At 45.2% G+C, this 110,047-nt stretch carries 93 protein-coding genes, 1 tRNA gene, 1 rRNA gene, 1 pseudogene and 1 other annotated feature (1 of these 97 only partly in view); of the genes and pseudogenes, 12 read left to right on the forward strand and 84 right to left on the reverse strand.

Features of this window, described 5'->3' with window-relative positions; genetic code table 11:
• On the forward strand, window positions 1-543 hold the end of the coding sequence (locus tag NE671_RS02930) for a PucR family transcriptional regulator (RefSeq protein WP_256163659.1). It extends 996 nt beyond the left edge of the window; 543 of the gene's 1,539 nt are visible here — the last part of the coding sequence; the start codon falls outside the window, past its left edge; it ends in the stop codon at window positions 541-543.
• 23 nt (window positions 544-566) lie between these two features.
• Here NE671_RS02930 and NE671_RS02935 read toward each other — a convergent pair whose 3' ends face one another.
• The 12 genes from NE671_RS02935 to NE671_RS02990 all read right to left on the reverse strand — a co-directional run bounded on the left by NE671_RS02935 (window position 567) and on the right by NE671_RS02990 (window position 18,716).
• Window positions 567-1,391 (reverse strand): TrmH family RNA methyltransferase, encoded by an 825-nt coding sequence (locus NE671_RS02935; RefSeq protein WP_256163660.1) that lies wholly within the window; start codon window positions 1,389-1,391, stop codon window positions 567-569.
• A gap of 131 nt (window positions 1,392-1,522) precedes the next feature.
• On the reverse strand, window positions 1,523-2,329 hold the full coding sequence (locus NE671_RS02940; RefSeq protein ID WP_173740300.1) for an alpha/beta hydrolase: 807 nt from the start codon (window positions 2,327-2,329) through the stop codon (window positions 1,523-1,525).
• A 315-nt stretch (window positions 2,330-2,644) separates the two neighbouring features.
• On the reverse strand, window positions 2,645-4,453 hold the full coding sequence (locus NE671_RS02945) for a Na/Pi cotransporter family protein (protein ID WP_173740301.1): 1,809 nt from the start codon (window positions 4,451-4,453) through the stop codon (window positions 2,645-2,647).
• Window positions 4,454-4,705: 252 nt separating this feature from the next.
• Window positions 4,706-6,559: a DNA cytosine methyltransferase gene (locus NE671_RS02950; RefSeq protein WP_256163661.1), complete on the reverse strand. Its 1,854-nt coding sequence runs from the start codon at window positions 6,557-6,559 to the stop codon at window positions 4,706-4,708.
• 382 nt (window positions 6,560-6,941) lie between these two features.
• Window positions 6,942-8,780, reverse strand: a complete 1,839-nt coding sequence (glmS, locus tag NE671_RS02955; RefSeq protein WP_022427034.1) for a glutamine--fructose-6-phosphate transaminase (isomerizing) — start codon at window positions 8,778-8,780, stop codon at window positions 6,942-6,944.
• Between the two features lie 107 nt (window positions 8,781-8,887).
• Window positions 8,888-10,099: a threonine ammonia-lyase gene (gene ilvA, locus NE671_RS02960; RefSeq protein WP_015525229.1), complete on the reverse strand. Its 1,212-nt coding sequence runs from the start codon at window positions 10,097-10,099 to the stop codon at window positions 8,888-8,890.
• A 6-nt stretch (window positions 10,100-10,105) separates the two neighbouring features.
• On the reverse strand, window positions 10,106-11,044 hold the full coding sequence (gene ftsY, locus NE671_RS02965; protein ID WP_256163662.1) for a signal recognition particle-docking protein FtsY: 939 nt from the start codon (window positions 11,042-11,044) through the stop codon (window positions 10,106-10,108).
• Between the two features lie 18 nt (window positions 11,045-11,062).
• Entirely contained in the window at window positions 11,063-14,623 is a 3,561-nt protein-coding gene (smc, locus tag NE671_RS02970) for a chromosome segregation protein SMC (RefSeq protein ID WP_256163664.1), read from the reverse strand.
• Between the two features lie 13 nt (window positions 14,624-14,636).
• Window positions 14,637-15,317 carry a ribonuclease III gene (rnc, locus tag NE671_RS02975; RefSeq protein WP_022427036.1) on the reverse strand — a complete coding sequence of 227 codons (681 nt, stop codon included), beginning with the start codon at window positions 15,315-15,317 and terminating at the stop codon, window positions 14,637-14,639.
• Window positions 15,307-15,555, reverse strand: a complete 249-nt coding sequence (locus NE671_RS02980; RefSeq protein WP_021652554.1) for an acyl carrier protein — start codon at window positions 15,553-15,555, stop codon at window positions 15,307-15,309. The genes rnc and NE671_RS02980 overlap by 11 nt, the downstream gene beginning before the upstream one ends.
• A gap of 48 nt (window positions 15,556-15,603) precedes the next feature.
• Window positions 15,604-16,650 carry a phosphate acyltransferase PlsX gene (gene plsX / locus NE671_RS02985; RefSeq protein ID WP_021652553.1) on the reverse strand — a complete coding sequence of 349 codons (1,047 nt, stop codon included), beginning with the start codon at window positions 16,648-16,650 and terminating at the stop codon, window positions 15,604-15,606.
• A 230-nt stretch (window positions 16,651-16,880) separates the two neighbouring features.
• Complete coding sequence (locus NE671_RS02990) at window positions 16,881-18,716, reverse strand: ABC-F family ATP-binding cassette domain-containing protein (RefSeq protein ID WP_161209797.1); 1,836 nt, start codon at window positions 18,714-18,716, stop codon at window positions 16,881-16,883.
• Window positions 18,717-19,171: 455 nt separating this feature from the next.
• On the opposite strand from NE671_RS02990, the gene NE671_RS02995 reads away from it, so the two are divergent.
• Window positions 19,172-19,900, forward strand: coding sequence for a LytR/AlgR family response regulator transcription factor (locus NE671_RS02995; protein WP_114002550.1), 729 nt, complete (start codon window positions 19,172-19,174; stop codon window positions 19,898-19,900).
• Here NE671_RS02995 and NE671_RS15900 read toward each other — a convergent pair.
• The 7 genes from NE671_RS15900 to pta form a co-directional block, all read right to left on the reverse strand.
• Window positions 19,839-21,773: a sensor histidine kinase gene (locus tag NE671_RS15900; RefSeq protein ID WP_256163666.1), complete on the reverse strand. Its 1,935-nt coding sequence runs from the start codon at window positions 21,771-21,773 to the stop codon at window positions 19,839-19,841. The genes NE671_RS02995 and NE671_RS15900 overlap by 62 nt on opposite strands.
• Window positions 21,748-22,350, reverse strand: a complete 603-nt coding sequence (locus NE671_RS03005) for a hypothetical protein (protein WP_173740304.1) — start codon at window positions 22,348-22,350, stop codon at window positions 21,748-21,750. The genes NE671_RS15900 and NE671_RS03005 overlap by 26 nt, the downstream gene beginning before the upstream one ends.
• A 235-nt stretch (window positions 22,351-22,585) precedes the next feature.
• Entirely contained in the window at window positions 22,586-23,953 is a 1,368-nt protein-coding gene (locus NE671_RS03010) for an MATE family efflux transporter (RefSeq protein WP_059085904.1), read from the reverse strand.
• Between the two features lie 96 nt (window positions 23,954-24,049).
• Entirely contained in the window at window positions 24,050-24,232 is a 183-nt protein-coding gene (gene rpmF, locus NE671_RS03015; protein ID WP_015525241.1) for a 50S ribosomal protein L32, read from the reverse strand.
• 3 nt (window positions 24,233-24,235) lie between these two features.
• Window positions 24,236-24,763, reverse strand: coding sequence for a YceD family protein (locus NE671_RS03020; RefSeq protein ID WP_015525242.1), 528 nt, complete (start codon window positions 24,761-24,763; stop codon window positions 24,236-24,238).
• Window positions 24,764-25,014: 251 nt separating this feature from the next.
• Window positions 25,015-26,205, reverse strand: a complete 1,191-nt coding sequence (locus NE671_RS03025) for an acetate/propionate family kinase (protein ID WP_021652542.1) — start codon at window positions 26,203-26,205, stop codon at window positions 25,015-25,017.
• A gap of 27 nt (window positions 26,206-26,232) precedes the next feature.
• Window positions 26,233-27,240, reverse strand: a complete 1,008-nt coding sequence (pta, locus tag NE671_RS03030; RefSeq protein WP_015525244.1) for a phosphate acetyltransferase — start codon at window positions 27,238-27,240, stop codon at window positions 26,233-26,235.
• Window positions 27,241-27,639: 399 nt separating this feature from the next.
• Between pta and NE671_RS03035 the strand changes: the two genes are divergently transcribed.
• Window positions 27,640-28,914 carry a tRNA(Met) cytidine acetate ligase gene (locus tag NE671_RS03035; protein ID WP_256163668.1) on the forward strand — a complete coding sequence of 425 codons (1,275 nt, stop codon included), beginning with the start codon at window positions 27,640-27,642 and terminating at the stop codon, window positions 28,912-28,914.
• A 75-nt stretch (window positions 28,915-28,989) separates the two neighbouring features.
• Here NE671_RS03035 and NE671_RS03040 read toward each other — a convergent pair whose 3' ends face one another.
• The 10 genes from NE671_RS03040 to NE671_RS03085 form a co-directional block, all read right to left on the reverse strand.
• Entirely contained in the window at window positions 28,990-30,150 is a 1,161-nt protein-coding gene (locus NE671_RS03040) for a pyridoxal phosphate-dependent aminotransferase (RefSeq protein ID WP_118369301.1), read from the reverse strand.
• A 218-nt stretch (window positions 30,151-30,368) separates the two neighbouring features.
• Window positions 30,369-31,157: an ABC transporter ATP-binding protein gene (locus tag NE671_RS03045; protein WP_015525247.1), complete on the reverse strand. Its 789-nt coding sequence runs from the start codon at window positions 31,155-31,157 to the stop codon at window positions 30,369-30,371.
• A 3-nt stretch (window positions 31,158-31,160) separates the two neighbouring features.
• Entirely contained in the window at window positions 31,161-32,072 is a 912-nt protein-coding gene (locus tag NE671_RS03050) for an ABC transporter permease (RefSeq protein WP_118608071.1), read from the reverse strand.
• Window positions 32,073-32,144: 72 nt separating this feature from the next.
• A complete protein-coding gene (locus tag NE671_RS03055) occupies window positions 32,145-33,173 on the reverse strand; it encodes an ABC transporter substrate-binding protein (RefSeq protein ID WP_021652537.1) in 1,029 nt (342 codons plus the stop codon).
• A 132-nt stretch (window positions 33,174-33,305) separates the two neighbouring features.
• Window positions 33,306-33,556, reverse strand: a binding site (T-box leader).
• A 58-nt stretch (window positions 33,557-33,614) separates the two neighbouring features.
• On the reverse strand, window positions 33,615-34,979 hold the full coding sequence (locus NE671_RS03060; protein WP_015525248.1) for a PFL family protein: 1,365 nt from the start codon (window positions 34,977-34,979) through the stop codon (window positions 33,615-33,617).
• Between the two features lie 70 nt (window positions 34,980-35,049).
• Window positions 35,050-35,322 (reverse strand): ACT domain-containing protein, encoded by a 273-nt coding sequence (locus tag NE671_RS03065; RefSeq protein WP_015525249.1) that lies wholly within the window; start codon window positions 35,320-35,322, stop codon window positions 35,050-35,052.
• Between the two features lie 13 nt (window positions 35,323-35,335).
• A complete protein-coding gene (locus NE671_RS03070; RefSeq protein ID WP_129975048.1) occupies window positions 35,336-36,133 on the reverse strand; it encodes an MBL fold metallo-hydrolase in 798 nt (265 codons plus the stop codon).
• Entirely contained in the window at window positions 36,120-36,719 is a 600-nt protein-coding gene (coaE, locus tag NE671_RS03075) for a dephospho-CoA kinase (protein ID WP_129975046.1), read from the reverse strand. The genes NE671_RS03070 and coaE overlap by 14 nt, the downstream gene beginning before the upstream one ends.
• Window positions 36,720-39,359, reverse strand: a complete 2,640-nt coding sequence (polA, locus tag NE671_RS03080; RefSeq protein WP_129975044.1) for a DNA polymerase I — start codon at window positions 39,357-39,359, stop codon at window positions 36,720-36,722.
• Between the two features lie 2 nt (window positions 39,360-39,361).
• Entirely contained in the window at window positions 39,362-39,745 is a 384-nt protein-coding gene (locus NE671_RS03085) for an anti-sigma factor family protein (RefSeq protein ID WP_022427101.1), read from the reverse strand.
• 194 nt (window positions 39,746-39,939) lie between these two features.
• Here NE671_RS03085 and NE671_RS03090 point away from each other — a divergent pair, with 194 nt between their 5' ends.
• Window positions 39,940-40,809: a DegV family protein gene (locus tag NE671_RS03090; RefSeq protein WP_129975042.1), complete on the forward strand. Its 870-nt coding sequence runs from the start codon at window positions 39,940-39,942 to the stop codon at window positions 40,807-40,809.
• Between the two features lie 267 nt (window positions 40,810-41,076).
• Here NE671_RS03090 and ftsH read toward each other — a convergent pair whose 3' ends face one another.
• A complete protein-coding gene (ftsH, locus tag NE671_RS03095; RefSeq protein WP_015525255.1) occupies window positions 41,077-42,942 on the reverse strand; it encodes an ATP-dependent zinc metalloprotease FtsH in 1,866 nt (621 codons plus the stop codon).
• A 221-nt stretch (window positions 42,943-43,163) separates the two neighbouring features.
• On the opposite strand from ftsH, the gene NE671_RS03100 reads away from it, so the two are divergent.
• Both NE671_RS03100 and NE671_RS03105 read left to right on the forward strand, forming a co-directional pair.
• A tRNA-Leu gene (locus NE671_RS03100) sits at window positions 43,164-43,245 on the forward strand.
• A 77-nt stretch (window positions 43,246-43,322) separates the two neighbouring features.
• The gene (locus NE671_RS03105) at window positions 43,323-44,699 is read left to right on the forward strand and encodes an MATE family efflux transporter (RefSeq protein WP_110103270.1); all 1,377 of its coding nucleotides are present in this window, start codon (window positions 43,323-43,325) and stop codon (window positions 44,697-44,699) included.
• Between the two features lie 126 nt (window positions 44,700-44,825).
• Here the strand turns inward: NE671_RS03105 and NE671_RS03110 are convergent, their stop codons facing one another.
• Genes NE671_RS03110 through NE671_RS03125 form a run of 4 tightly spaced genes read right to left on the reverse strand, consistent with a single transcriptional unit; the run spans window position 44,826 to window position 49,494 of the window.
• Window positions 44,826-46,115 (reverse strand): diaminopimelate decarboxylase, encoded by a 1,290-nt coding sequence (locus NE671_RS03110; protein ID WP_173722174.1) that lies wholly within the window; start codon window positions 46,113-46,115, stop codon window positions 44,826-44,828.
• Window positions 46,116-46,167: 52 nt separating this feature from the next.
• Window positions 46,168-47,604 carry a pyruvate kinase gene (gene pyk / locus NE671_RS03115; RefSeq protein ID WP_021653035.1) on the reverse strand — a complete coding sequence of 479 codons (1,437 nt, stop codon included), beginning with the start codon at window positions 47,602-47,604 and terminating at the stop codon, window positions 46,168-46,170.
• Between the two features lie 27 nt (window positions 47,605-47,631).
• A complete protein-coding gene (locus NE671_RS03120; protein ID WP_059085913.1) occupies window positions 47,632-48,522 on the reverse strand; it encodes a hypothetical protein in 891 nt (296 codons plus the stop codon).
• 30 nt (window positions 48,523-48,552) lie between these two features.
• Complete coding sequence (locus tag NE671_RS03125) at window positions 48,553-49,494, reverse strand: magnesium transporter CorA family protein (RefSeq protein ID WP_022426904.1); 942 nt, start codon at window positions 49,492-49,494, stop codon at window positions 48,553-48,555.
• Window positions 49,495-49,720: 226 nt separating this feature from the next.
• On the opposite strand from NE671_RS03125, the gene aroC reads away from it, so the two are divergent.
• On the forward strand, window positions 49,721-50,815 hold the full coding sequence (aroC, locus tag NE671_RS03130) for a chorismate synthase (RefSeq protein ID WP_195273815.1): 1,095 nt from the start codon (window positions 49,721-49,723) through the stop codon (window positions 50,813-50,815).
• A 128-nt stretch (window positions 50,816-50,943) separates the two neighbouring features.
• On the opposite strand, the gene NE671_RS03135 is transcribed toward aroC, so the two are convergent.
• From NE671_RS03135 to hemA, 7 genes are all read right to left on the reverse strand, one after another.
• Window positions 50,944-52,026 (reverse strand): lactonase family protein, encoded by a 1,083-nt coding sequence (locus tag NE671_RS03135; protein ID WP_118369173.1) that lies wholly within the window; start codon window positions 52,024-52,026, stop codon window positions 50,944-50,946.
• A 176-nt stretch (window positions 52,027-52,202) separates the two neighbouring features.
• Window positions 52,203-53,483 (reverse strand): glutamate-1-semialdehyde 2,1-aminomutase, encoded by a 1,281-nt coding sequence (hemL, locus tag NE671_RS03140; RefSeq protein WP_129975036.1) that lies wholly within the window; start codon window positions 53,481-53,483, stop codon window positions 52,203-52,205.
• The gene (gene hemB / locus NE671_RS03145; RefSeq protein WP_022426908.1) at window positions 53,483-54,466 is read right to left on the reverse strand and encodes a porphobilinogen synthase; all 984 of its coding nucleotides are present in this window, start codon (window positions 54,464-54,466) and stop codon (window positions 53,483-53,485) included. The genes hemL and hemB overlap by 1 nt, the downstream gene beginning before the upstream one ends.
• Before the next feature lie 2 nt (window positions 54,467-54,468).
• A complete protein-coding gene (gene cobA, locus NE671_RS03150) occupies window positions 54,469-55,974 on the reverse strand; it encodes a uroporphyrinogen-III C-methyltransferase (protein ID WP_110103275.1) in 1,506 nt (501 codons plus the stop codon).
• The gene (gene hemC / locus NE671_RS03155) at window positions 55,971-56,864 is read right to left on the reverse strand and encodes a hydroxymethylbilane synthase (RefSeq protein WP_022426910.1); all 894 of its coding nucleotides are present in this window, start codon (window positions 56,862-56,864) and stop codon (window positions 55,971-55,973) included. The genes cobA and hemC overlap by 4 nt, the downstream gene beginning before the upstream one ends.
• Entirely contained in the window at window positions 56,851-57,342 is a 492-nt protein-coding gene (locus NE671_RS03160; protein WP_015525267.1) for a precorrin-2 dehydrogenase/sirohydrochlorin ferrochelatase family protein, read from the reverse strand. Before NE671_RS03160 ends, hemC begins: the two co-directional genes overlap by 14 nt.
• Window positions 57,332-58,561 carry a glutamyl-tRNA reductase gene (gene hemA / locus NE671_RS03165; protein WP_021653027.1) on the reverse strand — a complete coding sequence of 410 codons (1,230 nt, stop codon included), beginning with the start codon at window positions 58,559-58,561 and terminating at the stop codon, window positions 57,332-57,334. The genes NE671_RS03160 and hemA overlap by 11 nt, the downstream gene beginning before the upstream one ends.
• Window positions 58,562-58,762: 201 nt before the next feature.
• Here hemA and NE671_RS03170 point away from each other — a divergent pair, with 201 nt between their 5' ends.
• Window positions 58,763-59,560 (forward strand): sirohydrochlorin cobaltochelatase, encoded by a 798-nt coding sequence (locus tag NE671_RS03170; protein WP_021653025.1) that lies wholly within the window; start codon window positions 58,763-58,765, stop codon window positions 59,558-59,560.
• A gap of 120 nt (window positions 59,561-59,680) precedes the next feature.
• Here NE671_RS03170 and NE671_RS03175 read toward each other — a convergent pair whose 3' ends face one another.
• The 8 genes from NE671_RS03175 to NE671_RS03210 all read right to left on the reverse strand — a co-directional run bounded on the left by NE671_RS03175 (window position 59,681) and on the right by NE671_RS03210 (window position 68,349).
• Window positions 59,681-60,892 carry an NADP-dependent isocitrate dehydrogenase gene (locus NE671_RS03175; protein ID WP_015525271.1) on the reverse strand — a complete coding sequence of 404 codons (1,212 nt, stop codon included), beginning with the start codon at window positions 60,890-60,892 and terminating at the stop codon, window positions 59,681-59,683.
• Window positions 60,893-61,055: 163 nt separating this feature from the next.
• Window positions 61,056-61,880 (reverse strand): S8 family peptidase, encoded by an 825-nt coding sequence (locus NE671_RS03180; RefSeq protein WP_015525272.1) that lies wholly within the window; start codon window positions 61,878-61,880, stop codon window positions 61,056-61,058.
• Between the two features lie 146 nt (window positions 61,881-62,026).
• Window positions 62,027-62,986 carry a transglutaminase-like domain-containing protein gene (locus NE671_RS03185; RefSeq protein ID WP_021653022.1) on the reverse strand — a complete coding sequence of 320 codons (960 nt, stop codon included), beginning with the start codon at window positions 62,984-62,986 and terminating at the stop codon, window positions 62,027-62,029.
• A gap of 28 nt (window positions 62,987-63,014) precedes the next feature.
• Window positions 63,015-63,986, reverse strand: coding sequence for an SH3 domain-containing protein (locus tag NE671_RS03190; RefSeq protein ID WP_256163670.1), 972 nt, complete (start codon window positions 63,984-63,986; stop codon window positions 63,015-63,017).
• Between the two features lie 15 nt (window positions 63,987-64,001).
• Window positions 64,002-65,399 (reverse strand): alginate O-acetyltransferase AlgX-related protein, encoded by a 1,398-nt coding sequence (locus NE671_RS03195; protein ID WP_256163671.1) that lies wholly within the window; start codon window positions 65,397-65,399, stop codon window positions 64,002-64,004.
• Window positions 65,400-65,414: 15 nt separating this feature from the next.
• A complete protein-coding gene (locus NE671_RS03200; RefSeq protein ID WP_330547777.1) occupies window positions 65,415-66,707 on the reverse strand; it encodes an MBOAT family O-acyltransferase in 1,293 nt (430 codons plus the stop codon).
• Window positions 66,708-66,839: 132 nt separating this feature from the next.
• On the reverse strand, window positions 66,840-67,502 hold the full coding sequence (locus NE671_RS03205) for a hypothetical protein (protein ID WP_129975026.1): 663 nt from the start codon (window positions 67,500-67,502) through the stop codon (window positions 66,840-66,842).
• A 16-nt stretch (window positions 67,503-67,518) separates the two neighbouring features.
• Window positions 67,519-68,349, reverse strand: coding sequence for a transglutaminase domain-containing protein (locus tag NE671_RS03210; RefSeq protein WP_161206350.1), 831 nt, complete (start codon window positions 68,347-68,349; stop codon window positions 67,519-67,521).
• 140 nt (window positions 68,350-68,489) lie between these two features.
• On the opposite strand from NE671_RS03210, the gene NE671_RS03215 reads away from it, so the two are divergent.
• Window positions 68,490-68,651: a hypothetical protein gene (locus NE671_RS03215; protein WP_015525281.1), complete on the forward strand. Its 162-nt coding sequence runs from the start codon at window positions 68,490-68,492 to the stop codon at window positions 68,649-68,651.
• Between the two features lie 36 nt (window positions 68,652-68,687).
• Here the strand turns inward: NE671_RS03215 and spoIVA are convergent, their stop codons facing one another.
• The 4 genes from spoIVA to NE671_RS03235 all read right to left on the reverse strand — a co-directional run bounded on the left by spoIVA (window position 68,688) and on the right by NE671_RS03235 (window position 74,363).
• The gene (gene spoIVA / locus NE671_RS03220) at window positions 68,688-70,157 is read right to left on the reverse strand and encodes a stage IV sporulation protein A (protein WP_256163672.1); all 1,470 of its coding nucleotides are present in this window, start codon (window positions 70,155-70,157) and stop codon (window positions 68,688-68,690) included.
• A gap of 145 nt (window positions 70,158-70,302) precedes the next feature.
• Window positions 70,303-72,000, reverse strand: coding sequence for a [FeFe] hydrogenase, group A (locus NE671_RS03225; RefSeq protein ID WP_015525283.1), 1,698 nt, complete (start codon window positions 71,998-72,000; stop codon window positions 70,303-70,305).
• 15 nt (window positions 72,001-72,015) lie between these two features.
• Window positions 72,016-73,887, reverse strand: coding sequence for an NADH-quinone oxidoreductase subunit NuoF (locus tag NE671_RS03230; RefSeq protein WP_015525284.1), 1,872 nt, complete (start codon window positions 73,885-73,887; stop codon window positions 72,016-72,018).
• Window positions 73,884-74,363, reverse strand: a complete 480-nt coding sequence (locus NE671_RS03235) for a complex I 24 kDa subunit family protein (RefSeq protein WP_015525285.1) — start codon at window positions 74,361-74,363, stop codon at window positions 73,884-73,886. Before NE671_RS03235 ends, NE671_RS03230 begins: the two co-directional genes overlap by 4 nt.
• A gap of 400 nt (window positions 74,364-74,763) precedes the next feature.
• On the opposite strand from NE671_RS03235, the gene NE671_RS03240 reads away from it, so the two are divergent.
• Complete coding sequence (locus tag NE671_RS03240) at window positions 74,764-76,272, forward strand: 4Fe-4S dicluster domain-containing protein (RefSeq protein WP_256163673.1); 1,509 nt, start codon at window positions 74,764-74,766, stop codon at window positions 76,270-76,272.
• A 450-nt stretch (window positions 76,273-76,722) separates the two neighbouring features.
• Here the strand turns inward: NE671_RS03240 and NE671_RS03245 are convergent, their stop codons facing one another.
• The 16 genes from NE671_RS03245 to NE671_RS03320 form a co-directional block, all read right to left on the reverse strand.
• Window positions 76,723-77,484 carry a glucosaminidase domain-containing protein gene (locus NE671_RS03245; protein ID WP_330608672.1) on the reverse strand — a complete coding sequence of 254 codons (762 nt, stop codon included), beginning with the start codon at window positions 77,482-77,484 and terminating at the stop codon, window positions 76,723-76,725.
• A 21-nt stretch (window positions 77,485-77,505) separates the two neighbouring features.
• Window positions 77,506-78,357, reverse strand: coding sequence for a bifunctional 5,10-methylenetetrahydrofolate dehydrogenase/5,10-methenyltetrahydrofolate cyclohydrolase (locus NE671_RS03250; RefSeq protein ID WP_015525289.1), 852 nt, complete (start codon window positions 78,355-78,357; stop codon window positions 77,506-77,508).
• A 14-nt stretch (window positions 78,358-78,371) separates the two neighbouring features.
• Window positions 78,372-79,001, reverse strand: coding sequence for a cyclodeaminase/cyclohydrolase family protein (locus NE671_RS03255; RefSeq protein WP_021651423.1), 630 nt, complete (start codon window positions 78,999-79,001; stop codon window positions 78,372-78,374).
• A gap of 98 nt (window positions 79,002-79,099) precedes the next feature.
• Window positions 79,100-80,785, reverse strand: a complete 1,686-nt coding sequence (locus tag NE671_RS03260; RefSeq protein WP_138277590.1) for a formate--tetrahydrofolate ligase — start codon at window positions 80,783-80,785, stop codon at window positions 79,100-79,102.
• A gap of 98 nt (window positions 80,786-80,883) precedes the next feature.
• Window positions 80,884-81,546: a DUF3786 domain-containing protein gene (locus NE671_RS03265; RefSeq protein ID WP_021650185.1), complete on the reverse strand. Its 663-nt coding sequence runs from the start codon at window positions 81,544-81,546 to the stop codon at window positions 80,884-80,886.
• 27 nt (window positions 81,547-81,573) lie between these two features.
• The gene (acsV, locus tag NE671_RS03270) at window positions 81,574-83,514 is read right to left on the reverse strand and encodes a corrinoid activation/regeneration protein AcsV (protein ID WP_015525294.1); all 1,941 of its coding nucleotides are present in this window, start codon (window positions 83,512-83,514) and stop codon (window positions 81,574-81,576) included.
• Between the two features lie 148 nt (window positions 83,515-83,662).
• Window positions 83,663-84,448, reverse strand: a complete 786-nt coding sequence (gene acsE, locus NE671_RS03275) for a carbon monoxide dehydrogenase/acetyl-CoA synthase methytransferase subunit (RefSeq protein ID WP_015525295.1) — start codon at window positions 84,446-84,448, stop codon at window positions 83,663-83,665.
• 110 nt (window positions 84,449-84,558) lie between these two features.
• Window positions 84,559-85,905, reverse strand: coding sequence for an acetyl-CoA decarbonylase/synthase complex subunit gamma (acsC, locus tag NE671_RS03280; protein ID WP_015525296.1), 1,347 nt, complete (start codon window positions 85,903-85,905; stop codon window positions 84,559-84,561).
• 21 nt (window positions 85,906-85,926) lie between these two features.
• A complete protein-coding gene (gene acsD / locus NE671_RS03285; protein WP_015525297.1) occupies window positions 85,927-86,868 on the reverse strand; it encodes an acetyl-CoA decarbonylase/synthase complex subunit delta in 942 nt (313 codons plus the stop codon).
• 173 nt (window positions 86,869-87,041) lie between these two features.
• On the reverse strand, window positions 87,042-89,171 hold the full coding sequence (acsB, locus tag NE671_RS03290) for an acetyl-CoA decarbonylase/synthase complex subunit alpha/beta (RefSeq protein ID WP_092072021.1): 2,130 nt from the start codon (window positions 89,169-89,171) through the stop codon (window positions 87,042-87,044).
• A 17-nt stretch (window positions 89,172-89,188) separates the two neighbouring features.
• Window positions 89,189-89,962 (reverse strand): ATP-binding protein, encoded by a 774-nt coding sequence (locus tag NE671_RS03295; protein ID WP_256163674.1) that lies wholly within the window; start codon window positions 89,960-89,962, stop codon window positions 89,189-89,191.
• A 44-nt stretch (window positions 89,963-90,006) separates the two neighbouring features.
• The gene (gene cooS / locus NE671_RS03300) at window positions 90,007-91,899 is read right to left on the reverse strand and encodes an anaerobic carbon-monoxide dehydrogenase catalytic subunit (RefSeq protein WP_021975846.1); all 1,893 of its coding nucleotides are present in this window, start codon (window positions 91,897-91,899) and stop codon (window positions 90,007-90,009) included.
• Between the two features lie 117 nt (window positions 91,900-92,016).
• Entirely contained in the window at window positions 92,017-92,787 is a 771-nt protein-coding gene (locus NE671_RS03305; RefSeq protein ID WP_021975845.1) for an ATP-binding protein, read from the reverse strand.
• Window positions 92,788-92,899: 112 nt separating this feature from the next.
• Window positions 92,900-93,832, reverse strand: a complete 933-nt coding sequence (locus tag NE671_RS03310) for a methylenetetrahydrofolate reductase (protein WP_173740317.1) — start codon at window positions 93,830-93,832, stop codon at window positions 92,900-92,902.
• Between the two features lie 23 nt (window positions 93,833-93,855).
• Window positions 93,856-94,038 (reverse strand): CooT family nickel-binding protein, encoded by a 183-nt coding sequence (locus NE671_RS03315; protein ID WP_021975843.1) that lies wholly within the window; start codon window positions 94,036-94,038, stop codon window positions 93,856-93,858.
• A gap of 64 nt (window positions 94,039-94,102) precedes the next feature.
• A complete protein-coding gene (locus NE671_RS03320) occupies window positions 94,103-94,495 on the reverse strand; it encodes a hypothetical protein (protein ID WP_015525305.1) in 393 nt (130 codons plus the stop codon).
• 346 nt (window positions 94,496-94,841) lie between these two features.
• Between NE671_RS03320 and NE671_RS03325 the strand changes: the two genes are divergently transcribed.
• Window positions 94,842-95,669, forward strand: coding sequence for an aldo/keto reductase (locus NE671_RS03325; RefSeq protein WP_022426672.1), 828 nt, complete (start codon window positions 94,842-94,844; stop codon window positions 95,667-95,669).
• 154 nt (window positions 95,670-95,823) lie between these two features.
• Here the strand turns inward: NE671_RS03325 and NE671_RS03330 are convergent, their stop codons facing one another.
• From NE671_RS03330 to NE671_RS03345, 4 genes are read right to left on the reverse strand one after another with little or no spacing between them, the layout of a single operon-like run.
• On the reverse strand, window positions 95,824-96,840 hold the full coding sequence (locus NE671_RS03330) for an NAD(P)H-dependent glycerol-3-phosphate dehydrogenase (RefSeq protein ID WP_059085933.1): 1,017 nt from the start codon (window positions 96,838-96,840) through the stop codon (window positions 95,824-95,826).
• A 12-nt stretch (window positions 96,841-96,852) separates the two neighbouring features.
• Window positions 96,853-97,500: a glycerol-3-phosphate 1-O-acyltransferase PlsY gene (gene plsY / locus NE671_RS03335; protein WP_015525308.1), complete on the reverse strand. Its 648-nt coding sequence runs from the start codon at window positions 97,498-97,500 to the stop codon at window positions 96,853-96,855.
• Between the two features lie 4 nt (window positions 97,501-97,504).
• Window positions 97,505-98,830: a ribosome biogenesis GTPase Der gene (der, locus tag NE671_RS03340; RefSeq protein ID WP_015525309.1), complete on the reverse strand. Its 1,326-nt coding sequence runs from the start codon at window positions 98,828-98,830 to the stop codon at window positions 97,505-97,507.
• A complete protein-coding gene (locus tag NE671_RS03345; RefSeq protein WP_256163676.1) occupies window positions 98,793-100,178 on the reverse strand; it encodes a DUF512 domain-containing protein in 1,386 nt (461 codons plus the stop codon). The genes der and NE671_RS03345 overlap by 38 nt, the downstream gene beginning before the upstream one ends.
• Window positions 100,179-100,322: 144 nt before the next feature.
• Here NE671_RS03345 and NE671_RS03350 point away from each other — a divergent pair, with 144 nt between their 5' ends.
• Window positions 100,323-101,495 (forward strand): ribose-phosphate pyrophosphokinase, encoded by a 1,173-nt coding sequence (locus tag NE671_RS03350; protein WP_015525311.1) that lies wholly within the window; start codon window positions 100,323-100,325, stop codon window positions 101,493-101,495.
• On the opposite strand, the gene pgeF is transcribed toward NE671_RS03350, so the two are convergent.
• From pgeF to NE671_RS03405, 11 genes and pseudogenes are all read right to left on the reverse strand, one after another.
• A complete protein-coding gene (gene pgeF, locus NE671_RS03355) occupies window positions 101,482-102,327 on the reverse strand; it encodes a peptidoglycan editing factor PgeF (RefSeq protein WP_173732703.1) in 846 nt (281 codons plus the stop codon). The genes NE671_RS03350 and pgeF overlap by 14 nt on opposite strands.
• Before the next feature lie 18 nt (window positions 102,328-102,345).
• Window positions 102,346-102,705, reverse strand: a complete 360-nt coding sequence (locus NE671_RS03360) for a YraN family protein (protein ID WP_059085938.1) — start codon at window positions 102,703-102,705, stop codon at window positions 102,346-102,348.
• A 45-nt stretch (window positions 102,706-102,750) separates the two neighbouring features.
• A complete protein-coding gene (locus NE671_RS03365) occupies window positions 102,751-103,506 on the reverse strand; it encodes a ribonuclease HII (RefSeq protein WP_015525313.1) in 756 nt (251 codons plus the stop codon).
• Entirely contained in the window at window positions 103,506-104,363 is an 858-nt protein-coding gene (gene ylqF, locus NE671_RS03370; RefSeq protein WP_015525314.1) for a ribosome biogenesis GTPase YlqF, read from the reverse strand. The genes NE671_RS03365 and ylqF overlap by 1 nt, the downstream gene beginning before the upstream one ends.
• Window positions 104,364-104,405: 42 nt before the next feature.
• Window positions 104,406-105,014, reverse strand: a complete 609-nt coding sequence (gene lepB, locus NE671_RS03375; protein WP_015525315.1) for a signal peptidase I — start codon at window positions 105,012-105,014, stop codon at window positions 104,406-104,408.
• Window positions 105,015-105,110: 96 nt separating this feature from the next.
• Entirely contained in the window at window positions 105,111-105,458 is a 348-nt protein-coding gene (gene rplS / locus NE671_RS03380) for a 50S ribosomal protein L19 (RefSeq protein WP_015525316.1), read from the reverse strand.
• Between the two features lie 138 nt (window positions 105,459-105,596).
• The gene (locus NE671_RS03385; RefSeq protein ID WP_256163677.1) at window positions 105,597-106,472 is read right to left on the reverse strand and encodes a methionyl aminopeptidase; all 876 of its coding nucleotides are present in this window, start codon (window positions 106,470-106,472) and stop codon (window positions 105,597-105,599) included.
• 196 nt (window positions 106,473-106,668) lie between these two features.
• A complete protein-coding gene (locus tag NE671_RS03390) occupies window positions 106,669-107,832 on the reverse strand; it encodes an RNA-guided endonuclease InsQ/TnpB family protein (protein ID WP_110103290.1) in 1,164 nt (387 codons plus the stop codon).
• A pseudogene (locus tag NE671_RS03395) lies at window positions 107,762-108,294 on the reverse strand (IS607 family transposase). Before NE671_RS03395 ends, NE671_RS03390 begins: the two are co-directional and overlap by 71 nt.
• A gap of 404 nt (window positions 108,295-108,698) precedes the next feature.
• Window positions 108,699-109,397, reverse strand: a complete 699-nt coding sequence (locus NE671_RS03400) for an energy-coupled thiamine transporter ThiT (RefSeq protein WP_256163678.1) — start codon at window positions 109,395-109,397, stop codon at window positions 108,699-108,701.
• A 324-nt stretch (window positions 109,398-109,721) separates the two neighbouring features.
• Window positions 109,722-110,047: ribosomal RNA gene (locus tag NE671_RS03405) — 23S ribosomal RNA — on the reverse strand; the annotation flags it as partial.

The following is a 110,047-nucleotide window of genomic DNA, read 5'->3' on the forward strand; positions in this document are numbered from 1 at the left end:
GCTGTGCTTTTTATCAATCTGGATCTCTGCACTCTGACTATCCATGAGATTTCCGATAAGATCGAGGGCTTTATCAAAAGCAGCATGTTAAGCGCCGGATACAGCCGGAAGATGCTTGGACATTTTAATTTCCACCGGCAATACACGCAGGCTTCTGTTACCCTGCAGGTTGGAAAACGCAAAAATCCCGCAGAAAGTATCCACTATTTTGACTCCATCGCTCTGCCCTATATTCTGGAACAGGCAACCAAAAAGCTTCCTGCTTACATGATCTGTCACGAAAAGCTTCTGTCAATGAAATATAAGGATGAGGCAAAGCAATCTCATCTCTATGAAACACTGCGTTGTTTTCTGGAGCACAACCAGAACATTTCTCATACTGCCAGCGCTTTATTTATCCACAGAAGTACTCTTCTTTATCGTCTGGATAAGATCAAAGCTTTTCTGGATTCAGATCTTACAGACAGAAACGAGATCCTGTATCTGTTGCTTTCTTTTCATCTGATGGATATGGAAGAAGAAAACCGGAATGCAAGATCATAAAAAACGGAAACTCTCTTAAATATTTAGCGTTTTCCCAGCTGCCAAAATGCAACTGCACTGGCTGCCGCCACATTCAGTGAATCCACACCGTGTGCCATTGGAATACATACCGTATAATCACAGTCCGCAATGGTCTCCGAAGCAAGGCCATCCCCCTCTGTTCCAAGAACTACTGCCAGTTTTTCTTCTGCCATCAAATGAGGATCATCAATATCAAAGGAATCCTCCCTAAGAGCCATGGCTACCGTCTTAAATCCCATCGCTTTCAGAGACCGGATTCCTTCCGTTTTCCACTCTGTTTTTTCATCAAAAAATGTCCATGGTATCTGGAATACGGTTCCCATGCTGACACGGATCGCACGGCGGTACAATGGATTGCTGCACCCCGGTGTCAGCAGCACCGCATCCATCCCAAGAGCCGCCGCAGAACGAAAGATCGCGCCTATATTAGTAGGATTTACCACATTTTCCAGAACTGCGATCCTGCGGGCATTTTTGCATACATCGACTATATCAGGAAGCGCCGGCCGGCGCATTGCACAGAGCATTCCTCTTGTCAGCTTGAATCCAGTCAGCTGCGTCAACACATCAAATTCTGCCGTATAAACCGGGATGTCTTCACAACGACGGATCAGTTCTTTTGCCTCACCCTCAACATGTTTATGTTCCACCAGAAAAGAAATCGGCTGGCACCCGGAATCTAAAGCTCTCTCAATAACCTTCGGGCTCTCCGCAATAAAGATCCCCTTCTCCGGTTCTGCCCGGTTCAAAAGCTGTATCTCCGAGATCCTGGCATATACATCCAGCTCCGAAGCGTTGAAATCTGTGATTTCTATGATATTTGACATGGTTATTTTTCTCCTGTTCTGTCTTCTTGTTTTCATCCTGCTATTGTAACAGAATCTCTTTGCAAAAGAAAGCCAGGTGTTATATGTTTCCACCTGGCTTTGCTGCTACTTGTAAAACAATTTGTTTATATTCAGATTCTCACTTCCATCCACCGGATCATATCCCCGATCACTTCATCTTTACAATACTCATTCAAGATCTCATGAAAAAGTCCGCCGTAGATCTTCATCTGCTTGTCTTTTGATCCTGCTTCTTTAAAGAAATCATAGGTATCCTGTACACTTACCAGACCGTCTTTCTCGCCGTGTGTCATAAGGACTGGATAATGGAACTCTGCTTTTTTCTCTTTGAACCAGTCAAGTCCGTCGCAGATCGCATAGCATAACCCCGCTGTAAAGGACTGTTTATTGTATGGATCTTTTCCGTACCAGTCTACCACTTCCTGTACAGAGCATACGCCTGAACCCAGCTGATTGGCAAGGCGCGTATGTACATCCATTTCTCCCGGCACACCACGTATCAGATTGCCGTTATCTGCGGTCAGCGCACCACTGGTAATGATCCCCCGGAGCTTTTTGTCCGGATATTTGGCTCCGTACAGAGAAACCGTAAATCCACCCATGCTGTGTCCCAGAAGAAATACCGGGATATCCGGATTTTCCTCAATTGCCATATCCACAACTACGTTGGTGTCGTCCAGAAGCTCATTGAAATCTGAATAAAAAGTCTCTTCACCCTCAGACCGTCCATGTCCTCTGTGATCAAAACGATAGGTTCCGATTCCCGCCTCATGAAGTTTTTCCGCAAAATAATCGTACCTGCCTTGGTGCTCACAAAGTCCGTGGAAAATCACGATCACAGCTTTATTGTCTGCTGCTGTTTCTTTTTTCAGATACAGTTTCGTTCCGTCAAACGATGTGATCATACTTTCACCCATAATAAAACCCTCCCTTTTCTTTCTGCGAGATACATATCCCCATTATATGTCTCACGCTATCTGATAGATTTATCATATCATGAAATCTGTATTTTGATAACCCCTATTACTAATTATCAGCAATTATATGATTTTTACAAAAAGTAATGAAAAATAGAGGAGTGACATATTTTGTTCTCTGAACTATAATCACCTCAGTACAAAGGGGCTGTCGCACTAAAAAATTAGTGCGACAGCCCCTTCTTTTTTCATTGTTAGGGCAAATCCCTAACAAAAACGGCAGCGGAATATCTACATTTCCGCTGCCTGAATTTCTTATTCTACTTCTTCCGGCTCCATGCTGAGCATATGGCCTTCCTGATTTCCAATATCATATTTCTGTCCGTATTCCTTGAAATACTGGTAGTAGTCCGCATTGTTTGTGGGATAAATCTTGGAATCGTGAATATGAAGATCAGATCCTGTCTCTCCGCTCTTCATAAGTGCCACCATAGCACTTGCACAGTGAGTTGCGATACGACAGAAACTGTTGAGGATATCACTAAATACCGTTCCCTCTTCCAGTCCACATTTGCCTTGGCTCAGTCGCTCTGCATGACGCATCTTCAGTACATCACAAAGTCCTGTGATCACAGCTCCGAGAGGTGCTACTCTCTGTGCCATTTCTTTATCGTCTTTCATGAAAGCATTGCAGGTTATATTGATATCCTCACGAACTGCCTCCATAACAACATTCAGCTCATCCCAGGCTTCCTGTGAAAAATTCGTATGGTTATCATGCATTTCATTGGACATATGAGCAATGTAAGAAGCATGATCACCGATACGCTCAAAGTCATTGATCGTATGCAGATACAGTGAAGTCTGTCTTGTCTGTGCAGAATTCATCTCTCTCTTTGTCAGCTGGATCAGATACTCTCCTAGACGACTTTCATACTTGTCGATCAGATCCTCTTTTCGCTGAACCTTATCATACTTATCCTGCTGATAATCATTCAAAAGATTCATGGCTCTGTTGACATTCTTACGGAGCTTCTTGGACATTCCGTTCATTACACGGTGACACTGTGCGATAGCAAGGGCCGGGTAATTCAGAAGACGCTCTTCCAGAAGATCAAAGTCTGCCTCATCTTCCAGATCTTCTTTGTCATCCTTCACAAGCCAGCATACCAGCTTCTCGATCTTTGGAATGAATGGAAACAGCACGATAACCGTTGCCAGACGGAACACCGTATTCAAAAGTGCGATCGCTACCGGTGTCATGGTCATATCCATAAATGTAAAATGTACAAACGCATTCACGGTATAAAAGATCACCGACCAGAGGATCAGACCAAACAGGTCATTGATCAGATATACAAGAGCAGTTCTTTTACCGTTCTTATTTGCTCCGATGGCTGAGATCAGAACTGGACATGCAGCACCAACACCGATACCAAGAACGATCGGAAATGCACTTGCAAATGTCAGGATACCGGTTACGGAAAGAGCCTGGAGCACACCGACTGTTGCAGACGCACTCTGGAGTACCGCAGTAAAAGCGATACCTACGAGAATACCTGCAATCGGATTGGAAAACATAGTCAGCATCTTGATGAACATCGGACTCTCACGCAATGGAGATACCGCACCACTCATCATCTGCATACCTGTCATCAGGATCGCAAAACCAAGCATGATATTTCCCACGTTCTTATGTAAGGTACGCTTACAGAACATACGGAAAATAATACCAACTACAGCCACAACAGCAGAAATAGTTGCTGTGGAAAGAACGCTGGCGATTCCATTGGATCCTTCAATATAAGAAAGACATAAGATCCAGCCAGTAATACTGGTTCCGATATTGGCTCCCATGATGATACCAATCGCCTGTTTCAGTTTCATCATACCGGAGTTTACAAAACCGATCACCATAACTGTCGTCGCAGAAGACGACTGGATCACACTGGTAACACCAGTACCAAGTGCGACACCCTTCAGCGGAGTATTGGTCATCTTATAAAGAAATGCTTCCAGCTTATTACCAGCTGCCAGCTTCAGACCATCGCCCATTAGGGACATACCAAACAAAAATAATGATACTCCACACAACAAAGATAAGATCATTGAAAAAATTGCCATAATTTTCTCCTTTGTCATACTCGCTTCCTGTCATAATCTGTCAGGAGCCATGTTATCCTGAAAATGCAACCTTACATTTCCTTAATCTGGATTTTTCTTATTTTTAACATTTTCCCATTTATTATGCCACATCAATTTCCATATTACAACAACAGATTTATTTCGAAAATAAAAAAATTCGAAGGCAGCGGATCATCTTCTAAAACTCTGCCTTCGAAATTAGTATTTTTGAGTTATTTTTCACAAAATTTTCTATTTTTCCAGGCGCATCAGCATATCATCCAAAATATCTTCCAAATACCCTCCCGTTGTTTTTTCCCCTTCTTTTTTTATCTGGAGCATCGCTTTCAAATCTTCATCGGACAGGCAGATGATCAGTTTCCCGCTTTCCCGTAGACTTCCCCGTGCAGCCATTTTCGCATGTTTATCCGCTCCTTTTCTGGAAATAATGATCGCAACTTTACGGAGAGCTTTTTCGTACAGATATTTTTCTGTAGTGTAAATTTCCCTCTGAGTAATAGGCTTTTCATAGTTTTTAAACTCGAACACGATATACTTCGTAGAAAAATACTTACAGATCGTGTCAAAAAAATCCTGTGTCACCCCGTTTTTGATCTTACAGCACATGTCAAAACGATACAGATTTTCCTCTGTTGTCTTCTGCTGCTCCCACAAAGTCAGATATTCTCCAAGGATATATTTCAGAATAGAAACACAAAGTTCCTCATATTTCTTGAAAGCTGCACTACCGGTCTCCAACACTTTTAACTGCGCTATATAGCTGTCAGCAACCGATTCCGGATCCGTATTCTCCATCTGGCTGCTTTCCTCAAAGATAAAAGGCTCCGGTCTCTCCGGTTCTATGTTTTCCACCGAATAATTCAGAATCGAGATCAGTTCGTTCTTCAGTTCCGGATAGTCCTCAAAGAGCCACAGCACATTTCGGATGTCCCAGACATATCCAAGCTTCGCCTCTTCGTACTTTCTCTTAGTCTCATCAGAGACCAGATTCGCCACTACACAGATATTTTGTAATGGCAGATCCTTTTTCTGATCTGACACTGCTTTTCCAACCAGACGGCTATAACTCTGCAACCGTTTAAGTGTAGCGATTTCTTTGGAATCACTGTACATTCTGGTCATAAAGACCCATTCATCGCTTTGGAAAGAAACCCCTTTATATGTAAGGTATTTTTCAAAAAGCTGCTTAAAGCGGGCCATATTTTCCCAGTTTTTCATCTGCACATCACCCTCTGAATTTATATAGGGTTCTACGCAGAGATTGCGAACGACCTGTTCTGTCACTTTTATGTTCGGCGCATATATCAGGCTTCTGTACATCCGGCTTTTGTTTGGCACAGAACGTGGAAAATCTTCCGGAAATCCCTTTAATCTGGCTATTTCTTTGTGTGTGATCTTATGATAGACGCCATGGATACGGATCAGCGGCATTTTTATCAGATTCAGACGAACCTGCCCGGATTCCCGATAACCGCCTTTTTCCCAACACAAAACGCTGTCACCGGCATGCGAAGCATCAATCTTCTCTTTCGCAAAATCAATTCTGTAATACCAGGAATCCTGTGGATTCATTTCCACCCAGCCATCCAACAGGATACTACTCTTATGGACCTGCACCGGCATGATCATATCCGAAGCATTCACTCTTTTTGAAACAATATATGCAAATTCTTCCCGCAGCGGAAATGCAGTAACCTCCGAACTCTGGATATTTTTATGCGTGATATGGTATCCATATTCTTGCAGCTGAAAAATGTGCTCCTTTATGAACCCTTTCCATAATTGCTTTTTCATAACAAAAAGAATGGCCGGCGGTCGTCTTCTTTGCACCAGGGTCAAACTATAAAACACCTCTTCTGCTTTCGACTGCGTCAGATCAAAAGCCCAGACATCACTGTCCGGAACTGTGGCAGGATCTATGGAAGAAAGGCTGCATGCAGTTACATTTTGACTTATATTTTCCTGATAGATCTCTATCACTTTTCTGTCCGGCTCATATGCTTTCAAAATCTCATAACCGGCATTTTGAAAACCAAGAGTCAGCGCACCGATACCGGCATTAAAGATCACCACTGTATTCTTCATATATTTTTTCCTATCTTATTATTTGTACTGTGACAGCAGCTCCAAAAGCTTACCACTGTTGATTGGTTTGTTATAATTGATCCCCACAAGCCAGGATATTCCCTGTACATTTCTGTAAAGACTCCGGATAATTTTTCTCCTTTATCTGCTCTATGGCTGTCCGGGCACTCTGGTTTCAGTTCAATCTCCTCTCTGGCACTACCGGCATAAGCATGTACCCGTCACCCCTTCTTAATATCCCCTGAAAAGCAAAATAATTTCACAGCATCATATGTCTATATGATACCATGAAACTATTTTTGCGTAAAGATTTTATAAAAAAGCCTCAGAGTATTTTCACACATACATACTCTGAGGCTTTCTCTATAGTCCATATATATTTTTATTCCACTGTCACGCTCTTCGCCAGATTTCGTGGTTTATCCACATCCAGGCCTTTGGCTACGCTTACGTAGTAGCCCAGAAGCTGAAGCGGGATCACTGCCAGGGATGTTGCAAAGTGCGGGTCTGTTTTCGGGATATAGACGGTGAAGTCTGCGGTATCCTCGATATTGTAATTGCCAAATGTGGTCAAGCCCATAAGGTAGGCGCCACGGCTCTTACACTCAACCATATTGCTGACTGTTTTTTCGTAGAGATCCGGCTGGGTCAGCACACCGATCACAAGAGTTCCGTCTTCGATCAGGGAGATCGTTCCGTGTTTCAGCTCTCCGGCAGCATAGGCTTCAGAGTGAATGTAACTGATCTCTTTCATCTTCAGACTGCCCTCCAAGCTGATAGCGTAATCAATTCCTCTTCCTACAAAGAAAGCATCTTTTACATTTGCCTGTTTTGAGGCAAACCACTGGATACGCTCCTTATCTTCCAGGATCTTACAGATCTTATCCGGAAGTGTCTGCAGTTCACTGATATAATTGCTGTAGGCTTCTTCTGTGATCGTTCCTCTTACCATTGCAAACTGGATCGCAAGTGTATAAGCTGCGATCAGCTGTGTGCTGTACGCCTTGGTAGTAGCTACAGAAATCTCCGGTCCGGCCAGAGTATAAAATACATTATCAGCCTCACGTGCAATGGAAGATCCCACTACATTAACGATTCCCAGTGTACGAATACCATTTTCCTTGCATTTACGAAGTGCTGCAAGACTGTCTGCTGTTTCACCGGACTGGCTGATGATCACTGCAAGGCTGTTGGTGTTAAGGGCCATTTTTCGGTAACGGAATTCGGAAGCGAGCTCTACCCTTACCGGGATCTGTGCAAGATCCTCGATCACATACTGTGCTGCCATTCCTACGTGATAAGCGGAGCCGCAGGCTATGATATAGATCTGCTGGATGTTCCGGATGCTTTCTTCTTCCAGGCCAACTTCACTGAGGTCGATCTTTCCATCCTTGAGCACGGAATTCAACGTATCCAGTACTGCCTTTGGCTGTTCATGGATCTCTTTCATCATGAAATGCTCATATCCGGCTTTTTCCGCTGCTTCTGCATCCCATTCAATGGTTTTCAGCTCTTTCTCGATCTCATCTCCATCAAGATTGTAGAAGGTGACTTCGCCTTTTTTCACACGCGCCATCTCCAGATTGCCGATATAATATACATTGCGGGTGTATTTCAGGATCGCCGGTACGTCAGAAGCGATAAAGGATTCATCTTCTGCCACTCCAAGGATCATGGGGCTGTCTTTTCTGGCTACATATATTTCACCCGGATAATCCTTGAACATGATCGCAAGGGCATAGGAACCACGGATACGTACCATGGAATGTGTGATGGCATCCACCGGTGTTCCCTCATATTTCTTGTAATAATAATCGATCAGCTTGACTGCTACCTCGGTATCGGTCTCAGAATAGAAAGTATAGCCTTTACGGGTGAGCTTATTTTTCAGTTCCTGATAGTTCTCAATGATGCCGTTGTGGACTGCTACGATATTACCGTCGTCTGTCATATGCGGATGTGCATTGTTCTCAGAAGGTTCACCATGAGTTGCCCATCTGGTATGACCGATACCACAGGTTCCCGGTACAGTCTCTCCGCCGTTTGTCTTTTCTGACAGAACTTTCAGTCTTCCCTTGGCTTTGATCACTTCCGTCTCGTCCTCGCCGTCACGTACGGCGATTCCAGCGGAATCATATCCTCTGTATTCCAGCTTGGAGAGTCCATCTAAAAGGATCGGAGCTGCCTGGTGTCTACCTGTAAATCCTACAATTCCACACATATTTATCTGTCCTTTCTGTCTATGCAGGTATTTTCGCAAAAGACCGGGCTGTTACATCATATGCAACAGTCCGGTCAGAAGTTTCAGTTATTGCAATATAACACGTCCTACAGTATAGCACGTACCACTCTCGGTTTGCAACCCGCTTTTTCCAGAGCTGCAACGATCTGATTCTTATGATCTGTTCCGAATGCTTCCATAGTGATCCGAAGTTCTACGGCTGCATTTCGGTTGGTACTTACAAACTGGTTATGATCCAGTTTGATAACATTACCCTGATTTTCAGCGATCACACTTGCAACACGTACCAGTTCACCTGGCTTATCCGGAATAAGTACGGATACGGTAAAGATACGGTCACGCTGGATCAGTCCGTGCTGTACAACCGATGACATGGTGATCACATCCATATTTCCACCGCTTAAGATGGAAACGATCTTCTTATTCTTTACATCCAGATGACGGAGAGCGGCTACAGTAAGAAGTCCGGAGTTCTCTACGATCATCTTGTGGTTTTCTACCATATCCAAAAAAGCCACGATCAGCTCATCATCATCGATGGTAATGATATCGTCCAGATTTTCCTGGATATATGGGAAGATATTTTTTCCCGGAGTCTGTACTGCAGTACCATCTGCGATAGTATTTACGTGAGGAAGCGTTACGACCTCCCCTTTCTCCAGGGATGCCTTCATACATGCTGCGCCTGCCGGCTCAACACCGATGACTTTGATGTGTGGGTTCAGAAGCTTCGCAAGTGTAGAGACACCTGTAGCAAGTCCGCCCCCTCCGATCGGTACCAGAATGTAATCTACAAGCGGAAGTTCCTGTACGATCTCCATGGCGATAGTTCCCTGACCGGTTGCTACTGCCGGATCGTCAAATGGATGGATAAAGGTATAGCCTTTTTCTTCTGCAAGGGCAAGTGCGTGTGCGCAGGCTTCGTCATACACGTCGCCGTGAAGGATAACCTCAGCACCGTAACTCTTGGTGCGCTCTACCTTGATCAGTGGTGTGGTAGTTGGCATGACAATGACTGCTTTTACTCCATATTTATGTGCAGCATAAGCAACACCCTGGGCATGATTTCCTGCAGATGCAGTGATCAGACCTTTGTTCCTCTCTTCGTCAGAAAGTGTGCTGATCTTGTAATATGCGCCACGCACCTTATATGCACCGGTACGCTGCATATTCTCTGGCTTCAGATAAACCTTATTTCCCGTCATATCTGAGAAATAACTGCTGTATATCAGCTTTGTTTCCTGTGTCACTTCTTTTACTTTTGCTGCCGCTTCCTCAAAGCTCTCTAATGTAAGCATTTGTATTTAGCTCCTTTCTTCTACGTCAAAGAGGGCGTTTACAAATGCGTCTGCATCAAATTTCTGCAGGTCATCGATACTTTCGCCTACTCCGATGTATTTTACTGGTATGTCAAGCTCAGACTGGATCGCTACTGCGATTCCGCCCTTGGCTGTACCATCAAGTTTGGTAAGAATGATTCCGGTAACGTTTGCGACCTCGGCAAACTGTCTTGCCTGGGAAAGCGCATTCTGGCCCGTGGTTCCGTCAAGAACTACCAGCGTTTCCAAATATGCTTCCGGATACTCACGTTCCAGAATACGGTAAATCTTGCGAAGCTCTTCCATAAGGTTTTTCTTATTATGAAGTCTTCCTGCGGTATCGCAGATCAGAATATCTGCATTTCTGGCTTTGGCTGCTGCCACGGCATCATAGACAACAGATGCCGGATCTGCTCCATCCTGGCCGCCGATGATCTCAACGCCTGCACGGTTGGCCCACTGTGTCAGCTGCTCCCCGGCTGCCGCACGGAAGGTATCTGCAGCTCCGAGGATGACCTTTTTTCCCTGATCCTTTAATTTACCGGCCAGCTTGCCTACAGAGGTAGTCTTACCTACTCCGTTGACACCGATCACAAGGATCACGGATTTCCGGTTCTCAAACTCATATTCTGTGCTTTCTACCTGCATCTGTTTTTTGATGCTGTCGATCAGAAGCTGTTTGCACTGGGACGGCTCCTTGATATGCTGCTCAGCAACCTGCTCCTTTAAATGCTCCAGAATGGAAGTGGTTGCGTTAATGCCGATATCTCCCATGATCAGGATCTCTTCCAGTTCTTCATAAAAATCATCATCAATACTGGAAAAACCGCTGAAAATGGAATCAAAGCCGGCAACGATATTGTCTCGCGTTTTGGTAAGTCCGCTTACCAGACGTTTAAAAAATCCTTTTTTTTCTTCTGTCATACTGATTCATCCCCTCTGCTACTGGGTAAGCTGGTTCTCTACTAAATCTACGGATACCAGCGTGGATACCCCTTTTTCCTGCATGGTAATTCCATAAAGCCTGTCTGCTGCATTCATGGTACCACGTCTATGTGTTATTATAATAAATTGTGTGTTCTTCGTCAACTTCTGAAGATATCCCGCAAAACGTCCTACATTGGAATCATCCAGTGCAGCCTCGATCTCATCCAGAAGACAGAATGGTGAAGGCTTCAGATTCTGGATAGCAAAAAGAAGTGCAATGGCTGTCAGTGCTTTTTCTCCACCGGAAAGCTGCATCATGTTCTGAAGTTTTTTTCCGGGCGGCTGGGAAATGATCCGGATCCCTGCCTCAAGGATATCCTCGTCTTCCGCAAGTTCCAGAGTTCCCCGGCCTCCGCCGAACAGTTCTTTGAAGGCTTTATCAAATTCTTTCTGGATCTCTCCGAATTTTTCGGTGAACTGCTTCCGCATGCCCTCATCCAACTCCTGGATGATCTGTTCCAGCGTTTTTTCCGCTTCCAAAAGATCGTTGTACTGACCGCTTAAGAACGTATGCCGTTCCAGAAGTTCTTTGTAATCCTCAATGGCATTGACGTTGACAGAGCCAAGAGCTCGGATCTCGTCCTTTAATTTATGGATCTGCTGCTTCATCACATGCCTGTCATTCATTTCTTCTTTCCTGTACTGCAAGGCATTATTCGGAGTGATCTCGTATTCTTCCCACATATAGGAAATCCTTGCTTCCCGGTTCTCTTCGATCTTTTCTGCCTGAGTCTTCAGTCGGAAGCATTCTTTGTCCAGAAGACTGATCTGGCCAGACAGCTCATCACGCTTTTCAAAAAACTCCTTATGGCTTTTTGTGCGCTCTTCCTTTTCCTGCTGCCATTTTTCCAGCTGTTTTGCAGCCGCCTCTTCTTTTGCGGCAAAGCCTTCAATCTCCTTACGGACCTTGTCGATCGTCTTTCTCTTTTCTGCAGTTTCCTGGCTGCCTTTTTCCAGAGAATCCAGAATTTCTTCCCTCTCTTTCGAAAGAACTTCGATTTCCTCTTTCAGGCGCCGCAGATTTTCCTTTATGAAGCTTTCCTTCTGCTGGGATGCAGATGCGTCAAGACGGATCCTTTCCAGCTTCTCTGAAGTCTCCGCTTCGTCCTTTTTCCAGTCCTCCAGCTCCTTCTGCCGGGTCTCGATAAACGTTTCCAGCTCTTCCTCATCCCTTTTGGATGCTTCAAGTTCCTGCGTGATCTTTATGTTATCTGCCTGCATGTCTCTTGCCTGAAGACGGATCTCCTCCTGCTCCCTCTCGATCCTGGTATAACCGCCGCGGATCTCCTCCGCTTTTTTCTCCAGCTGTTCAATGTTCAACCTAGCTGTATTCTGCTGAATGGATTGTTCCTGAAATTTCTGCTGCAGCGCCGCCACAGTATCACGCATCTCATTTCTTCTGCTGCGGTTATCTTCCATGGACTGTCGGATCTCATTATACCCGGCTGCCAGCTCTTTTACCTTCTTTTCCAGTTCCTCGATCTCACGACGACGCCCAAGAAGATTGCTGTTGTTCTTAAAAGCTCCACCGGTCATGGAACCGCCTGGACTTAAGGATTCTCCCTCCAACGTTACCATACGGATACTGTGTCGGTATTTTCTGGCAATGGCAATAGCATGATCGATATGATCCACCACCAGCACTCTGCCAAGAAGATATCCGATCAGACCGTCATATTCCTTCTCTGCAGTTACCAGGCCACTGGCAAGACCAATAGCTCCCGGTTCGTTCAAAGCACCTCTCTGATTAAACTCGCCTCTTGAAGAAATGCTGTTTAACGGGAGAAAAGTCGCACGACCATACCGGTTTTTCTTCAGGAATTCGATCATCTGCTTAGCAGTCTGCTCGTTATCCGTAACGATATTCTGAATACTTCCGCCAAGAGCTGTCTCAATAGCGATCTCATAATTTTTTTCAACGTGAATGATATCCGCCACTACGCCACGGATCCCAGGAACATGATTCTTCTGTTCCATGACACGGCGGATACTGTTTCCATATCCATCATAACGTTCTGTGATATTGCGGAGGGATTCCAGTCTGGATGCCTCTCTATGATAGGACGTCTGTTCCTTTTCCAGCTGTGTATTCTGCTGTTTAAGGGTTTCCTGTATGGCATGTATCTCTTTTGTAAGACGGCTGCCTTCTTCTCTGGTTTCCTGAATGGCCTTCGTGATAGTGTCGTATTCCTTCTGTGCCTGATCGATCGCTGACTGCTGCTCCTCTTCCTGGGTTTTCAGGGAAAGGATCCTCTGACTGATTCCTGCTTTCCGGATATCCAGCTGCTCCTTCATGGCATCAAAACGCTGTGCCTTACCTTTGGTGTTTGCACGGGAATTAAGGATCTCAATGATCTCATTCTTACCATCTTCCACTGCCTGGGTGCATTCTTCGATGCTGCTCTGGATATTGTCCATTTTTTTCTGCTCGTCAGCAAGTTTTCTGTCGATCTCCCGTAAATTTGCCTGAAGATCTGCTTTTTGCTCTTCCAGAGCCTCCTGGTCTGTAGATTTTTTCTCCGTATCTTCCTGAACTGCTAAAAGACGGCTGCGATAATGACTGTCATTCTGCTCTCCTGCCAGGATCTGTTCATGAAGAACATTGATCTCACCGGACAGCTGTTGTTTACGGATAGCACGATCCCGGCTTTCTTCCCTCAACGCCTCCATCCGCTCATTCAGCTCTTCCAGTATTTTTTCCAGACGTTCATATTCATCCTTGGTACGACTATGAGCATCCTGGGCTTCTTTTAACTGATTTTCTGCGATCCTGGTTTTTTCTTCCAGCTCGCGGATCAGATTTCCGGTGTGTTCATATTCCAGGAGGAACATATTTATATCCAGCTCTTTCAGATTTTCTCTTTTTGCCAGATATATTTTTGCAGTCTCAGACTGACGTTCCAGCGGTTCCAGCTGCTTGGTCAGCTCACTTAAGATGTCCGTGACACGGACCAGATTCTGTTGTTCTTCCTCAAGCTTCTTCAGTGTGGTATTTTTTCGTCTTTTAAATTTGACGATCCCGGCTGCCTCGTCAAAAAGCTCTCGGCGTTCTTCGGGTTTTCCACTTAAGATCTTATCGATCTGACCCTGTCCGATGATGGAATATCCTTCTTTTCCGATACCGGTATCATAGAACATCTCATTGATGTCCTTTAAACGACAGGAGCTGCCGTTGATGCGGTATTCGCTCTCACCGGAACGATACAGTCTTCTGGTAACGGTTACTTCTTCAAAATCCACCGGGAGCTTGTGATCACTGTTATCAAGTGTAATAGCCACGGACGCAAAGCTCAGAGGCTTGCGAAGCTCCGTTCCTGAAAAGATAACATCCTGCATATTCCCGCCTCGAAGCTGCTTGGCGCTCTGTTCTCCCAGAACCCAGCGGACTGCATCGCCAACATTACTTTTTCCGCTGCCGTTAGGTCCTACGATGCCGGTGATCCCGTTATGAAATTCAAAATTTATTTTCTGTGCAAAGGATTTAAATCCCTGCACCTCTATATTTTTCAGATACATTGGCCACCTGCTGTTATTTTATACTGCGTATTGCCTCTAGGGCTGCAGCCTGTTCTGCTGCCTTTTTTGTATGGCCGATTCCGGTTCCCATACTTTTTCCATTGATCAGCGCCTCCACAGTAAAGCTCTTGCTGTGGTCCGGTCCCTCTTCTTTCAGAAGACGATATTCCACCGGATGATTTCCGCCTTCCTGTACCATTTCCTGAAGCACTGTCTTGCTGTCATAAAAAATCCTCTTATCCTCCAGATCGTTCAGGATAAATTTCATAACAAAAGCCTGTGCCGGTTCAAATCCACCGTCCAGATACATAGCCCCGATCAGAGATTCCAGGGCATCAGAAACGATGGAATCTCTTTTACGACCGCCCATCATTTCCTCACCTCTTCCAAGGAGGATAAACTCCGGAAGCCCGAATTCTCTTGCACAGTAGGCAAGACTCTTTTCACATACCATGCTGGCACGTTTCTTGGTCAACTCACCTTCCTGATTATTCCGGAATTTTTTATACAGGAAATCACTGCTGATCAGCTCCAGCACCGCATCTCCAAGAAACTCCAGACGCTCATTGCATCCAAGCTTTCCAAGGTGTTTTTCGTTGGCATAGGAGCTGTGTGTCATTGCCTGCTCCAGTAAAGATTTTGCGGTAAACTGGTATCCGATAGTCTGCTCCAGCTTTTTTAAATTATTTTCCATTTCTTCTTCCCTTCGTTACTCGGCGAAGAGTCTCCACTGCATCGCCGACAGTAACGATCTCCTCGGCTTCCTCCGGGGCGATACGAACATCAAAAGTTTCCTCCAGATCAATAAGAATCTGAAAAAAATCCAGAGAATCCACTCCCAGATCATCCACAAAGGTAGTTTTTTCTGTAATGGCATCCATATTTCTTCCCAGAGTTTTTTCGATGATGGTCTTCAGCATTTCCAGTTCCACGACTGTTCGCCTCCTGTTCTGTCTGTAATATTTCCGGCAATCCCGGTTTTATTTTTTTTCGCTTTTTTCTTCTGCCTGTGCTTTCTGCTCAGCTGCTATAAACTCCTCGATCTTTTCATTGATCTTCTCTTCCTTAAACTGCTCGCACTGAAAGATCGCATGACGGATTTCTACGCTTTTGGCACTTCCGTGGCTTTTGACCACAAGACCTTTCAGACCAAGAAGCGGTGCTCCGCCATATTCACTGGCATCAAATGATTTTAAGGTTTCCTTAAGAGCAGGTTTTACCATCAGAGCTCCCATTTTACTGCGAATGTTTGTCATCATACCTTTTTTGATCATAGATATCAGAGTAGCTCCAACACCTTCATAAAGCTTGAGGATCACATTTCCTACAAAAGCTTCACAGACTACTACATCTGCATAACCTGACGGGATATCTCTCGCCTCAATACTTCCGATGAAATTGATATCCTTACATGCTTTTAACAGAGGGAAGGTAGCCTTTACCAGCGCATTGCCCTTTTCTTCCTCAGCACCGTTATTAACGATAGCAACTCTCGGTTTCTTAATACCCACTACATTTTCCATATAGATGGAACCCATCTGCGCAAACTGTACCAGATGATCTGGTCTCGCATCTACATTGGCACCACAGTCGATCAGAAGGGAAACGCCCTTTGCCGTAGGGATCAGCGGAGCAAGAGGTGGTCTCCGGATCCCTTTGATCCTGCCTACGATCACCTGGCCTCCTACCAGTACCGCACCGGTGCTTCCGGAGGAAACAAAGGCATCGGCCTCCTGTTTTTTTACAAGATTTAATCCCACTACAATAGAGGAATCTTTCTTTTTCTGGATAGCCATGACCGGAGGTTCCGCAGTCTCGATCACCTGAGACGCATGCACCACACGAATCCTGTCCTTAGGATAATCCGGGTATTTCCGAAGCTCTGCTTCGATCACATCCTGTACTCCTGTAAGGATAACCTGGATGTTCTCTTTTTCTTTCACAGCTTCCACTGCGGCTTTTACCGGTTCCTCGGGAGCATTGTCACCACCCATTGCATCTACAACGACTTTTACCATTTCTGACATATGTTGTCCTTTCTCTGTCCGAAATCTTTTCGGAATGCATATGGTACACTGTAGTGAAAATCCTCATACACATCCGTATAAGGATTTTCATTGCAGAGTACCAAAAGTTAAGCGGATATTCGAAATCCGCATTCGCTACCTACTCATAACCGAATAACTGCTTTGCAGTTTATCCGGTTAACGTACCGTTATTTATGATACTAGAGTTTTGCCTGAGAAGTCAATATCTTTTACTCTTTCTGATTTTCAATCTGTTCTGCAAGATCATTTAAATATACCCAACGATCCATTTTTTCGTCCAGCTTCTGCTGGATTTCCTGCTGCTCGTCGGAAAGCTCCCTGAGTTTTCCCGCATTTGTGGCATTGGCAGCCATCTCTTTGTCAATCTGCTCCAGACGTTCTTCCAATGCTGCGATGTCATCGTCAATAGTGTCAAATTCTTTCTGTTCTTTATAGGTGAATTTCAGTTTCTGTTTCCGGTTTTGTTTCCAGGTATCTGCAGCGGATTTCTTTTTCTCAGGCTCAGCTGTTTCTCCCTGTACTGTACCGCCATTCATATCTGAACGCGTTTCCAGAGACTGTCCCTTTCTTTCCTTTGCTTCCAGATAATCCGTATAACCGCCCTCATACTGGACAAGCCGGCCATCTCCCTCAAATGCCATAATACGGTTCACCACATTATCCAGGAAATAGCGGTCATGGGACACCGTGATCACGATGCCGGAAAAAGAATCCAGATAGTCCTCAAGAATGGTCATGGTGGGAATATCAAGATCATTTCCGGGCTCATCAAGAAGAAGAACATTTGGCGCCTCCATCAGAACCTTCAGAAGATACAGTCTTCGCTTCTCACCTCCGGAAAGCTTCTCCACCGGAGTGTACTGCATGGCCGGATCAAAAAGAAATCTCTCAAGCATCTGGGAAGCTGTGATCCTTCCTTCTTTTGTCGGAACATATTCCGCCACCTCACGGATATAATCGATCACCCGCTGTCTTCCATCCATATCCGGAACGTTTTGGGCAAGATACCCGATACGGATCGTTTCTCCGATCTGAATCTCTCCGGAATCCGGCAAGATCAGTCCATCTGCCATTTTAAGAAGTGTGGACTTACCGCAGCCATTTGGTCCGATGATCCCGAGACGCTGATCACGGAGAACAATATGATCAAAATCATTGATCAAAAGACGACCTTCGATGGTTTTAGTTACATGATGAAACTCTATGGTTTTCTTTCCCATACGGGTCTCAATGGAATCCATTTCCACATTCTGCTCTTTCAGCGGGGTTTTTCCCGCCTTCAGTGCTTCCAAACGGTCAAGCCTTGCTCTCTGTTTTGTACTTCTGGCACGACAGCCTCTTGCTGCCCATTCCAGTTCCATCCGAAGTACACTGCGGCGCTTCCGGTCACTGGCAAGCTCCATTTCCTCTCTCTGCGCTTTCAGCTCCAGAAATCTGGAATAATCTCCTGCATAGGAATATAATTTTCCGTGGCTGATCTCCAGAATCCGGTTTGCCACACGATCCAGGAAATAACGGTCATGAGTGACCATGATCACCGTCCCACGAAAATTCCGGAGAAAATCTTCCAGCCATATGACCATTTCTCCGTCCAGATGGTTGGTAGGCTCATCCAGGATCAGAATGTCAGCCGGATTTAAAAGCATCCTTGCCAGCGCCACTCTTTTCTTTTCACCACCGGAAAGATTATCCATATTAATATTCTGATCGGTAATACCAAGTGTATTCAGCATGCGTCTGGCCTCACTTTCGGTACTCCAGTCCTTCTGCCATTTGCCTTCTGCCACATAGTCCAGAATGGTCATATGCTGCGGAAATTCCGGAGTCTGGGGAAGCCAGCTGATCCGGATCCCGTTCTGGGTGATCACCTGCCCTTCGTCCGGTTCTTCCTCTCCAGCGATCACGCGGAGCAAAGTAGTTTTACCGGTTCCGTTTACACCGATGATACCTATTTTTTCTCCCTGATCGATGCCGCAGGAGATATCATCAAATATCACCTTATCTCCAAAAATTTTGTGGATATGTTCTATATTAAGAATGTTCATGCGCATTTTCTCCGTTTTCTTCCAAAGTATATAAAAATCATTTCCATGATAGCGAATTTCCACGATTCCGTCAAGAATCACTGTTATGACAGGGGAAAGGGCTGTACCTCAAATCTGGAAGTACAGCCCTCTTGGGGGATTGTTTTTTATCTGGATTTTGGTCAACAGTTTCTGGTGTCGCCAGCTGCTGCCCTTATTTTTCGTATATCCACCGCCTTTCGTATCTTTTGACGCTATTGTAAAAAAATTATCAGGAAATGACAACAGACCTGTGACAAAATGACAGTTTCCATGAAATATGACATTTTTATGTTAAATATCTACTAAAAGCACGTTCATTCCTGATAATTTTCTACACAATACGTCATTTCAGGCCAAAATCCGATATTGGATATACATAAAAGTTATGATATACTATTTTTACTACTCTTTTATAAACCGGAGGTTATATTATTTTGAATATTGCAATTATTGATGACATCTCAACGGATGCAGAAGCCCTGAAGAATATCGCTGTTTCCTATTTTGAGAAAAAACAGATCCGGGCAGAAATCTGTCATTTTTTCAGCGCAGAAGAATTTTTTGAAGATTATCAGCCCGGAAAATTTCAGATCCTGTTCCTGGATATTTATATGGACGGGATGACAGGTATGGAAGCTGCGCGCAGGATCCGAAGACAGTCCGATAACTGCATCCTTGTTTTTGTCACTACCAGCAGTGATTTCGCTGTGGAAAGCTATGATGTAGGAGCCTCCTATTATCTTCTGAAACCATTTCAGCCAGAAAAACTCTGTTCCATTCTGGATTCCTTTCAATCCAGGCATTTACTGGCATCCCGTTACATTGAAGTCGTTTCTGACCGGGTTCCCATCCGGGTCCCTCTGCGCAGTATTTTATATGCAGATACATTCCGAAATGCAGTGTGCCTTCATACCGACGCCGGTCCGGTCCGTTCTTATCTTACCTTTCACAAATTTGAGGAGCAGATCCGGGACTGTCCCAATTTTCTCTCCTGTTACCGTGGCTGTGTCGTCAATATGGACCGTATACAGGAAGCTTCTGAAGAAGGCTTCCTTCTGGACAACGGAGAGGTCGTCCAGATCCGGAAACGTGGCTCTTCTGCTATCCGTAAAGCCTATCTTCAGTATCTCTTTGCGTCAGATGAAGAAATATCTCAGCTTTAAAAATGCCATTTTCAGACTGAAAATCCGCAAACCCTCCATAACGTGCCGCAATTTCCATGATCGACGCAGTTCCGATCCCCTGTCCGGAATGCTTACCTGAAAAAAATCCTGTTTTATTTCTGCGTAAGGGATCTGTGCAGCTGTTCTCTTCTTTTATAAGAAGTTTATTACTTCTGGTACGTATCTGTACACGGACAAATCTGGAACTGCCTTTCGGACAAAGCTGTGCCGCTTCTATGGCATTTTCCAGAAGATTACCAAAGAGACGACAAAAATCTGTATCCTGGATCCCTGTTTTTTCCGGTGCTTCTACCTGACACTGAAAAACGATCCCGTTTTTTCTGCATAATTCTTCATAATAATGTAAGATCGCATCGGCAACCTGATTTTTACAGTAAGAATGATAGGGCAAACGTTCCTGGAATTCCCGGGTATACCGGCAAAGGTATTTCTGCATTTCTCCATACTGCTCACGTTCCAGTAATGCAGACAGAACACGAAGGTGCTGACGCATATCATGACGGACACGGCTGGTTTCTTCCATCTGTTCTTTTAATCGGTCGTAATGATTTTTCTGGGCAAGGAGACGAAGTTCAGTCTGATGACTGTATACCTCATAAGTCAGACGGATCTTATATGCTTCTGACAGATCTCTCCACAGAACACAGCCAAACGCAGCTGTCAGTATCAGCCCACCTGTCTCCGGGAAACCTCCTCCCAAAATCGGCTCATAAAGATACCCTATCCGATCTGCCACAAGGGAACAGGCATAAATCGTTGTTCCCACCAAAACAATCTTTCCATATCTGCAATCTGTTTCTCCAAAAGTATTGAGCAGCATATAGATCGCTGCCACCCATTTGACTGCCTCACTGATCCAGACAACATCATAAAGAAGCCTGGCTGAAGGAAGTATATCCGCAAAAATCTCCAGAAAGAAAGCTACTACGATCCAGAGATCGATCAAAAGAAACAGATATATGCCCCTTTTTTTTCCTATAATACAATCCTCAAGCCGGATCATGCAGGAAAGGATCAGATAATAGATCATAGTTTCCAGGGCATACCAGGGCTTTGTGGGAAGAAGAAAAAAATTATGTACCAGGGAGCATAACGAATATCCTGCCACACAGAGACAGACCAGATTAAAAATAGCAAATTCTTTTGTCCTGGTTCTGACATGTACCATAAGAGTCCCAAACATGATACAGATACAGAACGCAATGGCACAGCCGCTTCCGAGTACCCGCAGTCCTCTCTGTATGCTTACACGAACCGGAGATCCCAAAACCGGAATAGCCTGGATTCCGGATCTGATATGGCTTTTGTCTGCTACTGCTATGACAATCTCCACAACCCCGGATCCCTGAAACGTAAAAACACGGTTCATGACCCGGTCCATATAGGTTTTTTCGTCAGGATCCCCCACTTCCCCGGCCAGTTCTCCATTGATATAGATTCGGTATGCGGAAAAAACCTCCGCCATAGATATCGCCCAGATTTTTTCCTCTTCGGGCAGGATCAGAAACATCCGGTATGTCCCACATCCATACGTAGAAGCCTCTTTATTCCCCAGCTCCATTTCATTACGTTCTCCGATCGAAATATAACAACTGTAATATCCTGGATCCTTTTTCAGCATCTCAGGTGTAAGCAGCTTTCCCGGAAAATATTGCCATTCCCTGGCAAGATAATGTAGCTTTGCCGCCGCATCTTTATCATCCAGACAAAGGATTCCCTGAATGGGCTGCTCGCCTTTCGCTGTATATTCATTATTTATGAGATACATCATAAAAAAAGCAGTCATAGATAACACCACAGTAAGTCCAAAGATCAGGATCCATTGCCTACTTTTCTCCTTTATGACTGTCACCTCGCTTTCCGGATCTGCTTCGGATTCCTACGATCAGCACTGTTATCATTGTTGCTGTCGTCAGGACTGCCACTGCAAAAGGATTCTCTTCTATATCATCTATTTTCCGACCTCTTACGCAGAAGATTCCTGTCTCGTCCGTGTCAACGATCAGAAGATCCTGCTTTTTATCCAGGAATGTCTTTAGTTTTCTTCCTCTGGAATCCGTAATTTCCATAGTTTCCGGACCTCCGTTGGGAAACATCTCTTTTACCGGTATCATGATCCGGCTCCCCGGAATATCCGTGATCTTCTGAGTGCCTTTATAGATCTTTATTTCATATGAATGATTGGAAACCTTTTGTACCAGTGCCTGTATTGTACCATTCTCTGCTACCTTCCAACTTTGTGCCACAGAAGCAGGGATACGAAGACTGATTCCTTCTTTTTCAAAATTTATATCTCCCATATATTTCAGGATAAGATCCAGACGTTTTCCACTGATCACAGTCCATTTTTCAGTAACAACTTCTGTTACCTTTCTGGCCGGCTGCTGCACTTCAGGTTCAGCCCGTACAGTTCTCGCGTTATAAATCATACCGACACACAGCGCAATAACTTCAAGTATCAACCAAAAACCATATCGTATTGTTTTTTGCAGATTATACATATCTGGTCATCCCCATTACATATGTTTCATCTATCTGCATCCAGAATACCTCTTTTTCAGCTTTCAGGCAATCAAATCTATACGTAATAAATCGACATCTTTCGAACAAAACAAAGGTGCTGATCACTGCTATTACACAGAATCAGCACCTTTTCATATATCGTTATTTCTTTTTCTGCATACCTGGAAATCGCCGAAAATAATAGATGACAAACAGTACCGCAGTAATTATCCAGGACACCGGATAACTGAGCATGATACTGTCGATCCCCGGATGAGATCTTACAAAGGCAAACAACCAGATGATACGTAAAAGACAGACTCCTCCACAGGTCAGGATCATAGGAACCAGTACTCTTCCGGCACCACGCAGCGCTCCGGAAATAATTCCGATCACAACATAAATAGCATAGGACGGAATCAGGAAACGGATCATATGCACCCCAATGTCTACAACCACCTGATCTGTTGTAAACAAATGGTAGATCGGATTTGCGAACAGAATAAGTGCTCCGCTTACAATAAACGCCGAAATGTATGCCATCACCATACAGACGCGGACACTTTTTCGCATGCGGTGGTATTTTCCGGCACCATAATTCTGTCCCACAAAGGTGGTAATTGAGATGGCAAAAGCATTGCATACCATCCAGAACACCGCATCAATCTTTCCCATAGTTCCCCAGGCTGCCACTGTGTCAGTCCCCAGTTCATTGACAAAAATCTGAATGGTGAGATTGGCAATATTATACATCACCGATTCCAGTCCTGCCGGAAGTCCAATCCTGAGAACTGCCCCCAAAGACCGGAGATCAAAACGGATCTCATGAAATTCCAGACGATAAATATCCTCTGCGCGCATCAGGAACCAGGTTACAAGGATGGCACTGACTGCCTGGCAGCTGACTGTTGCAAGTGCAACACCGAGGACTCCCATATGGAAGATCACTACAAATACAACATCCAGCAAAATATTCAACAAACAGGTAATGATCAGCACATAGAGCGGTCTTTTGGAATCTCCTACCGCTCTTAGGATACTGGATACCATGTTGTAGACCAGATTGAAAAATGTTCCCGCAAAATAGATATGCAGGTACAGCACAGAATCGGGAATTACTTCTGCCGGTGTTTTCATCAGGTGAAGGATCGGCTCAGCCAGGATAAAACCTGCTGTTCCCACAATAATACTGGCAGCCAGGCAGAAGATCATGGATGTGTGAAGTGCTTTTTTAAGGTTTTTGTGGTCTTTCGCTCCGTAAAACTGAGAAATCACTACAGACGCACCGGAACATAAACCTACAAAAAAACCTACGATGAGATTCACGATCATACTGGATGAGCCTCCTACTGCTGCCAATGCTTCTTTTCCCACAAAGCGGCCTACTACAACTGTATCGGCAGTATTGTAGATCTGCTGGAACAGAGTTCCAAACAAGATCGGAAAAAAGAATATCAGAAGCTGCTTCCAGATCACACCCTCTGTGATCTGGTTCACGGCGGTATTTTTCTGATTCTTGTTCTGTTTCATATTTTTTTATTTCCCCCCAGAGTATAAAAAAAGCCGGTATACTTATCTCAGCATACCAGACTCTTTTCGCATCATATATTGACTGTCTAATTAAAATTAGTCCTCAACTTTGATGATTTCCTTCTTATTGTAGCTTCCGCAAGCTTTGCAAACTCTGTGTGGCATCATAAGTGCTCCACATTTGCTACATTTAACAAGGTTCATAGCGCTCATTTTCCAGTTCGCTCTTCTCTTGTCACGTCTAGCTTTGGAAGATTTGTTCTTAGGACAAATGGACATAGGTTACACCTCCTTAAATTTACTGAATATATCACTGATAGCTGCCATGCGGGGATCCTTAGGCTCCTCCTTGCATCCGCAGGGACCTTCGTTCAGGTTCTTCCCGCAGCGGCTGCAGATACCTTTACAGTCTTCTTTACATAAGACCTTTAAAGGCCAGCATATCAATACCTCAAGATAGACCAACCGGTCCACATCCAGGTTCATACCTGTGAGATAGCTGCTTTCATCCAGATCATTGACACGCTCTTCATCAGAAAGCTTCATATCGAGCTTCTTCTTAAATTCCAGCGGTATCTCGACGGCTACTGTCTCAAGACAGCGGTCACATGGAATGCCCACTGTGATCTTACCAGTTCCTGTAAGCTCAAGAACCTTATCACCGGTATTGGTGATCGTAAGCTCTACCGGTTCCTTCGCAAGTACCGGAAAACTTCCCATCTGAAAATCAATCTTCTCCAGTTCAGGAGCAACTGATTCCTGGATCGTCTTGCCATCACAGGAAGAAATGTCTAATAAATGAATCTGCATAAGTCTCTCCTATCCACACTCAATCCATTATACATATGGTCTTGTGATTTGTCAACGTTATTTTCGGGAAAATATTACATTTTTTTAATTTTTTGTTACTGTTGGCTTAATCAGAAATTCGGGGTAAATTACGGGGGTGGACCTTTAATTGTCCGCCCCCCGAATGTATACTGCTGATCCACAGTAATATATAATTCTGCCTGATTACCGATCATGCCCGAACGGTTCTGTACCGGTACTGAAACAGCTGATTATACCAGTGCTACAGTCTCACGGCAGATTGCAAGCTCCTCGTTTGTCGGGATAACTGCAACCTTAACCTTGGAGTCCGGTGTGGAGATCACGATTTCCTCGCCACGATGTCCGTTAGCATCTTTGTCAAGTGTTACGCCAAGGTATCCGAGATAGCTGACAACCTTCTCACGTACCGGGATCGCATTCTCACCGATACCTGCTGTGAAGACGATCGCGTCAACACCATTCATTGCTGCAACATATCCGCCTACGAATTTAGCGATGCTATAGCAGAGAACGTCGATGGCATTAGCTGCATCCTCGTTTCCGCCTTCAGCTGCCTCGTTGAGGTCACGGAAGTCGCTGGAAAGTCCGCCGGAAAGTCCGAGAAGACCAGATTTCTTGTTGAGTACATTCATAACGCCCTCAATGTCCAGGTTCTCTTTCTTAGCAATGAACTCCATGATAGCCGGATCGATGTTACCGGAACGAGTTCCCATAACAACACCTTCAAGTGGTGTAAGACCCATTGTTGTATCTACACATTTGCCATTTACAACTGCGCTGATGGAAGATCCGTTTCCAAGGTGGCAGACGATAACTTTGGAGTTGTCTTTGTCAAGGCCAAGGAAATCAACAGCTCTCTTGGATACGAAGCTGTGGGATGTTCCGTGGAAACCGTATCTTCTTACTTTATATTTCTTGTAGAAGTCAAGCGGAAGTCCATAAAGATATGCTTTAGCAGGCATTGTCTGATGGAAAGCGGTATCAAATACGCCTACCTGTGGTACGCCTGGCATAAGCTCTGCACATACACGGATACCAATGAGGTTAGCCGGGTTGTGGAGCGGTGCAAGGTCATTGCACTCTTCTACTGCTTTGATCATCTCGTCTGTGATCACTGCAGAAGAAGCAAATTTCTCGCCTCCGTGTACGACACGATGTCCAATCGCATTAACCTCTTTAAGGCTTCCGATTGCACCTGTTTTATCGTTTGTAAGAGCATCCAGTACCATCTGGATCGCTTCTTTATGTGTTGGCATAGCTGCCTCTGTGATCTCTTTGTCACATCCGGCTTTCTGATATACCAGTCTTCCGTCAATACCGATTCTCTCGCAGAGACCCTTTGCAAGTACATTCTCTGTCTCAGAATCGATTAACTGATATTTTAATGAAGAACTTCCACAGTTGATAACTAATACGTTCATGATTTAACTCTCCTGATCTTTTAATAATTATTTATCCTCTGCCTGGCACTGTACTGCTGTGATCGCTACAACACCTACGATATCATCTGCAGAGCATCCGCGAGACAGGTCGTTTACAGGTTTTGCGATACCCTGTGTAACAGGTCCGTATGCTTCTGCTTTACCAAGACGCTGAGCAAGCTTGTATCCGATGTTACCTGCATCAAGGTCAGGGAATACCAGTACGTTAGCTTTACCTGCTACTTCGCTTCCCGGTGCTTTGGATGCGCCTACGCTTGGAACGATAGCTGCATCAAGCTGGAACTCTCCGTCAAGTTTAAGCTCCGGATGCTCCTCTTTGGCAATTCTTGTAGCCTCTACGACTTTATCTACGTCAGGATGCTTTGCACTTCCCTTAGTGGAGTGGGAAAGCATAGCTACGATCGGCTCCTCCTGAACAAGAAGCTTAAAGGACTCAGCAGAAGATGCTGCGATCGCAGAAAGCTCATCCGGAGTCGGGTTCTGGTTCAGACCGGAATCAGCAAATACGAATGCACCGTTTGCACCATACTCGCAATCCGGAACAACGATCAGGAAGAATGCGGATACAAGCTTGGTTCCCGGTTTTGTCTTCAGGATCTGAAGGCATGGACGAAGTGTATCTGCTGTAGAATGGCATGCACCGGATACCATACCGTCTGCATCCCCCATCTTAACCATCATTACGCCATAGTATGGGTACTGAGTATGAAGGATCTCTTTCGCTTTCTCAGGTGTCATTCCCTTCTTTGCTCTCAGCTCTACAAATTTATCAATATATGCCTGAGTTCTGTCAGATTTCTCCGGATCTACGATCTGTGCACCGGAAATATCAAAGCCGCCCTCTGCAGCTTTCTTGTTGATCTCTTCCTCATTACCGATGAGGATGATCTTTGCAACTCCCTCTTTCAGAATCTTGTCAGTTGCCTCAAGAGTTCTCATATCCTCTGTCTCTGGCAGTACAATTGTTTTTACGCTTTCTTTTGCTCTTTTTTTAAGCAGTTCAACAAATCCCATGATTAAATGGCTCCTTTCTTGATGTAACAAAAACGCTAGTGTCTGTTCGGGCACTACACTATGTTTATTATACCCCCTTACCCTTTTCTTTTCAAGCGTTTCATTGTCAGAAAATGGCTATACTGCGTATTTTTTGAAGTGCAATTGTTACTGTTTACCGACAATGTTCTGCGATGTGTTTTTTGTGGATAAAGATCACAGATGGCCCAAGGATTTCGGCGCATGATCATAAATTTGCGTGATTTCTGTATCTCACAAAGGGTGTTGCCGGGCCCAGAGCGGACAGCAGCATTCGGGTTTATGGCAGCAAAACAGATTTCGAATGCCGCTTAACTTTTTACATTGCTTATGTTAAAATAGCACCATTATAATTTTCAGAAATGGCAGGTACTTTTTTATATGAAAGTTGTTGGAATCATTGCAGAATATAACCCATTTCACAAAGGTCACGAATACCAGATCCGCTATGCCCGGGAGATCCTTGGTGCTAATTATATTGTGATCGCCATGAGCGGGGATTTTGTCCAAAGAGGGGCTCCTGCCCTTATGGAAAAACATCTCCGGGCTGAGATGGCTCTTCTCGGAGGCGCCGATCTGATCCTGGAAATGCCGGTACAGACAGCAACGGCCAGTGCGGAAGGATTTGCCGCAGGTGGCGTAAGCCTTCTTGACGGGCTTGGTGTTGTAGATGAGCTATGTTTCGGAAGTGAATGCGGAGATACAGAGACTCTTATGAATATTGCACAGATTCTTGTAAAGGAACCGTTTAAATACCGCAAACTCCTTCAGCAGAATCTTCGTACCGGAATGAGTTTTCCAGCTGCAAGAAGCAGTGCTTTGATCCGTTACATGCGAGAAAAAGCCACTTCCGTGCATAACACATTCGGCGTTTCATCAGAACATATTGAACTCATTCTTTCTTCTCCCAATAACATCCTGGGAATCGAATACTGCAAAGCGCTTCTCCGTCTTAACAGCCGTATCCTTCCTCATGCACTTTTAAGAAAGGGAAGTGGTTATCATGATACGGATTTTTCTCTTCTTTCCGACGAAGAATTTCCCTCTGCTTCCGGCATCCGGAGCCTTATGAAAAAATCCGAAGGAACTGTGCAGTCTGCTGATCTTTCCCGGTTGATCCCTTCTGCTTCCCTTCCCGGATTCCTGGATTCTCTCAAAAAAGGAGCATGGCTTTCTGACTCAGCACTGGATCTTCCTCTGCATTACAAACTGCTTCTGGAATCCGAAGAAACTTTAAAAATGTATCCGGAGCTTTCGGATGCACTGATCCGGCGTATCCTGAAATCCCGAAATCAATATGAAGGTTTTTCCCAGTTTGCGGATCTTTTGAAAACACGGGATATTACCCGTTCTGCTATCTGCCGCAGCCTTGTCCGGATCTTTCTTGACCAAAAAACAACAGCACCCGGACACATTCCCTATGCCCGGGTACTTGGCTTTCAAAAAAACAGCGCTCCGCTTCTCAGCCAGATCAAGAAAAACTCCTCGATCCCGCTGATCACCAAAGCCGCCGATGCATCTGCGATCCTCGATGAAACTGCGCTTCGACTTTTTAATGAAACCTGTGCGGCTTCCAATCTTTACGAAATGCTTCTCTGCCACAAAACAGGTCAGCCTTTCATCCACGAGATGAAAAAGCCGCTGCGGATCATTTAAGCTCCACAGCGGCTTGAACGCTGATAAGTAATCTTTTCATGGCTTGAGATCGGATTTTGAACAACTTTCAGTTATTCAGTTTAATCCGCTTTTTCGGATCGCTTCCACTGCTTCCCGGATCTTCTCCGGCGGAAGTACCAGGGCGAAACGTACGTAGCCCTCTCCGTGGGGACCAAAGCTTGCTCCCGGAGTCACGATGACGCCGGCCTTTTCCATCAGTTCCATACAGAATGCCATGCTGTCGGTGCGGCCACCCGGGATCTTCGCCCAGACAAACATGGTGCCTTTTCCATTTGGAAGTTCCCATCCGATATCACGAAGTCCCTGGCAGAGAGCATCTCTTCTCTCCTGGTACTTCTGACACTGTTCTTTTACGCTGTCCAGCGGTCCCTGAAGTGCTGCAATAGCTGCTTTCTGAAGCGGCAGGAACATGCCGAAGTCGATCTGGCTTCTCAATTTGCGAAGCGCTGCGATCACATCCGGCCGGCCTACCAGAAAGCTAAGTCTTGCGCCTGTAACATTGAAGGATTTGGAAAGACTGAAAAATTCCACTCCAATATCTTTCGCTCCCGGAGTGGCCAAAAAACTTCCTCCAAATGCCCCGTCAAAAATAATATCGCTGTACGCATTATCATGAATGATCAGAATATCATATTTTTTCGCAAATTCCACGATTTCTTCGTAAAGTCCCGGAGTGGCAATGCTTCCTACCGGGTTGGACGGCAGGGATACTACCATATATTTAGCCTTATTCGCTATTTCTTCCGGAATTCCCTTTACATAGGGAAGGAAATCATGCTCTGCAACCAGCGGATAATAGTAAGGAACTGCTCCTGCCATCAGACTTCCTGCTGCAAATACGGGATAGCACGGATCCGGAAGAAGTACTGTATCTCCCTCATCACAAAGCGCCATGCCAAGATGCCCCATTCCTTCCTGGCTTCCATAAACAGTCATTACCATGTCCGGTGTCAGTTCCACATCAAAACGTTTCTTATAATAAGTACAGACTGCGTCCAGAAGCTCCGGCAGATCGCGGAGACTGTATTTCCAGTTGTTATCATCCATAGCTGCTTCCGCTACAGCTTTCTTGATATATTCCGGAGTCTTGAAATCCGGAGTTCCCACACTCATGTTATAGATCTTCATGCCCTGTGCTTCCAGCTCCATACGCCGGTTGTTCAGAGCAGCAAAAATTTCATCTCCAAATCGGTCCAGTCTTTTTGAAAACTGCATGTCATTCGTCCCTCTTCCATAATAAAATTAAACGGATATTCGCAATCCGCTTCGCTACTTGCTCATAAATGAAATCACAAAGTGATTTCATTTATTTTATCACGGTAACGTGACATACTCAAGAATTTTCATAAAAAAAGAACCGTCACCTGTGTAAAGCAGCTATTCATTTTCCACTTTACACATGATCGATAACGGTTCTTCATTATTTATTCCGTTTATTCAGACAAAAGAATACGGTCATTATCCAAAGCCTTGCCCACTCCCGTTTTAAATTTCTCAAGAAGGCCATCCACGGTCATATCCTTCTTCTCTTCCCCTCCGATATCCAGCACGATATTGCCGGAGTCCATCATCAGGATACGGTTACCAAGATCAATTGCTGACTGCATATTGTGTGTGATCATCAGACAGGTCAGCTGATTTTCTTCCACGATCCGTCTGGTGAGATTAAGGACTTTCTCAGCAGTTCCCGGATCAAGGGCTGCAGTATGCTCGTCCAGAAGAAGTAATTTCGGCGGATTCATGGTTGCCATCAAAAGTGTCAGTGCCTGTCTCTGTCCTCCGGAAAGGAGACCTACCGGATGACTCATCCGCTCTTCCAGTCCAATGTCCAGCTTCTTCAGTTCTTCCCGGAAACGTTCTTTTTCCTGCCGGGTCGTGCGGGAAAGCCACCCACCCTTGCCGGCTGCAAGTGCAAGATTCTCTTCGATCGTCATTCCCGGTGCAGTACCACGCATCGGATCCTGATAAAGACGTCCGATCTCTTTTGCGCGTGCATGCTGCGGCATAAATGTGATATCCCTGCCATCCAGCTCGATCGAACCGGCATCTGTAAGAAAATCACCGCAGATCGCATTAAAAAGTGTTGATTTTCCTGCACCATTGGAACCGATGATCGTAGCAAAGTCGCCTTTTTTCAGTTCCAGGGAAAGATCTGTGATCGCCTTTTTTTCGTTTACGGTTCCCGGATTAAATGTTTTTGAAATATGGCTGATTTTCAGCATGAATCATCTTCCTCCTTTTGTATGAGTCATTCTTCTTCGGATCTGCGGCCACTGTTTCTTAAGATACGGACCGGAAATTGCAAGAACAACGATCACAGAGGATACCAGCTTCAGCATAAATGCCGGCATATTGAACCGAAGTGCGATGGTATACACAAGGCGGAAGATAAAGGAACCAAGCACCATTCCCACCGCTCTCGCAAAAATTCCTCCATGTCCGAGAAGAGTACCTCCGATCAGCAAGGATGCCAGTGCGATGGTGACCATACCCTGACCGATGTTGATATCTACGGATTTCTGTGACTGAGACAGAAGACATCCGGAAAGTGCGGTAAATGCATTTGCCACGCAAAGGCCGATGACCGTTGTAAAGACCGGATTGATGGAGGAAGATTTTACCATATCAGAATTATTTCCGGTTGCCCGGATCGCAAGACCAAGTCTTGTTTTCAGAAAGAATACCAGAAATACGATCACGAGGATCACTGCGATAGCTGCAATGAGGATATCTTCCCTACCTTTTAACGCTGTACCTGCAAGCGCATCCTTCATCATGGTAAATACTGTGGTCGTCCGATTCATATTGATCAGGGATGACCCTCCCATGACCGCGATATTTACGGAATATAATGCAGTATTTACAATAATACCTGCAAGCAGGCTGTCTACCCCCAGCTTCGTCTGCAGGATAGCCGTTACAAATCCTGATGTAACACCTGCTGCCATGGCCGCCGCAATGGACAGAAACGGATGTCCGCTTACAGCAACTACGGCTCCTACAGCGGCCCCGAAGGTAAAGCAGCCATCTGTAGAAAGGTCGCAGACATTCAGCATGGAATAACTAAGGAACAAAGCAAGAACTGTCAGAGAACAGATCAGTCCAAGCTTCAGGGCAGTCTCCCCGAGGGAGAGCATAGTTGCAATCGTCACAGTGATTTCCTCCAATTGGATTTATTTCATAACTGCTCACAAAAGTGAGCGGTTAATTTATTTTGATTCTACTTCATCAAAGCTTTCTGCAGTTGTGATCTCATTTACCTGTGTGCAGAGAGGCTCAAATGCCTTCTTTACGGTATCGAAATCAAGTCCAAGTGCCTTGCAGGTTTCTGTATTAACTGTTGCAGTACCATTGTCAAAGGTTTCAACAGCTGTCTTAGACGGATCCGCATTATCTATCAGGATGTCAGCGATCATATCGGCTGTTTTCTGTCCCAGATTTGCATAATCAACCCCATATCCTACAAAGGCACCATTTAATGCAAAGGAGTCGGCACCTGTGTAGTGCGGGATTCCTGCGTCGATGAATTTTTCATAAATAGAAAGCTCTGCTGTCATGATAGTGTTGTCCGTAGGTGTAAATACGGCATCCACACCGTCAGCGATCAGTGCATCTGCTGCGAGCTGGACTTCATCGGTAGTGGTTCCTGTACGCTCTACATATTCGATTCCCTCTTTATCCAGATAATCTTTTGCTTCCTGGATCGCTGTTGTAGAGGAATCCTGTCCGACATCATAGAGAAGACCGATCTTCTTTACATCCGGATTCTGTGCCTGAATCAGCTTCATGATAGAAGAAGTATCCAGGTAATCGCTGGTTCCTGTGATATTTGCACCAGGAGCATCCAGAGAATCTACAAGACCGGAGCCAACCGGATCAGATACTGCGGAGAAAACAACCGGTGTATCGCTTCCCTCTGTAGCGGACTGCATACGCATTGCCACCGGTGTAGCCACACCAACCATCAGGTCAACCTTATCCGCCTGAAAATCTGAAATGATCTGTTCCATAACACTGGCATCTGCATTACAGTTATCATAAGACACATCAAATGTGACACCCTTTTCTTTGCCAAGCTCCTCCAGACGGGACTGGATGTTGTCTACGATCTGGTTCAGGGAAGCATCATCTACATAATTGCAGATGCCTACTTTAAAATCCTCCGCCATAACCGGGCTTGTCATCATCATAGTTGTTGCTGCTACTGCTGCTGCGATCACTAACATTCTTTTTTTCATGGTTTTGTTCTCCCTTCTTATTTCCGCTTATGATTACCTTTTGTACACCTTGCGGTCTGCTTTTCCGGAACAACTTTCATGCAACAGAATCGCTTTTCCTGTAACACAAAAACCGTCCCAAGCTTATATCATGCTTGAGACGGTAATAAAAGTTCTTTATTATCGCGGTACCACTCAAATTGACGAATCGTCCACTTTCCGGTGTACTAACATACACTCCTCATTGGTAACGGGTTCGGTTCCCGTCGGCGCCTACTGTACAGATAAATAGTTCGGGCCGCCCTCGAAAGTCCATTCAACATCTGGTCCCCTGCGGATTTCCACCATCACCGCTCTCTGTGAAGCTTCCTGAAATGTTTACTTCTCTTTCTCACTGGTTTGTTTTTTAAGTTGTGTTTACTTTAGCACATCAACGTGAGTCTGTCAAGTCCAAAAATAAAATTAATTCTTAAAGCTGTGGATTGGTGCCGGGATCCTTCCACCTCTCTGTACAAATGCATCACAGGAGAAGGAATTTACTGGCATGATCGGAGCATAGCCAAGAAGACCTCCGAACTCAACCGTTTCGCCCACACCCTTACCGATAACCGGGATGAGACGTACTGCAGTTGTCTTCTGATTTACCATACCGATGGCAGACTCATCTGCGATGATACCTGCCAGTGTAGTCGCCTTGGTATCTCCCGGAACTGCGATCATGTCCAGACCAACAGAGCATACACAGGTCATGGCTTCCAGCTTCTCCAGAGTAAGAGCTCCCTCGTTTACCGCATCGATCATTCCCTGATCCTCGCTGACAGGAATAAAGGCACCACTTAATCCGCCCACAGCAGCTGCTGCCATAACGCCGCCTTTCTTCACCTGGTCGTTGAGAAGTGCAAGCGCTGCAGTTGTTCCAGGTGCACCGGCTCTCTCAAGGCCGATCTCTTCCAGGATCTCAGCTACGGAATCACCGATAGCCGGTGTCGGTGCAAGAGAAAGATCCACAATACCAAACGGCACGTCAAGACGCTTGGATGCCTCACGTGCAACCAGCTGTCCAACTCGTGTAACTTTGAATGCGGTACGTTTGATCATCTCGCAGAGAGTTCCGAAGTCCTCGCCACGAACCTGCTCCAGAGCTTTCTTTACAACGCCAGGGCCACTGACACCTACGTTGATGATGCAGTCCGCCTCTGTGACACCGTGGAACGCGCCTGCCATAAACGGGTTATCATCCGGTGCGTTACAGAATACTACCAGCTTGGCACATCCAAGAGAATCCTGGTCCTTAGTAGCCTCTGCTGTTGCGAGGATGATCTCGCCCATCAGCTTTACGGCATCCATGTTGATACCGGTCTTGGTGGAACCAACGTTTACAGAACTGCAGACGCGCTCTGTTTCTGCCATTGCCTGAGGAATGGAGCGGATAAGAAGCTCCTCTGCCGGAGTCATTCCTTTGCTTACCAGTGCAGAATATCCGCCGATAAAGTTAACGCCAACTTCCTTGGCACATTTATCCAGCGTTCTTGCGATGGTCACAAAATCCTCCGGTTTCTTACATGCAGCCCCGCCAACCAGAGCAATGGGTGTTACGGAAATTCGTTTATTTACAACCGGGATACCGTACTCGGTTGCGATCTCATCACCGGTAGCTACCAGATTTCTGGCCTTTGTGGTGATCTTTTCGTATATTTTCTGATTCAGTGCATCCAGGTCAGGATCGATACAGTCCAGAAGGCTGATCCCCATGGTGATGGTACGCACATCCAGATTCTCCTGCTCGATCATTTTATTTGTCTCGTTTACCTCAAAAATATTGATCATTTTATTTTCTCCCTGATGATTGATGTAAAGTAGATATCATATGCATTGGCAATCCGCATTCGCTGCTTGATCATACTCGATGCATCATGTTAAAAATATCTTCATGCTGGCAGTGGATCACAACACCGATCTCCTTACCCAGATTTTCAAGCTCTTTTGCAAGTTCACCGCCATCCTTTTCACATTTTGCTGTGTCTGCGATCATCATCATGTTGAAGTAACCCTGAACGATGGTCTGAGAAATATCCAGAATATTAACCTGATTCTCTGCAAGATATGTACAAACCTTTGCAATAATTCCTACTGTGTCATTTCCTACTACTGTGATAATTGTCTTCTTCATCGTTTTTTCCTTTCTACACTGTGATTATTTCTGATATGTGATCCCTCTTCGCTACCTGGATCTTAAAATCCCTAGAACGGTACGGGTTGTCACCAAGTGTCACCTCCGAGCACACAGTCTCGTAGGCAAGTTCTTCATAGTTGTTTTCTCTGCTTAAATGGCCAAGAAAAACCGCCTTCAAATTATCATGGAGGATCCGACAGAGCAGACGTCCTGCATTCTCATTGGAGAGATGCCCACGATCTCCCAGAATCCTCTGTTTGAGATAATAAGGGTATTTTCCAACCTGAAGCATGCGGATGTCATGATTTGCTTCCAAAAGCACCGCATCCAGATTCTCCAGATTTTTTACAATGTAATCATTATATTTTCCAAGGTCTGTGGCAATGCCCACAGAATGCTCTCCGCATTCCAGGCGGTAACCCACCGGCTGTGCAGCATCATGGGAAATGGTAAAAGGATTTACCGTCAGGTCCTTGATCCCAAAAGGCTCATCCTCCCGGATCTCGTGGATCAGTCCCTCCGGCATTTTTCCAAGGGATTTCATACGAAGCATGGCATCTGCGGTTCCACCTGTGGTATAGATGGGAATTCCATATTTTCTGGAGATCACTCCCAGTCCCTTGATATGGTCGGAATGTTCATGTGTGATCAGGATACCGTCCACATCTTTTCCGGTAAGATCCAGGGAATTCAGGCCTTTTTCAATACTCTTCCCGCTGATCCCCACATCTACCAGAACATGTGCCTCCTCAGATCCCACATAAATACAGTTGCCGCTGCTTCCGCTGGCAATACTACAAAGTCTCATTTCTCTCTATCCCTTCTCTGATCTGTCTCCGGGTATCCTTCAGATCTCCATTATTCTCGATCACATAATCCGTATGTTCTCTGAAAACCTGGTCAGATACCTGGTTTCGGATAATGCCAAGAGATTTCTCTCTGGAATAGCCACGGCTTTCCATCAGACGACGGATCCGGATTTCCTCCTCTGTATACACATACCAGACTTCATCACAGAATTCCTGATAATTCTCTTCCAGAAAAAGAGCAGCTTCCACAACACAGATCTCTCTTCCAGCTTCCTTTTGTTCTCCAAGAAGATCCAGGATTCTCTGCTTTACAGCCGGATGGATGATCCCGTTTAATTTCAAAAGCATATCCTTATCTGTGAATACTACATCAGAAATCCGTCTCCGGTCAATAGTTTTATCTTTTTTTATGATTTCTTTTCCAAACAATGCGATCACCGCATCGTAACATTCTTCCCCCGGTTCCATCAGAATGTGACCAAGCTGGTCTGCCTGGATCACATATGCCTGGAAATCTTCTTCCATGATTCCAAGTACTGTACTTTTTCCGGCCCCTACTCCGCCGGTTACTCCGATCACTCTCATTTATTTCGCCTCATACCAGCTGTCACCCTGGTGCATATCTACGTCAAGTTCCACTGCAAGGTCTGCAGCTCCCTTCATCTCTTCTTCCAGAATACGGGAAACTTCCTCGATCTCTTCTTTCTTTGTCTCGATCAGAAGCTCATCGTGAACCTGCAGCACCAGTCTTGAACGCAGTCCCTCTTTTTTCATTCGTTCATAAACATGGTTCATGGCTATTTTGATGATATCTGCTGCAGTACCCTGGATCGGAGAGTTCATGGCTACACGTTCTCCGAAGGAGCGCTGCATGAAATTACTGGATCTCAGCTCTGGCACAGGCCTTCGTCTGCCGAACATAGTTGTCACATAACCGTGTTCCTTGCCATCCTTTACCAGACCGTCCAGAAAGCCCTTGATCTTCGGATAGGTCTCGAAATATTTCTCAATATAGGCAGCTGCCTCTTTTCTGGTAATACTCAGATCCTGGCTCAGTCCAAAGGAACTGATCCCATAAACGATTCCGAAATTTACCGCCTTGGCATTTCTTCGCTGAAGAGATGTCACTTCATCCAGCGGCACATGAAACACCTGGGATGCGGTGAGCCGGTGGATATCCTCCGCCTCACGATAAGCCTGGATCAGTTTTTCATCACCGGACATATGTGCCAGCACACGAAGCTCGATCTGGGAATAATCTGCATCCAGAAATACAAATCCCTCCTCCGGCACAAAAACCTTACGGATCAGCCTGCCCAGCTCCATGCGGACCGGTATGTTCTGAAGATTCGGATCTGTGCTGCTGATACGACCGGTTGCTGTGATCGTCTGATTAAAAGTAGAGTGGATCCTTCCATCTTCTCCGATCACATTTCCGAGACCATCTGCATAAGTGGATTTCAGCTTGGTCAGCTGGCGGTACTCCAGGATATCTTTTACGATGGCATGATCCGGCGCCAGCTTATCCAAGATATCCGCCGCTGTGGAATAGCCGGTCTTGGTCTTCTTTCCACCTGGAAGTCCCAGCTTTTCAAAAAGGATCACACCCAGCTGTTTCGGGGAATTGATATTAAACTCCTCCCCTGCTTCCTGCCAGATGGTTTTTTCCAGCTCCTGGATACGGACTTTAAGTTTTTCACCATAGTTCTTAAGCTCTTCACCCTTAACGGAAATCCCCCATTTTTCCATGGAATCCAGGGTAAAGACAAGAGGAAGCTCGATCTCATCATAAACCTTACGCATGCCTGTTTCATCCAGTTTTTCAAGAAGAACCTTTCGGGCCATGCAGGGCACAAACGCCTGATAGCAGGCATAATTTCCAAGGCATTCCAGTTCCTCTTCCCAGGCCTTTTTCAGAGAAGTCTTTCCAAGAAGGTCTTCCTTTGAGGGGAACATCATACCATCCAGATATTCTTTGGCGATATCATCATGGGAATAGGAAGATTTCAGCGGGTTCAGAAGATATGCAGCAACCCCCGCATCAAAAACCTTCTTCGGATCATCAAGGGAAACATGTTTGAGAACTGATTTAATATCCATAGCACAGAGCACCGTACTGTCCGCCAGAGTTTTCAGTTTTCCGCAAAGGTAATCCCCTGTGAGAAGTCCTCCCACCGGAATCTGATAGATTTCTTTTTCATCCAGGACCAATCCCACGGTATACACCTGATCCGGATCTGCAAGAACAGAAATACCCACCTGATCTTTCTGCGCTGCTTTTTCAAACAGTGCCTCCACACCGGAAAGATCATTACAGGTAAAAAATTCCAGTTCCATGGAGGAATCTGCTGTCGTAGCCGGATCAAAACGGTTCAGCATGTTCTTAAATTCCAGGCGTTTACACAATTCATATGCCTCCGGAGTATAGGGATTTTCCACTTTCGCTTTTTCGTAGGAAAATTCCAGCGGACTATCTGTGTTGATGGTTGCAAGCTCTTTGGAAAGCTGTGCCAGATCATAATGCTCACGAAGAGATTCTTTCGCCTTATTAGGCTTTACTTCTTCCAGATGCTCATGAGCATTCTCAATGGAACCGAACTGCACGATCATCTTGGTCGCGGTTTTCTCTCCAACGCCCGGGATTCCCGGAATATTATCGGAGCTGTCGCCCATCAGCGCTTTCAGTTCTATGATCTGCGGCGGCGTTACCTGATATTTCTCAAGAACTTCCGCTGTATGGTAATTTTCAACGGTTGTCTTTCCCCGGACAGTCTTCGGAAGCCGGATCAGCACCTTATCTGTGGCAAGCTGAAGAAGATCACGGTCTCCGGAAAGAATGGTAACATCCATACCCTTTGCTTCACTTCTTCTGGCGACCGTACCAAGAAGATCATCTGCTTCATAGCCTTCCAGGGACATGATGTTGATTCCCATGGCAGAAAGCATCTCCTTGATCAGCGGAACCTGTTCCCGAAGCTCCTCCGGCATGGGTTTTCGGGTACCTTTATAAGCTTCATATCTCTTATGCCGGAACGTAGGTGCACTCAGATCAAATGCAACGGTAAGATACTCCGGCTTCTCTTCCTCCATGATCCTGAACATAATATTCAGAAATCCATATACCGCTCCTGTATGGCATCCTTCTGCATTGGTAAGATCCGGCAGACCATAAAACGCACGGTTCAGGATGCTGTGACCATCGATCAGTAATATTTTTTCACTCAAAATCAAATTCCCTCCTTCAGTTCCAGGATCACAAAAACAAGAAAGACCACCAGTGCCGCGATCAGAACGCAGACTGCCACTGCAGCGATCGCTCTGTGAAATTTCTTTTTTCGGATATACCTTCTGGATTTTCGGATATCCTCTTCCAGAAGCTCCTTAAAATCCAGAACAGTATCTTCCTGTTTCTCATCCAGCTGCTGCATGGCCTTATGTACAATGAAATATGTGGCAAGCTCATCGTAGCAGGAGGAACACTTCTCAATATGCTCTAGAAAATCCTCCAGATCATTCAACGGCAACGTATGATCGATATATTTATTAACCATTCCCTCTGCAATACGACAGTTCATATTTTCCCTCTCTTTCAAAGCAGCGGATTCTCCCATATGATAAGCCTCTTCTGAGATCCCGCTTCACAATTTGCCCCAGACTGGGGAAATATTTCCCAGAATATTATATCATTATAGCGAATTAAACGTTGAATGACAAGGGCGGTTTCCTGTGGTATACTTGAGATATCCCGGTCAGAAAACAGAAAAACTGACCAAATATGAAAATCCAGGCAAGGAGGATCACCATTATGAAATCTATAGCAATCGTTACAGACAGTAACTGCGGCATGTCTCCCGCTCAGGTAAAAGACCTTGGCATCTACATGCTTCCAATGCCGTTTTTTATAGATGATAAGGAATATCTGGAAGACATTGACATGAACCAATCAGAGTTCTTTCAGCATCTTGAACAAAATCCAGGCTGCAAAGTTTCCACATCCCAGCCCACACCGGAATCCGTCACTACCCTCTGGGACAAGCTGCTCAAAGACTACGACGAGATCGTACATATCCCCATGTCCAGCGGTCTCTCCAGTTCCATGCAGACTGCCCGCATGCTTGCAGAAGACTATGATGGCCGTGTACGTGTCGTAAACAACCAGAGGATCTCCGGAACCTTACGTTACTCTGCCATCGAGGCTATCCAGCAGGCTAAAAACGGTCTCTCTGCCGATGAGATTGGAACTTGGCTGGAAGAAACCCGCTTCGACTCCAGCATCTATATCACTGTAGCTACTCTGAAGTACCTGAAACAGGGCGGCCGCATCACTCCTGCAGCTGCAGCCATCGGAACCATGCTCCGTCTGAAACCGGTTCTGCAGATCCAGGGCGAAAAGCTGGACGCCTTCTCCAAGGCCCGCACCATGACCCAGGCAAAAAACACTATGACTAAAGCCATCAAAGATGACATTGCAGACCGCTTTGGAGAAAAGATCAACCTGGATGTCATCCACTCCCACAACCTGGAAGCAGCCGAAGAATTCCAAAAAGAAGTCCTCACCACCTTCCCGAATATCGGTGAAGTCAACATCTTCCCTCTCTCCCTGAGCGTCTCCTGCCACATCGGCCCCGGAAGTCTGGCACTCACCTGTTCCAAGGTACACCCGGAAATATGGTAAAGACTAGTCAGAAGCAATCCACATGGCCAGAGCACAGCCGGAGGGAATACTTCTGTATGGCTCTGTCTCTGGAGGAGGGCTGCTAGTCCTTAGGTTCTGGAAATCTGCGTTATAAAAAAAAGTTCGGCTGTCTGAGCGGCAACAAGCCGCGAGTTCCGAACTTTTTTTAATGGTTTTAGCAGATTTTCAGGGCCTTAGAACTAACGCCCAACGGAAGCCGAAGACCTTACAGAAGTATTCCCTTCGGCGTCCCTCCCGCCAACATATTTAATTTTCCTGTGTATTCTCAATCTCCACCGGCGCTTCATTCAAGATCTTCATAAACTCCTCACCGGTGATCGTCTCATGCTCATACAGATACTTGGCAATCTCATGGAGCTTTCCGATGTTATCTGTCAGGATCTTCGTAGCCTTTTCATGCTCCCGTCTTACAAGCTCCACAACCTTCTTATCCAAAAGCGTCTGCGTCTCAAAGGAACAGGTTAGACTTGCATCTCCGCCAAGATACTGATTGCTTACATTTTCCATGGCAACCATGTCAAAATCATCACTCATACCATACCTGCTGATCATCGCTCTGGCAATCTTAGTCGCCTGCTCAATATCATTGGAGGCACCGGTAGTAATGGAATGGAAGATCAGCTCTTCCGCTGCACGGCCGCCTGTAAATGTAGCGATCTTATTCTCCAGTTCTTCCTTAGTCATCAGGAAATGTTCCTGCTCATCTACCTGCATGGTATATCCCAGTGCACCGGAGGTACGTGGAATGATCGTGATCTTATGGACCGGTGCAGAATCTGTCTGCTTGGCAGCAACCAGTGCATGACCAACCTCATGATAGGAAACGATCAGCTTTTCCTTATTGGAAAGTACACGGTTCTTTTTCTGATATCCGGCAATAACAACTTCGATGCTTTCTTCAAAATCCGCCTGTGTGGCAAATTTCCGTCCGTCGCGGACTGCACGGAGAGCTGCCTCGTTGACAATATTGGCAAGCTCCGCACCGGAGGCACCGACTGCCGCCTTGGCAATTTCATCAAACCGGACTGTATCCGCAATTTTGATCTTCTTGGCATGAACCTTCAGGATTTCCTCACGCCCCTGAAGATCCGGAAGCTCAACCGGGATCCTTCTGTCAAAACGTCCCGGGCGAAGAAGTGCAGGGTCAAGGGAATCCGGTCGGTTGGTAGCTGCCAGGATCACAACACCCTTGGAACCGTCAAAACCGTCCATCTCTGTCAAAAGCTGGTTCAGTGTCTGCTCACGCTCATCGTTTCCGCCGCCCATTCCGGAGCCGTCACGTTTCTTGCCGATCGTATCGATCTCATCAATAAATACGATACATGGTGCCTTCTCATTGGCCTGTTTAAAAAGATCACGGACCTTGGCAGCACCCATACCCACAAACATCTCCACAAATTCCGAACCGGAAATTGAGAAAAACGGAACCTCCGCCTCACCGGCAACTGCCTTGGCAAGAAGAGTTTTACCGGTTCCGGGAGGGCCTACAAGAAGGGCACCCTTCGGCATGGAAGCACCGATTTCTCTGTATTTCTCCGGATTATGAAGGAAATCTACAATTTCCGTCAAAAGCTCCTTGGCTTCATCCTCACCGGCAACATCTGAAAATTTGATTCCCGTAGAGGATTTCACATAAACCTTGGCATTGCTTTTGCCAAAGGACATCATTCCTCCCGGTCCTCCGTTTCCCATGGAACTCATCATCTTCTTGCTGAGCCAGCGTCCCAGGAGAATAAAGATTGCGATCGGGAGTACATATCCCAGGATCAGAGATAAAAGCAGGGACTGTCTCTGAGGTGCAGTACCCTCTATACTTACGCCCGCATCGTAAAGATGGGATACAAGATCCTGATCCTCTACAGATACCGTCTTACAATAGACATCATTTCCATCTACCTTCATCGTATAATAGATATAATCAGAATTAATAGTTGCTTCATATACTTTTCCTCTGTCTACAGCTTTCAGGAAGGTGGTGTAATCGGTCTCTTTTACACTTCTCTCAGAAAGAGCAGGAAGAGCAAAAACATTCAGCAAAACAATAATTACGACCGCAATAATGTAATATACATACAGCGGCCGCTTCTCTGGTTTTTTTGAATTCAGATTCATGCAGTCTCCTCCGTTATCTTATAGTATATTGCTATATCCACAGTGCTATATCAAGTGGTACAGCCTTGTAGTACACTCTACCACTTTTTTCAGTCAATTTCAAGGATGCCTCATCCGATTTCATAAACTTTTTAGAATTAAAAATATTTCCAAATAATACCTTTATTCTGAAAAAATCCTTGCAAGCCACCTGATACTGTGCTATTATAATAAATGGTTATGCCGCTGTGGCGGAATTGGCAGACGCACTTGACTCAAAATCAAGCGGAGCGATCCGTGCCGGTTCGAGTCCGGCCAGCGGCATTCGCATAAAAGACCTGACGGAGAAATCTGTCAGGTCTTTATTATATACTATCAAAAAACACGAAAGGAATAAAAAAATGGAAAAAGACAAAAGCTTTTTAGGAACCGAGTCTGTCGGAAAGCTTCTTCTGCAGCTTGCACTTCCTACCGTTGCCGCACAGCTCATCAATATGCTCTACAATATCGTCGATCGTATCTATATTGGTCATATTCCCGGAGAGGGTGCTCTTGCCCTTACCGGTGTAGGTGTATGTATGCCGCTTATTATGGTCGTATCTGCCTTCGCTGCTCTTGTCGGAAACGGAGGCGCTCCCAGAGCCAGCATCTTTATGGGTAAAAATGACACGTCGAAAGCCGAACAGACTCTCGGAAACTGCTTCACCATGCAGATCATCATCTCCCTGATCCTGACTGTTATCCTGTTTCTCGGAAACCGCAGCCTTCTCCTTGCATTCGGCGCCAGTGCAAACACCATCGACTATGCGGTGGGTTACATGAATATCTATGCAGTAGGAACTATCTTTGTACAGCTGACTCTTGGCATGAATAATTTCATCACAGCCCAGGGATTCGCAAAAACCGGAATGCTCTCCGTATTGATCGGTGCGATCTCCAACATTATTCTGGATCCGGTTTTTATTTTCGGATTCCACATGGGTGTCCGGGGCGCTGCTCTGGCAACAGTGATCTCCCAGGCATTTTCCTGCATCTGGGTCCTCTCCTTCCTCTTTGGAAAAAAGACCTTCCTGAAGCTTCGGAAAAGCACCATGAAACTGAAAGCCGATATCATTCTGCCCTGTATGGCTCTTGGCTCTTCTCTCTTTGTCATGCAGCTCAGTGAAAGCGTTATCTCTGTCTGCTACAACTCCTCACTCTTAAAATACGGCGGGGATGTTGCAGTAGGAGCCATGACTATCCTTACCAGCGTCATGCAGTTTGCCATGCTTCCTCTTCAGGGACTTGGTCAGGGTGCACAGCCTATCATCAGCTACAACTATGGTGCACGTAACGAAAAACGTGTACGTTCTACATTTAAGCTTCTTATAAAAACAAGTGTTTCTTATTCCGTGATCCTGTGGCTGATCATTATGATCTTCCCGCAGATCTTTGCCGGAATGTTTACTTCGGACAGTACATTACTTGCTTTCACAAAAACAGCGCTCCGGATCTATATGGCAGTTGTGTTTATCTTTGGTATCCAGATTGCCTGCCAGATGACCTTTATCTCCCTTGGCAGAGCCAAAGATTCCATCATTGTGGCTATTGTCCGGAAATTTATTCTGGTCATCCCGCTGATCTATATCCTGCCCAATATTTTCCGTGCTGACCGGACAAATGCAGTTTATATGGCCGAGCCGGTTGCGGATATCTTGGCCGTTACATTTACTGCCATCCTGTTTTTCTTTGAGTTTAGAAAAGCCCTGGCAGAAATCTCCGGCAGCCGGAAGCTGTAACCCTGCATTTGACCACCTTCCGCCCTGCTCGCGATCTTATGCCTACCAGATACTTAAACATAAAACAGCCCTCTATGCATCATTACCAAGATGCATAGAGGGCTGTTTTTATATATTTCCGCTATTTTATTTCAGTTCGTCTTCATCCTGAAGAAGTTTCTCAAAAACAGGGAAGCAGTCAAAGGTTGCAAAATAATCTCTCGGTGTCTCGGCACGACGGATCATCTCAAAGCTGCCGTCCTCATGAAGAAGGATCTCTGCAGATTTCAGTTTACCATTGTAGTTATAACCCATTGCAAAACCATGAGCACCTGTATCATGGATCACAAGAAGATCTCCCTTGTCGATTTTCGGAAGCATACGGTCAATGGCAAATTTATCATTATTCTCACAGAGGGAACCTGTCACATCATATTTATGATCGCACGGCTCTTTCTCCTTACCCATAACCGTAATGTGATGATAAGCACCATACATAGCCGGACGCATCAGATTTACTGCACAGGCATCTACGCCGATATACTCTTTATGTGTATGCTTCTCATGGATTGCTTTTGTGACAAGACAGCCATACGGTCCCATCATGAAACGGCCAAGCTCTGTATAGATCGCAACATCCCCCATTCCTTCCGGAACAAGGACTTCTTCATAAACCTTGCGGACACCCTCACCGATCACACGGATATCATTTGGCTCCTGATCCGGTTTATAAGGAATTCCGATACCACCGGAAAGGTTGATGAATTTAATGTGTGCACCTGTCTCCTTCTGAAGCTTCACGGCAAGCTCAAACATAACCTTTGCAAGCATTGGATAATAATCATTGGTCACTGTGTTACTTGCAAGGAATGCATGGATTCCGAACTCTTTGGCACCTTTGGATTTCAGGATACGGAATGCGTCAAAGATCTGCTCGGTAGTCATTCCGTATTTTGCATCTCCGGGATTATCCATGATACCGTTACTGATCTTAAATACTCCACCTGGATTGTAACGGCAGCTGATCACTTCCGGGATTTTTCCGAGAGCTTTCTCTACGCTCTCAATATGTGTGATGTCATCAAGGTTGATGATCCCACCGATCTCATCTGCATATCTGAACTCTTTCTCCGGTGTGTCATTGGAAGAAAACATGATATCGCCCTTTTTGCAGCCTACTGCCTTGGCCATCATAAGCTCTGTTTCTGAGGAGCAGTCGCAGCCACAGCCATACTCCTGCAGAATATTGATCAGATATGGATTCGGTGTTGCCTTTACCGCAAAAAATTCCTTGAATCCTTTGTTCCATGCAAAGGCCTCTTTCAGGGCTTTTGCATTCTCACGGATCCCCTTCTCATCATAGAGATGGAAGGGTGTCGGAAACTTTTCAGTAATTTCGTTAAGTTTCTCAAGTGTCACAAATGGTTCTTTTTTCATAATAACTGCATCTCCTGTTTTTCCGACTGCTGTTCCCGAAGAAAACTCAGTCTTATTCTGCCTCAATCACGTGCATCATATTTGTCACTGCACCACGACCGTTTGTCATGTTGGTCGCAGGGTCTCCTGCTGTAAATACAACAAGGTCTCCTTTATGTATCAGATGACGACTGCGGACAACATTCATGGCCTGAGACATGATATGGTCCGTGGTATCTCTCTGATATCCTTTCAGAGGTGTTACACCCCAGATCAGCTGAAGTTTATGCTGGATGGTTGAGTTTGGTGTGATCGCATAGATTGGAACCTTCGGGCGGAAATTGGAGATCAGTCTGGCTGTATTTCCACTCATTGTCGGTGTTACGATAGCGTTCGCCTTCAGGTTCTTTGCAGTACGCACCGTTGCAAGTGCCACTGCACTGGAGATCTTCTCTCTTCCATCCATGGAACGATGTTCAATAAACACTTTATAATCCAGATGCGGCTCTGTCATCTCTGCGATATCTGCCATCATCTTAAGAGCATCAACCGGATATTTACCAGCTGCTGTCTCTCCGGAAAGCATGATCGCATCGGTTCCGTCGTAGATCGCATTGGCAACATCAGCTACCTCTGCACGTGTAGGACGCGGATTACGGATCATGGAATCAAGCATCTGTGTTGCTGTGATAACCGGTGTATAATGTTCGTTACACTTACGGATGATCTCCTTCTGGATGTGAGGTACCTGGCTTGCAGGAATTTCCACACCGAGATCTCCTCTGGCAACCATGATACCGTCAGATGCTTCAATGATGGAATCAATATTCTCAACACCCTCTGCATTCTCGATCTTCGCGATAATACCGATATCCTTTCCACCATTATCATTCAGAAGCTTACGGATCTCACGGATCACCTCTGCGGAACGGACAAAAGATGCCGCGATGAAATCAAATTTCTGCTCGATACCAAAGATAATATCCTTTTTATCCTGCTCTGTGATTCCCGGAAGATTTACTTTTACATAGGGAACATTTACACCCTTCTTCTCTCCCAGCTCACCACCGTTTAAGATATCACAGACAATATCGGTTCCCTTGATTGCCTTAACCTCCAACTCGATCAGACCATCATCAATGAGGATTCTGTTTCCCGGTTTTACATCCTTGTAAAGTGTCTCATATGTGATAGCAACCTTTGTGCTGTCGCCTTCAAAATCGCCAATTCCAAGTACAAACTGTTTTCCCGCTTCCAGCTTAACCTTCTGTCCGTCCTTTAAAAGTCTGGTACGGATCTCCGGTCCCTTTGTGTCAAGAAGCATGGCAATAGGCATATCAAGCTCCTCACGAAGCTCCTTGATCATATCCACACGGCCCTTCTGCTCCTCGTGGTCTCCGTGAGAAAAGTTGAATCTGGCAATATCCATTCCATTCTCCATAAGAGCCTTCAGAGTTTCCCTGTTATTACTGGCAGGTCCAAGTGTACAGATAATCTTAGTTTTTTTCATAATAATGTTCTCCTTCGTTTGTGCGTTTTACTGTACGTGTTTATGTGTAAATAAATGATCCTGACAATATTCATAATTTCCGTTGCACTTTGAGCAGAAACGAAACTCCAGGTTTGGGTCATCCTTTTCGGTACGTCCGCAGATCGCACATTTATGCTTGGCGATCCCATTCGGACCGGACCCTGTTCTGGAAGGAGCCACAGCCTTCTTAAACTGCTGCCTCCTGTGGATCTCTTTCGGATTGTATCGGTTCATATCACGGGTACTGAAATAAAAGATCACAAAGTTTAAAAGTGATGCTACGATCGGTACTACACCTACCCAAAGCCCGACTCGAAGATAAGATACGATATCCCACGCAATGAACAGTCCGTATACAAAGGCCATCCATTTCATCCTGATCGGGATCACAAACATAAGAAGCAGCTGAAGATCCGGATATGTGACTGCATAGGCAAGGAAAATAGAAAGACTGATATAATATGTGGTAAAAATATTTCCGCCAAGAGAATAGGCGATCCCGTTCATCACCACATAACCACCTGTAAATACATGTAAAAGCACTGCTGCGATCACAGTAAACAAAACACCTGAAAAAATATACAATGTGTACCGGAAAGTTCCCCAGGTACGTTCCAGTGAAGTACCAATCGGATAATAGAAAAAAAAGATTGCGAGAAGGAACATCACAAGATTGCCGGTTCCTCCCACACTGGACGGCGGATAGATCACCCATGTCACCAGTCTCCAGATCTGTCCCTTCATGACCATGGACATATCAAGACTCAGCATATTCAAAACTCCTGGAGCAAACATAGCCAGAAAATACCCCAGCACATAACATCCGATGATGTAAACAGTCAGATTCGGAACCCCGAATCTTCCGAATTTACGTTCCAGTTTGTCGATAAATTTCATTAAAATCTCCTTTCAGAAAACTTTTGAAAATCAGAAAAATCGCTTCTTGGAAAGAATGATCGCTGCCACAACACTGATTGCCACAGAAATCAGGATAATGATCAGAAATCCCAATGGACTCCTTGATAAGGGCATACCGGAACCAGCCACATTCATTCCGTAAGCACTGAACACAATAGTCGGAATACTCATGACAATAGTAATGATCGCCAGTACCTTCATAACGATATTCATATTATTGGAGATGATCGATGCAAAAGCATCCATAGTTCCGTTCAGGATACCGCTGTACACATTGGCCATTTCGATCGCCTGCTTATTCTCAGTGATGACATCCTCCAGAAGATCGGTGTCCTCCGGATATTTCTTGATGCTGTCTATCTTCAGAAGCTTCTCCAGCACAACCTCATTGGACCGGAGTGATGTGATAAAATAAGTCAGGGATTTCTGCAGCTCCAGAAGCTCGATCAGCTCTTCATTTCTTGTGGAAAGATGCAGTTTTTCTTCCACCTGCTCACTTTTTTTGTCAATGATACGCAGATAACGCAGGTACATGCTCGCATTTCTGTAAAGGATCTGAAAGATAAAACGGGTCTTCATATAGGTAAAAAAGCTCCGGACTCTTCCCTCCATAAATCTGGTAAGAACCGGTGTATCCTCCAGACAGATGGTAAAGATCATAGACCCCGTCACAATGATGCCAAGCGGTATTGTCCCATACCAGTCCTTGTCATTACGTTCCTCGATCATAGGAACATCAACCAGGATCAGTGTATAATTATCCTCAACTTCGATACGTGACCGTTCTTCCTCATCCAAAGGGGATCGTAAATCGTCAACCTCTATATCAAACTTCTCGGAAAATTCAAAAATCTCTGTTGCCGTCGGATTCGTCAGCGCAATCCAGCAGCCTTCCTCCGGTTCCTGTATCTGGTGGATGGCTCCGTCTATTGTCTTGTAAATCCTTACCACGATTCCCACTTCCCTTCTCTTGCTTTTCTTTTGCCAGGGCAAAATTCTTTTTTATTATAAATAGTCAAAATAGCTTTGTCAATTCATACCTTTTCTTTTTAAAAGAGCTTTTAAATAATTTCACATGATCTTTACATGAAAATTCATTCTGCCTTCCACGTTCTTTACATTTTTTCCGGCTTCCTATATAATGATTCCAGAATTCCAACGAAAGGAAGTTATACAAATGAGTCAGTCATCATTCGGAAAAAAATTCGTGGTTACCACCTGGGGAGAATCTCACGGCAAGGCTATCGGTGCCGTTCTCGACGGCTGTCCCGCAGGTCTTTCTCTCTGCGAAGAAGATATCCAGGTTTTTCTTGACCGGAGAAAGCCCGGTCAGAGCCGTTATACAACTGCCCGTAAGGAAGGAGATCTGGTGGAGATCCTTTCCGGAGTTTTTGAAGGAAAGACTACCGGTACTCCAATTTCTCTTCTGATCCGCAATACAGATCAGCGTTCCAGAGATTACGGAAATATCGCATACTCCTATCGTCCCGGTCACGCAGACTTTACCTTTGACCAGAAATATGGATTCCGTGATTACCGTGGAGGTGGACGCTCCTCCGGAAGAGAAACCGCCGGACGTGTGGCAGCCGGTGCCATTGCCATCAAGCTGTTAAACGAACTTGGCATTACATTTACTACCTACGCAAGATCCATCGGTCCTGTGGAAATCCGGTCCTTCTCAGAAGAAGAGATCCGAAATAATGCACTCTGCATGCCAGATGCCGACGCAGCCGCAAAGGCATCTGCCTATCTCGAACAATGTCTGAACAGTCAGGACAGTGCTGGCGGCGTGATCGAATGCCGCATCAAAAACGTTCCTGTCGGTCTGGGCGATACGGTTTTTGACAAGCTGGATGCTACCCTCGCTCATGCGATCATGTCCATCGGTGCTGTAAAAGCTGTTGAAATCGGTGACGGCATCAATGTGACACGCCTTACCGGTTCCGAAGACAACGACGGTTTTGTACAGAAAAACGGCATTATTTCCAAAACCTCCAACCATGCAGGTGGTATTATGGGTGGTATGAGTGACGGCAGTGATATCATACTCCGTGCACATATCAAACCTACTCCTTCCATCAGTCAGTCTCAGTCTACTGTGACCAACACCGGAGAAAACCTGGAGCTTGAGATCAAGGGCCGGCATGATCCGGTGATCGTACCGCGTGCAGTAGTCGTTGTGGAAGCTATGGCAGCACTTACCATTACAGATGCACTTTTTAACAATATGAGTGCACGGATGGATCGTATCCACGAATTTTATCAGCGGTAATTTCACATTTTGACCTGTCAGATAAAAAATTATAAATGCGCAAAAAAACAGACTCAGGGAAAGTTCCTACTCGTCCCTGAGTCTGTTTTTGTTTGCCTGTACAAGACTTACTTTGATCAATCCTGTTCTTAGTCCAACTGCTCGCATGTATCCGGTACCGGCCAGATATGGATACTGTTCGGTGTCTCGATCTTTCTCGGTTTTTCGTTCATCATGATGATATTCTTTTCATAATCCACAGTGAAAACGGTAATACTGTTGCTGGCATGATTGGCAACAGCAATATGCTTGTTATCCGGGAAGATCATAAGATCCTTCGGGTAATCACCACTGATCGGAAGTGTAAATTTCTTGGTCAGAAGGCCTGTTTCCTGGTCTACTGCATACATAGTCACAGTATTTTCACCTGCTGTTGTACAGAAAAGATATTTACCGTCCGCGGAAAGAGACATACCGGAAGCTGCGTTATGGAGCGCATCATTGGAATCCTCTTTTCCAAGAGTGGTAATGCTCTGAAGCAGCTGAAACTCCGGATTCTTACCACTTCCGTCATAGCTGTATACCTTCACCTCATTGCTGAGCTCAAAAAGAAGATATGCAAATCTTCCGTCATCACTGAAACGGATGATACGAGGGCCGCTCTCTCTCGGGCAGCGAAGAATGTCAACCAGCTCCAGTTTGTCTTTCTTCTTATTGATACGATAGATCTTAACCTGATCGATACCATTATCTACCGCACAGAGATACTTATTATCCGGTGTCGGACGTACACAATTAACATGCGGACGGAAGTTACGCTCTGCCACGCTTCCAAGTCCCTTGTGGAAAACGCCGTCCATAACACTTCCCAGACGGCCGTCTTTATGTGTATGTACAACCGTTACCTTACCATCATGGTACCCTGCCACATAAAGATATCTTCCGTCCACATCTGTTGCAAGATAGCAGCCTCGCATTCCGTTGATATCCACACTGTTGAGGCGGGTAAGATCACCGTTCTTGTCTCTTTCAAATACAGCTACACCCTCATCCTCAATGGAATACAGATATTTACCGTTTTTTGATACTGCCAGATGAGAAGCATTGCTAACTTCCACTTCGCTTCGTTCTGTGAGTGTTCCTTTTTCTACATCTACATCGTATACCTGAATTCCCTTACTGGTTCCATGGGTATATGTTCCCACGTAAGCCACGTACTTCTTTTTTCCCATAAGTTCTGGCCTCCTGCTTTTTACATTGGTTACGTATTTTTGTGTTTATTTTATCACAAAGCTTCTGCAAGAACAAGTTACCATCCTGTTATCTTTTGTGCAATTTTTTATGCAAAACTGCCGTTCACACATGATCCACGCAAATGGATCGACTCCTGCGCATCCATTACGCCTCTTTACAGATCTCCCAAAGCGCCTCTCATTGCTTCCAGAGTTTCATCAATTACTTCATCTGTATGCGCTGTGGAAAGGAACATCGCCTCAAACTGGGAAGGTGCAAGATGAATGCCTCGTTTCAGCATTCCCTTGAAATATTTTGCAAAAAGCTCCAGGTTGGATGTTTTTGCAGAAACATAGTCTTTTACCTCCTGGTTTGTAAAGAAAATACTTGCCAGAGAAGAATCATAGTTTACCTGATATGGAAGACCTTTTTCCTCCACGATCTTCTTCAAGCCGCCGTAAAGCTTCTCACCTTTGGCAGCCAGATCTTTGTAGATTTCCTGATGCTCATAGAGATATTTCAGCTGTGTGAAACCTGCAGCCATGGCAACCGGGTTTCCGCTTAAGGTACCTGCCTGGTATACAGGACCACACGGTGAGATCAGATCCATGATCTCCTTACGTCCGCCATAAGCGCCTACCGGCATTCCTGCGCCGATTATTTTCCCGTAGGTGACAAGATCCGGACGGATACCAAAATACTCTGCTGCTCCGCCAAAGGCAAGTCGGAAGCCTGTGATCACTTCATCAAAGATCAGCAGGCAATTGTGCTCATCGCAAAGCTCACGAAGCCGCTTTAAGAAGCCTGGTTTCGGAGGAACCACACCCATGTTTGCTCCTACTGCCTCCACGATCACGGCTGCCACATTTCCCTCTTCCTGTTTGAGAAGTGCTTCCACACTGGCGGCATCATTGTAGGTAGCCGTCATGGTATCCTGTGTACAGCCCTTCGGAACACCGGCGCTGTCCGGAATACCACTTGCCATGACACCGGAGCCGGCACTTACCAGAAGGCAGTCACTGTGTCCGTGATAGCAACCTGCAAATTTGATGATCTTGTCTTTTCCGGTAAAACCTCTTGCTGCACGGATGGCACTCATAACAGCTTCTGTACCTGAGTTTACCATACGGATCATATCTACATGTGGAATATGTTCACAGATAAATTCTGCGATCTCTACTTCGATTCCTGTAGCACAGCCAAAGCTCAGGCCATTTTCACAGGCTTTTATCACGCTTTCACGGATCGCCGGGAAATTATGTCCCAGGATCATCGGGCCCCAGGAATCAATGTAATCCACATAGCGGTTTCCATCCACATCATAGATGTAACATTTATCTGCTTTTTCAATAAAACGAGGTGCCTCACCGATGGCTCCGTAAGATCTTACCGGGCTGTTTACACCTCCCGGGATTCTTTTTACCGCACGCTCAAATAACTGTTCTGATTTTGTCATCAGCCGATTCTCCCTTCATCCATAAGCCTTGCCAGAAGTTCTGCATAATAGGTAAGATAGATCTGTGCGCCGGAACGGAATGCTCCGGTAGCCATCTCACCTACGATTCTTTCCTCGTCGATCCAGCCGTTTGCAGCTGCTGCTTTTACCATTGCATATTCACCGCTGACACTGTATGCGGCAACCGGAACGTTTGTGATCTCCTTTACCTGCCAGATCATGTCCTGGTATGCAAGAGCCGGTTTTACCATGATGATATCTGCGCCCTCTTCCACATCTGCAAGTGCCTCTTTCAGTCCTTCTCTGCTGTTGTGTGGGTCCATCTGGTAACTCTTTCTGTCACCAAAAGACGGAGCAGAATCTGCTGCCTCACGGAACGGACCATAAAATGCGGAAGCATATTTTACTGCATAGGACATAATCGGTGTTGTATAATGTCCTGCCTTGTCCAGACACTGACGGATCGCTGCAACACGGCCATCCATCATATCAGATGGAGCAACCATATCCGCACCTGCCTCCACATGGGAAAGTGCTGTTTTTGCAAGAAGCTCCAGTGTCTTGTCATTATCCACATCATGACCGCAGAGAACGCCGCAATGGCCATGGGAAGTGTACTCACACATGCATACATCTGTTACATAATAAAGCTCCGGAAATTTCTCTTTTGCAATGCGAAGAGCTCTCTGAACGATCCCCTCCGGATCATAGGCACCGCTGCCCACTTCATCCTTATGGTCAGGAATACCAAAAAACATCACACTGCCTACACCGGCTTTGGAAAGCTGTTCCAGTTTATACGGAAGACGGTCCAGGCTGTAACGGTACTGCCCGGTCATGGACGGAATTTCTTCTTCCTTATTTTCTCCTTCCATTACGAACATAGGATACATAAGAGAAGATTTATCCATTCTTGTCTCACGTACCATCTTACGAAGGTTTTCGCTACCTCTTAATCTTCTTGGTCTTTTTGTCAGTTCCATGATCATTCGCTCCTTTTCATATCCTCCACCAGCTTGACAAGACTGTCAATGGTGGCTTTTTCTGACATATATGCTTTCATTCCAAAGCTCTCAGCAGCCGCCTTCGTCTGTCTGCCGATGCAGGCCGCCTTAACCTTTGAATAATCCAGTCCTTTTGTTCCCTCTACAAATCCCTTCACAGTGGAGGCACTTGTAAACACCGCACAGCTGATCTGTCCTGTTTCAAATTCCTTCTTCTCATCGATGAGCTGGCTCTTTTCGTAAAGAGTCTGATAAGTCGGAACATCCTCGACCACAGCGCCTGCCTGTGCAAGAAATGCGGTGAGCTTTTCATTGCCCTTTTCTGCCCGCGGGATAAGTATCTTTTCTCCACCGGAAAGAAGCTCTGAAAGTTCCTTTCCAAGAGTATCCCCGTCATATACCGACGGCACAAAATCTGCCAGCAGACCTCTTTCCTTCAGGGCCTTTTTTGTTCCTTCCCCGATCACGGCCAGACGGGCATTTCCCATGGCACGGATATCTTTTCCATGGCGGATCAGTTCTTCAAAAAATACCCTTACACCTGTAGGGCTGGTAAATACAAGCCACTGATATTCCTCCAGGTGATCCAGCGCTTTATAGAGACGGCTCTGGTCTTCCATGGGGACAGTACGGATCGCCGGAAGCTCCAGAACCTCCGCGCCTTTTTCACGAAGCATGTCCGCAGTTCTGGAAACAAGCTCCTTCGGTCTTGTGACAAGGACCTTCCATCCTGAAAGCGGCAGTTCTTCATACCAGCCAAACTTCTCTGCCAGTGTACATACCTTACCCACCACAATGATCGCCGGTGTCTCGATCCCCTGGCGTTTCACCTCTTCTTCCAGGGTAGAAACTGTTGCTACGATCCGTTTCTGACCTGCTGTAGTTCCCTTCTGCAGGATCGCCGCAGGCATGTCCTTTTCCATTCCTGCACCTATCAGACCCTCGCAGATATCCGGAAGTGCGGACACGCCCATCAGAAATACAAGCGTTCCCTTTGTATCAACAAGTGCCCGGAAGTCTATATCATATTCTTCTCCGGCTTTCTTGTGTCCTGTAATGATGTGGACTGAAGAACAGAAATCCCTGTGTGTTACCGGAACCCCGTTATATGCCGGTACTGCAATGGAGGAAGTAACACCCGGAACAACCTCATAAGGGATCCCATTCTCCCGAAGAAGCTCCAGCTCCTCTCCTCCTCTTCCAAAGAGGAATGGATCTCCGCCTTTCAGGCGCACCACACGAAGACCCCGCTGTGCCTCCTCAAGAAGTACCTGATTGATATTTTCCTGACGCATGATATGGTGACTGGCACGTTTGCCTACATTGATCAGCCTGGCATTTTCCGGGATTCTTGACAGAACTCCCTGACCTACCAGACTGTCATAGACGACCACATCTGCCTGTTCCAGCACTTTGAGGCCTTTTAATGTAAAAAGGCCGATATCGCCAGGACCCGCTCCTACCAGCCATACTTTTCCTGTTTTCATCTGTTTTCTCCTTTTTTCCGAAGAGTTTCTGCCAGTTCCCTGCCTAAGCTTTCCGCATCTGCCTTATTGCCACGCAGTGTTCCTGTTACATAGGAACCGTCTTTTTCATTATAATAAAGCCCTCTGAGATAGATCTCATCCCCGAGAATTTCCGCATGGGCAGCCACCGGAGAAGAGCACCCTCCATCCAGGAGCTTTACAAAAGCACGCTCCGCACTTCCCGCGGTCCAGGCATCCTTATCACAGTAGCCCTCCAGGAAATCATAAGCTTCCCCTTTTCTTCCCTGTACAGCAAGGATTCCCTGACCAGCAGCCGGAATGATCTCATCTGCTGTAAAATACCGGTTGATCCTGGATTCCAGTCCAAGTCTCTTAAGGCCGGCAGCAGCCAGGATCAATGCACTGTACTGTCCTTCATCCAGCTTCCGGAGTCTTGTCTGAAGATTTCCGCGGATACTTCTGACATCCATATCCGGATACAGTTTTTTAAGCTGTAAGGTTCTCCTTAAGCTGGAGCATCCAAGGGGCTTGCTTTTATCAAGTTCAGAAGCTCCCTCAGGAAGAACCAGTACGTCTCTCGGATCTTCTCTTTTGGAAAAAGCCAGAAGCGGCAGCTCCTCCGGAACCTCCATAGGCATATCTTTCAGGCTGTGTACAGAAAGAATACTTCTTCCATCTATCAGTGCTTTATCCAGCTCCTTTACAAAAAGCCCTTTTCCGCCAACCTTATCCAGTGTACGGTCCAGAATGATATCCCCGGTAGTTTTCATAGTGAGGATTTCCACTTCCAGATCCGGATTTTTTTCTTTTATGTAGTCACGGACCATTTCGCTCTGCAGCACTGCAAGCTTACTCTCTCTGCTGCCGATCACGATCTTATCTCTCTTCATCTTCATCCTGCTCTCCCAATACTTTTTCCAGCGCATTCTGGATCTCTTCCCTTACACGCTTTGCTTTTTTGTGATCCAGTCCGCTGGCTGTAACTCCAACTACCATTTCATCCCGCATATATACGCCTGGGAAATAAAAATCACAGGCTTCCCGGTCGGAGGCTACATTAACATAAATGCCCTCCTCCTTACAGACACGGTGGATCTCATCATTCAGCTTCCAGTCATTGGTGGCTGCGATCACCATATATGCATTGGCAAAATCAGAACGTTTCACGGGACGGATATACAGAGTCACGGTTCCTGCTTTCCCGAGATCCATAAGCTCCTGGGTCACTTTTGTAGCCACTACCGTGATATTTCTTGTAAATTTCAGAAGAGTTTTTATTCTTCTGGTAGCAATATTACCACCACCTGCCACAACGATATTTTTATCGGACAGGTCTATAAACATGGGGAAATAAGGTTTATTCTTCATAAAGTTTCTCCAGTCCTTCCACACATTCCAGAAAAGCATCCTGGTTCAGACTGTCCCGAAGCCCGAAGATCAGCTTGTTCACAACCTTTCCGGCTGCAGTATCCACTGCTTTTTTCAGGTTTTCTCTGTCTGAATCCTCCATAGGAGTTTTCCGGAAGATTTTTTCGATCCTCAGGTTCAGATCTTCCACAGCATCCGCTTTGATCTCCTGGATGCGCGGGATGATATCACGACCTTCCAGCCACTGGAAAAATTCGTTCATCTGGGCCTTCACAATGGCTCCTGCTGCTTCTAGGTTATCTGCAAGTTCCTTCGGTGTCTCGCCGGTTCGGAAGCTGTCCATATCATAAAGTGTGATGTTATCTTTTTTTCGGATCTCCGGATCAATATCTCTTGGAACTGCCAGATCGATAAGGATCATAGGTCGTTCCACACGTACATCCTCAAACAATTCTTCCGTCAGTGTATAATTGGGGCTTGCTGTTGCGCTGACCACCAGGTCACACTCCGGCAGATAATCCATTCTCTCACCATAATTGATCCTGCTGCATCCAACAGGAATGCTCACAACACCACTTCTGTACTGACGGATCGTAACCGTCACATCCGCTCCTGCTTCACGCAGTGTCTGGGCAGCCATCTTCCCCATCTCACCGTTTCCGATCACCATACAGACTTTATTGCGAACATGATAACCGCCCTCTTCCAGAAAACGGATGGCCTGATGGATCACAGAAGGATTTCCATGGGAAAACGGCACTTCCGTTTTGATCTTCTTGCCTGCAGTTACCGCCATACGGAAAAGCACCTCCAGAACACTGTCTGTGGTAAACTCATCCCTTGACATACTCAACGCATCTTTTACCTGGGTCAGGATCTGATCTTCCCCCAGGATCTGGGATTTCAGTCCGCTGGTAAGATAAAACAGGTGTTCCACCGCCTCTTCGTTTTCTCTGCTGGTAAAATACTTCTGGTATTGTTCTCCCTGCACACCTTTCAACGAGCAGAGCCACTGATACAGGTCCGGCTTCTCCTCATCTGCAGTACTTACCCACAGTTCCAGCCGGTTACAGGTCGACAGAATAATACACCCGCAGATCCCAGCTTCTTCTTTCAGCCTGCGCAGCGCCTCTCCGGTATTTTTACGGGTAAAAGCAAACTGCGCTCTGACATCTACAGGTGCCATATTATGATCGATTCCAATCATGAATATACTCATGTCCTACGTTTCTCCTTTGTTTCCACAATCTTTTATAATGATAAACATTTCCGTAAGGAAAGTCAACTACGATTGACAATGTCAGCCCTCCCTTTTATAATATCTTATGGTAGAAATTGCGGATCATCTTTATATTCCAGCGGAGAAATATAAAGAGTTTATCATAATCACCATAATTATCAGGATGGAGGAAATCCCCGTATGAACTCAGCTTCAAAAAAAGCGATCCTAGTAGTAAGTTTCGGCACAAGCTATGAAAACACCCGTAAGCTTACCATCGAGGCCATCGAGCACGATATTGCCGATGCATTCCCGGCCTGTCCCACCTACCGTGCATGGACAAGCAAAATGATCATTGCCAAACTGAAAAAGCGGGACGGTCTTACGATCCACACGGTAAAGGAGGCTCTGGAACAGATGCTTCTGGATGGTATCACCGATGTGATCGTACAGCCGACTCATGTGATCAACGGTATCGAAAATGATCAGATGAAAGCCGATGCGCTTTCTTTTCGTGACCGTTTTTCCAGTATTGTTTTCGGAAATCCTCTTCTCACAACAGAAGAAGATAACCAGGCGATCGTCCGGGTAGTTGCAGATGAATTCCGGGACATGGATCCGGACACTGCACTTGTACTGATGGGACATGGAACAGAACACTACGCAAACACGGTTTACGCTGCTTTGGATTACCGTTTTAAAGATACCGGACATAAAAATATTTTTCTTGGAACTGTAGAAGCCTATCCGGCCCTGGACTCCCTTCTCCGGGCTGCCGACAGCTTTCATCCGAAAAAGATCGTGCTGGCGCCTTTCATGATCGTAGCCGGCGACCATGCACAGAACGATCTGGCCGGTGCAGATCCGGACTCCTGGATGAACCGTCTTTCTTCCGAAGGATATGAAGTCACCCCTGTACTGAAGGGACTTGGAGAATATCCCCAGGTCAGGCAGATCCTTGTGGAACATGTACAGCAGGCCATGAACGTTTCGGTCTGACAGAGATCAGATGATCCATATATCCCTCATAAAAAAACTGCACCGTGATCCATCCCAGGATCTTCCGGTGCATTTTTTTATTTTTTATGAAATTACTTGAAGTTCTGAAATTCCTGTTATTTATGCCATCAGTTCATCCAGTTTTGTCTTTACAGCAAGGATAAACTCTTTGCTGTTCAATACCTGTACCTCTTTCAGGGAAGTGATCAGTGCAAGATCCTTGGTCATCTTTCCGCTTTCAATGGTATCCAGTGTTGCTTTTTCCAGTTTTCCTGCAAAATCAGCAAGTGCTTCATTTCCGTCCAGCTCGCCTCTCTTGCGGAGAGCTCCTGTCCATGCAAAGATCGTTGCAACAGAGTTTGTGGATGTTTCTTTTCCCTCAAGATGACGATAATAGTGTCTCTGAACTGTTCCGTGGGCAGCCTCATACTCAAAATATCCCTTCGGGGATACCAGTACAGAGGTCATCATGGCAAGAGAGCCAAATGCGGAAGATACCATGTCGCTCATAACATCTCCGTCATAGTTCTTGCATGCCCAGATAAAACCGCCTTCTGCCTTCATAACACGGGCTACGATATCATCGATCAGACTGTAAAAATAGGTCAGGCCGGCTTCCTCAAATTTATCCTTAAACTCTGCATCAAAGATCTGCTGGAAAATCTCTTTAAATCTTCCATCGTATGTTTTGGAAATGGTATCCTTGCTTCCGAACCATACATCCTGCTTTGTGTCCAGTGCATAATTAAAGCAGCTTCTCGCAAAGCTCTTTACGGAATCATCAAGATTATGCATGCCACGGAGAACACCTGCTCCATCAAAATGCTGGATCAGCTCCTTACGCTCTTCTCCGTCTTCGCCCTCAAATACAAGATATGCATCTCCCGGCTTGTCAATATAAAATTCTGTATTCTTATAGATATCTCCATATGCATGACGTGCAAGTGTGATCGGTTTCACCCAATTCTTTACACATGGCTCGATTCCCTTTACAACGATCGGCGCACGGAATACAGTTCCATCAAGAATAGCACGGATCGTTCCGTTTGGACTCTTGTACATTTTTTTCAGGTCATACTCTTCCATTCTGGCTGCGTTTGGCGTGATCGTGGCACATTTTACGGCTACTCCGTATTTCTTGGTTGCTTCTGCTGCATCAATGGTAACCTGATCATCTGTCTCATTTCTGTGCTCAAGACCAAGATCATAATATTCTGTATTCAGTTCCAGATACGGTGTGAGAAGTTCATCCTTGATGATCTGCCACAGGATACGTGTCATCTCGTCTCCATCCATCTCAACTAAAGGTGTCTGCATTTTGATTTTTTCCATATTATTTTCTCCTTTTGAGGTTTATTCTCCTGTTCGGATTCCAGGTACTCTTTCCTTTAGAATCTTTCTTCAGCACTTTTACTGTACATTGTACTCATATTTTCCGGTTCCGTCAACGCTTTTGTGCTTTACCACACTATGTTTATAAGAATTGTATAATAATTCAGCCTGCCAACAGTTTTTCACAGTTAAATTTCCCCCATCCCTGCTGATTTCTGGGAAGTCCCATATCTTCTGCATTTTCTCTTAACAACATCTTTACCTCTACATTAGAAAGCCGGGGATCTTTTTCCAGAAGGCAGGCGATCCCTCCTGACACCAGAGGCGTCGACATGGAGGTTCCGCTTTTGAGCCCATATGAGTACGGCAGTCCCGGTGCACAGGCAATGACCTGGCTTCCCGGCGCTACCAGATCCGGTTTGCACACACAGTCAAAAGTAGGGCCTCTTCCGGAAACTGCCTTTCTGCCATTCAGCATATCACTGGAGCCTACGGTAATGATCTTCCGGCTGCTTCCCGGTGCTGTTACCGTGCCGGCCCCCGGTCCCTGATTTCCTGCTGCAGCTACCACCACAAATCCCAGATCCCAAAGTTTTTCCACTCCTTCAAGAAGATCTGTCTGTTCCTTATGATCCCGGGATGTTGTTCCCACTGAAATATTAACGATACGGATATGATAAATGCTTCCAAACTCCATGATCCACCGAAATGCCCGCATCACATCCTCCCTGCTTCCGTTCCCGAAACGATCCAGAACCTTCAGAGCAGCGATACTGCAGCCAGGTGCAGCCCCTTTATATTTTCCACCTGATGCAGTTCCGTCCCCTGCAAGGATCCCGCTGACATGAGTCCCATGTCCGTTATCATCATATGGGCTGCGTCTGACTCCTGTAAAATCACGAAACACGGAAATACGGCTGCCAAAATCTATATGAGGAAAAATACCGGTGTCCAGAACCGCCACGCCTATCCCTTTTCCTGTATACATCCTTTTATACCTTTCCAAAGCTCTCCCGTCGGACAGCTGACCTTTCTTTAGCTTATTCTGCGGACATCTTTCCCGCTACTCGTTTTATATAAAAAGACCCCGGGATCTTACATCTGAATCCCCGGGATCTTTGCTGTATATTTTATTTAGTTTCCTCTTCCTGTACGGAAATTAACTGTTTTCTGGATCTGATTGTCCATTCCGTAGCTGTAGCTTCCATAAACACCGGTATGCCAGCCCTTAGCCTGTCCTTCCGGGTCATAATGAAGTCCGTTTATGATCACCCAGCTATGTCTTGTAAAGCCATCTCCGGCTCCATCTCTGGTTCCCGGAACACGACCACATACCACATATGGATCATATCCGATCTCTCTTGCCAGTGCAGCAAATGCACAGGCATAGCCATAACAGTTTCCCTTTCCTGTAGCAAGCGTTCTCCACGCAGTCATTCTCCACCAGTCATTCTGATTTAAATTCGGATAATAGGCAGATGAATAATAGGTATTATTTATCACATAACTCCAGCACGCCTGCAGCTTCTGGCTTTTGGACATTCCACTTCTTGTAATATTTTGGACCACGCCTATACAATGCAGCTTCAGACTGCGCATATCATTTTTTACAGCCTGCCCCTTTCCGTTAAACCGGATTCCCTCCAGAGTACGGTTTTTGTAAAAACGTCCCCAGGAATCCGCATAGTAAAGATTTCTATCCGGAAGGCACAGCCAACCCTTTGAAGGATTTCCATATTTATTTACGTAATAGGAATATTTTCCTACATTTACGATACGTGACGTCTTTCCGTTCAAAAGGCGTCCTGCAGTATCAAACACATAGATCCTGGAACCGATCTTGTTATGGTAAGTTAACGCATAATATTTAGGCCCGAAATAATACCGTTTTCCCTTTACGGTCTTCCATTGGTTTCTGATCTTTCTGCCCTTGGTGTAGTAGTAATATTTTCCTTTTTCTCTGTAGAGACCGGTTTTCTTCTTTACAGTTGCCGTAGTAGTTGCTGCCTGCGTCTCACAGGTTACGGAAACCGTGCAGATCTGCACCGCAAAAAGCATGACCATCGCCATAAAAAACAATTTTAATCTTTTCATACGTATCTTTCCTTATCGTTCATTCTAATCAATACTCTTCGTATCTCACACTTCCGTCAGAATAGGTGATCTCATAGTAGCCATGGCCACTTCCGTCACAGTCATCATAGGCCTGACGGCTAACCTCGGTAGGTTCTGATGCTGCTGCCTCTGCTGCTGCCTGTGCCTCTGCCGCTGCCTGTGCGTCTGCCGCTGCTTGTGCGTCTGCCGCTGCCTGTGCGTCCGCTGCTGCCTGCGCATCTGCCGCTGCCTGTGCGTCTGCTGCCGCCTGTGCCTCTGCTGCCGCTTTTGCCTCTGCCGCTTTTTTCTCTTCAGCTGCTTTCTGCTCTGCTACCAGCTTGTCGATCTCATCTTTATTGGAAGTGAAGTATGTATGTGCCGCATATCCCTTAACACCATCTCCTTCAACCTTCAGCCATCCAGGGCATACACCGGTTACCTTGAACTCGGTTCCAAGAGATGTTACTTTCAGGGATTTTGATTTTGTATCCGCTTTTTCACGGATATTTACATTGGATTTTGCATAGGTAGTGGCAGCTTCTTCCAGCTCAGTCTCCTTCGCATCTTCCAGCGCTTCCTGAGATTTTCCTTTTTCATCCGTGTAGGAAATATAAAGGATCTCATACTCATTATAAAAAACAGGTTCTTTCCAGTCATCCGGTGTCACATTCCGGAAGGTATGCTCTGTACCATCTTTCATGGTGATCACTAGATCCTGACCTGCCGCATCCTTGGAGTCTTTCTTTTTGCTGTCATCCTCTTTTGCATCCTGAAGCTCTGCGGATTTCACCTCAAGTCCGCTCTGATTTTTTACTGTAAGCTCTCCGATCTGAAAATCCTCTGCGGTCTCTTTTTCTTCTGCGGAATCTTTATCGCCAGTTTTCTCTGCGGTTTCCTCCTTTGTCGTTGTCTCGTCTGCAAAAGCAGCTGTCGGTGCCCCCAGACACATCGCTGCGATCAATGCTGCCCCTAAAAGCACCTGTACTGTTTTTTTTCTCATTTCTTATATCCTCCTTTATAGTGGCAGTCCGCCTATTATACGGGCTGAATCTTTGTTGCCTGTAAGAATTTCGATCTGATTTCCGTCTGCTGCAAGAAGTGAACGGTCCAGATATAAGCAAAAACCGCTGCTGTCCGTTTTTCCATCTTCTGTGGAAACATCCATCGGAAATGCTTCATAAATCTTATCATGGTTCAATCTTATATAAATCCTGCTGTCTATATCCAGATATTTTTCTTCAATACAACCTGTGATCTTTTCCAGATTTCCCTGGATCTCGCACTGAACTGCTCCGGCACCGGCAGGAACCGTATCTTCTTCCGTAACATTCACCTGACACTCCGGTCCTTCCATGATCGGCGGTGACTGTGCCATTTCCGGGAGAAAACGCTCTGCCCGTTCCACGATCACAGTATCTGCATTCTTCTCATCCACTTCACTCATCTGGTAAGGTACTCCTCTGGAAAAATACGCACTGGAATAAGCATCTGCCATAAACGGAAGCAGTGCATTACCAAAAGAATCACGGAACATGACCAGACTTCCTTCCTTCACAGGATTTACCGTTGTGATCTTCGGATCAAAATTACTTACCACTTCTCCCACATAGGCAAATGTTGTCTGTCTGTCATAATAAACTTCCTCTTCCGGTGTCGTTGCAAGAGGATACAGCATCTCATCCAGATCTCCTGTGAAATCTGTTTTTATAGTATAGGGTTCCTCCTTATAGGAAACATGCTCCTTTTTCAGAGAAGACAGCAATGTATCCGCCGCAACTGCAGCACCCTTGTTGTTCCAGTGTGAATCTCTTTTGTGATAAAGAACTTCTTTCTCTTCTGAAAGAGTCTCATACAGATCTCCGTAAGAAACCTGCTCCTGCCTGAGATATTTCTGAAGATTAACAAGGTTTTTGTCCGATGATACCTTCAGGCTGTCATAGTACGGCATGTTCTCTCCATAGAGTGAGTTTTTATTAGGTGCCACAGTAAAAAGAAACTGCACACCTTTTTCATTCAATGTCTCCTGCATCATGGCCAATGTATGTGCAATATTAAAAAGGCTTCTCTCGGAAAGAAGCTCCTCTCCAAGATAATCCTCCAGCGAATCCTTATAATAAAGCCAGTTATCGGTTCCCTGGATCACACCATCTGCAGTAGATACTCCGAAAATCTTCCCGTTCAAAAGGGCATTTGCCGTTACCAGCTCATTTCGAAACGCAAAATGTTCCTGAAAATATTCGCCTGCTTCCGGCAGCCAACGGGTATTGATCTCGTTTTCTTTTTTCAGTTCAGGAAACTCAGCCAGTCTTCGGTTTTCAGACGATGCTTCCTGCTTTGTCACCGCCATCCCCAGAGATGGCACAAGACAAGCTGCAAAAAATGCAGTAATATAAAGCACCTGCAATTTTTTCATGTTTTCTGCCTCCTCTTAAAATCGAAAATAGATGAACGGATTATAGGTTCCACCGGCAAGGCTCAATACACAAAGCGCAAAACCAGCCAGACTTAATACATAGGTAAAGCCTTCATACCATTTATACTTTTTCAGCATGCTGTTTACCGGAACTGCTGCGACCAGTGCCGCTGCCAGCGTTACAAGATATACCGGTGTCAGCTGCTGCAGTGTAAGGCTCATTGCGGAAGCCTTCCATCCAAAATCCGTAAACATTTCTCTGATCCAGAAGCATCCCTGCTTCATAGTGTCCGCACGGAAAAACACAAAGCCAACACAAACTACCAGAAGTGCATAGACATGCTGAAAAAAGCTCTTGAGTTTTCCGCCCTTTTTCCCGATAAATGGGATATACTCTTCCAGCATCAGGAAAAAGCCATGATAAATTCCCCAGAACAGAAAATTAAAGGAGGCACCATGCCAGATACCTGTACACACAAAAACGATCATTTTATTGACCACTGTACGGAATTTCCCTCTGCGGTTTCCCCCTAACGGAATATACAGATATTCCTTAAACCATCCTGAAAGAGACATATGCCATCTTCTCCAGAATTCACGGATACTGGCAGAAATATAAGGATAATCAAAATTCTCATGGAAATGAAATCCAAACATCATTCCGAGTCCCAGCGCCATATCACTGTAGCCGCTGAAATCAAAATAGATCTGCAGCATATAGGAAACTGCGCCCAGCCAAGCACCCAGACCGGTGATTCCGGTTGCTGCCGCACCAAAGAGATTATCCGCCACAAGTCCCATTGTATTGGCGATAAGAACCTTTTTGCTCAAACCTGCAATGAAACGCCGGATCCCTTTTCCGATTTCCTCCGGCGTCTGCTTACGATTATTGATCTCCGCCTCCACATCATGATACTTGACGATAGGTCCCGCGATCAGCTGTGGGAAAAATGAGATATACAGAAGCACCTTTCCGAAATTCTTCTGAACCGAAGCATCTCCCCGATAAACATCGATCACGTAGGAAAGTGCCTGAAAAGTAAAAAACGATATTCCGATCGGCATCCGGACCTGCGGAACCGGAATTCCGGCACCGGTAACAGAATTAAATGTCTCCACCAGAAATCCGGAATATTTAAAGATCACAAGAAGACCGAGATTTATCACCACAGCCAATGTCATTGTGAGCTTACGGATCTTCGGACATTCCCCTGTCAGGCGCGCTAAAATATAGTTGCCCGCCGATGAAGCAACCAGTAATATTACATAAATCGGTTCTCCGTATGCATAAAAGACCAGACTTGCCATTACAAGCAAAAAATTTTTGGCCCGCATCCCAGGTAAAAGGAGATGCAGACAAAAAGCAGCCGGAAGAAATACACACAGAAATACCATTGAACTGAAAACCATAATTATATTTATTTATCGGTCTGGCGAATCTTATTTGCTGATCACGTCCAGTACGATTTCCTTCCCTTTTTTGTCTTTGTATGTATTGACCCAGAATCTTGTGTATTCCAACAGATATTCCTGTCCGTCACCATAACAGCCATCTGTCTTTCTGGTACGAAGAGGTCTGCCAAGGGCTTTCCGCAGTGCTGCAGAACTCTTTTCTCTTACAAATGCTTTCCTTAATCTCGAAGATGTTCTGGCATCGTATACACCGGTTTTTGTATTAAAAGCATAAAATCCGGCTCTGGACTGTCCATATGCGGAATAATAAACGCCTTTTACCATCTGTGCATACCGGTTAAATCCATAGTATTTCCCGCCGATCTTTTTTACAAGGAGATAGTTCTCCCCGAAGAATGTTCCACCTTTATAAGCCTTTCCGGTGTTGGAAAAATAGTATCTGTATGTCATTTTTTTGCCGGTAGTCTTATTAGCGACAGTCACGGTTTTCCATGTATTCTTTACTTTTTTTCCCTTCACATAATAGTAGTATTGTCCGCCCTCTTTTTTGAGACCGTTTTTTACCTTGGCTGCCTTGGCTGTAGATGCTGCCTGTACAGTCTGAACCGCAATAAGCGGTTCAGCTGCCGGCATCTGGAGCATCATCAGACAAAGTACTGCTGCCAGGATCTTCTTTGTCCACTTTTTCATGATCTGCTCCTGTTCTTTAGAGAACGATATCTTCTCTTCCTTCAGTTTTATAGTATTTTTTCATGGATGAAGATTTCTGCATATAATATTTAACATCTTTTCTGGATTTGTTTCCTGCTGCATTTGCATCAAATGTATACCAGGTATTTCCAATCTTGATCTCTGTCCATCCATGTGGCTGCCATTTATTTTTATTAAATACATTACTTTTTCCCCAGCATACACGGACCGGAAGTCCTGTTGCACGTTTAGCCTGTACTGCAAAGGCTGATGCAACACCGTAGCAGTTTCCTTTTTTCATTCCCATGGTCAGATATGCAAACATCTGGCTTTTACCTTTTGTAAACTGCAAAGGTTTTCCGTCAAAGCCCTTCATTCTCATATATCCGTATTTTTTGGAATAGTTAAACACTTTCTGAAGAGCCGTTTTTTTCTGCGCAGTTGTAGTCAGACTTGCAGAAATCTTCTGGCTGCGAAGCACTGAATCTGTCATCTTGATCAGTTCTGCATTTGCTTTTTTGGATTTCCCAGTGTATTTTCCGTTGGAAGCAAACTGCATGGTTTTGTAGGTATTTCCGGATTTTACTGTATACCATCCGGTCTTTCTTGCACCATTCGAGCCTAAATAATATGTCGCACCATTGATCTTTTTTAATTTATTGGTAACTTTTTTACCTTTGATGTAGTAATAATACTGACCGCCCTCTTTTTTCCAGCCATTTTTAACAGCTGCTTTTGCGGTTGTTGTGGTTGCTGTTGTTGCCGCCTGCGCACACACTGTGCCAAATGTCAGGCAAAACAGCATTGTGATCATGAGAACAAGCTGTGCGAATCTTCTCTTTTTCATGGTTTCTTTTCCTCCTGTTTTAAAAATCTTCATACCCGGTGATAATTATAGCATTGCTCTGATTTTCTTGCAATATAATGTATAAAATACATTATCTCCTCCAATACTTAACATATCTGAAAAATAAAGGAGGTTTTTCTATGCTTCTCTTTTTTCTTGTATTCTTCGGACTCCAGATCTTTGTTCTTTTCTGCTGTGCCGCTGCAGGAAATGACGCCGCTTCCCAGGAACTATCTGACCAGGAACAGCTTCAGTTTATCGCAGAATGGAAAAAACAACATCAAAAAAAGGACGTCTGCTGAAGAACGTCCTTTTTGCTTTGCAATTCTATTCTCCATTCATATGATGATACACACCAGTCCGCCTTTGCTGTCATTTACGATCTTCTTCATAGTATCCTGAAGCTTCACCTGACTTTCTTCGCTGATCATGGCCAGCTTGTTCCGGATTCCGTCTTCCACCAACTGCTGGATGGATTTTCCGAAAATATTGGTCTCCCAGATACTTTCCCCTCGCTCCGGGCTTTCTCTGATATACTTTATCAGGTCCTCCGCCTGCTGTTCTGTACCAACGATCGGAGCGATCTCCGTTTCGATTCCCGCCCGGATCATATGAATGGACGAACTTTTTGACCGGATCTTTACTCCGAATTTATTTCCCTGACGGATCACCTCAGGTTCCTCAATAGTGATCTCGGAAAGCTCAGGCACCACAACCCCATACCCTGTTCCTTTTACCGCTTCTAGGGCAGCCTGGACTTTTACAAATTGTTCTTTCATACCGGCAAGCTCTTTTATGGTCTGGATCAGTTCATATTCGCTTTCCATGGATATCCCGCTCATTTCACTGAGCATCTGATAATAATAAATGTCTTTTACTGCGATTCGGATACGGACTTTTCCATCGGAAAGACTGACCTGTTCAAGCAATGTATCTTCCACATATGGACTTTCCAGATATACTGATTCTCTACTTACATCACGCACATGAGTAAGTCTGGTCATCTTTTCCCGAATCTCATTTAACAGAGCCGCCTTTATCTCATGTTCCGGAGAAAGCATCTCCACCCATCTGGGAACAAAAAGCTCTATCTCACTGACCGGGAATTCATAAAGGATCTTCTCCAGGATTCTGGTCACATCCTCTTTTCGAAGCTGTTCACAGTTGACTGCCAGAACGGATACTCCAAATTTCTCTTCCAGATGTTTTACAGTTTTTCCGGTTTCCTCACTGTAGGGAGTCTGGGAGTTTACCAGGATCAGAAAGGGTTTTCCCTGGACTTTCAGTTCTTTTATGGTCTGTTCCTCTGCCGGGATAAAATTTTCTCTGGGAATCTCCCCGAAACTTCCGTCTGTTGTGACTACAATCCCAATGGTGGAATGCTGGCTGATCACTTTTTCCGTTCCAATGCGGGCTGCATCATGGAACGGGATTGCTTTTTCCTGCCAGGGAGTTTTGACCATCCGCTCCCTGCCTTCTTCCACATTTCCAGATGCATCCTTTACCAGAAAGCCCACACAGTCAATGAGTTTTACCCGGATTTTCTGGTTTTCCCCTATGGATACTTCCACTGCTTCTTTTGGAATAAATTTGGGTTCTACGGTGGTGATCATTTTTCCGGCACCGCTTAATGGCAGTTCATCCTGAAGTTCTGCTCTTTTTCCCTCGCTGATCGATGGCAGTGCTATCAGCTCCATAAATCTCCGGATGAATGTGGATTTTCCTGTACGGACCGGTCCCACAACCCCTATGTAGATATCCCCGCCCGTCCGCGCCTGGATATCACGGTAAACCTGAAAGTTTTCCATATAAAAAAGCCTCCCTGCATATACTGGCCTGTAAGTTCCGGGAAACGTCTTAAAAAAGACAGTTCCCGCATACCACAGTATATGCCCGGAAGGCTTCTTATATGCTGCTGTTCACCGGGAACAGCAGCCCTTTGTATTCCTCATATCAGTCTTTGATATAGAACTCATTGTGAAGCAGATGATGCTCTTTGCCTTTGAGGAGTCCCTCATAAAGCTCCAGAACCAGTGGGTTCTCATCGGATTTCTTGATGATCATGGTATTGTCTGCATTGTACAGACCTCTTGCTCTGGCTGCCTTGGTCCTGTCACCGGATCTGGTCGGCTGACCACCACCCATGATACATCCACGGCGGCATGCCATAACCTCGATCAGATGATAGTTTGCCTCGCCGTTCTTTACACGTTCCATAACGGTTCTTGCATTTGCAAGGCCACTGGCTACGCATACATTGATATCCATTCCCTTGTACGGTACGGTAAATTCCTTGATTCCCTCTTCACCACGAACACCGCACTCTGCAATCTCATGCATGGCTTCCTTGCTGTGATCCGGGCTCAGTCTTCGAAGAACTGCCTCGGTAACACCACCGGTAACACCGAAGATAACACCACCGCCGGAACCAAATCCAAACGGCATATCGCATGCTTCCGGATCCAGTGTTGCAAAATCAAGACCAAAGTTATCGATCATGCGGAGAAGCTCTGTGGTTGTGATAACGATATCGGTATCCTGCTCGCCATCGGTAAAGCTGTTGGGGCGGATTGCCTCTGCCTTCTTGGCTGTACATGGCATAATGGAAACCATAACGGTCTTCTTGCCTGCTGCATGCTCCGGATCACGGAAGTATTCCTTGATAACCGCAGACATCATTCCCTGTGGGGAACGGCAGGTAGAAATGTTCGGAACATATTCTTTATATTGATCAGTGATAAACTTCACCCATGCAGGACAGCAGGAAGTCAGAAGCGGAAGATTCTCACCCTTCTCCACTCTGTTTAGGAACTCCTTGGTCTCTTCCATGATGGTAAGGTCGGCACTGAATGTGGTATCGTATACTTCGTCAAAGCCCATTCTGTGAAGCGCGTTAACGATTTTACCCATAACACTTCTGCCCTTTGTGAGGCCGTAGTGATCACCAACTGCTACACGGACTGCCGGCGCAATCTGGGCAACCACACGGGTATCCTTGTCCGCAAGTGCATCCCAAACCTCATCCATATGTGTACGGATGGAGATGGCACCTGTCGGACAGTAAACACGGCACTGACCACAGTTTACACACTGTGTCTCAGCAATCTTTTTATTGAATGCAGGCATGACCATGGCCTCTGTTCCACGGAATGCGAATCCAAGAGCTCCGATTCCCTGAAGTTCCTCGCAGGCACGTACACAGTTGCCGCAGAGGATACATTTGTTCGGATCACGGATGATGGACGGTGAACTGTCATCGATCTCGTGCTGTTCTCTTGTATTTTCAAAACGGATATCCCGCACGCCAAGGCGATGTGCCAGCTCCTGCAGGATACATTCGCCGCTCTTTACACAGGTTGTACAGTCACGGCAATGTGCTGCAAGAAGCAGCTCCACGATCAGTTTACGATATTTCTTAATACGACCGGAGTTGGTATAGATAACCATTCCGTCTCTCGGCTGCTCGGAACAGGAGGCAAATGTTTTGCCTCTGTCATCCTCAACTGTACAGAGACGACAGGCACCAAAGGTGGAAACCTCTGAATGATAGCACAGTGTGGGGATATTGATACCGGCATTCCTGATGACTGTCAGGACATTTTTTTCGTCAGTAAATTCTACTTTTCTTCCGTCAATTGTCATTGTACCCATAAGATATCCTCCCTTCTATGCTTCCACATAAATCGCATCAAAGTTACAGTTATCCTTACAGGATCCGCATTTGATACATACGTCGTTGTTGATTACATGTGGATGCTTGATCTTTCCTGAAATCGCACCAGTCGGACAGTTCTTTGCACACTTGCCGCAGCCGATACAGAACTCAGGATTGATATGGAATTGACGGAGCGCCGTGCAGACCTTCGCACGACATTTTTTATCTACGATATGCTCTACATATTCGTCACGGAAACGCTTCAGAGTACTGATGACCGGAAGCGGTGCACTCTTACCGAGTCCGCACAGGGCCATGCTCTGAACCATGTTTGCAAGTTCTTCCAGCTCATCCAGATCGGAAAGCTCACCCTTACCTGCAACGATTCTCTCCAGGATCTCAAGCATACGTTTGGTACCCTCACGGCAGGGAACACATTTACCACAGCTCTCACGCTGTGTAAAGCTCATGAAGAAACGCGCAACCTCTACCATACAGGTATTCTCATCCATAACAACAAGTCCACCGGAACCCATGATGGCATCCAGCTTCTTAACAGAATCAAAATCAAGCGGATGATCGATCTGATCGTCGATCAGACATCCACCGGAAGGACCACCGATCTGTACACCCTTAAATGCAGCACCACTCTTAAGACCACCACCGATGTCATAAATGATATGACGGAGGCTTGTTCCCATTGGAACCTCGATAAGACCGGTGTTCTCAATGGAACCGGTAAGTGAGAAAGTCTTGGTTCCAGGGCTTCCCTCTGTACCGATGGTGTGGAACCAGTCTGCTCCCTGAAGGATAATCTTCGGTACGTTGGCATAAGTCTCTACGTTATTCAGAACCGTAGGTTTACCCCACAGGCCCTGCTCAACCGTTCTCGGAGGTTTTACTCGAGGCATACCTCTGTTGCCTTCGATAGAAGCAGTCAGGGCAGAACCTTCACCACATACGAACGCTCCGGCACCGCGATTGATATGTAAGTGGAAATTAATACCGGAACCAAGGATATTATCACCAAGAAGGCCATAGGACTCTGCCTGTTCAATAGCCATTCGAAGTCTCTGTACAGAAAGAGGATACTCGGCACGCACATAAATATAACCATCTTCTGCACCTACTGCATAGGCAGCGATCACCATACCCTCGATCATCTTGTAAGGATCACCTTCCATTACGGAACCATCCATAAATGCTCCCGGGTCACCTTCATCACCGTTACATACTACATAACGGACTTTTTCCGACTGGCGTGCAACCTGTGACCATTTCTTGCCTGCAGGGAAACCTGCACCGCCACGGCCGCGGAGACCAGACTTCGAGATCTCGTCGATAACACCCTGTGGGGTCATTTCAAAGAACGCCTTCGCCATTGCGGAAAAGCCGCCTACGGAAATATATTCATCAATGGACTCTGCATCGATCTTGCCACAGTTCTCAAGAACGATCCTTGTCTGCTGGTTCAGGAACGGAATGTCACTGGGATGTGGACAGGCCTCATCATTATGACGATAAAACAGACGCTCAACAGGCAGTCCGCAGATCACGGTCTTCTCTACGATCTCGCGACAGTCGTCTACCTGAACATGTACATACTGATAATCATAGGGTTCAATTCTCATAAGAGGACCCAGTTCACATAAGCCCTGGCATCCGGTCTTAACGATTCCTACATGAGGAACATCCTTCTGCATCTCAACCGCAACACCCTCGATTCCCTCACAGAGTCTTGACATTTCTTCATAAATCTTCTGAGCACCGGAAGCAATACATCCGGTACCGGAACAGACGAGAACACGGCAGGTATAGCCATCAAGATTCTTCTTAACCTCAGCCTGTTTGTTTTTCAGATCTTCCATACTGGTTATACTCATACGCTCTCACCTCTCAATTCATTTAAAAGCTCAACAGCCTTCTCAGGAGTCATCTTCGGGTGAACTTCATCATTTACAGTCAGTGTCGGTGCAAGTCCGCAGGCACCAAGACAGGAAACTGTCTCAACGGTAAACATCATATCATCTGTAGTATGCTTCTTATGACTCAGTCCAAGTTCCTTCAGCATTGCTTCCTTTACAGGCATGGACTTACGTACATGACAGGCAGTACCGTCACATACCTTGATGATGTACTTGCCCTTCGGCTCAAAGGAAAAGTTTTCATAGAAAGTAGCTACACTGTACGCCTTCGCTTCTTTTACACCAATCTGTTCCGCAACATAAGTAAGAAGCTCTCCCGGAAGATAACGGTACTCAGCCTGAATATCCTGCATGATCGGAATCAGTGATGCAGCTTTCCGGCCGTAGTGCTCGATGATCTCGTCCGTTTTTCTGTAATACGTCTGGTCTAACATTCGGTTCCCTCCTTGTTTCTCATAGATTTTCCACTTGATCAACCTGTTCCACTACAGGTTAATGCTTTAACACTCTGTCAGTGCCGCGCATTTATGCAAATCATTATTTTGCACTATTTCATGCTTTCAATTATAACTTATATCGTCATTTTTCACAAGCAGTTTTTTTGCTTTTTTCAGAATATATCGAAATGTTTACAACGGCTTACTGATTTTGTATCTATTTTCCATAAAATATGTTCAATTTTTAACAGTCTTGATAATAAAGATACAAATCTGCTCTTTGTTTCTGCCCCAAAACATTAAAGCCGGTTATTGATTTTATTTCTCAATTACTTTAAGATAGATAAAAAGTGCGTGGAAAACATTTAATTAATTTATTTTGTAAAGGAGAACATCTATGCGAAATCTTGACACACCAGTAAAACAGATCCGGCGAAAGATTTTTACCGAAATTGCTAAGATCGGATTTGAATCCACGGACGAATCAATGATCCATGATATCGAATCCATTCCCTACAATATTGTAGAGGAACGCGCGAAATACCGCGAAAGCATCTATCGTGAAAGAGCTGTTGCAAGCGAACGTGTCCGTCTGGCCATGGGACTTTCCCTCCGCCCGGAAAATCGTTCCGTCCACCTTACCGATGGCGTGAAGGCCAGCAACATTGACGAGAAATATTATGAACCACCTCTTATGCAGGTGATCCCTTCCGCATGTTCCGCATGCGAATCCAACAAATACGAAGTCAGCAACATGTGCCGCGGCTGTGTCGCACATCCCTGTTTACTCACCTGCCCCAAAGGCGCCATTTCCATGGTAAACGGAAAATCCTTCATCGACCAGGACAAATGTATCCATTGCGGAAGATGCAAAGCTGTCTGTCCTTACGATGCCATCGCCCATAAAGAACGCCCCTGCGAACGTGCCTGCGGTGTAAAAGCCATCGAGAGCGATGAACAGGGACGCGCCTCCATCAACCAGGATAAATGCGTATCCTGCGGCATGTGCATGGTCAGCTGTCCATTCGGAGCTATCTCCGACAAATCCCAGATCTTCCAGCTGTCCCACGCCCTTCGAGAAGGAACTGAGATCATTGCAGAAATCGCCCCCGCCTACATCAATCAGTTCGGCGAAGACGTCACCCCGGGCCAATTCCGCTCCGCTCTCAAACAGCTGGGCTTCTCAAACATTTATGAGGTAGCACTGGGCGCAGACATCGGCTGCATCTCTGAAGCACACCACTACGCCAAAGAAGTAGCAACCGGCCACCTCCCGTTCCTCCTCACCTCCTGCTGCCCATCCTGGTCCGTCATGGCAAAGAAATACTTCCCGGCTATGATCGACAACATCTCCCAGGAGCTGACCCCGATGGTGGCAACTGCCCGGATCGTAAAAAAAGAGCACCCCCATGCGAAAGTAGTCTTCATCGGACCATGCGCCTCCAAAAAACTGGAAGCCATGCGACATTCCGTAAGAAGTGATGTAGACTTCGTGATCACCTTCGAGGAACTCTGGGGCCTGTTCGACGCCAAAAGCATCACCCCATCCACCTGCGAAGAGCTCCCGGAAGAAACCCAGGCCGCAACCGCAGCAGGACGAGGCTACGCCATTGCAGGCGGCGTAGCCGGAGCCATCGAAAACTGTCTGAAGGAATACTATCCCGATGTACCAGTCCACATCGAACACGCAGAAAGCCTTGCCGAATGCAAAAAAGTCCTCACTCTGGCAAAGGCCGGCAAGATCAAAAACTGCATGATCGAAGGAATGGCCTGCCCCGGAGGCTGCATCGGAGGCGCCGGAACCAACGCCGGCTTCGCAAAAACCTCCAAGGCCCTCAAAAAATACGTAGACGGCTCAGAACCAAAACTCCCCTCACAGGAACTGGAAAACCTGGAGTTGAACTAACTACCTCAAAATATTCCACTATATAATTCCCCAAATATTTCAATTTGAATAAAAAACGGAGATGCAACCTAGATGATTAAAAATCAAGGTTACATCTCCATTTTTCATCAACCAGGACAGGGCAAAGCCCGCCTCCGTCCCTCATCCACATCCTATCGTTTAGCCAGACAACTTACCCCAACCAACGCACAGGCCCGGAAGGGAGTGCGGTACTGTCTGCGGACGACTCTGCAGGAGGTGTGCTGGATCTTAGGCGGCGGGACTTCTGCGTTATTTTTCAAAAGCCAGCTGTCTGAGCGGCAAAAAGCCGCGAGTTCTGGCTTTTGGAAAATGGTTTTAGCAGAATCCCGGCGCCTTAGATCCAGCCGCCGACGAAGCCCGGCCGCGGACAGTACCGCACTCCCTTCCGGGCCGTCCCGTTCGCCACTACCGTCCCGTTCGCCACCACCACTACTTCTCCACCGTCTCCGTACTCTCCGGCCAGGTATACTCCTCCCCCTTCAACTCCGCCAGAAGACTCCTAAGCTTATATCCATAACTTCTCCCGGCGGCCCATCCGCCACCATAAGGATTCTCCTGGATCCCAAGCCACTCCACATAAGGCGCACTCTCACGGGAAACATACTGGAACCGATTATCCACACAAGCCTGGTTCAGCTCCTCCGAAGAAGCATAAGCCTTCAGATGCTGCACCTGCGCCCGGATCCCGGTCCTTACATCCGGAAAAGAATTTCCGGCAACGCCTCCACCTGTAGTTCCAAGCCCGGAAAAATTAAACTGCCCCGCGCTGGCATCCCCGCCAAACTGGAGCCATCCGGTCTCAAGCATGGCCTGCTCATAAACAACTTCCCCACGGACACCCTCTGCATCCGCTTCCTCTATCACAATCGTGCAAAACGTATCAATATCCGGTGCACCACCCTCTGTCAGGATATCCGAAGGATACTCCACATTCTGCGCCTCATACTGCGCCACCATATCCTCCACATCCACTGTGGTACACCCCATGATCGTATAATATCCATAAGTATTATCTGTGGAATCATCCACAAAACCATCTGCATTATTCTCTCCGGATGACTGCGGCTTCGAGATCTGCCCCTCCATGGAATGATCCACATCCTCTGCCAAAACACCTGCAGGCGTTCCGAACACCAGAACGCCTGCAAGCACCATCATCCGTAAACAAAAACGATTTCGGAATCTGTACATATATAAATAATCAATCCTTTATTACTGCGCTTTTCTCATTGCAGCTTCAACTACATGACCTACAAGAACAGAAGTTGTAACACTTCCAACTCCACCAGGAACCGGTGTAATCGCATCAACGATCGGCTCAACTGCCGCATAATCAACATCACCGCAAAGTTTACCCTCAGCGTTTACATTGATACCAACATCGATGATTGTCTGTCCCTCTCTGACATAATCAGCACCAACAACACCAGCACGGCCAGCTGCAACGATAACAATGTCAGCCTCTTTTGCAACGGATGGCATATCAACGGTTCTTGTGTGGCAGATAGTAACTGTCGCATTTTTCTTAACAAGCATCATTGCAGCTGGTTTACCAACTACAAGGCTTCTTCCGATCACAACAGCTTTTTTGCCTGTGCAGTCGATTCCGTAATGATCCAGGATCTCCATGCATGCCTGTGGTGTACATGGCGGGAATCCGATCTTTTTGCCTGTGAATACACCGGACATGGAAAGATCTGTCATACAGTCAACGTCTTTTTCTGCTGCAAGAGCATTCTCGATCACTGCCTGATCCAGATGTTTCGGAAGCGGACGGAACAGAAGAACTCCATGGATCTTGTCATCTTTGTTTACTTTATCGATGGTTGCAAGAAGCTCATCCTGGGAAACATCCTCCGGAAGAAGGATTTTCTCACATGCAACACCAAGAGTCTCACAGCGCTTTGTAGCACCTCTCTCATAGGAAATATCGCTTGGATTCTCACCAACACGGATAATGCAAAGTGTAGGATCTACACCTTTTGCCTGAAGCTCTGCAACGTTCGCTTTGATCTTTTCATTGAGAGCCGCTGTTACTTCTTTACCTAATAACTGCTTTGCCATTTGTCTGGTTCCTCCTATTTCAGTCTTCCGAGAACACTGTCAAATGTCTCGTCTGCGATCTTTGTATATTTCTCAAGCATAGCGTCTGCTTTTTTGTTTAATTCCTCTGCATACGCACGGTCAGCCATAGATTTTGTGTTAATGTACACATTCAGGCTTGCTCCCTTAAGAGCTGCTTTGCAGAATGCAGCACCTACACCAGCATCACTGATTGCAAGCTTAGAACCTTTTGCTCCGAACTCAACGATAAGTTCAATAGCCTCGCAGCATTTCTCCATGATCTCCATAGGAACAGAGCATGCTTCCTTGAGGGCAGCTTCCATTACTCGAGCCTTCTCAGCCTTCTCTTCTTCTGTCTCTCTCGGCATTCCGTAAGCCTTGGAAAGAGGCTCAAAAACTTCCGCATCTCTCTCGATCAGATGAAGGAAATCTTTCTGAAGCTGATCACATTTCTTTTTCAGCTCCCACATTTCATCTTCTACATCTGCATATTTTTTCTTACCGACAGTAAGGCTTCCAACCATATTTCCAAGAGCTGTACCAACAGCAGCTACAAGGGCAGATGCACCGCCGCCGCCTGGAACCGGTGCCTTGGAGCTTAATACCTCGACAAATTCAGTACATGTACTGGTAGAAAATCCCATAGGACTCTCCTCCTTATATTCTTATTTTAGCACTCTTTAGAGCCCATTGGGGGCTTTATAAAAAGCCCCCTCCGGTTGTTTTTGATCTTATGTTCCGATTAGAAGAGACCTGTGATCTTACCTGTCTCATCTACATCGATCTTGGTTGCTGCCGGAACTTTCGGGAGACCTGGCATAGTCATGATCTCACCTGTCAGAGCAACGATGAATCCTGCACCTGCGGAAATCTTCAGGTTACGTACTGTTACCTCAAAGTCTGTCGGTGCACCAAGTTTTGTCTGATCATCAGTCAGACTGTACTGTGTCTTAGCAACACAGATCGGGCAGTTGCCAAATCCAAGTGTTTCCAGCTGTTTTGCCTGTTTCTGAGCATTTGCTGTAAGAACAACTTTCTTACCACCGTAAACTTTCTGTACGATGTTATTCAGTTTATCCTCGATGGATCCCTCAAGCTCATAAGCATATGTGAAGTCATTCGGCTCCTCAACAAGACGGATTACTTCCTCAGCAAGCTTCATGCCGCCTTCGCCGCCTTTTGCCCATACCTCGGAAAGTGCAACGTTAACGCCAAGCTCTTTACATTTTGCCTCAACCAGGTCAAGCTCTGCCTTGGTATCGGTCGGGAATGCATTGATAGCAACTACACATGGAAGTTTGTATACATTCTTGATATTGCTTACATGTTTCAGAAGGTTTGGAAGACCTTTCTCAAGAGCCTCAAGGTTCTCGTTGTTCAGATCTGCCTTCGGAACACCACCGTTGTATTTCAGTGCACGAACAGTAGCTACGATAACAACTGCGCTTGGATGAAGGCCTGCCATACGACACTTGATGTCAAGGAATTTCTCTGCACCAAGGTCAGCACCGAATCCAGCCTCTGTGATAGCATAATCTGCAAGTTTCATAGCCATCTTTGTAGCTGTTACGGAGTTACATCCATGAGCGATGTTTGCGAATGGTCCGCCGTGTACGATTGCAGGAACATGCTCCAGTGTCTGTACAAGGTTTGGTTTCAGGGCATCTTTCAGAAGTGCTGTCATAGCACCCTCTGCATGAAGATCACCAGCTGTTACCGGTTTCTGCTCGGAAACTTTACCATAGGTATATCCGATGATGATTCTGGAAAGTCTCTCTTTCAGGTCTTTGATGTCACTTGCGAGGCAAAGAACTGCCATGATCTCAGATGCAACTGTGATGTCGTATCCGTCTTCACGAGGCATACCGTTTGTTCTTCCGCCAAGACCATCTACTACATTACGAAGCTGACGGTCGTTCATGTCCACGCAACGTCTCCATGTGATCTTTCTCGGGTCAATGTTCAGGTCATTGCCCTGGAAGATATGGTTGTCGATCATTGCTGCAAGAAGGTTGTTTGCCGCACCGATCGCATGGAAGTCACCGGTAAAGTGAAGGTTGATATCCTCCATCGGAACTACCTGTGCATAACCGCCGCCTGCTGCACCACCTTTTACACCGAATACCGGTCCGAGGGATGGCTCACGAAGAGCTACCATTACTTTTTTGCCCATTTTCTGCATTGCATCTGCAAGACCAACGGTTGTTGTTGTTTTTCCCTCTCCTGCAGGTGTCGGGTTGATAGCTGTTACGAGGATCAGCTTACCATCTTTCTTGTCACTCTCTTTTAACAGATTGTAATCAATTTTTGCTTTGTACTTACCGTACTGCTCCAGATATTTGTCATCAATACCTGCCTTCTCTGCAATCTGTGTAATTGGAAGCATTTCGCACTCCTGTGCAATTTCGATGTCACTTTTGAATCCCATAATGTTACCTCCCTTTAGGTATTTTTACAGTTTTTAATCCCTTAAAACTGCATTTCTATAAAAACAGGTCCCATCCTGTTCTTAACTATTTTTCATTTTTAAAGACATTTCAGAAATGCCTTTAAAGACCCAATGATAACGTCTCCCATAACGGCCATATCCTCAGCCGCAAAGGAAACCGGAAAATTATCGGAAAACAAGATCTGCGAAGACGGCGGGAACTCATCATCGCCCTCCCAGAGGATCATCTGAACTACATATCCCGGAAAGATCTCCACCTGGTATGCAATATCTCCATGATCCACGGGAACCGCATGGATGTGTTCCATGATCTCCTTGAAATCCTTAAGTCTGTTTCCGTATGTGAAAGCCAGGCGTTTGATGCACCTGCCATCAAACTGACGGAGATAAACCTCTCCCCAGGGCATTTCCCTGTATGTTTTAAACCTTCCGCTTCCCTGAGATACATTCCCGTTCAGCAGAAAACGGATAGCTAGGATCTTTGCATAATGCATTTCCTCAAGAGGATAAAATCCCGCATCATCTTCCTCATGAGTTATCTGAAAATCCGGCCAGGAAATATAATAAACGCTTCCCAGGAATTTCAGAGTCAGTTCTTTCTTCTCTTCGTCATAAGGAAGCGAAAGACGTCCGGCAATTTCTGCCGGGTCTGCCTTAGCGAACTCCTCTGTATAATGCTCCCAAGGCATTCTTTCTTTGCTGTCTTTTTCATAATTCAAGTCATTTATACTAAAAGCCATGTTTTACCTCTGCTGTTTTAGTCTGCTTTATCTCTTCTGCTGTTCTTCCATAACAGACGGAAACAGATTTGTGTCCGTATGCGGAATAAAGCATGCACCTACAAACTCATCCATATAGGTAGGAACTGTAGAAAGCTCCAGGTAAGTCATATTGGAAGCCAGTTCATAGGTTTTCTTCTCTGCTGATGTGGAATGAAGCATCAGATAAGCACCTGTAAGAGAAGAGTTTCCAATGTAATGGAACTTCTCAAGAGGAATATCCGGGAACATTCCGATATGCACTGCATTGGCCATATTGATTCCGCTTCCGATTCCACCGGCAACATATACATCGTCGATCATGGAAACATCGAAGTCAAGAGAATTCAACATGGTACGGATTGCTGAGAAAATAGCGCCTTTGGCACGAATAAAGTTATCAATATCTACTTCTGTGATCTCAACATCCTTGGCAGAACCGGCTTCCTCTTCAAACGCGATCACATAGCTTCCCATACCATAATGATCGTGACGGATTCTTTTGCCTTCACGGACAAATTTTCCCTTCGGATTGATGATTCCTGTCATAAAAAGTTCACTGATCACATCAATGATACCGGAACCGCAAAGTCCTACCGGTTTGGTTCCAGGTTCACCTACAACCTTATATGTCGGCTCCATAGTTTCTTTATCAATGGTACATGCCTCAATAGCACCGTCTGTAGCACGCATACCACAGCTGATATCTCCACCCTCAAAGGCAGGACCTGCGGAACATGCACAGCTCATCATAAAATCGGAATTACCGAATACAAGCTCTCCGTTAGTACCAAGGTCGATAAACAGAGAAAATTCCGGTCTGTTCCAGATCATACTTACCAGTGTACCGGCAGTGATATCTCCACCTACATAGCTTCCGATATTCGGAGCCATGATAATATGTGCATCCGGATTGATCTCAATTCCCACATCCGATGCAAACAAGGAATTTGTTTTGAAAAACGTAGGAATATACGGTTCCATACGAAGCGGATCCGCATTGATCCCTGCAAACAGATGATTCATGGTTGTATTAGAAGCAACACACATCCGGTAGATCTGTTTCTCCGGGAAATGAATGCTTCTGCACATCTCATGGATCATCGGGTTAATGGTCTCTTTGATCACCGCGTCCTGAAGTTTCTTCTTTCCGCCAGGTTTCTGAGATTCGATGATACGGTTGATAACATCCGCACCAAAACGGATCTGTCCGTTTCCGGAAGAACTCTTGGCCAGGATCTCTCCTGTTTCCATATTGATCAGGACTGCCGAAACGGTTGTGGTACCGATATCTACAGCAAGACCACCGATCACAACATCTTTCTTACTGTCAAAAATATCATAAACATACATGTCATTTGGTGCTGTACGAACCACGCACTTCACAGAAAATTTACTCTCACGAAGTACATCTGGAAGCTTCTTAAGCACCGCATACGGAATTCTGACACGCTTCAGGTTCATAAACTTCTGAAGTGCACGGGTCAGTCTTTCATTATCCGGCATGGTATCATCCAGTGATGGAATATCCATCTGAAGTTCCACAACATCAAGACTGTTTGTAAGTTCTATGCCAGCCATCTCAACTTCATGCTTGGCATTTTCAAAAATAGCGATTTCTTCTTTTGAGCTCAAATCAGCCACTTTCATTCGGCTCTTATATGCGGATGCAATATCCGGAACAAGAACCTCCACATCTGCACTGATCTTGCTCATACAGGCCAGACGCCAGCCTGCGCCATATTCTTCATCCGAAATATGAAGAGTTTTCTTTGAGTCCAGTTCTCCGCTTTTTAACTGTACCCGACATTTTCCACAGGCTCCGTTTCCGGAACATGGTGCATCGATAGCCACATTGGCACTACGAGCAACCTCCAGTAAATTATCCCCCGCATTGGCAAATGCTTCTACCGTACTGCCATTTTCAAAAGCAAAAGTCACCTTAAACATTCGGCAACCACCTTTCTCGCCTCGTAAAAGTTATTCGTCTTCCACCTGTGGCGTTGGGAGTTAGACTAAACTATATTAGTAAAAAAGAGGCTGAAGGCCGAAGCCCCCAGCCTCTGAAACAGCGCTCCTGTTTTGTTCACACGCCAAATTAGATCTCAAGGTAAGAATCTGCGTAAAGTGTGTTACCCTTGAATACGTCACAGGATTTGATTGTCTCCATAAGACGAAGGTCGTTAGGGTTAACGATTGCAGATGTAAGACCATTCATCATAGCCATAGCTACAAGAGCAGAGTCCATGATCGGACGGATATGTTTTGGCATACCGTTACTGTTGTTGGAAAGACCGCCAGTGGAGTTCAGACCCATCTCGGAGAACATCTTGATTGCCTCAAGAACTTCCATCTGTTTGTCCTGCATTCCTTTTACAACAAGGAAAAGCGGATCAAACCAGAGATCCTCTGCTTCCATACCAAGGCCAAGACCTCTCTCAAGCATGTTCTGGCAGTGCATCATACGCTCGTCATTGTCTGATGCAACCATACCGGAAGAGCAAAGTGCGATACAGATCGCATCGTTAGCTGCTGCAAGGTCGATATTGGAAATTCTGTCTCCAGCATCTGCAGAGTTTACGATCGGTTTACCTTTGCTTCTGTTGTATACGGAAATACCAGCCTCAATAGCTTTCTGGTTTGTAGTATCCAGAGCAAGCGGAACATTGTCAAACTCAGACTGAAGGAGCTGTACTGCCCATTTCATAAGGTCCTCGCCATCGTTCTCAGCAGGTCCGATATTTACGTCAAGATATGTAGCGCCTGCATCAAGCTGCTGTTTTGCTCTTTTGATGATCGGCTCAGGATCTCTCTCAGTAAATGCTTTATTTACTGCCGGTGCTGTTGTTGAAAGTCTCTCCCCAATTGTTACAAATTTTGCCATACTCGTGTTCTCCTTTACATATTAGTAGGATATGGCTGTGTAGCAAACCTGCACAGCCGTTTATAACTGCCGGCGATATTGCCGGACAGCTGATTTCTTAAACCTTAAGTTTATGCATCAAGGTCTTTTAAGAATTTCACAAGCTGTACTGCTTCTCTTGGTCCTACGATGATCTCCCATCCAGGAAGCTTAGCCTCAAGATCGCCCTTAAGAACTGCTACTTTACCAGGAATAACCAGTCTTCTGCATTTAACCTTCGGCTCAACATTCTCTTTGATATACTCGGAGATGCTGTTTCCGGAGAATTTACCTGCTGCCCAGGATGTAAGTACGGAAAGTCCGCCTGCATCATTGATCACCAGGTTAAGCGGAACACCGGAACGCTCCAGCTCGCCAGATACTACGAAATATGTAAGAGCAAAGTCTACTGTTGTTACAACGAGAGAATTCTCGTCTGCTCCGTTCAGAGGATAAATGCCCGGTTCTACCTTCATTGGCTTCTGCGGGTCTGTAAATACGTTCTGACGAAGACCGAACAGCGGAAGTGCCTCTGCATATGTCATCTGCTCCATAACGATGATAGAACCATATTTCATAGTAAACATGGAAGCAAGTGCTGCCTGTAAATGTTTGTCACCCTTCGCAAGTTTAACAAGGTTAACGATAGAAGGATAACCAAATGTTCTGTCCTGATTCTTAAGAGCTGCACGACGAACCTGTACAGTATTTGCAAAGGTCTCTTTGATGTCAGCTCCTGTTGTATCAAGTACAAGATTCTTGTTGCCAAGTTTCTCAATAGCTGCTGTAGTATCATATAACTCATTGATGTCCTTACCGGATACACCGAGAACTACGCCTGCATCTGTAGCAACCTTGCTCATTGCCTCGTAGTTGGAAGCGTTTGCTCCGTTAAGAACCGGTTTGCCGTCCTTACATACTTCAAGGGCAGCTTTTGCGATCTCAGGATCTGTACAGCCAAGGATCAGTGTTCTTCCAAGACCTTTAGCCTTCTCTACAAGTGCTGTAAATTTTGCAGCATCTGCATTCTCATCGCAGTTTACATACACAAGCTCTACATGCATTCTCTCACCGATACGATCATAGTCAACGTGTGGGATCTCTGCAAGTTTTGCTTCTACTTCTTCATCACTCATGCATGTGCAAAGTGATACGGCATATCTTGTTTTGCTTACAAATGTCTTCTCATGTCTGAAAAGAACAGTCTCTCCACCAAGTGTAAACTCTCCATCGCCTGTTCCGATCTTGATAGTTTTCATTGGCGGTGCAGTTGCCTCAGAAAGAGATGCTAATGCATCCTCGGACATATGAGGACACTGCTCAATTTTCATAGCGCCCTGTGCAACTTTCATAGAGAAAGCCATACATGTAGGGCATCCACATTCCTTACAGTTTTTCTTTGGTGTTAATTTAAAGATCTGAATACCATTCAGTGCCATAGCTCTTTATCCTCCTATTTATTACGCAAGTGCTTTGATCAGCTTGGAAATTGTCTTAACAGATTCCGGATGTCTTAAGATAACTGCATCAGAACCAGCTGCAAGATCAGCTGCTGCTGTCTCAACTTCCATGTCGATTCCACGCTCGTCCTGTGGTCCCCATGCCGGCATGTCTGCTTCAGAAGCCATTGCCTCTTTAACATTCCATGTCTCAGCGGATACAGGTGTAATAATAGGCATCTGCAGCATGTTATCATTCTGGCCTAAAGCGGCACCTTTGATACGGTCCATAGTAGATACTACGTACTCATATCCATAACCAACTGCTGCACTACCGATATTCATAACGATCTTCTTAGCATCTACACCAAGCTGTGTAGTAACAACGTTAAGCTGTTTAGCAAGGTTGATATCAACGGCAGACTCAGCGCCTACGATCTGATTGTAAGCAAGACCTGCTGCTGCACCGATCGCTTTGTAGTTCTCCTCTTTCTCGGAAAGGATCAGTGCATTTCTGCCCTGAAGAGCCTCTGCAACCTTCGGAAGGAGCTCTGCATCCTTCTCAACATTCTTGCAGCCCTCTACAACCAGTGGACAGTCAACTGCATCTGCAACTTCTTTAACAACTGCGATCAGCTCATCGATAGATTTGTTAACACCGTTCGGGTCGCCGCCCTCAAGAATAAGTGCAACAAAGTCAGCACCCTCCATAGCTGCAGCTTTCTTAGCAATGTCAGCCATTGTAGTAGCGCCTTCATAGTAAGCTTTGATACCTTCAGATACGCCCTCAAGACCCATATCAGAGATCTCTACACCGATCTTCGGGCAGTTCTCTGACTCTGCGTCAAAGGAATAAAATGGGAATGTACAATCCCCACCAATTGTCACAGTCTTATCTCCGCTTCCGATTGTGACAGCATTAATCTTTGCATTGAACTTTTGTGGTTTCTGATTAAACGGCATTTTTCGTTAGCCTCCTTAAAAATAATAATTAAAAAACTACAGAGCTTCTTATATTATACTACATAGCACCAGTTATTGGCAAGATGCAGCACTATATTTCTGTTAAAAAATCAACAAACTTTTTAACAGTTTGCAGGAGAAAGGATGTCCGCACATCCTTTCTCCCTGATAAATTACATCATCGGATCAAGTCCGAGAGCCGGATGTCCTTTTTCTGTAAGGAATGCAACCAGTGTCTCCGGATCTTCTGCGATCGTCTCATCACCGATCATGTCTGTAAAGTTATCGATTCCGTAAAGCTCTTTTGCAGTCTTATTAAGTCTGTCAGCTACGAATTCTTTCAGTTCTTTCGGCATCCATACGATACGCTCGATACCGCCCTCAGCCTTCATGAACTTCTTGGAGGAAATGAAATGTTTACCATGTCCCATGAATCCAGGTGTCTGAACTCCACCACCTGTCATGGATGCCATCTCAGGGAATGTCATTCCAAGTGGTGTCATGCCTGCATACTCACGGTTAGCAATAACAACACCGTTGGAGAATGGCTCGATACCACAGATACACTCGAAGCATCCGCAGGAAGTCATCGGATCCTGCATGATGGAGTACAGTGTAACGTGCTCCAGAGCACCCTGGGAGAATTTCTGAACTGCCTCATCAACGTCCTCATAAGAACCAAGATTCTCATCGATCGGACGCTCTTTTGTGATGATCTGGCAAGGACCAGCTGGGTCAAGCTGATGTGTAGCTTTTGCATCCAGCCATGAAACCGCACCGCAAAGACCAAGTCTCTCAGGTGTTACTACACATACGTGGCTTGGTGCGAATGCCTGGCAAAGGATACAGCTGTAATATACGTCAACAGACTCATCTGTCAGAGTATCAAGACGCTCATCACGTTTGTCAAAGATCGGAATTGCAACCTCATGACGGATTCTTGTACACTCAGCAGGATCTGTATAGATAACAACCTCACATTTATCAACAACCGCATCGAACTCATTCTTAACAGATGCATAAAGAACCTCACCGATATGTTTGATTCTGAAGCCTGCATTAAATGCATCAATGCTGATACGGATACGCTGCATATCACGCTGTCCTGTATGGTATACACCCTCGATACAGTTGATGTAGTTGTGGAATTTACGCTCGATAACCGGCTCAAAGTCAGACTGCATATTCTTACCTGCAACTTTAACAACATATGCAATGCTGTTCTTGCTGCCGAATTCCATCTCATCTACTTCAGGTCCGATTACTGTGATCTTGTGATCCTCGATCTCAGAAGCATCACAGGTCTGTACAAGCTCTGCACAGTCTACACGGGAGCCATCGAACTCAACCTGCATATCTTTACGACGGATGATCTCACCCTCGAATGCAGATGCGAAAGCAACCGGAATATCAATATTTGTGATCTTGATCTTAATATCACGCGCCTCAAGAGAAGTAGCGTTAAATTTGCTTACGTCCTCCTGAACGATAAGGCTCTTCGGTACACGGAAGATATTCTCTGTCTCATTTGTAACAACCGGGAATCCAAGTGCGATAGCGCCTGCACCGCATGCTACGATCACATCATCCAGAGGTTTGAATGCGTTAACAAATGCCGGTACACGATCCATTGTGTATTTCATAAGTGTTCCTGCATCTCCAGGTGTTACGTTACCGAAGATCAGAGCTGCACGGATCGCAACGGAAACTACATGAACAACAGATGTAACATCTTTTCCAAGAGGAATAACACGAACGTTGGCACCTGTCTTCATTCCGGCTTCTGCAACCTGATCAATGATTCCGCCAACAAGTGTTACCAGGATACCCTGTGCCTGATAGCTCTTTACAAGAGCAACACCCTCTTCTGTAGTAGGAGCAGCACCAAGGATAACAGCAACACCTGGGATATCGCCTGTTACAAGCGGTACACCGAGCTCACGGATAACAGCATCACCAAGATGTCCATAGCATGGCTCTTCGTAAGGAGTTGCTCCGTCGATATATTTCAGAACCTCGATGAACTCTGCGCAGAGTGCTGTAGCAACACCGGACATGAATGCATCGTTCAGTCTTTTCTCTCTTGTCATAAGTGTTTTTACAACGCCAAGAGCTTCTTTTAATTCTTTTAATGTTGTAACTTTTGTTCCTGTTACAGCATAGTAGCAAGGAAGGCTGTAAGCGGTATTCGGGAAGCTGACAGCTTTGTCTTCGCCATACTGAGCGATCGCGCCGTCAATAGCACCCTCTGTTAAACCATATACAGCATCGTTTCCGCCGAATACTCTATCAAATAAAGTCACTGTAATACCTCCTATTTTTACAGAATTGAATTCTGATCAATTTTGTCTTTGATTTTTCTGATTTCAGCTGTTACAGTTTCACTGAAATCGTAGGGAGATTTTCCCTGACGATCAGCATCTATAACTTCTGTATTGTAGTGGATCATTCCAAGCAGATCCTCTGCCGGGATCTTACTCCGGATAAATTCCTCATCCTCCGGATTTCTTACCTTATTGGCCACGACCTTAACCTGAGAAACTCCCAGATCCTTTGCAAGACGTTTAACATTCTTATATGTCTGTACACTTCTTGCCCCTGGTTCGAGCACTACAATAAATTCATCCATGCTCTCCGTGGTGCCCCGGCCCAGATGTTCCAGGCCGGCCTCCATATCCATGATCACCACATCATCTCTGTGGATCACAAGGTTATTGATCACTCTTTTAAGCATCACATGTTCAGGACAGACGCATCCGCCTCCACCTGTTTCCACAGTTCCAAGGACAAGCAGCTTTACGCCATTACAGGTTTTTCCATAAGTATCCGGAATATCGTCTACCTTTGGGTTCAGTTTATAAAACTGATTCTGGCTGTTGGCTCCGGTGCGTTCTTCTATGAGCTTACGCATTTTTGAGATTGGAACAATAGAGTCCAAGGTTTCCTCGTCAAATCCAAGGGCAAGACCCAGGTTCGCATCCGGATCCACATCCGCCGCAAGGACTTTTTTTCCCTCATCTGCGTATAGTCTTGCAAGTGTTGCTGCGAAAGTTGTCTTTCCTACTCCGCCTTTACCGGTTACTGCTATTTTCATTTTACGTCTTCCACCTTTTATAACATTTTAAAGATCGCAACGGATTAGATTCCTAATGCTGTTCTCTTCTCTTCAATTCTCTCGATCATAAGATCAACTAATTTCTCGATGTCTGTCTCTACTGTGTAAGCAGCACCTGTCCATTTTCTTGTTCCCTCTGTAAGAAGCTCGCACATTTCTGAAGAACCGGAAACATATGGATCAACGCCAAGGAATGTATCAATACCAGTACCAACTACGTAGTTACCGATGGATACAGCTTTTTCAGACATCCACTCAGGAGCACATCCTACTACAGGAAGCTGATTGATCTGAAGTCCTGCATCTTTTGCAAGTTCAGCAGCCAGGATCATCATACGGGAGATATCTACGCAGGATCCCATATGAAGTACTGGTGGGATATCAGCCAGCTCACAGACACGTTTCAGACCTGCACCGCAGAGATCTCTTGCGGATTTGTCCATCAGACCAGCTTTAGCAGCTGCCTGTGCGGAACATCCGGAAGCGATGATAATGATATCATTTGCGATACACTTCTTCATCAGTTCGATATGTGCATAGTCAGGACGGATCTTAGGATTGTTACATCCAACCATAGCAACAGCACCACGGATAACACCGGAAGTGATGCACTCAAGTAATGGTTTGGTTGTTCCTGTTACGTCAACCTGAGAGTTTGTAACACCATCAAGAACTTTGACGATTGCTTCTACTGAGTAACCAACAGTAGCTTTCTGTTTCAGCTGCGGGATATGTACAAGCTCAGGTTTTCTGTTCTTGAAGTTATCGATAGCCATCTTAACGATTGCTTTTGCATTTTCTCCTGCTGTCTCAGCGTTGAATCTGATAAATTCAGAATCCGGCATCTGAGCGATCGGAGAAGTTGTAACAAATTTAGTATGGAAACATTTGCTCAGAGGTCCTAATGCAGGGAAGATACACTGAACATCAACTACGATCGCCTCGCAGGCACCTGTCAGTACTACGTTCTCCTGCTGCAGGAAGTTACCAGCCATCGGAACACCACGACGCATAGCTACCTCGTTAGAAGTACAGCACACACCGGAAACGGTGATTCCTTTTGCTCCTACAGATTTTGCATAATCGATCATTTCTTTGCTGTCTGCATACTCACAGATCATCTCAGAAAGACTCGGATCATGTCCGTGTACAACAATGTTTACGTTCTCTTCAACCATTACTCCAAGGTTAGCCTCTGTATCAAGTGGCTTCGGAGTTCCGAATAATACATCAGAGAACTCTGTTCCCATCATGGAACCGCCCCATCCATCAGCCATACCGCAGCGAATAGACTGTTTTACAAGTGCTTCCGGAAGAGATGAACATCCCATATGAGACATATGCAGGGAGCTTGCAACCTCACGGTCGATAGCACGTGGTGCGATTTCGTTCTCAATCAGTTTTTCTTTCTGTCCTGCAGGCATTCTGTCAAGGAATCTCTGATATCCGAACGGTTTACCATATTCCATAAGACCGATCTCAGCCATCTCATGAGCCAGATCATAGATATCCTTGCCTTCTGTTTCCACGCCCCACTCTTTAGCGATGCGAAGCAGTTTCTCAGGATCTTTTACCTGATAATTTCCGCCCTCTTTTGCACAGTACAGTGTATGGCAAATCTCACGACCATGATCGGAGTGAGTAGCTGCACCACCGGCTGTAAATTTAAGGAAGTTTCTTCCTACGATACCATGAGCATCACATCCGCAGATTCCTCTTGGAGCCTTCGGTGTAATACGACACGGTCCCATTGCACAGATACGGCAGCAGATACCCTGCTCACCGAATTTACAGTGCGGAGTCTGGTTCTTTGCACGGATCTGCCATGCATCTGCTCCTACCTTTGCACCTGTCTCGAGAAGACGGGCTGTAGCGGCTTCAAATTCCTCCACTGTAGTTAATTTGAATTCACTCATTATAGACCTCCTTTAATAGCACATCTATTTTTATTTTTCTTTTTATAATAAGCCCAGGGCAGGAACCCATCCCCACCCATGGGTTATTTTCTTTTTTAAAAAAAGGTTTATATTTCGTTATAAACCTAATTTATCAAAAATTTCAAAAGCTGCTTTTCTCATCGGATTATCCTCAGGAAGAGTAACGGTTGGTTTACCATCGCAGTCATATTCATAAACTGCCTCATCCTGTGGCACCACACCGATCAGATCGAGTCCCTGATTCCGGATTTCCTCAAGGATTCCTGAATTCAGTTCTGCTTTTGGCGCGCGATTGATAATAAGACCTACTCTGGAAGGCTTCATATCGCATTCCTTAATAAGTTCTGCGATCCTGCCAACTGCCTGAACGCCTCTTCTGGAGCAGTCACTTACAAGAATTGCTGTCTCCATGCTCGGAAGAATTCCTCTGCTGATATGTTCCATTCCAGCTTCGTTATCCACAACAATATACGGATAATTTTTCTGGTATTTGGCAAGCTGTGCCTGAAGCAGACCATTTACAAAGCAATAGCAGCCTTTTCCCTGGGTTCTTCCCATCACAAGAAGATCATAATCATCTTCCTCTGCAAGAGCATCCTCAAAACGTACCTCTGCATAATCTGCCTTGGACATTCCTTTGGGGATCGGACTTTTCTCTGTCATCTCAGCATGTGCGATCTCCTCACGGACATCGCCAAGAGTCGTATCTACTTCTACACCAAGAACCTCGTTCAGATTTGAATTGGCATCTGCATCTACCGCCAGTACAGGTCCTTTTTTCTTTTCGCAGAGATACTGGATCAGCATTCCGCATAATGTAGTTTTTCCAACGCCGCCTTTTCCTGCGACTGCAATAACATGTGCCATAAAACGGGCACCTCCTGATTTTATATCTGTTATGCCGGCGCATAAGGGAGGTGCCTGATACTGTTCTGGCACCTCCGCATCGTGCCGGAATTCTTATTTATTTCGTTGATGGTTAGATAAGTGTACGAAGTCCGGATCTGTCAATGATCTCGGATACATCTTTCCATTTGTTTAATGCATAAAGATGGATACCGTCAACACCAAGAGCGCGATACTCATCGATCTGTCTGATGGTGTATTCGATTCCTTCTTCTTTGAATCGTTTAACCTTGTCCTCATAGAACATGTCAAATGGTTTACCATCAGCATCTTTAGCGTTAAACGGATTCGGGAACAGCCAGTTTCTGGAGATCAGCCTGCAAAGCTCACTGTCCATTACACAGCCATTACGTGAAAGAGCCATATTAATGGTAGCTGCCTGATCCAGGATTGGCATTACACCAACATCTACAGGCATTGTCACTCCAGCCTCGCGGATAGCGTCCAACCAGTATTTAAACTGTTCCATATCCCAGCAGAGCTGGGTCATGATATAATCAGCACCATTGTCCTGTTTCTGTCTCAAAACAGCAATATCAGCATCCAAGCTTCTGCATGCGATATGGCCTTCCGGTGAACCGGCTACTGCGATCTCGAACTTATCGTCAAATTCATCACGGACAAATTTAACAAGGTCTGTCGCATAATTGAAGTCTCCACAGGTTGTTGTCTCACCAAGTGGAATATCTCCGCGAAGTGCCAGCATATGGTCAACGCCATCTGCCAGATACTGTTCCAACTGCTGTCTGATTCCTTCTTTTGTGTTCTTGATCACTGTGAAGTGTGTTACAGGAACAGTTCCTGCATTCCTGATCATCTGGCATACTTCCCTGTTGGCACCGACATTTCCGCCGCCGGCACCGTATGTACAGGAAATATACTCCGGTCTATACTTCATGAGATGTTCAATGGTTCCCGGCAGGTTTGCCATACCTTTTTCTGTCTTTGGCGGAAAAAGTTCAAAGGAAAGCAGCATTTTTTCTCTCATTGCTTCAGATAATTTCATTGATCGTCCTCCACGTATTTGTATCAGTCACACTGCAGTTTCACGATGCTGTTTGCAAGATCCACCATAAGGATACTGCCTTCTACCACGCGCTCATCTCCCATGATATCTCGAAGGATCAATTTATTTCCGTCCACATCGATCCGGCTTACATTCTTAAAGATCACAGAATTATCTTCTTCCTTATATACTGTTGCAAGACACATAATCATTCCTCCAAATAAGTGGCATCATTTAACCACTATGCTGTCAAAACTATTCTGTCGGTTTTTATTTCAACTCTTCCTTAACAAGTGTAAGGGCAAGTCCAAGTCTCATATTGCCTTTCTGAAAATCTGCAACTGCCTCTTTGATCGTCTTCGCAGCTGCATCCATGTTAAGCTTCTTAAGATTGTCAGCCATCTGATCAAGTTCTGCGGCATGATGCTCGTTATGCTGCAGCATGTAGGTAAGAAGTGCTACAGTCTCATTCTTGCAGTCACCGCTCTCGCAGGAACCGCAGTGTCCATCACCGTGTGTATGACAATGGTTATCTCCTTCCGCATGGCTGTGTGTATGGCTGTGAGTCACACCGTCCTCATGGGTGTGCTCATGTGTATGTTCATGGCTGTCTGCATGTCCATGCTGAACAAGATTGCCATTCTCATCTTTGATTAAATGCATAAATACCCCTTTCCTGTATCCGCCGGGCGGACACTCTCATGACAAGAATTTATCAATTAAATTTATTATACATCTTTTCACTGTTATTATCAAGAAAATAATTATAAAATATAGCCAAAATTATATGCTGTTTTTCCTATTTTTCCAAAAACTTTGACAGTAAATTAACTCGATTGTTTCATTTTTAACGAAGTTAGTCTCTTCAAACCACAACTTATTACCCAGTCTGCGCGTCTGTCCAACTCTAAGCTTTATCACTTTTGTAATATAATTGATGTGATTCTTTCATATTTTTGTGCTATAATAGCAAAAGCATGGAAAGCAGAACATACAAGGAGGAATTATTTTGAAAGAAACTGTTTTTCTGAACAACGACAGAGAAATGCCTCTTCTGGGGCTTGGCGTATACAAGTTGCCCGATGACGTACAGGCCGAAGCAGCAGTCACTTCTGCTATTTCCGCCGGCTACCGCATGATCGATACCGCTTCTGTTTATAAAAATGAAGAAAGCGTTGGACGTGCCATTGCCAAATGCGGAGTTCCCAGAAAAGATCTTTTCATCACCAGCAAAATCTGGAACAATGCGCAGCGTCTCGGCGATGTCCAGGGAGCTTTTTCCCGTAGTCTCGACCGTCTGAAAGTCAGTTATGTAGATCTCTATCTGATACACTGGCCGGTTCCCGGCTGCTATTTGAGCACCTGGAAAGAGCTGGAATCCATTCTGGAATCTGGACGTGCTTTAAGTATCGGCGTCAGTAATTTTGATATCCGGCATCTGGAAGAGCTTCGTAAGATATCCGGGGTTATTCCTGCTGTAAACCAGATCGAGTGCCATCCTTTGTGTTACCCTGCTGAACTGATCGAATATTGCAAGGCTTTCGGTATTCAGGTACAGGCTTATGCTCCTCTGGCAAGAGGTGCATATTTTGATAATGATGTAATGTGTGTTCTGGGGACCAAATATGCCAGGACTCCTGCACAGATCGGGCTTCGCTGGGCAATACAGAAGGGAATTTCTGTCATTCCGAAATCCATCAACCCGGAACGAATCCGCAGCAATGGAAACATCTTTGACTTCAATATCGAGGATGAAGATATGGCGATCATCGATACACTGAACGAAGATCTGCATACTTCTCATGTTCCAGAAGATCTCCGTGATATTCAGTTTTAATTTCCATAATAATGCAAAAAAGATATCTGTCAGAGCATAAGTGATCTTCTGGCAGATATCTTTTTATTTTTTCTTTTCAGTTGATACGGCGATCCTGTTATTCCCAGCTTAGCATTTCACATATCTGAAACCCGGAAATATTTAACTGATCCGCTCACGCATTTTCCCACGGGAGCATGGGCGTTTCCACTTTTTTATCACGCAGCATCAGGTCCATTACTGCTTCCGCTGCTGATTTTCCTTCAAACAGTACGCGGTTCACTTCCGTTATGATAGGCATCTCCACCTCATATTTCTCCGCAAGCTCTCTTGCAGCTCTTGCAGAATAAACACCTTCCACAACCATCTGCACTTCTTTCATAGCTTCTTCCATCGTATATCCCTGGCCGATCAGATATCCGGCCTTTCGATTACGGCTATGCTTACTTGCACAAGTCACGATCAGGTCGCCGATCCCGGACAGGCCGTAAAAGGTTTCCATCTGCGCCCCCATTTTTTTACCAAGTCTTCCTATTTCCGTGATTCCCCTGGTGATCAGTGCCGCCTTGGTATTATCTCCATATCCAAGGCCGTCGGCAGTACCTGCTGCCAGTGCGATCACATTTTTCAGTGCTCCGCCAAGTTCCACCCCAAGGATATCCGGTGTTGTATACACGCGGAACACAGGGCTCATAAAAATGCTCTGAAGGTATTCCGCAGTTTCCTGTGTATGTGCGCTGATCACACAGGTTGTAGGAAGTCCGCGTCCTACTTCTTCCGCATGGCTTGGACCGGAAAGTACAGCTACATTACCCTGCGGGATTTCTTCTTCAATCACCTCGCTGAGTGTTTTCAGTGTCTTTTCCTCAATACCTTTTGCAACATTGACGATCTTCTGGTCCCTGCATACAAACGATGCCATCTTGTGTGCAGTACTCCGGATATACGGGGAAGCTACTGCCAGAACTGTTACATCCACATCCTTAAGCGCACGCTCCAGATCTGTCAGGACATCGATTTCATCCGGAAGCCGCACCCCCGGAAGCCTGTCAGGATTTTCTCTTTTTTCCCGGAGTTTCCGGGCATTCTCCGGTCTTGCTGACCAAAGAAGGACTTCATGGCCATTATTATGCAACAGGAGTGCCAGGGCTAATCCCCAGCTCCCCGAACCCAGTACGCTGATTTTTGCCATAAATCTTACCTCTTATTTTTTATTCTTACTGCTTAAAAACACCTTATTCTCTGTTCCATGAAACAGTCTTACAATGTTTGCCCTGTGTCTGTAGAACGCCATTGCTGTAAGAACTGCCATCACGATATAAAGCTCAACAGTATGCGCCTGATCCATCCCATATTTTCCCATATGTCCAAAAACCAGGACCAGGATAAAAGCCACCGCATATGCACTGAGAGAGCAAAGCGATACATAATGAGTTGTAAAGAACAGTGCAAAAAAGACAACTGCACATACAATAAATATCCGCCAGTCAAAAGCAATGATCATACCCACAGAAGCAGCAATTCCCTTTCCACCGCGAAATTCCATAGAAATCGGAAAATTGTGGCCGAGGATACATCCCAATGCTGCATAAAGGGTAAGAAGCGGAAGGATACCATTCATGGAATTTCCATAAACCATTCTCACGATCACAATAGCCAGTACACACTTCAGGCAGTCTCCCAGCAGGGTGATCGCTCCCGCTTTCTTTCCAAAGGTCCGGAAGGCATTCGTAGTACCCGCATTCCCGCTGCCATGATCTCTGATATCTGTCTTGTGGACTTTTCCAATAATATAGCCTGTCTGAAAAAGCCCGCATACATAACCGATAACAAGACAAATAATACGTTCCATACTTTTATTCCTTTTCCCCGCGCTCGCGGATGATAAATTTCAGGGAAGTTCCGGAAAATCCAAATGCATCCCTGATCTTGTTCTCCAGATATCTTACATAGGAAAAATGCATCAGTTCCTTGTCATTGACAAAGATAACAAATGTCGGCGGTTTTACCGCAACCTGTGTCATATAGAAGATCTTCAGTCTTCTTCCTCTGTCAGACGGCGGCTGCTGAAGAGCGACTGCCTCAGAAAGGATCTCATTAAGAACACCTGTCTGGATACGAAGTGTCTGATTTTCGATAACTGTATCGATATTTTCGAAAAGCTTTGGAAGTCTCTGACCTGTTTTTGCAGAGATAAAGATGATCTGTGCATATGGCATAAAGGAAAGGATCTGACGGATCTTTTCCGTATGCTTGTAGATGGTCTTGTCATTTTTCTCAATGGCATCCCATTTATTTACCGCTACGATGATACCCTTTCCTCTGTCATGAGCGATTCCCGCGATCTTAGCATCCTGCTCGGTAACGCCCTCGGAGGCATCGATCACAACTACAACCACATCTGCACGCTCTACAGCTGTCACAGTACGGATAACACTATAGCGCTCGATCTCTTCTTTTACCTTACCCTTGCGTCGAAGTCCTGCAGTATCGATAAAAATATAATCTTTTTTGTTCCAGGTAACCTTTGTGTCTATAGCATCACGTGTGGTTCCTGCAATATTGGATACGATCACACGCTCCTCTCCAAGAAGCTTGTTGATCAGAGAAGATTTTCCCACGTTCGGCTTTCCTACAATGGCGATCTTCGGAATATCATCCTGATCTTCCTCTTCACTCTTATCCGGGAACTCTTTGATCACCTCATCCAGCATATCTCCAAGGCCTTGTCTGTTAGCTGCGGAAATCGGAATCGGTTCTCCGATTCCAAGATTGTAAAACTCATATACGTCCATCATATATTTCTGGTGGCTGTCTACCTTGTTAACTACAAGACGTACCGGCTTGCCGCTGCGGCGGAGCATATCTGCCACCTTGGCATCGGAATCCACAAGACCCTGGCGAACATCTGTGATAAAAATGATCACGTCTGCCGTATCAATGGCGATCTGTGCCTGCTCTCTCATTCTGGAGAGAATGATATCGCTGCTGTCCGGCTCGATTCCGCCTGTATCGATCAGAGTAAATGTCCTGTCAAGCCATGTGACATCTGCATAAATCCTGTCACGGGTTACTCCTGGTGTATCCTTTACTATGGAAATATTGTCACCTGCCAGAGCGTTAAACAGAGTGGATTTGCCTACATTAGGCCTTCCCACTATCGCTACTACTGGTTTGCTCATAAATCTGTCTCCTTCTTGTTTGTTTATGTTCCGGAGGGTTGATCACAGCTTTCACCAGATCACGTCCTCCTGTGTCTACGATTACAATTTCTGTGTTCAGCGCTTCCGAAAGCTCTTCCAGTGTCATGTCATCCAGAAAAATCTCCTCATCACCTTTCAGCATGCTGCATGGGATCAGAAGCTTCTCTCCAAGGTCAAGACCGGAAAGCTGCTCTTTCAGATCCTGCCCGGTGATCAGGCCAGACACTGTGATCTTTTCACCGAAAAAACGATTCTCGATGGTTGTGACCGGAATCTGCACATTGGGATATTTCTTCTGGATCTCTTTTATATAGCGTGCGATAAAAGGCGCTGCCAATTTTCCTGTGGCAATCCTGCCTGTCACCTTACGGTCGTCACCGGAAAGCCCCTCCAGCGTTTCTTTTACTTCCGTTTCCAGAAGTCTGAGCATTCCCACGCCATTCTCAAGCTGCAGATATCCATCATATTCATCCTCACAGGGAAGCTCCCTGTCTGCCAGAATATACCACTCGTCTGAAGCATGGATAAAATGGATCCCATATTTCTCCATCATGATCTTCTGCCAGCGTTCGATCTGCCCCAGGACTTTTTCAGCATCTTCCTTATTAAAAGGCTCCAGAGGATAGAGACCTTTTCTGTATTTGGTAAGTCCTACCGGTACAACAGAAACGCTCTGAAGGACCGGCGCATAAGCGGAAAGCTTTTCAAGGCTGTATTCCAGCTCGTCTCCGTCATTGACACCCTTACACAGTACGATTTGTCCATTCATGGTGATTCCTGCATTGTACAGCGTATCCACCTTATCCAGAGCCTTTCCTGCAAAACGGTTATGCAGCATTTTACACCGGAGTTCCGGATTCATTGCCTGGAACGAAATGTTGATCGGTTCCAGATGATAGCGGATCACACGCTCAATATCCTTCTCGCTCATATTGGTAAGCGTAACATAATTTCCCTGAAGAAAGGAAAGCCTGGAATCATCATCCTTAAAATACAGCGTCTCACGCATACCTGGAGGCATCTGGTCAATAAAACAGAACATACACTTATTTGAACAGGAGCGATAGTCATCCATCAGTCCTCCGTTCTCAAATTCTATTCCAAGGTCTTCCTCATATTCCTTCTCTACCTCCAGCTCCCACTCTTCGCCATCAGGCTTCTCTACTAGAAGCACCACAAGCTCTTCATTCATGAGATACCGGTAATCGAAGACATCTTCCACAGGCTGTCCGTTTACAGACACAAGTCTGTCTCCCGGCTCCAGCCCCAGCTCCTCGGCAATACTGTCGGGCAGCACCCTGGAAATCATATGCTTTCTTAATTTCATCATTATCTCCCTTTTCTATCCCGTATATAATAACAACTTTGCTCTTAAAAATCAACACTTTGAGAAAACACCTTGACTGACACGTGGGTCTGATGTTATAAATAGACTGAGAATTTTTAATGACATACACTTAGGAGGAATATTATGCCAAACATAGAATTGCTGGAAAAGTCTATGCCTGTTGCCCCGATCCGAATCGCCGCACTTGCCGGATGCCGCGAACTGGCCGAGGAGGTTGACAAAAAGCTGGTTAAATTCCGTAAAGAACTTGTAGCCGCCAAGAAATCCACCATCATCCCACAGGGATATGCAGAAAAATCTTTCCTTGTAGACTGCGAATGCCCACGTTTCGGAACCGGTGAGGGTAAGGGTTATATCAAGGAATCTGTCCGCGGAACAGACCTTTATATCATGGTAGATGTGACCAATTACAGCCTTACTTACAGCGTATGCGGTCATGAGAACCACATGTCTCCGGATGACCATTACCAGGATCTGAAGAGAATCATCTCCGCTGCCACCGGTAAAGCACACCGTATCAACGTTATCATGCCATTCCTTTACGAGGGACGTCAGCACAGACGCACCAAGAGAGAATCTCTTGACTGTGCACTTGCACTTCGCGAGTTAAGTGCCATGGGTGTTTCCAACATCATTACTTTTGATGCTCATGACCCACGTGTACAGAACTCTATTCCGCTGAAGGGCTTTGATAACTTTTTCCCCACATACCAGTTCCTGAAAGCATTGGTCAAAAATGTCCCTGATTTCAAGCTTGACAATGATCATCTCATGATCATCAGCCCGGATGAAGGTGCCATGTCCCGTGCTGTATACTTCTCCAATATCCTTGGAGTCGATATGGGTATGTTCTACAAACGCCGTGATTACTCCACCGTTGTCAACGGAAAGAACCCGATCGTTGCTCACGAATTCCTCGGAGATTCCGTAGAGGGCAAAGACGTTGTCATCATCGACGATATGATCTCTTCCGGAGAAAGCATGCTGGATGTTGCCCGTCAGCTCAAAGAGCGTAAAGCCGGACGTGTATTCGTCTGCACAACCTACGGTCTGTTTACAGATGGCGTAGCCAAATTTGATGAATATTACGAAAAAGGCTGGCTGGACAGAGTCATCACAACCAACCTTAACTATCGTATTCCTGAGCTTCTTGACCGTCCATACTATATCGAAGCAAATATGAGCAAATATCTTGCAAGTATCATCGATATCATCAATCATGATGTATCTGTCGAGAAGGTTCGTTCCAGCAACGAAAAGATCATGGATCTCATGAAAAAAGTCAACGAACAGTAATAAATGCTCCCAGGTTTCCACGTTTCCCGTGAGAAGCCCTGTGTGAGTAAAGAAAGAGCGGATTACAGCAGGTGCAGATGCCCGGCATTGAGATCCGCTCTTCTTTTATGCCTGCATCCAGAAAGATCCTTCGGTTCGCCTCCCACAGATTCAGCTGGTATTTCCCATCTGGTTTTCTGTAAAAAAGCACATCCCAGTATTTTTCTTCAAACGCCTCTCTAAACTGATCGATCACATCTTCACTGACTTCATAGCAATCTTGACAGATAGAAGGACCAATGGCTGCATAAAGCTCTGAAGGATCTGTCTGAAATTCCTCAGTCATCTTCTCCACCGTCACTTTTCCGATCTTTCCTACAGTACCTCTCCAGCCGGAATGAGATAATCCCACAGCTCTATGTACCGGATCTATAAAGAAAAGTGGTACACAGTCCGCATAAAACGTTGCCAGCACCAGTCCCGGCACATTGGTGATCATTCCATCCACATCTGTATAAGGTCTTGGTTTTGTAATCCCATTTCCTCTGTCTTCTTCCGTGACCACACGTACATTGGTGGTGTGTGTCTGATCAGAGGTTACGATATCTTCCATGGAAAATCCCATAGCAGCAGAAAGTCTGCGGTAATTTTCCCGCACCGCAGACTCTTCATCCCCTCTTGTGAAGCTTAAGTTCATAGATTCATAAATCCCCTGGCTTACTCCTCCCAGGCGGGTACTGAAGCCATGTACGATCCCGGGAAATTTCTCAAAAGCAGGATATGTAAGCCAGGTAACCTTGTTCTTCTGATTTATATTCATTAGCTGTTTATCTTTATACCATTTTATTTTCATCTTATGTGACCAGTCCTTTCAACTGCAAAAATCAAAAGCATTTTTTATCCAGTGGATGTTCTCTCCATCAATTCCTACTACGTCAAAACGGCAGGGAGGCAGCTCCCGGTATCCATGTGCAATCAGATAAAACATTGCCACTTTGCTAATGATCCTCTGTTTTTCTCTCCCTACCGCTGAAAAAGGACTTCCACTCTTTCCGTTCTTTCTGTATTTCACTTCAACAAACACCAGATATCTTCCATCCTGCGCAACAAGATCGATCTCACCACTTCGGCAGCGAAAATTTCTTTCCTTGATCTGCAGCCCCTTTTCTTCCAGGAACGCTGCAGCAATTCCTTCATAATAGCTGCCCTTCTGTCTTCTATTTTCCTTCAGATAAACAAAACCTTTCTGTTTTTGATGTCGGTATCTTAAGTATTTTTATACAAAATGTGTGATAAACGTTTTTCTATGTATCGGACTTGGTCCATATTTCTTCAGTGCTTCAATATGCGCTGCAGAACCATATCCTTTATTGGAGGCAAATCCGTATTCCGGAAGAACCTTATCATATTCTTCCATCATCCGGTCTCTGGTCACTTTGGCAACAATACTTGCTGCCGCAATGGATACACTTTTTGCATCACCTTTGATGATGGGTACCTGCGGAATCTGGATTTCCGGTATGGTAACCGCATCGTTCAAAAGCAGCTGTGGCTGTACAGAAAGCCTGCTCACTGCCTGGCGCATTGCCTCATAGGTTGCCTGCAGGATATTGATCTCATCAATCCTCTCCGGACTTGCCATTCCAATTCCAACAGAAACTGCTCCCTCCAGGATCACATCGTACAATTCTTCTCTCTTCTTAGCTGTAAGCTTCTTAGAATCATTCAGCCATAAAATATCGCAGTCTTTCGGAAGGATCACCGCACAGGCAACTACCGGTCCGGCAAGAGGACCTCTTCCCACCTCATCGATCCCGCAAAGATATCCAAGATGCTCATATTCATGTTCATATTTCTTCATGCTCTCTGTACGTACACGCTCATCCTCCAGAGCCTGAAGCTTTTTGTGATACTGCTGGATCAGTTTCTGTACACCGCTTCTCTCATCATTTTCATAATGACGAAAAAGGGCGTTATATTCGCCCTCCTTCGCTGACGCAAAACGCGCCTTGATATCTTTCATTGTTTCCATTACGCTTCCTCCGGTCCTTTTGGAAACTCCAGAGTCACTTTTCCCAGTTTTCCGGAACGAAATTCTTCCAGCAAAAGGCGGGATGCTTTCTCATAATCAAGCTCTTCGCCCTTTTTCAGACATCCTCTTGCTTTCGCAACTGCAGTAAGGATATCCAGCGGTTTCAGCTCTTCTTCTACATTGTATCTCTCTCTGATCGCTGCCGGATAAAACTCCTGCAGATATCCGATCAGACCCAGGGCAAGTTCTTCGATGTTCAGAATATCGTCCTTGATCGAACCGATATAGGCAAGACGCATTCCAACTTCCTGATCTTCAAATTTCGGCCAGAGAATTCCAGGGGTATCCAGAAGCTCCACACTTTTATTCAGACGTATCCACTGTTTTCCTTTTGTAACTCCTGGTTTATTACCGGTCTTGGCACAGGCTTTTCCTGCAAAGGTATTGATAAATGTTGATTTTCCAACATTAGGGATTCCTGCAACCATCGCACGTACCGGACGGTTTTTGATTCCTCGTCTCCGGTCTCTCTCTGTCTTTTCCTTACATGCCTCTGTGATTGCCGCAGAAACGGCCTTCATAGATCCCTTATTGCGGGAATCAATACTTACCGCATAGATTCCTTTTTCTTTGAAATATTCCATCCAGGCACGGTTCTGTCTCTCATCGGCAAGATCTGCTTTGTTGAGAAGGATCATACGCGCCTTGTTTTTTCCCAGCTCATCAATATCCGGATTTCGGCTGGAAAGAGGAACTCTTGCATCTACAAGCTCAATGATCAGATCGATCAGCTTGATATCTTCCTGCATCTGACGCTTCGCCTTCGTCATATGGCCTGGATACCACTGTACGTTCATAATTCACCTCATTTATCTATACTTTAATCTGTTTACTTTGATCTATTTTATAAAACCTATTTTATTTTTCGGAGAAACTGTAAACCAAACTTTCCCGACAATGTACTTCTTACTGATATTTCCGATATCGCTGAAGCGGCTGTCCTCACTGTTATTGCGATTATCACCAAGGACAAAATATTCCCCGCTTTCCAGAGTTATAGCACTATTTGCAAGTCCTCCATCTGTCATATCCTGATAAGCTCCGTTTTCTTCATAAACCTTGCCGTTGATATAGATCTTCCCGTCTTTAACCTGAACAGTCTCCCCGGGAAGGCCGATCACACGTCGGATATGCAGGGCTGCCGAGTCACTGGCGCTTGTTTTAAAAACGATCACATCTCCACGTTTTGGTGAACTGACCTTATATAAAGCCCTGTTTACAAAAAACTTTTCACTTACAGAATACGTGGGTTCCATGGCACTTTCCTGCAATGTCACAGTCTGAAATGCAGAGATTGCAACCAGCACAGCAAAAACCAGGGTCACAATAATTTCAAACACCCATTTCACGATTCCTCTTGTCCTGTCATCACGAAGCTTCTCCCTTGCTTCGGAAACAGCTCTGTTTTCCTTCAGATTTTCGATATTAATCTTCTTATTTAATCCCATATTCTATCCCCTGTATGTGTCTTTACACGCATACGCACTGATGTAAAAAGAGGGACAATAGCAAATGTTATTGTCCCTGCCTCTTTACTTATGAAATTATTTTACAAGCTCTTTAACCTTAGCTGCTTTACCTACACGATCTCTCAGGTAGTTCAGTTTCGCACGGCGTACTTTACCATGACGGATAACCTCAACCTTAACTACATGTGGGGAATGAAGCGGCCATGTTTTCTCAACACCAACACCGTTGGAGCTCTTTCTTACTGTGAAAGTCTCTCTTGTGCTTCCACCCTGTCTCTTAAGTACTGTACCCTCGAAGATCTGAACACGCTCACGTGTTCCCTCTTTGATCAGTGCGTGTACTCTTACTGTGTCTCCTACGCGGAACTGCGGTACTTCAGCTTTCAGCTGAGCGGACTCAATGTTCTTAATAATTTCGTTCATTTCTTTCTCTCCTTAATTATACTGGATGTTCTTAATACACATATGGTAACAGAGGACCATCTTTTTTCACAACATATGTGATTATACACTAGATAACTTCTCATTGCAAGGACTTTTTTTCCGGATTTTCGATGGCTTTTACCAGCAAAGGACCTCATGTCCTGTTTCTGTAACAAGGACCATGATCTCCCACTGTGCCGATGGCAGACCATCCTCTGTCCTCACTGTCCAGTCATCGATCTCATCTGTATAGATTTCATCAGATCCCATATTGACCATTGGTTCAATAGTAAAGATCATTCCGGGTACCATGAGTACACCTGTATCTTCCTTAGATGTGTAGCTTACCCATGGATCTTCATGAAACTCAAGACCTACACCATGTCCGCCAATTTCTCTCACAACTGTATAGCCGTTTTCCACTGCATGTTTGTGTACAGCACTTCCCATATTTCCGATCGGTGTCCATGGTTTTACCTGTTCAAGGCCAAGCTCTATGCATTCTTTTGTCACACGGACAAGCTTCTCCTTCTCCGGACTTACCTGTCCAATACAGAACATACGGGAGGAATCAGAAAAATATCCCTGATAAATGGTGGATACATCTACATTGACAATATCACCTTCTTTTAAGACAATTTCTTCATCCGGGATTCCGTGGCATACTACCTCGTTGATAGATGTACATACGCTTTTTGGAAAACCTTCATAATTAAGTGGTGCCGGAATTCCGCCATAACGTACTGTTTCTTCATGTACCCAGTCATCAATCTGCTGTGTCGTCACGCCTGGTCCGATATGCTCTGCAACATAATCAAGAACTGCAACATTGATCTTGCAGCTCTCTTTGATCTTCTCGATCTGTGCAGGTGTCTTGATCAGATCATGGTCAAGAACTGCATACCCCTTCTTTTTCATGAGTTCCATTTTTTCATCAAATGCTTCATGACATTTTTTATATTTTTTTCCGCTTCCACACCAGCAGGGATCATTTCGTTCAATTTTTTTAGACATCTTTTTCTTCTGCCACTCAAAATATGTGTAAATATACTCACATCGAGATAACGTAGACTCTCACGAGTTCTACTTACTGCTTCACCGTGTATGTTTTTGATTGACCGAAATCATATCTACTCACAAGTTCTTGTACACTCCGCAGTCGTAAATTCCCGAAAATAGCCTTCGGTACATACTTACGTTTGCGTTTTAGTTATGCAACTTCGTAAGTTATTGCATCTCTCAAATTAAGTGCAGCATTGAGATCTCTGTCTTCGACATAACCGCAACTGCATTTGAATATTCTATCTGAAAGCTTTAAATCTTTTTTGATAGCGCCACAGCAGTGACAGGTTTTAGATGATGGATACCATCTATCTACTATTCGAAGTTCGATCCCATTTTCATTGCATTTGATTTGCAGCTTTGTTCTAAATTCATAAAACTTTTGTGATGCAACTGCTTTTGAAAGATGTCGATTCTTCATCATACCATTTACATTTAAGTCCTCGATCGTTATATAAGATGGCTTGGTTTTCACTATCTCAGCGATTGTCTTGTTAATGTAATCAGTACGGATATTATCTATCTTATGATGAAGTTTCTGTACCTTGAGTTTTTGTTTTTGTATATTCGCCCTTTGAGTGACTTCTCCTTTCTTTAGATTTTCATACTTACGGGAGAGACATCTCTGTTCCCGAATAAGTTGTTTCTCAAGCTTTTTCAGTCTTGCTGACTTGTTGATGTTCTTATAAGTCTTACCATTAGAAACAATGGCAAAATCCTTTAATCCCAAGTCTATGCCAATTCCTGCATTGGAATTATCAGCAATCTTGTTATCAGAAATTTCTACAAGAACTGAAACATAGTATCTGTCAGCTTTCATTGAGACCGTGCCACTTTTAACCACATATCCGTCTTTAGTTGTTGGAATATATCCTTTTTCTTTGATACGGACCCAACCAAGTGACGGAATATTGATTCTATGCCTTTCGCAACGACAATCCTTTGGATTATTCTTTACAAAATACATCTTTACATCAGATCTGCCTTTCTTTTTGAACTTAGGAAAAGCACTCTCGTGATTGAAAAATCTTGTAAAAGCAGTTTGTCCATTATTTACTGACTGTGTTACTGCTTTTGAATAAGCTTCCTTGATCCACGAATACTCCGGATGCTCAGAAAGATATTCATTGTTAAGCCAGACTCTAAACCTGTTACTGCTCATAAACTTTTCACCGTTGTTGTAAAGTTCTTTATTATGGGCAAGATAGAAATTATAAATAAATCTACAAGTTCCTATCGTCTTATGAATCTTGACTTTCTGTTCCTCTGACGGATTTATTTCCGTCTTGAAGCTCTTTAGCAATTTCCACATCCCTTTCTATTTGTTTTTTATACTTACGAAGTCCGTACAACCTGCAAGAGAACACATGGAGTATTGAAACAATATCCTGCACGAGGTTTTGATTTTTTGTTCCATCACTTCATCTAATAATTCGTTCCACTTTTTACGATTGTAATTAAGGCCACTTCCATAATCTTCAATACACTGGTCTACAATAATACCTTTGGCATTACAAAACTGTCGTAAAAATGCAACCTGGTTTTGTAAATCATCTTTTTGATTTCTTGTAGATACCCTGGCATAAATAACTACCTGACGTTGGTCATCTTCAGTACTTATTCCTTTGAATTGCAGATATTGGTCATAAGTGTAATAACGTCTATCAGTTGGAGTTCGGTTTGCCTTTAGAGTTCCGTCTCTATCCCAACGCTGTAATGTTTTTACAGATACACCTAACAGTTCAGCAAAATCTTTTGGCTTGTAATTTGTGATATTTGATGTGTTCATAATAATTTACTCTTTTGAGTACTTTTAAACACATTTGATCACATTAGTCAACAAATTTGATTACTTAAGATATTCTCCTTTTCGCAACTGTATGGCTGCTTTTTCTTTTGTATTTTATATGTTCAGATATGTTATATCTGTCTGAAATATTTTAACCGAATCAAAGAAGTCTCCTATGTGGTTGCGAAAAGCAATAAACTGTAGGTGGGGACTTGCCTTCATCCGTTTGAATGGGAAATTATTCCGCCTGATTATCATAGCACAACTTTCTTTAGGTGAAAAGTATTCTTTGTGTTTTTGGTTTGTTTTATATAACTTTTTGTGATTTTTCAATAAAAAAAGATCGTAGTAGCTTGAACGATCTATTTTTATTTATGTGTCTGTATTAATTATTTTTCGGTGGCTGCAGATTGTCGGTTTCCACCAGTTGCCATTATTCGCATTCGCCCAAGTGCACGGGATACTGCCGGAATAGAAATTACTACGATCGTCAGTACACCTTCCAGAAGAATATAACTGTAATTGTAAATAATCGGATACAAAGCTGTCAGAGACTTCGGGAAATTATCCGGCATATAATCCATCCAATAAAGATATCCGCCAAGTGCATGGAATGCCCCTCTTGCCAGAATTGCTAGTATGTATGCTTTAAGAAGACCATGTTTTCTGGATTTTGTAAATAATCCGGAAAGCCCCATGGCTCCAAATACCAGAATGTAATCACAGCATACCTGAAAAAATGAAAGGACATATGGCTCCTGGAGGAACTGAAAAATCCCATATACAAGACCGGTAAGAATTCCTACCTTAATGCCATACCAGTAACCGATCAGAACAATAAACAACATACTGAACAAGGTCACAGATCCGCCAAATGGCAGTTTAAATATCTTAATGTAGGAAGTTACATATGCGAGTGCCAATGCTACTGCACAGGTAACCAGCTGCTGTGTGGTAAATTTTAATGCAGATGTGTTTTTCTGAAGTAATACTGCTACCAGAATTGTCAAAATTAGGACTGCAATAACAGATACGGCATATCCTGCCGTTGTGAGACCGCCTTCGGCAGTCACAAGAAAATTAAACATACTCTTTTCTTTCCTCCTTACGATTAAATTGCCCAAATCAAGTTCAAAGGTCAAAGCCTGCACCTCCTCACAGCCTGGTCAGGCTCCTTTGGTCTTACCTATTGTAGCATATGGAAAAAGAGATGTAAATGGTGGGAGATGTATGATTATATATAATAAAAACAGGAGAAAAATCCATGTACTGATTTTTCTCCTGCTTTCCTCTTTCCCTTTGTACCTTAAAAACTACATACATGCTTTGTTGATGGTTAATCAAACTTTTTGAATCAAATTTAACCTGCGTACCGATACTACAGCGGGGGGTATCCCCACTTCCTCGGCTTGTTGGTCAAGCCCTCACCCGATTAGTAACAGTCAGCTCCATGTGTTACCACACTTCCACCTCTGCCCTATCTACCTCGTCGTCTTCAAGGGGGTTTACTTCACTAAGAATGGGATATCTCATCTTGAGGGGGGCTTCACGCTTAGATGCCTTCAGCGTTTATCCCTTCCGGACTTGGCTACCCGGCCATGGCTTTGGCAAGCCAACCGGTCCACCAGCGGTCCGTCCATCCCGGTCCTCTCGTACTAAGGACAGCTCCTCTCAGATATCCTACGCCCACGCCGGATAGGGACCGAACTGTCTCACGACGTTCTGAACCCAGCTCGCG

It is taken from the genome of Blautia sp. DFI.9.10, from assembly GCF_024461705.1.
Classification (GTDB): Bacteria; Bacillota; Clostridia; order Lachnospirales; family Lachnospiraceae; genus Blautia_A; species Blautia_A fusiformis.

Bases quoted from the DNA above. Each gene is read 5' to 3' on its own strand.
- NE671_RS02935 (WP_256163660.1), bottom strand. From the start codon at position 1,391: ATGTCAAATATCATAGAAATCACAGATTTCAACGCTTCGGAGCTGGAT.
- NE671_RS02940 (WP_173740300.1), bottom strand. From the start codon at position 2,329: ATGGGTGAAAGTATGATCACATCGTTTGACGGAACGAAACTGTATCTG.
- NE671_RS02945 (WP_173740301.1), bottom strand. From the start codon at position 4,453: ATGGCAATTTTTTCAATGATCTTATCTTTGTTGTGTGGAGTATCATTA.
- NE671_RS02950 (WP_256163661.1), bottom strand. From the start codon at position 6,559: ATGAAGAATACAGTGGTGATCTTTAATGCCGGTATCGGTGCGCTGACT.
- glmS (WP_022427034.1), bottom strand. From the start codon at position 8,780: ATGTGTGGAATTGTAGGATTTACAGGTAGACACCAGGCAGCTCCGATC.
- ilvA (WP_015525229.1), bottom strand. From the start codon at position 10,099: ATGCTTACATTAGAGAGCTTTGAGGAAGCGGCAGCAAAAGTAAAAGAA.
- ftsY (WP_256163662.1), bottom strand. From the start codon at position 11,044: ATGACAGAAGAAAAAAAAGGATTTTTTAAACGTCTGGTAAGCGGACTT.
- smc (WP_256163664.1), bottom strand. From the start codon at position 14,623: ATGTATCTGAAAAATATAGAGGTGCAGGGATTTAAATCCTTTGCACAG.
- rnc (WP_022427036.1), bottom strand. From the start codon at position 15,317: ATGGAAAATAATTTAAAAAAGCTGGAGCAGACTATCGGATACCAGTTT.
- plsX (WP_021652553.1), bottom strand. From the start codon at position 16,650: ATGTCAGAAATGGTAAAAGTCGTTGTAGATGCAATGGGTGGTGACAAT.
- NE671_RS02990 (WP_161209797.1), bottom strand. From the start codon at position 18,716: ATGAACATTCTTAATATAGAACATATCCACAAAATTTTTGGAGATAAG.
- NE671_RS03005 (WP_173740304.1), bottom strand. From the start codon at position 22,350: ATGATTTATAACGCGAGAACTGTACGGGCTGAACCTGAAGTGCAGCAG.
- NE671_RS03010 (WP_059085904.1), bottom strand. From the start codon at position 23,953: ATGAAACAGAACAAGAATCAGAAAAATACCGCCGTGAACCAGATCACA.
- rpmF (WP_015525241.1), bottom strand. From the start codon at position 24,232: ATGTCCATTTGTCCTAAGAACAAATCTTCCAAAGCTAGACGTGACAAG.
- NE671_RS03020 (WP_015525242.1), bottom strand. From the start codon at position 24,763: ATGCAGATTCATTTATTAGACATTTCTTCCTGTGATGGCAAGACGATC.
- NE671_RS03025 (WP_021652542.1), bottom strand. From the start codon at position 26,205: ATGAACGTATTAGTTATCAACTGTGGAAGTTCTTCATTAAAATATCAG.
- pta (WP_015525244.1), bottom strand. From the start codon at position 27,240: ATGGGATTTGTTGAACTGCTTAAAAAAAGAGCAAAAGAAAGCGTAAAA.
- NE671_RS03035 (WP_256163668.1), top strand. From the start codon at position 27,640: ATGAAAGTTGTTGGAATCATTGCAGAATATAACCCATTTCACAAAGGT.
- NE671_RS03040 (WP_118369301.1), bottom strand. From the start codon at position 30,150: ATGCAGTTTTCAAAAAGACTGGACCGATTTGGAGATGAAATTTTTGCT.
- NE671_RS03045 (WP_015525247.1), bottom strand. From the start codon at position 31,157: ATGCTGAAAATCAGCCATATTTCAAAAACATTTAATCCGGGAACCGTA.
- NE671_RS03050 (WP_118608071.1), bottom strand. From the start codon at position 32,072: ATGCTCTCCCTCGGGGAGACTGCCCTGAAGCTTGGACTGATCTGTTCT.
- NE671_RS03055 (WP_021652537.1), bottom strand. From the start codon at position 33,173: ATGAAAAAAAGAATGTTAGTGATCGCAGCAGCAGTAGCAGCAACAACT.
- NE671_RS03060 (WP_015525248.1), bottom strand. From the start codon at position 34,979: ATGATCAATATTTTTGAGGTAAACGAGACAAATAAAATGATCGAGCAG.
- NE671_RS03065 (WP_015525249.1), bottom strand. From the start codon at position 35,322: ATGAAGAAGACAATTATCACAGTAGTAGGAAATGACACAGTAGGAATT.
- NE671_RS03070 (WP_129975048.1), bottom strand. From the start codon at position 36,133: ATGAGACTTTGTAGTATTGCCAGCGGAAGCAGCGGCAACTGTATTTAT.
- coaE (WP_129975046.1), bottom strand. From the start codon at position 36,719: ATGAGAGTGATCGGAGTAACCGGCGGAGTAGGGGCCGGAAAAAGTACA.
- NE671_RS03085 (WP_022427101.1), bottom strand. From the start codon at position 39,745: ATGGGAGAATCCGCTGCTTTGAAAGAGAGGGAAAATATGAACTGTCGT.
- NE671_RS03090 (WP_129975042.1), top strand. From the start codon at position 39,940: ATGAAATCTATAGCAATCGTTACAGACAGTAACTGCGGCATGTCTCCC.
- ftsH (WP_015525255.1), bottom strand. From the start codon at position 42,942: ATGAATCTGAATTCAAAAAAACCAGAGAAGCGGCCGCTGTATGTATAT.
- NE671_RS03105 (WP_110103270.1), top strand. From the start codon at position 43,323: ATGGAAAAAGACAAAAGCTTTTTAGGAACCGAGTCTGTCGGAAAGCTT.
- NE671_RS03110 (WP_173722174.1), bottom strand. From the start codon at position 46,115: ATGAAAAAAGAACCATTTGTGACACTTGAGAAACTTAACGAAATTACT.
- pyk (WP_021653035.1), bottom strand. From the start codon at position 47,604: ATGAAAAAAACTAAGATTATCTGTACACTTGGACCTGCCAGTAATAAC.
- NE671_RS03120 (WP_059085913.1), bottom strand. From the start codon at position 48,522: ATGAAATTTATCGACAAACTGGAACGTAAATTCGGAAGATTCGGGGTT.
- aroC (WP_195273815.1), top strand. From the start codon at position 49,721: ATGAGTCAGTCATCATTCGGAAAAAAATTCGTGGTTACCACCTGGGGA.
- NE671_RS03135 (WP_118369173.1), bottom strand. From the start codon at position 52,026: ATGGGAAAAAAGAAGTACGTGGCTTACGTGGGAACATATACCCATGGA.
- hemL (WP_129975036.1), bottom strand. From the start codon at position 53,483: ATGACAAAATCAGAACAGTTATTTGAGCGTGCGGTAAAAAGAATCCCG.
- hemB (WP_022426908.1), bottom strand. From the start codon at position 54,466: ATGGAACTGACAAAAAGACCAAGAAGATTAAGAGGTAGCGAAAACCTT.
- cobA (WP_110103275.1), bottom strand. From the start codon at position 55,974: ATGAAAACAGGAAAAGTATGGCTGGTAGGAGCGGGTCCTGGCGATATC.
- hemC (WP_022426910.1), bottom strand. From the start codon at position 56,864: ATGAAGAGAGATAAGATCGTGATCGGCAGCAGAGAGAGTAAGCTTGCA.
- NE671_RS03160 (WP_015525267.1), bottom strand. From the start codon at position 57,342: ATGAAGAATAAACCTTATTTCCCCATGTTTATAGACCTGTCCGATAAA.
- hemA (WP_021653027.1), bottom strand. From the start codon at position 58,561: ATGAGTATATTCATGATTGGAATCGATCATAATATGGCACCTGTAGAT.
- NE671_RS03170 (WP_021653025.1), top strand. From the start codon at position 58,763: ATGAACTCAGCTTCAAAAAAAGCGATCCTAGTAGTAAGTTTCGGCACA.
- NE671_RS03175 (WP_015525271.1), bottom strand. From the start codon at position 60,892: ATGGAAAAAATCAAAATGCAGACACCTTTAGTTGAGATGGATGGAGAC.
- NE671_RS03180 (WP_015525272.1), bottom strand. From the start codon at position 61,880: ATGTATACAGGAAAAGGGATAGGCGTGGCGGTTCTGGACACCGGTATT.
- NE671_RS03185 (WP_021653022.1), bottom strand. From the start codon at position 62,986: ATGAAAAGATTAAAATTGTTTTTTATGGCGATGGTCATGCTTTTTGCG.
- NE671_RS03190 (WP_256163670.1), bottom strand. From the start codon at position 63,986: ATGAGAAAAAAAACAGTACAGGTGCTTTTAGGGGCAGCATTGATCGCA.
- NE671_RS03195 (WP_256163671.1), bottom strand. From the start codon at position 65,399: ATGAAAAAATTGCAGGTGCTTTATATTACTGCATTTTTTGCAGCTTGT.
- NE671_RS03200 (WP_330547777.1), bottom strand. From the start codon at position 66,707: ATGGCAAGTCTGGTCTTTTATGCATACGGAGAACCGATTTATGTAATA.
- NE671_RS03205 (WP_129975026.1), bottom strand. From the start codon at position 67,502: ATGAAAAAGTGGACAAAGAAGATCCTGGCAGCAGTACTTTGTCTGATG.
- NE671_RS03210 (WP_161206350.1), bottom strand. From the start codon at position 68,349: ATGAAAAAGAGAAGATTCGCACAGCTTGTTCTCATGATCACAATGCTG.
- NE671_RS03215 (WP_015525281.1), top strand. From the start codon at position 68,490: ATGCTTCTCTTTTTTCTTGTATTCTTCGGACTCCAGATCTTTGTTCTT.
- spoIVA (WP_256163672.1), bottom strand. From the start codon at position 70,157: ATGGAAAACTTTCAGGTTTACCGTGATATCCAGGCGCGGACGGGCGGG.
- NE671_RS03225 (WP_015525283.1), bottom strand. From the start codon at position 72,000: ATGGGTACAATGACAATTGACGGAAGAAAAGTAGAATTTACTGACGAA.
- NE671_RS03230 (WP_015525284.1), bottom strand. From the start codon at position 73,887: ATGAGTATAACCAGTATGGAAGATCTGAAAAACAAACAGGCTGAGGTT.
- NE671_RS03235 (WP_015525285.1), bottom strand. From the start codon at position 74,363: ATGTTAGACCAGACGTATTACAGAAAAACGGACGAGATCATCGAGCAC.
- NE671_RS03240 (WP_256163673.1), top strand. From the start codon at position 74,764: ATGCGAAATCTTGACACACCAGTAAAACAGATCCGGCGAAAGATTTTT.
- NE671_RS03245 (WP_330608672.1), bottom strand. From the start codon at position 77,484: ATGTACAGATTCCGAAATCGTTTTTGTTTACGGATGATGGTGCTTGCA.
- NE671_RS03250 (WP_015525289.1), bottom strand. From the start codon at position 78,357: ATGGCAAAGCAGTTATTAGGTAAAGAAGTAACAGCGGCTCTCAATGAA.
- NE671_RS03255 (WP_021651423.1), bottom strand. From the start codon at position 79,001: ATGGGATTTTCTACCAGTACATGTACTGAATTTGTCGAGGTATTAAGC.
- NE671_RS03260 (WP_138277590.1), bottom strand. From the start codon at position 80,785: ATGGGATTCAAAAGTGACATCGAAATTGCACAGGAGTGCGAAATGCTT.
- NE671_RS03265 (WP_021650185.1), bottom strand. From the start codon at position 81,546: ATGGCTTTTAGTATAAATGACTTGAATTATGAAAAAGACAGCAAAGAA.
- acsV (WP_015525294.1), bottom strand. From the start codon at position 83,514: ATGTTTAAGGTGACTTTTGCTTTTGAAAATGGCAGTACGGTAGAAGCA.
- acsE (WP_015525295.1), bottom strand. From the start codon at position 84,448: ATGGCAAAATTTGTAACAATTGGGGAGAGACTTTCAACAACAGCACCG.
- acsC (WP_015525296.1), bottom strand. From the start codon at position 85,905: ATGGCACTGAATGGTATTCAGATCTTTAAATTAACACCAAAGAAAAAC.
- acsD (WP_015525297.1), bottom strand. From the start codon at position 86,868: ATGCCGTTTAATCAGAAACCACAAAAGTTCAATGCAAAGATTAATGCT.
- NE671_RS03295 (WP_256163674.1), bottom strand. From the start codon at position 89,962: ATGAAAATAGCAGTAACCGGTAAAGGCGGAGTAGGAAAGACAACTTTC.
- cooS (WP_021975846.1), bottom strand. From the start codon at position 91,899: ATGAGTGAATTCAAATTAACTACAGTGGAGGAATTTGAAGCCGCTACA.
- NE671_RS03305 (WP_021975845.1), bottom strand. From the start codon at position 92,787: ATGGCACATGTTATTGCAGTCGCAGGAAAAGGCGGCGTTGGAAAAACT.
- NE671_RS03310 (WP_173740317.1), bottom strand. From the start codon at position 93,832: ATGAAATTATCTGAAGCAATGAGAGAAAAAATGCTGCTTTCCTTTGAA.
- NE671_RS03315 (WP_021975843.1), bottom strand. From the start codon at position 94,038: ATGTGTCTTGCAACAGTATATAAGGAAGAAGATAATTCTGTGATCTTT.
- NE671_RS03320 (WP_015525305.1), bottom strand. From the start codon at position 94,495: ATGCATTTAATCAAAGATGAGAATGGCAATCTTGTTCAGCATGGACAT.
- NE671_RS03330 (WP_059085933.1), bottom strand. From the start codon at position 96,840: ATGGCAAAAATCAGCGTACTGGGTTCGGGGAGCTGGGGATTAGCCCTG.
- plsY (WP_015525308.1), bottom strand. From the start codon at position 97,500: ATGGAACGTATTATTTGTCTTGTTATCGGTTATGTATGCGGGCTTTTT.
- der (WP_015525309.1), bottom strand. From the start codon at position 98,830: ATGAGCAAACCAGTAGTAGCGATAGTGGGAAGGCCTAATGTAGGCAAA.
- NE671_RS03345 (WP_256163676.1), bottom strand. From the start codon at position 100,178: ATGAAATTAAGAAAGCATATGATTTCCAGGGTGCTGCCCGACAGTATT.
- NE671_RS03350 (WP_015525311.1), top strand. From the start codon at position 100,323: ATGCCAAACATAGAATTGCTGGAAAAGTCTATGCCTGTTGCCCCGATC.
- pgeF (WP_173732703.1), bottom strand. From the start codon at position 102,327: ATGAAAATAAAATGGTATAAAGATAAACAGCTAATGAATATAAATCAG.
- NE671_RS03365 (WP_015525313.1), bottom strand. From the start codon at position 103,506: ATGGAAACAATGAAAGATATCAAGGCGCGTTTTGCGTCAGCGAAGGAG.
- ylqF (WP_015525314.1), bottom strand. From the start codon at position 104,363: ATGAACGTACAGTGGTATCCAGGCCATATGACGAAGGCGAAGCGTCAG.
- lepB (WP_015525315.1), bottom strand. From the start codon at position 105,014: ATGGGATTAAATAAGAAGATTAATATCGAAAATCTGAAGGAAAACAGA.
- rplS (WP_015525316.1), bottom strand. From the start codon at position 105,458: ATGAACGAAATTATTAAGAACATTGAGTCCGCTCAGCTGAAAGCTGAA.
- NE671_RS03385 (WP_256163677.1), bottom strand. From the start codon at position 106,472: ATGTCTAAAAAAATTGAACGAAATGATCCCTGCTGGTGTGGAAGCGGA.
- NE671_RS03390 (WP_110103290.1), bottom strand. From the start codon at position 107,832: ATGTGGAAATTGCTAAAGAGCTTCAAGACGGAAATAAATCCGTCAGAG.
- NE671_RS03400 (WP_256163678.1), bottom strand. From the start codon at position 109,397: ATGTTTAATTTTCTTGTGACTGCCGAAGGCGGTCTCACAACGGCAGGA.